At 33.6% G+C, this 115343-nt stretch carries 101 protein-coding genes, 1 tRNA gene, 1 pseudogene and 1 riboswitch (1 of these 104 running past the window's edge); of the genes and pseudogenes, 37 read left to right on the forward strand and 66 right to left on the reverse strand.

Translation table 11 applies throughout. The annotated features are described in order from the left end of the window. Positions 1-7: 7 nt before the first annotated feature. Positions 8-88, forward strand: a tRNA-Tyr gene (locus tag AABL81_RS00005). A 393-nt stretch (positions 89-481) separates the two neighbouring features. On the opposite strand, the gene AABL81_RS00010 is transcribed toward AABL81_RS00005, so the two are convergent. Next, positions 482-1603: a retropepsin-like aspartic protease gene (locus tag AABL81_RS00010; RefSeq protein ID WP_341340017.1), complete on the reverse strand. Its 1122-nt coding sequence runs from the start codon at positions 1601-1603 to the stop codon at positions 482-484. 202 nt (positions 1604-1805) lie between these two features. On the opposite strand from AABL81_RS00010, the gene rlmD reads away from it, so the two are divergent. Continuing rightward, entirely contained in the window at positions 1806-3218 is a 1413-nt protein-coding gene (gene rlmD, locus AABL81_RS00015; protein WP_341340018.1) for a 23S rRNA (uracil(1939)-C(5))-methyltransferase RlmD, read from the forward strand. Positions 3219-3276: 58 nt separating this feature from the next. Here rlmD and AABL81_RS00020 read toward each other — a convergent pair whose 3' ends face one another. The 5 genes from AABL81_RS00020 to AABL81_RS00040 form a co-directional block, all read right to left on the reverse strand. Then, the gene (locus AABL81_RS00020; RefSeq protein WP_158210830.1) at positions 3277-4026 is read right to left on the reverse strand and encodes a hypothetical protein; all 750 of its coding nucleotides are present in this window, start codon (positions 4024-4026) and stop codon (positions 3277-3279) included. An 86-nt stretch (positions 4027-4112) separates the two neighbouring features. Further along, positions 4113-4691 (reverse strand): LutC/YkgG family protein, encoded by a 579-nt coding sequence (locus AABL81_RS00025; protein WP_341340019.1) that lies wholly within the window; start codon positions 4689-4691, stop codon positions 4113-4115. Positions 4692-4698: 7 nt separating this feature from the next. Next, positions 4699-6072 carry a lactate utilization protein B gene (locus tag AABL81_RS00030; protein ID WP_341340020.1) on the reverse strand — a complete coding sequence of 458 codons (1374 nt, stop codon included), beginning with the start codon at positions 6070-6072 and terminating at the stop codon, positions 4699-4701. Between the two features lie 4 nt (positions 6073-6076). Next, complete coding sequence (locus AABL81_RS00035) at positions 6077-6817, reverse strand: (Fe-S)-binding protein (RefSeq protein ID WP_090406720.1); 741 nt, start codon at positions 6815-6817, stop codon at positions 6077-6079. Between the two features lie 19 nt (positions 6818-6836). Then, the gene (locus AABL81_RS00040) at positions 6837-8372 is read right to left on the reverse strand and encodes an L-lactate permease (RefSeq protein ID WP_158210827.1); all 1536 of its coding nucleotides are present in this window, start codon (positions 8370-8372) and stop codon (positions 6837-6839) included. Positions 8373-8621: 249 nt separating this feature from the next. Between AABL81_RS00040 and AABL81_RS00045 the strand changes: the two genes are divergently transcribed. Then, positions 8622-9140 (forward strand): DUF6452 family protein, encoded by a 519-nt coding sequence (locus AABL81_RS00045; protein WP_158210826.1) that lies wholly within the window; start codon positions 8622-8624, stop codon positions 9138-9140. After that, positions 9112-9999, forward strand: coding sequence for a DUF6048 family protein (locus AABL81_RS00050; RefSeq protein ID WP_233269270.1), 888 nt, complete (start codon positions 9112-9114; stop codon positions 9997-9999). Before AABL81_RS00045 ends, AABL81_RS00050 begins: the two co-directional genes overlap by 29 nt. 51 nt (positions 10000-10050) lie before the next feature. Here the strand turns inward: AABL81_RS00050 and AABL81_RS00055 are convergent, their stop codons facing one another. From AABL81_RS00055 to AABL81_RS00065, 3 genes are all read right to left on the reverse strand, one after another. Further along, the gene (locus AABL81_RS00055; protein ID WP_199269098.1) at positions 10051-10623 is read right to left on the reverse strand and encodes a hypothetical protein; all 573 of its coding nucleotides are present in this window, start codon (positions 10621-10623) and stop codon (positions 10051-10053) included. Positions 10624-10640: 17 nt separating this feature from the next. Beyond that, positions 10641-11186, reverse strand: coding sequence for a putative glycolipid-binding domain-containing protein (locus tag AABL81_RS00060; protein ID WP_341340021.1), 546 nt, complete (start codon positions 11184-11186; stop codon positions 10641-10643). Between the two features lie 115 nt (positions 11187-11301). Then, complete coding sequence (locus AABL81_RS00065) at positions 11302-11790, reverse strand: 3'-5' exonuclease (protein WP_158210824.1); 489 nt, start codon at positions 11788-11790, stop codon at positions 11302-11304. Between the two features lie 254 nt (positions 11791-12044). On the opposite strand from AABL81_RS00065, the gene AABL81_RS00070 reads away from it, so the two are divergent. Further along, the gene (locus AABL81_RS00070) at positions 12045-13574 is read left to right on the forward strand and encodes a M20/M25/M40 family metallo-hydrolase (RefSeq protein WP_341340022.1); all 1530 of its coding nucleotides are present in this window, start codon (positions 12045-12047) and stop codon (positions 13572-13574) included. Positions 13575-13633: 59 nt separating this feature from the next. Here AABL81_RS00070 and AABL81_RS00075 read toward each other — a convergent pair whose 3' ends face one another. The 3 genes from AABL81_RS00075 to AABL81_RS00085 form a co-directional block, all read right to left on the reverse strand. Then, the gene (locus tag AABL81_RS00075) at positions 13634-14299 is read right to left on the reverse strand and encodes a hypothetical protein (protein ID WP_341340023.1); all 666 of its coding nucleotides are present in this window, start codon (positions 14297-14299) and stop codon (positions 13634-13636) included. 123 nt (positions 14300-14422) lie between these two features. Then, entirely contained in the window at positions 14423-15169 is a 747-nt protein-coding gene (gene fabG, locus AABL81_RS00080; protein ID WP_158210821.1) for a 3-oxoacyl-[acyl-carrier-protein] reductase, read from the reverse strand. A 69-nt stretch (positions 15170-15238) separates the two neighbouring features. Then, positions 15239-16531 carry a Na+/H+ antiporter NhaC family protein gene (locus tag AABL81_RS00085; protein WP_158210820.1) on the reverse strand — a complete coding sequence of 431 codons (1293 nt, stop codon included), beginning with the start codon at positions 16529-16531 and terminating at the stop codon, positions 15239-15241. A gap of 70 nt (positions 16532-16601) precedes the next feature. Continuing rightward, positions 16602-16708, reverse strand: a riboswitch (SAM-I-IV-variant riboswitch). Between the two features lie 136 nt (positions 16709-16844). Between AABL81_RS00085 and AABL81_RS00090 the strand changes: the two genes are divergently transcribed. Further along, entirely contained in the window at positions 16845-17339 is a 495-nt protein-coding gene (locus tag AABL81_RS00090) for a hypothetical protein (RefSeq protein ID WP_090406693.1), read from the forward strand. A gap of 131 nt (positions 17340-17470) precedes the next feature. On the opposite strand, the gene AABL81_RS00095 is transcribed toward AABL81_RS00090, so the two are convergent. The 3 genes from AABL81_RS00095 to AABL81_RS00105 form a co-directional block, all read right to left on the reverse strand. After that, positions 17471-18046 (reverse strand): Crp/Fnr family transcriptional regulator, encoded by a 576-nt coding sequence (locus AABL81_RS00095; RefSeq protein ID WP_341340024.1) that lies wholly within the window; start codon positions 18044-18046, stop codon positions 17471-17473. 9 nt (positions 18047-18055) lie between these two features. Beyond that, positions 18056-18712, reverse strand: coding sequence for a 3,4-dihydroxy-2-butanone-4-phosphate synthase (gene ribB, locus AABL81_RS00100; RefSeq protein WP_090406687.1), 657 nt, complete (start codon positions 18710-18712; stop codon positions 18056-18058). 133 nt (positions 18713-18845) lie between these two features. Next, on the reverse strand, positions 18846-20633 hold the full coding sequence (locus tag AABL81_RS00105) for an ABC transporter ATP-binding protein (protein WP_341340025.1): 1788 nt from the start codon (positions 20631-20633) through the stop codon (positions 18846-18848). A gap of 160 nt (positions 20634-20793) precedes the next feature. On the opposite strand from AABL81_RS00105, the gene AABL81_RS00110 reads away from it, so the two are divergent. Next, positions 20794-21456, forward strand: coding sequence for a porin family protein (locus AABL81_RS00110; RefSeq protein WP_341340026.1), 663 nt, complete (start codon positions 20794-20796; stop codon positions 21454-21456). 54 nt (positions 21457-21510) lie between these two features. Here the strand turns inward: AABL81_RS00110 and AABL81_RS00115 are convergent, their stop codons facing one another. After that, positions 21511-22383 carry a bifunctional GNAT family N-acetyltransferase/NUDIX hydrolase gene (locus AABL81_RS00115; protein WP_158210814.1) on the reverse strand — a complete coding sequence of 291 codons (873 nt, stop codon included), beginning with the start codon at positions 22381-22383 and terminating at the stop codon, positions 21511-21513. A gap of 97 nt (positions 22384-22480) precedes the next feature. Between AABL81_RS00115 and AABL81_RS00120 the strand changes: the two genes are divergently transcribed. Then, entirely contained in the window at positions 22481-22945 is a 465-nt protein-coding gene (locus tag AABL81_RS00120) for a GNAT family N-acetyltransferase (protein ID WP_341340027.1), read from the forward strand. A 9-nt stretch (positions 22946-22954) separates the two neighbouring features. Here AABL81_RS00120 and AABL81_RS00125 read toward each other — a convergent pair whose 3' ends face one another. The 7 genes from AABL81_RS00125 to bcp form a co-directional block, all read right to left on the reverse strand. Continuing rightward, positions 22955-24547 (reverse strand): ABC-F family ATP-binding cassette domain-containing protein, encoded by a 1593-nt coding sequence (locus AABL81_RS00125; RefSeq protein WP_341340028.1) that lies wholly within the window; start codon positions 24545-24547, stop codon positions 22955-22957. Between the two features lie 284 nt (positions 24548-24831). Further along, a complete protein-coding gene (locus AABL81_RS00130; protein ID WP_341340029.1) occupies positions 24832-25005 on the reverse strand; it encodes a hypothetical protein in 174 nt (57 codons plus the stop codon). 78 nt (positions 25006-25083) lie between these two features. Beyond that, positions 25084-25587, reverse strand: a complete 504-nt coding sequence (locus AABL81_RS00135) for a hypothetical protein (protein ID WP_158210810.1) — start codon at positions 25585-25587, stop codon at positions 25084-25086. Positions 25588-25836: 249 nt separating this feature from the next. After that, positions 25837-26442: a GDYXXLXY domain-containing protein gene (locus AABL81_RS00140; RefSeq protein ID WP_158210809.1), complete on the reverse strand. Its 606-nt coding sequence runs from the start codon at positions 26440-26442 to the stop codon at positions 25837-25839. Continuing rightward, on the reverse strand, positions 26429-27517 hold the full coding sequence (locus AABL81_RS00145; protein ID WP_341340030.1) for a DUF4401 domain-containing protein: 1089 nt from the start codon (positions 27515-27517) through the stop codon (positions 26429-26431). The genes AABL81_RS00140 and AABL81_RS00145 overlap by 14 nt, the downstream gene beginning before the upstream one ends. Continuing rightward, positions 27504-28487: a DUF2157 domain-containing protein gene (locus AABL81_RS00150; RefSeq protein WP_341340031.1), complete on the reverse strand. Its 984-nt coding sequence runs from the start codon at positions 28485-28487 to the stop codon at positions 27504-27506. The genes AABL81_RS00145 and AABL81_RS00150 overlap by 14 nt, the downstream gene beginning before the upstream one ends. A 148-nt stretch (positions 28488-28635) precedes the next feature. Then, positions 28636-29091, reverse strand: coding sequence for a thioredoxin-dependent thiol peroxidase (gene bcp / locus AABL81_RS00155; protein WP_158210806.1), 456 nt, complete (start codon positions 29089-29091; stop codon positions 28636-28638). A 245-nt stretch (positions 29092-29336) separates the two neighbouring features. On the opposite strand from bcp, the gene AABL81_RS00160 reads away from it, so the two are divergent. Beyond that, the gene (locus tag AABL81_RS00160) at positions 29337-29444 is read left to right on the forward strand and encodes a 30S ribosomal protein THX (RefSeq protein WP_158210805.1); all 108 of its coding nucleotides are present in this window, start codon (positions 29337-29339) and stop codon (positions 29442-29444) included. A 65-nt stretch (positions 29445-29509) separates the two neighbouring features. Here the strand turns inward: AABL81_RS00160 and AABL81_RS00165 are convergent, their stop codons facing one another. Continuing rightward, entirely contained in the window at positions 29510-30910 is a 1401-nt protein-coding gene (locus AABL81_RS00165; protein ID WP_341340032.1) for a serine hydrolase, read from the reverse strand. Positions 30911-31663: 753 nt separating this feature from the next. Between AABL81_RS00165 and AABL81_RS00170 the strand changes: the two genes are divergently transcribed. Then, positions 31664-32326: an endonuclease III domain-containing protein gene (locus AABL81_RS00170; RefSeq protein ID WP_158210803.1), complete on the forward strand. Its 663-nt coding sequence runs from the start codon at positions 31664-31666 to the stop codon at positions 32324-32326. Between the two features lie 20 nt (positions 32327-32346). Here AABL81_RS00170 and AABL81_RS00175 read toward each other — a convergent pair whose 3' ends face one another. Further along, positions 32347-32496 carry a hypothetical protein gene (locus AABL81_RS00175; RefSeq protein WP_199269097.1) on the reverse strand — a complete coding sequence of 50 codons (150 nt, stop codon included), beginning with the start codon at positions 32494-32496 and terminating at the stop codon, positions 32347-32349. Between the two features lie 53 nt (positions 32497-32549). Beyond that, positions 32550-33137 (reverse strand): sigma-70 family RNA polymerase sigma factor, encoded by a 588-nt coding sequence (locus AABL81_RS00180; protein WP_158210802.1) that lies wholly within the window; start codon positions 33135-33137, stop codon positions 32550-32552. A 346-nt stretch (positions 33138-33483) separates the two neighbouring features. On the opposite strand from AABL81_RS00180, the gene uvrA reads away from it, so the two are divergent. Then, positions 33484-36294 (forward strand): excinuclease ABC subunit UvrA, encoded by a 2811-nt coding sequence (gene uvrA / locus AABL81_RS00185; RefSeq protein ID WP_341340033.1) that lies wholly within the window; start codon positions 33484-33486, stop codon positions 36292-36294. 52 nt (positions 36295-36346) lie between these two features. Here the strand turns inward: uvrA and AABL81_RS00190 are convergent, their stop codons facing one another. From AABL81_RS00190 to AABL81_RS00205, 4 genes are all read right to left on the reverse strand, one after another. After that, positions 36347-37642 (reverse strand): glycosyltransferase family 4 protein, encoded by a 1296-nt coding sequence (locus AABL81_RS00190; RefSeq protein ID WP_341340034.1) that lies wholly within the window; start codon positions 37640-37642, stop codon positions 36347-36349. A gap of 9 nt (positions 37643-37651) precedes the next feature. Further along, positions 37652-40090, reverse strand: a complete 2439-nt coding sequence (locus tag AABL81_RS00195; RefSeq protein WP_341340035.1) for a YfhO family protein — start codon at positions 40088-40090, stop codon at positions 37652-37654. Between the two features lie 121 nt (positions 40091-40211). Further along, positions 40212-40496, reverse strand: coding sequence for a DUF4834 family protein (locus AABL81_RS00200; protein WP_158210798.1), 285 nt, complete (start codon positions 40494-40496; stop codon positions 40212-40214). A gap of 122 nt (positions 40497-40618) precedes the next feature. Next, positions 40619-41008, reverse strand: coding sequence for a rhodanese-like domain-containing protein (locus AABL81_RS00205; RefSeq protein WP_158210797.1), 390 nt, complete (start codon positions 41006-41008; stop codon positions 40619-40621). 89 nt (positions 41009-41097) lie between these two features. On the opposite strand from AABL81_RS00205, the gene hemN reads away from it, so the two are divergent. Both hemN and AABL81_RS00215 read left to right on the forward strand, forming a co-directional pair. Further along, positions 41098-42459 carry an oxygen-independent coproporphyrinogen III oxidase gene (gene hemN, locus AABL81_RS00210; RefSeq protein ID WP_341340036.1) on the forward strand — a complete coding sequence of 454 codons (1362 nt, stop codon included), beginning with the start codon at positions 41098-41100 and terminating at the stop codon, positions 42457-42459. 10 nt (positions 42460-42469) lie between these two features. Continuing rightward, positions 42470-42670: a hypothetical protein gene (locus AABL81_RS00215; RefSeq protein WP_158210795.1), complete on the forward strand. Its 201-nt coding sequence runs from the start codon at positions 42470-42472 to the stop codon at positions 42668-42670. A 218-nt stretch (positions 42671-42888) separates the two neighbouring features. Here AABL81_RS00215 and AABL81_RS00220 read toward each other — a convergent pair whose 3' ends face one another. The 9 genes and pseudogenes from AABL81_RS00220 to aroB all read right to left on the reverse strand — a co-directional run bounded on the left by AABL81_RS00220 (position 42889) and on the right by aroB (position 54981). Then, positions 42889-43806 (reverse strand): phospholipase A, encoded by a 918-nt coding sequence (locus AABL81_RS00220; RefSeq protein ID WP_158210794.1) that lies wholly within the window; start codon positions 43804-43806, stop codon positions 42889-42891. Position 43807: 1 nt separating this feature from the next. Continuing rightward, complete coding sequence (locus AABL81_RS00225) at positions 43808-46462, reverse strand: DNA gyrase/topoisomerase IV subunit A (RefSeq protein WP_158210793.1); 2655 nt, start codon at positions 46460-46462, stop codon at positions 43808-43810. Positions 46463-46470: 8 nt separating this feature from the next. Continuing rightward, positions 46471-48321, reverse strand: a complete 1851-nt coding sequence (locus AABL81_RS00230) for a DNA topoisomerase IV subunit B (RefSeq protein ID WP_158210792.1) — start codon at positions 48319-48321, stop codon at positions 46471-46473. Between the two features lie 77 nt (positions 48322-48398). Further along, the gene (locus AABL81_RS00235) at positions 48399-49328 is read right to left on the reverse strand and encodes a YihY/virulence factor BrkB family protein (protein ID WP_341340037.1); all 930 of its coding nucleotides are present in this window, start codon (positions 49326-49328) and stop codon (positions 48399-48401) included. A 275-nt stretch (positions 49329-49603) separates the two neighbouring features. Further along, entirely contained in the window at positions 49604-50698 is a 1095-nt protein-coding gene (gene ychF / locus AABL81_RS00240) for a redox-regulated ATPase YchF (RefSeq protein WP_341340038.1), read from the reverse strand. A 130-nt stretch (positions 50699-50828) separates the two neighbouring features. Continuing rightward, positions 50829-51122: pseudogene (locus AABL81_RS00245) on the reverse strand (hypothetical protein); the annotation flags it as partial. Positions 51123-51214: 92 nt separating this feature from the next. Beyond that, positions 51215-52189, reverse strand: coding sequence for a deoxyhypusine synthase family protein (locus AABL81_RS00250; RefSeq protein ID WP_158210788.1), 975 nt, complete (start codon positions 52187-52189; stop codon positions 51215-51217). 27 nt (positions 52190-52216) lie between these two features. Next, complete coding sequence (locus tag AABL81_RS00255; protein WP_158210787.1) at positions 52217-53614, reverse strand: arginine decarboxylase; 1398 nt, start codon at positions 53612-53614, stop codon at positions 52217-52219. 299 nt (positions 53615-53913) lie between these two features. Then, on the reverse strand, positions 53914-54981 hold the full coding sequence (aroB, locus tag AABL81_RS00260) for a 3-dehydroquinate synthase (RefSeq protein ID WP_341340039.1): 1068 nt from the start codon (positions 54979-54981) through the stop codon (positions 53914-53916). A gap of 218 nt (positions 54982-55199) precedes the next feature. On the opposite strand from aroB, the gene AABL81_RS00265 reads away from it, so the two are divergent. Further along, positions 55200-56375: a proline dehydrogenase family protein gene (locus tag AABL81_RS00265; RefSeq protein ID WP_341340040.1), complete on the forward strand. Its 1176-nt coding sequence runs from the start codon at positions 55200-55202 to the stop codon at positions 56373-56375. A gap of 146 nt (positions 56376-56521) precedes the next feature. Here AABL81_RS00265 and ung read toward each other — a convergent pair whose 3' ends face one another. After that, a complete protein-coding gene (gene ung, locus AABL81_RS00270) occupies positions 56522-57187 on the reverse strand; it encodes a uracil-DNA glycosylase (protein ID WP_158210784.1) in 666 nt (221 codons plus the stop codon). Positions 57188-57278: 91 nt separating this feature from the next. Then, complete coding sequence (locus AABL81_RS00275; protein WP_158210783.1) at positions 57279-57917, reverse strand: LexA family transcriptional regulator; 639 nt, start codon at positions 57915-57917, stop codon at positions 57279-57281. A 1153-nt stretch (positions 57918-59070) separates the two neighbouring features. On the opposite strand from AABL81_RS00275, the gene AABL81_RS00280 reads away from it, so the two are divergent. From AABL81_RS00280 to AABL81_RS00290, 3 genes are read left to right on the forward strand one after another with little or no spacing between them, the layout of a single operon-like run. Next, entirely contained in the window at positions 59071-60351 is a 1281-nt protein-coding gene (locus tag AABL81_RS00280) for a TolC family protein (RefSeq protein ID WP_158210782.1), read from the forward strand. Position 60352: 1 nt separating this feature from the next. Then, positions 60353-61471: an efflux RND transporter periplasmic adaptor subunit gene (locus AABL81_RS00285; RefSeq protein ID WP_233269269.1), complete on the forward strand. Its 1119-nt coding sequence runs from the start codon at positions 60353-60355 to the stop codon at positions 61469-61471. A 20-nt stretch (positions 61472-61491) separates the two neighbouring features. After that, positions 61492-64584: an efflux RND transporter permease subunit gene (locus tag AABL81_RS00290; protein ID WP_341340041.1), complete on the forward strand. Its 3093-nt coding sequence runs from the start codon at positions 61492-61494 to the stop codon at positions 64582-64584. 549 nt (positions 64585-65133) lie between these two features. On the opposite strand, the gene AABL81_RS00295 is transcribed toward AABL81_RS00290, so the two are convergent. The 3 genes from AABL81_RS00295 to AABL81_RS00305 form a co-directional block, all read right to left on the reverse strand. Continuing rightward, a complete protein-coding gene (locus tag AABL81_RS00295; protein WP_341340042.1) occupies positions 65134-67320 on the reverse strand; it encodes a glutamine synthetase III family protein in 2187 nt (728 codons plus the stop codon). Between the two features lie 208 nt (positions 67321-67528). After that, complete coding sequence (locus AABL81_RS00300; protein ID WP_341340043.1) at positions 67529-68098, reverse strand: hypothetical protein; 570 nt, start codon at positions 68096-68098, stop codon at positions 67529-67531. 77 nt (positions 68099-68175) lie between these two features. After that, positions 68176-68820, reverse strand: coding sequence for an HdeD family acid-resistance protein (locus AABL81_RS00305; protein ID WP_158210778.1), 645 nt, complete (start codon positions 68818-68820; stop codon positions 68176-68178). A gap of 130 nt (positions 68821-68950) precedes the next feature. Between AABL81_RS00305 and AABL81_RS00310 the strand changes: the two genes are divergently transcribed. Further along, positions 68951-70039: a lipase family protein gene (locus AABL81_RS00310; protein ID WP_158210777.1), complete on the forward strand. Its 1089-nt coding sequence runs from the start codon at positions 68951-68953 to the stop codon at positions 70037-70039. Positions 70040-70579: 540 nt separating this feature from the next. Here the strand turns inward: AABL81_RS00310 and AABL81_RS00315 are convergent. Continuing rightward, on the reverse strand, positions 70580-74014 hold the full coding sequence (locus tag AABL81_RS00315; protein ID WP_341340044.1) for a methylmalonyl-CoA mutase family protein: 3435 nt from the start codon (positions 74012-74014) through the stop codon (positions 70580-70582). A gap of 419 nt (positions 74015-74433) precedes the next feature. Between AABL81_RS00315 and AABL81_RS00320 the strand changes: the two genes are divergently transcribed. Further along, positions 74434-75291: a hypothetical protein gene (locus tag AABL81_RS00320; RefSeq protein WP_341340045.1), complete on the forward strand. Its 858-nt coding sequence runs from the start codon at positions 74434-74436 to the stop codon at positions 75289-75291. 144 nt (positions 75292-75435) lie between these two features. On the opposite strand, the gene AABL81_RS00325 is transcribed toward AABL81_RS00320, so the two are convergent. The 5 genes from AABL81_RS00325 to AABL81_RS00345 form a co-directional block, all read right to left on the reverse strand. Then, positions 75436-77214, reverse strand: a complete 1779-nt coding sequence (locus AABL81_RS00325) for an aminopeptidase P family protein (RefSeq protein ID WP_341340046.1) — start codon at positions 77212-77214, stop codon at positions 75436-75438. A gap of 209 nt (positions 77215-77423) precedes the next feature. Continuing rightward, positions 77424-78545 carry a hypothetical protein gene (locus tag AABL81_RS00330; RefSeq protein WP_341340047.1) on the reverse strand — a complete coding sequence of 374 codons (1122 nt, stop codon included), beginning with the start codon at positions 78543-78545 and terminating at the stop codon, positions 77424-77426. Positions 78546-78733: 188 nt separating this feature from the next. After that, positions 78734-79072: a hypothetical protein gene (locus AABL81_RS00335; RefSeq protein ID WP_158210772.1), complete on the reverse strand. Its 339-nt coding sequence runs from the start codon at positions 79070-79072 to the stop codon at positions 78734-78736. 30 nt (positions 79073-79102) lie between these two features. Beyond that, positions 79103-79816, reverse strand: coding sequence for a sterol desaturase family protein (locus tag AABL81_RS00340; RefSeq protein WP_341340048.1), 714 nt, complete (start codon positions 79814-79816; stop codon positions 79103-79105). Between the two features lie 261 nt (positions 79817-80077). Continuing rightward, positions 80078-81601, reverse strand: coding sequence for a S41 family peptidase (locus AABL81_RS00345; RefSeq protein ID WP_158210770.1), 1524 nt, complete (start codon positions 81599-81601; stop codon positions 80078-80080). A gap of 444 nt (positions 81602-82045) precedes the next feature. On the opposite strand from AABL81_RS00345, the gene AABL81_RS00350 reads away from it, so the two are divergent. Continuing rightward, the gene (locus AABL81_RS00350) at positions 82046-82504 is read left to right on the forward strand and encodes a PaaI family thioesterase (RefSeq protein ID WP_341340049.1); all 459 of its coding nucleotides are present in this window, start codon (positions 82046-82048) and stop codon (positions 82502-82504) included. Between the two features lie 182 nt (positions 82505-82686). Here AABL81_RS00350 and AABL81_RS00355 read toward each other — a convergent pair whose 3' ends face one another. The 9 genes from AABL81_RS00355 to AABL81_RS00395 form a co-directional block, all read right to left on the reverse strand. Continuing rightward, complete coding sequence (locus AABL81_RS00355; RefSeq protein ID WP_410505280.1) at positions 82687-83082, reverse strand: (deoxy)nucleoside triphosphate pyrophosphohydrolase; 396 nt, start codon at positions 83080-83082, stop codon at positions 82687-82689. Positions 83083-83113: 31 nt separating this feature from the next. Continuing rightward, the gene (locus AABL81_RS00360) at positions 83114-84157 is read right to left on the reverse strand and encodes an AI-2E family transporter (RefSeq protein WP_341340050.1); all 1044 of its coding nucleotides are present in this window, start codon (positions 84155-84157) and stop codon (positions 83114-83116) included. Between the two features lie 295 nt (positions 84158-84452). Then, positions 84453-85652: a hypothetical protein gene (locus AABL81_RS00365; protein WP_341340051.1), complete on the reverse strand. Its 1200-nt coding sequence runs from the start codon at positions 85650-85652 to the stop codon at positions 84453-84455. Positions 85653-85679: 27 nt separating this feature from the next. Then, on the reverse strand, positions 85680-86828 hold the full coding sequence (locus tag AABL81_RS00370; RefSeq protein WP_341340052.1) for a hypothetical protein: 1149 nt from the start codon (positions 86826-86828) through the stop codon (positions 85680-85682). Between the two features lie 209 nt (positions 86829-87037). Beyond that, the gene (locus tag AABL81_RS00375; protein WP_158210765.1) at positions 87038-87907 is read right to left on the reverse strand and encodes a hypothetical protein; all 870 of its coding nucleotides are present in this window, start codon (positions 87905-87907) and stop codon (positions 87038-87040) included. Positions 87908-88138: 231 nt separating this feature from the next. Further along, positions 88139-88984 carry a pyridoxal kinase gene (gene pdxY, locus AABL81_RS00380; protein ID WP_341340053.1) on the reverse strand — a complete coding sequence of 282 codons (846 nt, stop codon included), beginning with the start codon at positions 88982-88984 and terminating at the stop codon, positions 88139-88141. 263 nt (positions 88985-89247) lie between these two features. Next, the gene (locus AABL81_RS00385; protein ID WP_158211371.1) at positions 89248-90252 is read right to left on the reverse strand and encodes a metal-dependent hydrolase; all 1005 of its coding nucleotides are present in this window, start codon (positions 90250-90252) and stop codon (positions 89248-89250) included. An 83-nt stretch (positions 90253-90335) separates the two neighbouring features. Continuing rightward, positions 90336-90815 carry an Lrp/AsnC family transcriptional regulator gene (locus AABL81_RS00390; protein WP_006258948.1) on the reverse strand — a complete coding sequence of 160 codons (480 nt, stop codon included), beginning with the start codon at positions 90813-90815 and terminating at the stop codon, positions 90336-90338. 87 nt (positions 90816-90902) lie between these two features. After that, the gene (locus AABL81_RS00395; RefSeq protein WP_341340054.1) at positions 90903-92054 is read right to left on the reverse strand and encodes a M14 family metallopeptidase; all 1152 of its coding nucleotides are present in this window, start codon (positions 92052-92054) and stop codon (positions 90903-90905) included. 303 nt (positions 92055-92357) lie between these two features. Here AABL81_RS00395 and AABL81_RS00400 point away from each other — a divergent pair, with 303 nt between their 5' ends. The 6 genes from AABL81_RS00400 to AABL81_RS00425 all read left to right on the forward strand — a co-directional run bounded on the left by AABL81_RS00400 (position 92358) and on the right by AABL81_RS00425 (position 97953). Continuing rightward, positions 92358-92864, forward strand: a complete 507-nt coding sequence (locus tag AABL81_RS00400) for a helix-turn-helix domain-containing protein (RefSeq protein WP_158210762.1) — start codon at positions 92358-92360, stop codon at positions 92862-92864. A gap of 730 nt (positions 92865-93594) precedes the next feature. After that, a complete protein-coding gene (locus AABL81_RS00405; RefSeq protein WP_341340055.1) occupies positions 93595-94263 on the forward strand; it encodes a spermidine synthase in 669 nt (222 codons plus the stop codon). 100 nt (positions 94264-94363) lie between these two features. Further along, complete coding sequence (locus tag AABL81_RS00410) at positions 94364-95479, forward strand: GNAT family N-acetyltransferase (RefSeq protein WP_158210760.1); 1116 nt, start codon at positions 94364-94366, stop codon at positions 95477-95479. A 536-nt stretch (positions 95480-96015) separates the two neighbouring features. Continuing rightward, positions 96016-96459 (forward strand): GNAT family N-acetyltransferase, encoded by a 444-nt coding sequence (locus AABL81_RS00415; protein ID WP_341340056.1) that lies wholly within the window; start codon positions 96016-96018, stop codon positions 96457-96459. 2 nt (positions 96460-96461) lie between these two features. Further along, positions 96462-97532: an alanine racemase gene (locus AABL81_RS00420; RefSeq protein ID WP_158210758.1), complete on the forward strand. Its 1071-nt coding sequence runs from the start codon at positions 96462-96464 to the stop codon at positions 97530-97532. Positions 97533-97716: 184 nt separating this feature from the next. Further along, positions 97717-97953 (forward strand): Sec-independent protein translocase subunit TatA/TatB, encoded by a 237-nt coding sequence (locus tag AABL81_RS00425; protein ID WP_158210757.1) that lies wholly within the window; start codon positions 97717-97719, stop codon positions 97951-97953. Between the two features lie 193 nt (positions 97954-98146). Here the strand turns inward: AABL81_RS00425 and AABL81_RS00430 are convergent, their stop codons facing one another. From AABL81_RS00430 to AABL81_RS00445, 4 genes are all read right to left on the reverse strand, one after another. Then, a complete protein-coding gene (locus AABL81_RS00430) occupies positions 98147-98581 on the reverse strand; it encodes a GyrI-like domain-containing protein (RefSeq protein ID WP_341340057.1) in 435 nt (144 codons plus the stop codon). Positions 98582-98658: 77 nt separating this feature from the next. Then, entirely contained in the window at positions 98659-99342 is a 684-nt protein-coding gene (locus AABL81_RS00435) for a phosphoribosylaminoimidazolesuccinocarboxamide synthase (RefSeq protein WP_341340058.1), read from the reverse strand. A gap of 138 nt (positions 99343-99480) precedes the next feature. After that, positions 99481-100293 carry an OmpA family protein gene (locus AABL81_RS00440; RefSeq protein ID WP_341340059.1) on the reverse strand — a complete coding sequence of 271 codons (813 nt, stop codon included), beginning with the start codon at positions 100291-100293 and terminating at the stop codon, positions 99481-99483. 84 nt (positions 100294-100377) lie between these two features. Then, positions 100378-101226, reverse strand: a complete 849-nt coding sequence (locus tag AABL81_RS00445; protein WP_341340060.1) for a methylated-DNA--[protein]-cysteine S-methyltransferase — start codon at positions 101224-101226, stop codon at positions 100378-100380. 241 nt (positions 101227-101467) lie between these two features. Between AABL81_RS00445 and AABL81_RS00450 the strand changes: the two genes are divergently transcribed. The 8 genes from AABL81_RS00450 (at position 101468) to AABL81_RS00485 (ending at position 110269) form a co-directional block, all read left to right on the forward strand. After that, positions 101468-102100, forward strand: a complete 633-nt coding sequence (locus tag AABL81_RS00450; RefSeq protein ID WP_341340061.1) for a TetR/AcrR family transcriptional regulator — start codon at positions 101468-101470, stop codon at positions 102098-102100. Further along, on the forward strand, positions 102087-103406 hold the full coding sequence (locus AABL81_RS00455; protein WP_341340062.1) for a TolC family protein: 1320 nt from the start codon (positions 102087-102089) through the stop codon (positions 103404-103406). Before AABL81_RS00450 ends, AABL81_RS00455 begins: the two co-directional genes overlap by 14 nt. A 2-nt stretch (positions 103407-103408) precedes the next feature. Continuing rightward, positions 103409-104554 carry an HlyD family secretion protein gene (locus tag AABL81_RS00460; RefSeq protein ID WP_341340063.1) on the forward strand — a complete coding sequence of 382 codons (1146 nt, stop codon included), beginning with the start codon at positions 103409-103411 and terminating at the stop codon, positions 104552-104554. Between the two features lie 11 nt (positions 104555-104565). Further along, on the forward strand, positions 104566-106140 hold the full coding sequence (locus AABL81_RS00465; protein ID WP_158210752.1) for a DHA2 family efflux MFS transporter permease subunit: 1575 nt from the start codon (positions 104566-104568) through the stop codon (positions 106138-106140). Between the two features lie 152 nt (positions 106141-106292). Then, positions 106293-107186 carry a helix-turn-helix domain-containing protein gene (locus AABL81_RS00470; protein WP_158210751.1) on the forward strand — a complete coding sequence of 298 codons (894 nt, stop codon included), beginning with the start codon at positions 106293-106295 and terminating at the stop codon, positions 107184-107186. Positions 107187-107303: 117 nt separating this feature from the next. Further along, a complete protein-coding gene (locus tag AABL81_RS00475) occupies positions 107304-108752 on the forward strand; it encodes a c-type cytochrome (protein ID WP_341340064.1) in 1449 nt (482 codons plus the stop codon). A 1-nt stretch (position 108753) separates the two neighbouring features. Further along, positions 108754-110085: a c-type cytochrome gene (locus AABL81_RS00480; protein ID WP_341340065.1), complete on the forward strand. Its 1332-nt coding sequence runs from the start codon at positions 108754-108756 to the stop codon at positions 110083-110085. A 16-nt stretch (positions 110086-110101) separates the two neighbouring features. Continuing rightward, the gene (locus tag AABL81_RS00485; protein WP_176770719.1) at positions 110102-110269 is read left to right on the forward strand and encodes a hypothetical protein; all 168 of its coding nucleotides are present in this window, start codon (positions 110102-110104) and stop codon (positions 110267-110269) included. A gap of 109 nt (positions 110270-110378) precedes the next feature. Here AABL81_RS00485 and AABL81_RS00490 read toward each other — a convergent pair whose 3' ends face one another. The 3 genes from AABL81_RS00490 to AABL81_RS00500 form a co-directional block, all read right to left on the reverse strand. After that, on the reverse strand, positions 110379-111473 hold the full coding sequence (locus AABL81_RS00490) for a Fic family protein (protein ID WP_341340066.1): 1095 nt from the start codon (positions 111471-111473) through the stop codon (positions 110379-110381). 174 nt (positions 111474-111647) lie between these two features. Beyond that, complete coding sequence (locus tag AABL81_RS00495) at positions 111648-112784, reverse strand: helix-turn-helix domain-containing protein (protein WP_341340067.1); 1137 nt, start codon at positions 112782-112784, stop codon at positions 111648-111650. 11 nt (positions 112785-112795) lie between these two features. Next, entirely contained in the window at positions 112796-113128 is a 333-nt protein-coding gene (locus AABL81_RS00500; RefSeq protein WP_090406477.1) for a type II toxin-antitoxin system RelE/ParE family toxin, read from the reverse strand. Positions 113129-113330: 202 nt separating this feature from the next. Between AABL81_RS00500 and AABL81_RS00505 the strand changes: the two genes are divergently transcribed. The 3 genes from AABL81_RS00505 to AABL81_RS00515 all read left to right on the forward strand — a co-directional run. Continuing rightward, a complete protein-coding gene (locus tag AABL81_RS00505) occupies positions 113331-113951 on the forward strand; it encodes a class I SAM-dependent methyltransferase (protein WP_341340068.1) in 621 nt (206 codons plus the stop codon). Positions 113952-114020: 69 nt separating this feature from the next. Next, positions 114021-114485, forward strand: coding sequence for a hypothetical protein (locus AABL81_RS00510; protein WP_341340069.1), 465 nt, complete (start codon positions 114021-114023; stop codon positions 114483-114485). A gap of 453 nt (positions 114486-114938) precedes the next feature. Further along, on the forward strand, positions 114939-115343 hold the 5' portion of the coding sequence (locus tag AABL81_RS00515; protein ID WP_341340070.1) for a hypothetical protein. Its footprint extends 321 nt past the window's final position; 405 of the gene's 726 nt are visible here — the first part of the coding sequence; the start codon lies at positions 114939-114941; the stop codon falls past the right edge of the window.

Raw genomic sequence — 115343 nt, forward strand, 5'->3', positions numbered from 1 at the left:
TACCGGAGGGGAGATACTCAAGCGGCCAACGAGGACGGACTGTAAATCCGTTGGGAAACCTTCGCAGGTTCGAATCCTGCTCTCCCCACTACAAAAGCGACTATTATTAGTCGCTTTTTTTGTTTATATTTGTTATGTTATTAATTGAAGAGAATCAGTCTATTTCTTTTTCAATTGAAAATAACTTTCTTTATATAGAAAGCCATTCTATTGTATATTGATAATGCTTTCTGTACTACTTCACATAAAATATATCGCTATTTCAAACGCACCTTGTTCGGAAACGATTCGAGACTTGTTCGGGAGTCCTTCGTAAAAGAGGCTCGTTTTCCGAACAATGCACGACTTTTTCCGAAGGATGTTTAAAAGAAGACTCCTTTAATATTTAGCCAATATCTGTATTGCTGTAAAATATAAAAAAAGCCCAGAATTAATCATATTAATCAATTCTGAGCTTTAAATAGTTTTACATTATTTTATATCAATATTCAAATTCTTTTTTCCCTCTTTTCAGTCCTAACTTAGGAGTATCTTTTGCTATCTGAAAATACTTTCTATAACCACATATCTCACTTATTGCTACACCATCAATTGTTATAACTTCATCACCAATCTTCAATACCTTTTCATTCTCACTGATAGCCGCTATAATATACTTCCCTTCTTGATAAGCAATTCCGTAACCAAACTTATTCAAATTAGATTCTCCCTCGTATCTTCTAACTTGTTTTAAAAATAATAGTTGTAAATCGGCCATATAAATCATATGAAACTGTTTTATGAACTCCACTCCTATTTGATATATACCTTCTGAAGGGCTAAAAGCTAATTCCTGTTCGTTAAGTATACGATCAGCAAGCTGGATCCTACCATTTACACTAATCTGTGTCTTTGCTAAGCCCTTATTCAACCCAAATGCACCTACACTTCCATAGCTTAGAAAACTTTTGACAGCTAACGTTTCAATGTATTTCACCATATCCCTATCTCGTGATACGGATAAATATCCATTATCTCCCGTATCCACTAAAAAAGGACGGTACATACCTCCGACAGCCATAGGGATAACTATACGCGTAGGATTTTGATCGTTTAAACTTGCTACGTGAATAAAGTCATCACTCAATATACGCAACTCTAAAGCCCTTGAAAAGTCCTCCAAGATAATTTCTTTCTTGATGGGGTCTATTTCCAATACCTTATCTTTATAAATCACATTTCCCAAAATACCATCAATCTTATAACAATCAAAAATGGGGTCTTTCACCATTGGAAATTGTTCTAAATCAGTAAAAGGTAAATTGTGAAAAACATAATTGCCAACCTTTAAACTATCCACACGCATTTTAGCCACATCTTGTAATACGTTATTCGCATCAACAGCAGCAATACTCCCCGCTTTTTTATATCCATCTAACAAACTACCGCGAATAGATAAACCATCCCAACCGGTGTCAAACAGAAAAGTCATCTCTTTATCATTTACGGTCAAATTAACCAACATCCAACCCGATTCGTCCGTATAAGGCAAGCGAATTGTTTGAGCAGAAGACATAGTACCAAAGAGTACAAAAAAGGCTAATACAATCTTTTTTAAAGACATAGTGGTGTGTTTTTTTACGAAGTACTAAAATAGTATATATTCTAATTGATACAGCGCCTTAAAAGAATTAAACTACTTTTTAATTCCTGCTATTTGAAACATAAATGAGCCAACAAACCTTCTCCTTCTTTAGAATGTTTCCTAATTAGCAAAATTCAAATAAAAATGATTTTCAAATTGAAATTAAGTTTATTTTTGCGGCATGACAAGAAAAAGAACAGAAAGAATCGTATTCGAAAACGTAGAAGTCCTTGATGCAGGTGCAAAAGGCGTTTCGGTAGCTAAAGCTCCAGATGGGAAAGTAATATTTATTCCTAACGTAGTTCCGGGAGATGTGGTAGATGTGCAGACTGTAAAAAAACGCAAAGCGTATTATGAAGGTCGTGCTATCAAGATCCATAAATTTTCTGAACACAGAATTGACGCCGTTTGTGAGCACTTCGGAGCTTGTGGTGGATGTAAATGGCAAAATATGAAATACAGCCAACAGTTGTTTTACAAAAACCAAGAGGTTTTTAACAACTTGAAGCGTATTGGTAAAATTGAATTACCTGAATTCGAGCCTATTTTAGGTTCTGAAGAAACTTTATTTTACAGAAATAAAATGGAGTTCTCTTTCTCTAATGCTCGTTGGTTAACACCAGAAGAAGTAGCAAGTGGAGAAGAAATGGGTAAAGAAAATGCTCTTGGATTCCATATCCCTAAAATGTGGGATAAAATCTTAGATATCAAGAAATGTCATTTACAAGAAGACCCTTCTAACGAAATTCGTAACGAAATCAGAAGATTTGCTAATGAGAATGGGCTTTCATTCTTTAATCCTCGTGAACAAGAAGGTTTATTGCGTACATTAATGATTCGTACTGCATCTACTGGAGAAGTAATGGTATTAATCCAATTCTTCCACGAAGATCAAGAAAAGAGAGAGTTATTACTTAACTTCTTAGCTGAGCGTTTCCCAATGATTACTTCATTACAATATGTTGTAAACGGAAAAGCAAACGATACAATCTACGATCAAGATGTAATATTATACAAAGGACGTGATTATATCTTAGAAGAGATGGAAGGACTTAAATTTAGTATCAATGCTAAATCGTTCTACCAAACAAACTCTGCTCAAGCTTACGAATTATACAAAATTACAAGAGATTACGCTGGGTTAACAGGAAATGAGTTAGTATATGACCTTTATACAGGTACAGGAACTATTGCTCAGTTCGTTTCTAAAGCAGCTAAAAAAGTAATCGGTGTTGAGGCAGTTCCTGAAGCTATTGAGGATGCTAAATTAAACGCTGAGCGCAATAATATTACAAACTGTGATTTCTTTGTAGGAGATATGAAGAATGTATTTAACGATGAGTTTATCGGTACACACGGGCATCCTGATGTAATTATCACTGACCCTCCTCGTGATGGAATGCACAAAGATGTAGTAGAAATGATCTTAAAGATTGCTCCTAAACGCGTAGTTTACGTAAGTTGTAACTCTGCAACACAAGCACGTGACTTAGCTTTAATGGATGAAAAATACAAAGTAATTAAAGTAAGACCGGTGGATATGTTCCCACAGACACACCACGTTGAAAACGTAGTATTACTTGAATTAAAATAATATTCTAAAAGAAAGCCCCTGTATTAAATACAAGGGCTTTTTTATTGCGTTTAATTCGCTATTTACTTTTCTGTTTTTGATACAAGATTTTAAATTCTTCTTTACCAATATCAACACGCATCTGCTTGATAATAGGGCGTCCTAACATAATTCCAAAACCTACACTACACTTAACATAGTACTCGTGACCTTTTTCTAAAGTAAGCTTTACTTCTTCTGTTGTTTCTAAACTACCTTTAAATATTCTATCACCGTACGTTGTTGTTTTGTAACTAAAAGTTTCACCTGTACGCATTCTTCCAATATTTTGACTTTTTTCATCTTTTACTTTGTATCCTAACAAATGACCTGGACCACCTGTTGGTCTGTAAAAGTGAACAATCGCATAATCTGGATCTCCTTCTATTTTCTTAGCATACACATTAGAATCACTGAAACGCAGATCTTTTAAGTGTTCTGTATTCAAATTACGAAAAGCTTTTCCTTGTATTCTATAACAAGTACTCCCCATTGAAGTAGGTGTCTTCACCTCTGTTACCATTATAATATTGGCCCCTACTTTACGCGCTGCATTCTCAAAATCTGTTATCACAGTTTCATAATCACAACGAGTTGTAAATCCAGAATCGCCAATTTTGACTGTTCCCACCAATTCTGTCGCTTCTGGCAATTGGCGAACATTCTCTACGATGTAAACTTTGGTAGAATCTGCCAACGGATTGTGGTTCGTTCCAGACACTTTTGTTCTAACAGCAGTAGAACAACTGCATAATAATGCACTAATAAATAAGATAGATAGGTATCTCATATTGCTTGGTTTTTAGGTATAAAAAAAGAGACGCAATTATACGTCTCTTTTTCTTTATATTCTAAGCAATATTAAACTTTTCTTAATTATTTTAAAATAACTGTTAATCCTTTAGGTCCGTGGGCTCCCACTACTAAAGCTTGTTCAATATCAGCTGTTTTAGAAGGTCCTGAAATAAACACTCCAAACCCTTTATCATTTGTTCCAATCTTAGCATAAGCCTCGTGCATATTATTGACAATCTTATTCTTATCTAAAACGATAACTAAGTATTGTGTGATAAAATACAATGCTTTGTGCTTAATCTCTTGAGGAATCCAGATACAACCATTCTCAGCTACACCCAACTCTCCTTCGATTATTGCTAAGTCTACATCCTTTAAATCAGCCACTTCTGCAACCGAATTAGGATCTAAAGTACTCAATGTAATATCCTTTAAAGCAGAAGAAATCTCCTTTGCATCCGGATATAAGTCACGAATAACAGCATTGATATCTTGTCCTTCTTCTAAAACTACAGCGTGTCCACCAACAGCTTGAGAAATCTCCACAAACTGTGTCAACAAGTTATCAAAAGTGATAGCATCCAATTTCACAACCGGTCTATCATGTCTTTTCTGTATGTTTCTTGTTATCTTTTCTAATATGTAATTTTTGCTACTCATAACTCTACTATTTTTTTTGAACCTTACCTTTCTTCCACATTTCTGTAAAAGACTCTTTTGCAAAAGGAGGTAACGAACGACCATCTTCCCATTCTTTCAATCCAAAAGTCAACGAACGAGGCGCATATTTTGCTAATGAAGAGAATTTCAAACTTGTTCTAAACAACGCTGGATGTGTAAATAAAAACTGCATACCAGAAGAAATAAGTTTCTTAGAAGCATTTGCTTTTCCTAAAGAATCTAAATCTTGACGCCATTTATAAATTTGATCTGCCAAGTCAATACGCACTGGACATACGTTATTACAAGAATAACAAAGCGAACAAGCAGAAAGGTTTTCACTGTGTTTCACAGGATCTTTAAGCATTCCTAAGTTAATACCAATAGGTCCAGGAATAAAGTAAGTATATGAATATCCACCACTACGTCTGTAAACCGGACACGTGTTCATACACGCACCACAACGGATACAGTTTAATGATTTGATGTGATCTTCATTTGTAAGAATATCACTACGCCCATTATCTACAATGATGATGTGAAATTCTGCACCCTCAATTGGTTTTTGGAAATGAGACGTATACGTTGTTGTAGGTTGTCCTGTAGCAGAACGCGCTAATAAACGTGTAAATACCGCTAAACACTCTCTGTTAGGGATAACTTTTTCAAGTCCCATAGAAGCGATGTGCACCTTAGCTAATGAAGTACCCATATCGGCATTCCCTTCATTAGTACATACAACAACCTCTCCTGTAGAAGCTACACCGAAGTTAACTCCAGTCATTGCAACATCAGCAGTTAAGAAATCATTTCTCAATGACGCTCTTGCAGCACGAGTTAAGTACGTAGGATCACTATTTCCTTTTTCAGTGTTTAATTTCTCACTGAATAATTCCCCTACTTCCTCTCTTTTCATGTGAATAGCAGGAAGTACGATATGTGAAGGCGCAGTACCATTTAACTGTAAAATACGCTCTCCTAAGTCACTTTCAACAACATCAATTCCCTTAGCCTCTAAGTAATGGTTAAGCTCACACTCTTCAGTAAGCATAGACTTACTTTTCACCATTTTCTTAGCATTGTGCTTTTCAAGAATTGAATGCACAATAGCATTGTGCTCTTCAGCATCTTTAGCCCAGTGTACAATTACTCCGTTAGCTTCAGCGTTAGTTGAAAACTCTTCCAAATAAACATCTAAATTACTAACACTATGTAACTTTATTTTTTCTCCCATAGCTCTAAGTTCTTCCCATTCAGGAATTGTCTTAGACATACGGTCTCTTTTTTCTCTTACAAACCACAAAGCATTATTATGCCAAGCAGCCTTTTCTGAATCCTGCTGAAAAACGCCAGCATTCTGTGAATGTTTTGTACTACCCATAATCTTATAATCCAGCTGCGAATATTTCTACTACGTGAATGGTTTTAATTGGCAGACCTTTTTTGTCTACAATTCCCCCCATATGCATCAAACAAGAACTGTCTGGTCCTGTAATATATTCAGCACCAGTTGCAGTATGACAAGAAACCTTATCATTCCCCATTCTAATAGATACAGCAGGCTCTTCGATAGAAAACATTCCACCAAAACCACAACACTCATCTACTCTTTCTGGTTCTACAACTTCAACACCTTTTACTAATCTTAATAAATCTTTTACTTTAGAGTAAGGTTTAATATTTAGCTCACTTGCCGACCCTAATTTAAGCTCTCTTAAACCGTGGCAACTATTATGTAAGCTCACTTTATGTGGGAAAACACCTGGAAGTGCTTCAACTTTTAAAATGTCGTGTAAAAACTCACACATATCATATACTTTACCGCTAACCTTACTTGTACATCCTTCTTTCTCCATAATACGCGGGTAAGAATCTTTTACGAACCCAACGCAACTTCCTGAAGGAGCAACTATATAATCATATTGATCAAATAATTTATTAAATTGATTTGCCAATGGTAATGCTTTATCTTCAAAACCTGCATTAGCCATAGGCTGCCCACAACATGTTTGATCTACAGGATAATCAACCTCTACACCAAAATGTGTTAATAGCTTATAACTTGCTACACCTACTTCCGGATATGCCGCATTCACGTAGCAAGGAATAAATAATCCAACTCTCATATATTTGTTTTTATATATTTTAACTACCAATATAAACAACGATTCCTGCGATAATAATATATACTAACGCGAAAACAATTGCTCTTTTTAAAATAACACCTTCTTGACCTTGTTGATTACAAGCTGTTGTAGCGACTGCAATACTTTGTGGAGAAATAATCTTACCACCCGTTGCACCTGCTGTATTAGCTGCTGCTAACCAACCTTTATCTGCCCCGATTTGATCGGCAACAGTTGCTTGTAACTTACCAAATAAGATGTTTGAAGAGGTATCACTACCTGTTAAGAACGTTCCTAATGCCCCAATTGCTGGTGCGAAGAAAGGATAAAACGCTCCTGTACCCGCTGCTAACGCCAACCCTAATACAGAGATCATTCCTGAGAAATCCATCAATGTAGATAAAGCGATTAAACAGCTAACTGTAATTACAGTCTTTTTCAATTGCAAAGTTGTCTTACCTAATAACTTGAATAATTTAGACAATGAACTACCTTGAATTAATCCACCTACTATTGAACTCACAAAGATTAAAACACCTGTATCTGTCAACCAGTAGATTCCTACTTTTCTCGCCGCCCCTGCTATATCAAAGCTAAAGACAGTTTGGAAAATAGTAACATTTTCTTTCAACCAAGCTGTAATTGGGAAAAGTGGACTTGTCAATAATACTAAGATTAAGATAAGACCATATACACTCCACGCTTGGAATATTTCTTTTCCTGAGAAGTTGATTACCTCTTTTTTCTCAGTACTCTTTTTAGCTGTAATTTTTCCGAATGCAATAATAACAAAAATTGACGCTATACTCCCTAAAATTGCAGGAGTTTCTGCACCAATATATACTGCTGCATAATATTGAACAGCTAAAGTTACTGCTCCGGTTAATCCACCTAATATAATATTTCTTGGAATTGACTTTACTGATTTACTCGTTAATGTTAAGATTACAAATGGGATCAAGAACATTAAAATAGCCAATTGCCAAACTACATTTGCACTAATCGTAGTAATTTGGTCTGCCATATCAACCTCTCTCGCCAATACAATAACAGGAATACCAACTGCACCAAAAGCTGTAGGAACACTATTTGCTACTAAACTTACAACGGCAGAAAACATTGGTTTGAATCCTAAGCTAATTAAGATAGCTGCTGGAATAGCTACAGCAGTTCCAAAACCTGCCATACCTTCTAATAATCCCCCAAATCCCCATGTTAAAAGCAAAACTTGAATCGCTTTGTCTTCAGAAATCGCAGAAAACTGCTGTTTTATTACTTCTATTTTCTCTGTTTGTACTTGAACATTGTAGCTATAAATAGCCATTAAAATGATGATAAGTATCGGAAAAACTGCTTTAATTACTCCGTAAAGAACAGACAATGCTGTGTCGTTTACTGATAATTCAAAACCAAAAATGGCGATTAAAATTGTGACAACCAACGTGATAAAAGCACTTTTCTCTCCTGGCATTTTTAAGAAGCCAAGCAAAACAATCAAGAGTACAACAGGAGTAGCTGCAAGCAGTATCAATCCTGAGGAAATAGATTCTAACATTATTATTTTATTTATTTTTTAGCCCCTTAAAGGTAAGGTCAAAAACACTTTTTTCACGCATAATCAGTAAAACAATCACTCAATACCCCTTAATTTAGAATGATTAAATACTAATAAGCTTGTTTAACTTAATTTTATGTTATAAATTTTGAGGTTTTCTACACCAAACTATACCACTATTTTATTAGAGACTTATGAATTAGTTTTAGTATTTTTGACAACTTATATAAGACAGTGTAAAGATTCTATATGAAAAAATTAATATTAGCAGGTGTACTATTATGCATTGGTAGCATAGCTTTTGTAGCTTGTGAAAAAGATGATATCTGTGCAGAGACAGAACCTACAACTCCAAGCTTCCGCGTAGAGTTCTATAACTATGACGACCAAGACATTCCAAGAAATGAAAGGGTTGAAGCTTTTGTAGCTGGTCGTGAAGATGATGTGATTTTTAGCACAGGAAATAAACTATCATTACCATTGCGTTTAGATCAAGCTGAAACTGCGTGGATACTAAAGTCTACTCAAAGAATTGATAACGAATCTGTAACTTTATACGACACGCTTACTTTTAAGTATAAAATAACTACAAAGTATTTTAATAAAGCGTGTGGATATGTTTCTACATTTTCATTAAGTCAAGATGGAACTTCTCCGCAATTAAATGGTGATGCAGCAAGCACAACTGGAAATTGGATTAAACAATATATAACTGAAACAAACGAAATAGTAGACGAAGATGAAGCGCACTTTAAAATATTTTATTAGTTGTAGTTTATTCCTTTTTGCTTTTTCTGCTGTTGCTCAAGAAACATCAAAGAAAGACTTTGGAGCTCAAAGAGATTCTATTGACAAGGAGATTCACTTCTATCCACAACGATATGGTTTACGTGTAGGAGTTGACTTATTCAGAACTACAAGGTCATTATACGACAAGACTTATTCAGGATTTGAAATAACAGGAGATTACCGTTTAACTAAAAACTGGTATGCTGCTGCAGAGATTGGTCACGATAAGATGGATAGAAATGAAAACAACTTCGGTTTTACAACAAATGGTAACTATCTTAGATTAGGAGCAAACTACAACCTGAATATCAACTGGATGGATAGAGAGGATTTGATGTATGTTGGTTTTAGATATGGTATTGCCTCTTTTTCTCAAACATTAGATTGGTATAAACCCTATACAACAGACCCTTATTTTCCAACGCAACGCGTTGATATAAACAGAAAAGAAAGTGGACTTTCTGCGCATTGGGTAGAGTTTGTTGCTGGTATTAAAACAAGAGTCTTTAATAATGTTTTTATGGGGTTCTCTTTAAGATTGAATGGTTTAATAGCACAAAAACAACCAGAAGATTTTGAAAACCTATATATTCCTGGGTTTAACAAAAAACATAGTGGAGCAATCGGAGTTGGTTTTAATTATTCTATTTCTTACTTCATTCCTTTTTACAAATCTAAAAAGAACAGGTTTGTAATGCCTACAGAAGACGATGGTGCTAAATATGATTTGGAAGGAAACTTAATTGACAGAAAAGAAGTTGTTCCGTCTGAACCTTCTAATCCAATGGAGGCTGAAGAATTAAAGCTTATTGAAGAAAATAAAAAGACAATCAAATAATATAGAAAAGGCTCACTATTAAGTGAGCCTTTTCTATATATCATTATAAAACTACTTAAGTCTTATTTCTTTAACATTAGAAGTAATCGGAATTATCTTAACTCCTTTATCAGTTGATAAAAAGATCACATCATTTGTTTTCCCTATAAGCTTCCCTACTTCCTCTTCATTATCTGTAAACCGAAGACTAACTGTTGCTTCTTCTTCAATTAATCGCTTAGTCAACTTACCATAAGTATTAGCAGCTATAAATAAATAAAAGATAAAAATAATTAAAGAAAAACTACCTTTTATCTTTCTATAGCTTTCAAAACGATCTACATTAAACGAATAACGCTTATATGAAACAGGATACCTTCTTTGCCAATAGATATCAAACCGATATAACAAATAGGTCGCTATAATTGTAACTACTGTAAACAATAAGATTTTATAATCCGCAAAGGGCGCTATCAAGAAATCAAATATTCCTGCATAGTCAAAGATATTAATACCAAATTGCTTGTACTTATAAAAGTTAAACAACATCCCTATTCCCACAGCTAATAAATAAGAAATGGTTACAAGACTCTGTATTTCTTTAACTGCCTTGCTAAATAGCTCTTTAAGAAGATCCGACTTCATACATCAATACTACTAAGTTAAATTGCTTTATACATATCAGAATAATCTTTAACAATACCATCTTCATCTACGGTTATTGTAGCTTTAAAGTCATTCCACAGGTTTTCATAATAATAAGTATCCTCTGAAAGACGTTTATAGCGCTGCATAACTAAAGCAATTCGTTCTTCTAAAGGATTAATATATAACACACTTAATTCTTTAGACTCTCCTATTACTAATTTCAAACGATTAATAGGCAATGTATTCGTATAGGGTGTTGTTGCTATATCAATATCCAAACATTCATTAAATTCTGGACGCTCTATATCATCGATAACCCAAAGATTATTAATCTTATGTGCATTTACACTATAATGTTTATGCCCTTGATAACTATTAATTGAGAAAAATCGTGTTTCCCATTGTTCATCAACTACAATTTGATAATCCAAACCATATACCTGATTATTCTTGTTACCCACAACTTCTCCTCTACTGTGAAAGCTTTGTTCTTTCTCAATAATATGACATTTTTCTATCGACAAATGTTCTTCTCCAATCCAGGTAATATGCTTATTCATATTTCTAAATTTAATATTATATACAAGTTAACATTCTTTGTGCAATTAAAAACACATTCCTTAGAGATAATTTATAGCAATAGTACTTGAGATCCTATCTCTACTAAAAAGTTTATTATAGAAAGATATTTCCCTCTGACAAATATTGATTGAATAATTGTCCACAAGCATTCGCATCACTTAAAGCATCGTGGTGATTTAATTTTATGTCGTATTGCTCAGCCAATACAGCTAAGCCTTTTTTATAAATTCGGTACGTACAAAACTTATTATATTCAGGCACAGCTAAATTGTAGTATCCTAATGTTTTTGCTAACACGGGAAAGTCAAATGCAAATCCGTTGTGAGCTACAACATTTTGATCTTTTACAAAAGGTTCTATCTGGTGCCATACCTCATCAAATGTAGGCGAAAATTGCGTGTCCTCAGGAGAAATTCCGTGAATATCTACAAACTTAGACCAGTATAAATTCTGAGGCGGTTGAACTAACACATTAAGTGTATCAACTATTTTATTATCCTCAAAAACTACAAGACCAACTTGGCATATACTTGAGCGATCTGCTTGTGCTGTTTCAAAATCTATAGCTGTAAATCTATTCATCTGCTGTATTAAATGTTTAAGAAGCTAAATTACTATTTTTATTAACTGTATGCTTTGTTTAAATAGTCTTTTTATCAAATCAAACTCATAACCTCAACTAATCTCTAAAAAAAACTTAGGTTAATTAGGAATGAGATTTTCTTTGTAATTATTCCTATTTTTAAACCTATACAGACATATAATCTCCCTTTTTTTTATCTTCTGCTTCTAAAAAGGCTTAGTTATTGTAATACAATACGAAAAGACACAGAATTATGAAGAAGATAATTACATTTGGAATACTTGTATTACTTGTCATCGCTACAATTATGATAGTCAAAACATTTACATTTGATTTCCAAATTAAAGAAAACGCAAATAACGAAACAATGAAATACCCTACCAATAAAATCGCCCTTCTAAGATTGTCACAAGCTATACAGATACCAACAGTAAGCGCTGTACATTATGAAGATACAAACTTCAAACCTTTTGACGATTTTAAAACTTTTTTACAAGAAGCATATCCACAGGTTTATCAATCGATGGATGTAACTACGGTAAATACATACGGATTAGTATTTCATTGGAAAGGGAAAGATAGTACTAAAAAGCCCCTTTTGTTTTTATCACATTATGATGTAGTTCCGATAAACAACTATGATTTTGATACCAATCCAGTTCCCAATGAAGCGATTGTGGATTTGAATACACCATCAACCCCATTATCTAATTACCAAGAAGGTTGGGAAGGATATCCCTTTAGTGGAGATATAAAAAATGGGCGTATCTATGGTAGAGGAACACTTGATATGAAGTCTATGCTTATTTCGATTATGGAAGCTGCTGATACATTATTAGCAGAAGGATATGTTCCTAATCAAGATATATACTTTGCATTCGGACAAGATGAAGAAGTAAGTGGTAGACAAGGTGCTGTGAAAATAGCAGAGTATTTCAACAATAAAGGAATACGCTTTGATGCAGTATATGACGAAGGAGGTTTTGTAACGAGTCCAACTTCTGTATTACCACAAGTGGACAAAGCTATTGCATTAATTGGCGTTGCAGAAAAGGGATTCTTAACTTTAGAAATAAAAGTAAATGGTATAGGGGGTCATTCATCTATGCCTCCTGCAAAAGGATCTTTGGTATTAGCAGCAGAAATTATTGAGAAACTGAATACAGAACAGATGCCAGCAACATTGATTCCGCCTATTGAAAACTTTTTACACAATATTGGAGGGTCTATGGATTTTAAATCGAGAATGGCCATTTCAAACAAGTGGTTACTGGGAAATGCGTTACTTAAATCACTCTCTAAGAACCCTGGTTCAAATGCGCTGATTAGAACGACAACAGCAATAACTATGGCTCATTCAAGTGATGCACCTAATGTGCTTTCTGCTTCGTCAGAGATCACAGTTAACTTCCGTATTTTACAAGGAAATACAGTTGAAGATGTTTTGAATCACGTAAAGAAAATATGTGAAGGATACGATGTGGAGTTCAATGTAGTTTCTGCACGTGAACCCTCTCAATTATCTTCACATACAAGCGAACAATTCAAAAAGTTAGAGAAAACAATTGCCGTGAATTATCCTAACGCCATTATTACACCGTATCTTACCATTGGTGGTACGGATGCTTATAAATATGAATTAGTTTCTGACAACGTATTTCGTTTTATGCCAATTGAAGTAAATCAATACGAACAAAGACAAATTCACAATGATAATGAGTCTATTACAATAGACAACTATATGCGAATGATTAACCACTTTAAATTGTTAATGGAACAATAGTAATTAGATAACAGAAAGGGCGAACTATTAGATTAGTTCGCCCTTTCTGTTATAATCTGTTAGACAAATACCCTTAGATACACGATAAACAATATTTGTAAAACTACAAGTGCATAAAATCCCCATAAAGCAGGTAAAAATGCCATAGGATTAAAACGCAAAGTTGTTAATTGCTGAAGTAAGTTTCCCTTACCGCCAACCTTAGCTTTAGATAAAATATAGTTAGTAGTACGTTTTTGAAGATTACTTGCTACCACATTCGTAGCATTCATATTAATCAATTCTTGTTTTATGGTTTGCTTATCCAGCGAATCCGTAAACAAGGTAGGTTGCTTAGCTTGCAAATACCCTAAGAGTTGAGCGATATAAGACGATATATACTCACTTCCTTGTCTTTCCCACAACATTGCAATAGCTTTCTGAATTGCGTATTTATTTGCAATAATAAAATAACCTATTAACATCAATATCTGTACAATAAAGATAAGAGCCACGGAATAGTTTATATCTTTAAAGAACGCTCCAACATTAGCGAAGAAGCCATTAGCTTCTAACCCCTCACGTATAATATAAATCTTGGTCATCGAATAAATTATAATCCACAGCGACAAGAATATACCAACAAGCATTATTCCCAACCAGCGCAACAAACAAACGAAGACGATCTTAAATGACTTTATTCCCTCATTGCCTAAACTCTTTCCCTTCTCTATAAACTCTTTCATTTTACTTACGTATTACAATAGAATAAAAATACAATTAATTTTTTATACCTTCTTTATATAAACACAAAAGGCTATACCCGTAGATATAGCCTTTATATATAAGTTTTGATATACTAAGATATCTTATGTCAACATTCCTCCATCAACATTAATAACTTGTCCACTGATATAAGCAGACATATCAGATGCTAAAAATACACAAGCATTAGCAACATCCTCAGGAGTACCTCCACGTTTTAAAGGAATAGCATCTCTCCATCCTTTTACAACATCTTCTGGTAATTTACCTGTCATTTCAGTTTCAATAAATCCTGGTGCAATTACGTTACAACGGATATTTCTTGAACCTAACTCTAATGCAATAGATTTAGAGAAACCAATTACACCCGCTTTAGAAGCAGCATAGTTAGCTTGTCCAGCATTACCTTTCACACCTACAACAGAACTCATATTGATAATAGAACCTTTTCTATTTTTCAACATTGTGCGTTGTACTGCTTTAGTCATATTAAATACAGACTTAAGATTTACTTCGATTACAGCGTCGAAATCTGCTTCTGACATTCTCATCAACAAATTATCTTTTGTAATACCTGCATTATTAATTAAAATGTCAATATTTCCAAAATCTTTTAAAATCTCTTCAACCAATTGTTCTGCTGCTGAAAACTCAGCTGCATTAGATTGATATCCTTTAGCTTGAACTCCCATAGCAGCTAATTCTTGTTCAAGTTCGATTGCAGCTTGTGCAGATGAACTATAAGTGAACGCAACACTTGCTCCGTGTTGTGCAAATGCCATAGCTACTCCTCTACCGATTCCTCTTGTAGCACCTGTGATAATAGCGATTTTACCTTCTAATAATTTCATTTGTAAATCCAATTTTATATTTTGAACTAAACGCAAATATAAACAATTTGTATTTTGTTGTACTTTATTTTACGCAGTTTGTGCTTGTTTTCTAAAGAAAGTCATATAAACTAACGTTACAAGAAGCAGTAAACCAAAGTAGTAAGCGTGTTTCATCAAATCAAGATAATCTAAGTTACCATTAGAAAAACTCAATAAGATTAAGATTTGTGCTCCATACGGCAATACACCTTGAACAACACACGCAAAAATATCTAAGATAGACGCTACGTGTGGTCTGTCTAACTTATACTCCTTAGCAACATCATTTGCAAGATTACCCGCTACAAGAATAGACACTGTATTATTAGCTAAACATACTGCAACACCAGATACTAATGCTGCAATACCGTACTCAGCACTCTTAGGTGTTTTCATTCTACTCTTCATTTTAGTCAACAACCATTGGATTCCCCCTTCTTTCTCTACCATACGAGCCATTCCTCCTGTAAGCATAGAAAGTAAAAAGATTTCTGTCATTGATAAAAACCCTTGGTATATAAGATTAGCAAAGCCAAATAAGTCATAATTCATTTGAACTAACCCTACAATACCCGCTACGACTATACCAATAAACAAGGCAACGAATACTTGTACGCCCGATAAGGCTAATACAATAATTAGAATATACGGAATAACCACCCAGTAATTGTGATTAGGATCTAAGTCTAAACTCACACCTGCGTCATTACTTTTCATAAATAACAAAACACCAATCGTTAAAATTGCTGCTGGTAATGCCAGTTTAAAGTTCGCTCTAAACTTATCTTTCATCTGACAGCCCAAAGTTTGCGTAGCTGTAATAGTCGTATCAGAAATAATAGACAAATTATCTCCAAACATAGCTCCTCCTAACAACGAACCACATAATAGTCCCATTGAGCTCCCTGTTTTCTCAGCTAAACCAATAACAATTGGTCCTAAGGCAACAATAGTTCCCACAGACGTACCAATAGACAAAGACAAGAAACTTGCTATAATGAAGATTCCAACACCAAGATAAGCAACAGGTATAAAACTCAACCCTATGTTTACCATCATATCTACTCCTCCGATAGCTTTCGTTACTGTAGCAAACGCACCAGCTAACAAATAGATCAAACACATTGTGATAATCTTACTATCACCACAACCTTCTACTAAAGAAACAACTTTGTCTTGTAAAGGAGTTTTATAAAAAAGGATAAATGCTGTTACAATACCAATACAAATAGCAACAGGCGATGGTAGTTTGTAGAAATCACCTAAGGCAATACCACATCCTAAGAACACAGCAATAAATACTAAAAAGGGAATTAAGGAGTAAAATTTGTTTTCTGACATAACTTAATTTAAAAGTTTAAAATTGTTTTATTCGCCAGAAACGTAGAAATAGCCCTGCTTATAAAGAAGCAGTTACAACATTTTTTCCATTCCTGGCTTATCGATTGCAGCACCTTGCTTGTTGTTGCAGGTTGCTATTTTCCTGAAGGTTATTCAGTCAAATTCTTGATAATAATACCGCAAATATATAAAAAAATGAGAAAAAACAAAACTATCTATCAATTAATCAACAAAATATAGAATTCAAAAATTCTTTTTTTGCGAACTAATTCTATTTATACTACATTTGAAACCGTACAAAAAATAAAATACAATGAAAAAATTATTGCTTTCGGCAGCCCTTATCGCAGGGTTTGCATTCTCTGCTCAGGCACAAAACAGTCCTAAAAATGCTATTGGATTGCGCTTCGGAGGAAACAGTGGATTAGGAACAGAAATTTCTTACCAAAGAGACTTAAGTAAAAACAACCGTCTTGAATTAGATTTAGGTTGGAGATCTCATAATCATTATGATGCTGTAAAGGTAACAGGTATCTATGAATGGGTATGGAATATAGAAGGTGGTTTTAACTGGTACGCTGGTGCTGGTGCTGCTGTGGGAACTTGGAACTATAGCGAAACTCACAAAGGGAAAAGACACTCTGACAGTGGAGCATTCGGACTTGTAACTGGTACAGTTGGTATTGAATACAACTTCGATATTCCTTTGCAAATTTCTCTTGACTTACGTCCTGAGGTTTATTTAAACGATAGCTACAGAGACGGTATCCGTGCTGACTTAGGTCTTGCAATTAGATACAGATTCTAATACATCTTACACACGAAAGCGATCTTACAATATAAAAGCCACCTCAACACGGGTGGCTTTTTCTTTTCTATCTTGTCTTAAACACCTATACTCTTTTGAATATGCTCAATTGTAGTAGATAGCTTAAACACTTATGACATTATCACTTTCGCTTTTATTCTACTTAACGTTTCTTGAGAAATATTCAAATAGGAAGCAACAATCTTATTAGGCAGTCGCTGTACAATCAACGGTTTTTGCTTCAACAATTCACTATAGCGTTCATACGCATCCATAGTAACCATTGCAAACAGTCTATTTGTATTGTTTACGTAAGCAAACTCAAGGTACTGACGATAAAACTTCTCCCATTGAGGTACTTCTTCTAATAGATTGTAAAAATCATTATGTGTAATTGCAAAAACCTCACTCTCTTCTAATGCCTGTAAATACTCAGACGACGGAGAGGTATTGATAAAGCTAACTAAAGCAGTTGCAAACTGGTTCTCAAAAGCAAAGAAACGAGTTGCATCTTGTCCTGCTTCATTGATATAGAAAATACGTAAACATCCTTTACACACAAAGTACAACTTCTGTGTACTAAGTCCAGACGAAGTCAATTGCGTTCCCTTTGCCAACTTCTCGTAGTGAAAACGGGAAAGAATAAGGTCTAAATCCGCTTCTGACACGCTTATACGCTCTTGTATATAGGCAATCAACTGTTTCATATGTAATGCTTATTTGTCAATTACAAAAGTACGGTAATAAACCAAATCGGCTATACTAAGTACAGTCATCTTATGCTCCTTGGCAAAATCAACTACCTCAGCTAAACGCGCCATAGTTCCATCGTCATTCATCAATTCGCACAAAACTGCCTGTGGAGGTAATCCTGCCAATTTCATTAAATCAATTGCACCTTCTGTATGCCCGTTTCTCTCAAGTACGCCACCATTCTTAGCTCGAAGAGGAAATATGTGTCCAGGACGCGCTAAATCAGCTATAACGGCCTCTTTGTTACTCGCAGCGCGAACCGTTGTCAATCGATCAGCAGCAGATAGTCCTGTTGTAACTCCCTTAGCTGCTTCAATTGTAATTGTAAACGGAGTTTGAAAACGACTACTGTTTTCCTCTACCATATAAGGCAAGGCTAACTCATCTGCCTTTTCATTGGTTAGACATAAGCAAATAACCCCACTGCAATAGCGTATTAACAGAGCCATATCTTGCTCTGACATCAAGTGAGCAGAAAAAATAATATCCCCTTCATTCTCCCTATCTTGATCGTCTAACAACAATATTCCCTTGCCACTTTTTAAAAAGCTCAATGCATTTTCAACCCTTTCTTGACTATCCCAACCAAACTGGTTAAGTGTATTTTCTAATGTTTTCATCTCTTTATAATTTATACGCCAAAGGTCTTGTATCACCTAAGTAGAAACATTGATATAGGTCAATAAATTAAAACCACAAAAAAAGACCTACAAATAAATGCAGGTCTTTTGACAATTAACGTTAAGGAAAGACTTATTCTTCTTGGTTTAACGTATGTGATATTTTATCTAAGTTCAAGCTATTTGCCATCGCTGAGAATATATCGTAATACGTTTGTTTATTATCATACAAAACTTCGTGTGTCCCACTTTCAACCACTTGCCCTTTTTCCATTACGATAATATTATTGGCATCTATTATCTGAGAAATACTATGTGACACAATAATTACCGTACGGTTTTCCTTAATAGCATCTAAACTCAGTTTTATCTGCTCAGTAGCAATAGCATCCAAACTTGCTGTTGGTTCATCTAAAAAGATAATAGCAGGATTCTTTAAGAACAGTCGTGCAATGGCAATACGCTGTTGTTGTCCTCCTGATAACAAACGTGCGTCAGCTTGATATCCTTTCGGTAAATCCATAATCTGCTCGTGTATATACGCTTGCTTAGCCGCTTGCTCTACTTCCTCAAAAGTAGCTTGCGGATTACCATAGCGGATATTCTCTTCAATACTTCCTTGAAAGATGTGGTTCTTTTGAAGCACCAAGCCTATGTGTTTACGGAGTTCTTTAGTATCGTACTCTGCTAAATCAATACCGTCTAAAAATATTTGTCCTTTTGTAGGTGCATAAAACTTATCTAATAGATTAATGACTGTACTCTTCCCCGCTCCACTTAGCCCTACTAAAGCCGTAGTTTCATTTGGTACAATAGTCATCGATACATCTTTCAATGCCGTAGTGCCATTAGGGTAGTCAAAGCGAACGTCTTTAATTTCTATTTTCCCTTTAACTTCTTTGGGAATATACGATCCGGTAGATTCAACCTCATCTTCTGCATCTACAATTTCAAAAAAGCTTTCTGAATAAATCATTGCATCATTTACATCGTCATAAATACGGTGTAACTGACGTATAGGTGCTGTAACATTATTAAACAATAGAACGTGAAACATAATAGCACCAACAGTCATTTCTCCCTTCAACACAAAATAAGCAGTTAATAGAATAATGACTACCAATCCGAATTGCTCTATAAATCCTTTCACGGCATCAAACACAAAACTTGTACGTCTTGTTTGCAATTGATTTTCTGTCATATCATACTGAATCGCTTCGTGCTTTTTGGCTTCTAATGGTTCACGTACAAAAGACTTGATAACAGTAATTGAATTAATCAACGAGATTATTCCGTTGTTCTTATTCTCTCTATAACTACGCATTTTACGTCTATAGCCCTTTAGTTTTGTTGCTTGTCGCTGACTTACATAGAAATATAAAGGTATCATTGCAGTACTTACCAGTCCCACATAAACATTGGCACTATAAATAAATATCAAAGCAACAATAGCATTGGCGAAAAGAGGTAATATATCAATAAAGAAATTCTGTATTAATCGGGTAATACTACTTATACCTTGGTCAATACGAGTTTGTAATTTTCCGCTATCATTGTCGTCAGAAGTATAAAATGCCATTCGATACGTCAAGATACGATCTACAACCAATTGCGATATGTCTCTTGATACGTAAATACGCAATTTCTCACCAAAGAATTTCTGTCCGAATTGAATAAACGCAAGTATAATCTCCTTGCTAATTAAAATAGCACTACAAATCAGCAGCATCTTATAGCCGTAGTTCAAATCGTGTAAACCATTTATTACATTTGTCAGTTCATCTACCAAACGGCGAAGAACAATAGCATTTACTTGAACCGCAAAAGAACCGACTGCTGTAAGAACTAACGTTCCTATAATTAACCGTTTATAATTAGCCACAAAGGGCTTAATCTTCTTTAATATCTTAAATAAATTCATAATACAAAGATAGCCTTGTTCTAAATACGACCTCTTGATTTAAGTCAACAAATAGTTTCTCAATTGCCACTTCTTAACACTAATATGTTAATTTTTAACTAACTGCTTTGGTATTGTTAATTTTTAACTACTTTTACCAAAAATATAAAATTATATAAACATGAAAAAAATTACTTTATCATTATTAGCTGCTATCGCTTTTGGATTTACTGCTAATGCACAAACACCAGACGTAAAAATAGGTGCTAAAGCAGGGGTTAACTTTGCAAATCTTTCAAATGCTGAAAACAATAATAACAAAACAGGTTTTAATGTTGGTGCAGTTGTTGAAGTTTTTATTAATGAAAAATTCTCTATTCAACCAGAATTACTTTACTCTACACAAGGAACTAAAATCAAATTCAGTGAAGAGTTTTTACCTGGTAGATCAGTTAATGTAAAATCTACATTAAAACTTGATTACATCAATGTTCCAATTATGGGTAAATACTATGTAGCTGATGGATTTAACGTTCAGTTTGGTCCACAAATTGGTTTCTTAACGACTGCTAAACATGAATTAGATAATATTTCTATTTCTGGAAATATCGCGGGGATTGACCTAAATGATCTTAAAGGTGAATTCGAAGAAGGTGATATTAAAGATATGGTAAACAAAGTTGACTTCGGTTTAAACTTCGGTCTTGGGTATGAGCATACTTCTGGAGTATTTGCTGACGTTCGTTACAACTTAGGTTTAACAAGTATCGATAAGAAAATTGATGGAGAACAAGACAAGATTAAAAATGGTGTATTCCAAATTTCTGTTGGTTTTAAATTCTAATCAAATTAGTATCTGAAATAAGAAAGGCTATCCTGTACAGGATAGCCTTTTTCCTTATAAAAGTCTTTCTTTCTTCAAGAAATCATAAACCATTAAAACGCCTGGTACTAAAACAAGCTCTTGTTTATAGTCGCTATAACTAAAATACCTCACGGCTCCTATTTCATTTGTTGGATGTATTTCCTGCTCACCTAAGTCATAAAGGAAACATTGCTGACGCATCATAATGTTTAACTTTTCTCCATAAGCAGGTGCAGACACCTGTAAAAGAGATGTCATTTTAGAAGGATCCAGCGTAACAGCTAATTCTTCTTCAACTTCTCTAATCAAAGCTTCTTGCTTATTTTCTCCTTGATCAACCTTTCCTCCTGGCAAGTACCACGCTTTCTTATTGTTGCTATAAGCCAATAATAATTGACCATTATTAACTACAACTAATCCTACCGTAGGCAAATCAATCCATTGTTCGTCTGTAACAGTAACGTGAAAAACACTCATCATACGTCCTGGAACATTTGTCAGTACACTCTTTACTGCAGTTCCTCCTACTTTTTGATAGAATCCATCCGTATTGGGATCAGCAAATACCTCAATATATTTATAACCTTCTTCTTTGCTGATACGTTTAATTTCTTTTATAACCTGTGTACCATAGCCTTTATTTAAAAAATCAGGTAAAAACCAAAGGTGTTCTAATGCTATATAATCTCCTTTAGGCACTAAGGCAAAGAAGCCTATAAATTCATCCGCTAAGTAACATTTATAAAGATTACCTCTTTTAAAATTCTCCTCTGTAATCGTTAGTAAATCAATCCATTGTCGAATAAGCTCATCGGCATATCCCCAATGTTTTTTTGCAGTTATAGCCGTTTCTGTTAGCAAATCACAATCTGCTATTGTGGCTTTTTTATATAGTAAAGTGGACATATTATTGTTGTTTGAATCTCAAATTTACTACTTTTAAAAACTTTATTTATAACATTTATAAATAACTTAGTATTTTCGTTTATAAATACAATAAATTATGATTATCAGAAAAGCTGTGTCTTCCGATATACCTCAGTTGCAGTTGATATACCAACAACAGTTTGAAACCTTACAAGCGTACCAACCAAACTACTTTAAAGCTGATTCGCCAGCTATTGATTTTTTACAAGAAACAATTGATTCCGATGACTGTGAGTTTATCCTTGCTGAAGACAAGGGTATTTTAATTGGTATGGTTGCCTTGTTTATTGAAGAAACCCTGCCTTACGAATGCTTTGTTCCTCACCGTTACTTAAACTTTGCCGATATTTATGTAGTCCCAGCTTATAGAAACCAATCCATAGGCCAACAATTAATTGCTGAGGTGAAACAATGGGCTGCCACCAAAAAAGTTGATTACATCGAATTATTGGTCTTAAAACAAAATGTACAGGCGTATGAACTTTACTTACGCGAAGCATTTGAACCTGTACATACTGTTATGCGATATACAATGAAGTAAGACAATCTTTTACAAAGCTATTTCTCTAATTAAGCCTATTTCTTTACTAAAAGTAGCATCGTGACTTATAGCAAGTATAGTTCCTTTAAAACTGTTTAAAGCAGTAGTTAAACTCTCAATGCTTTGTATATCTAAGTTATTCGTAGGTTCGTCTAAAAGCAAGACATCTATATTTTCATATCCGATATTTAAACAACACAAAGCAAGTTTTAATTTCTCTCCCCCACTCAATGTATAAACCGGGTTGCTCCATAATTCTACGCCAATTCCGTATTGAAACAAAAGGTTATGAATTTCTTCAGAAGGCAGCCTTAAATAATTAAATACAGCTAATTGTTCTGACACAGTCAAATCACTATCCAATAAAGAATAAAATTGATCCAGATAGACAATGTTACACTTGGCAGAACTTATCTTACCTATTGGCTTTATCTTATCTAAGAACAATTTGAATAACGTAGTTTTACCCGAACCATTATTCCCCTTTATTAAAATGCGTTCACCACTCTCTATTGTAAAGTTTAAATCATTGCTCCAAAGGTTCTTTTCTTGATTTGGAAAACAATAGTTAACATTCTCTATCTTCCATAGTATTTTACCTTTGTGCAATTGGCTATTTGGAAAGCGAATATCAAATATTTTATCCCTTTCAATGTTCTCGCGGATATTAGCCATATCACGTACTAAGCTATTTCGTCTCTCTTCGTGAACACCTTGTAACTTAGCACTACTATTTTCAGCTTTATTTTTAAAGGCATTGATAACAATTTTAGGCAAACCTGCTTTCTTTTCCGCCTTCTTATTTTGCGCTTGCTCTTTAATAAGTTGATTATTTCTATTGGCTTGTTCTTTTTTAGCTGCTTTTAGTTCCTTCGTAGTATTATCTAACTTTTGAAGTAAACTATCTACTTGTATTTGTTTTTCTTGTCTGTAGCAATCGTAATTTCCTCCATAGCGCTTAATTCCTAAAGCAGACAATTCATAAGTAATATGTTGTCTATTTAATAGTGCACGATCATGGCTAACCAAAACTATTGTTCCTTTATACGTATCAATAAACTTGTAAAACAGTTCTTTTGTGTAACTATCCAAGTGGTTAGTGGGCTCGTCTAACAGTAATATATCAGCCCTGTACAACATTAAACTCGCTAAATACACTTTGGTTTGTTGTCCGCCACTTAACTCTTGCATTGGACGATCAATGTTTATAGCTTCTATGCCCCAAAAGCACATAGCTTCTTTGATACGTTCTTCTATATCCCATTCGTCATTTAAAATTTCATAACAGCTTTCATCAACCGTACCTGCTAAAATCTTTTGTAAGGCATTTAGTTTTGAAGCAACTCCTAAGGCATCTTTAACCCTGTCTTCACTTTGGAAACGCATATTTTGTTTAAAAAAGAACAAGTCTCCTTTAACCATTATATTTCCTTCTGTGGTAACTAATTGTTGGGATATAAGTTTTAATAAGGTACTTTTTCCTGTACCATTACGCCCTATAATATTGACTCTCTCTCCTTGATTGATTGTAAGATTTAATCTGGAAAATAACATCTCCTTATTGGGATGCTGATAAGATAAGTTAGTGATAACTATACTCATAGTCTAATTGATATTGATGTGAATAATTGATATGTGGCCCGTACACCACTCCTCACGGTCAATAAATTTTATATATACACGATACTAAGTATTGGATAGCAGAATGCTATCATTTAAAAATGATTTAACCATTCCGGTGCTTTCTTCAAGCATCTCTCAATTGGTTAAGCAACCAATTCTTACTTAGATGTGTACATTTAGACTATTTTTCGTTTATACTGCTGCAAATATAGAACGAATCTATTAATAATAGAAATATTTTAAATATTAGTAAAACAGAAGAATTATAAACTATCCCCTTTTTGCTTGTCTTTATATAAAAAGTAAGCTCCAAGAATAATAGCTAATAAACTAATGACTACAAATACCTCTTGTGGCATATCTTCTCCCATGCCGTTAAGTGTTACAAATACGGCAATTATACCGATAAAAATAAATAGATAACCAAATACCTTCATTTCTCGTTGTTATAAAATATTCCTTGCAATTTACATTTATTATGCCAAAAAAAGCGAACCATATCGTTCGCTTTACATTTATCTCTGTGCTATTTCAATCCCCTTTAACCAAGCCCTTACCCACTTCATTCCGTCTTCTTTATCCATCTTTGTTAAAGCATAGGACATATCTTCAATTATTTGCCCCATCTTAGTAACATTCTCTCCCATTTCTTGAAATACTTTTACATCTTCTTGTCCATCTGCATCAAGATATCCTCTTTGTTTATTACATACTGCCATATACTCATCAATAGCTGCTTCTACCTCTTTAGAAGTCATTTTCTTAACCTCTTTCTTTCTATCAACAAGATTATCTTTATACATCTCTACTGTCTGCTCATAGATCGTGTTCAACTTAATATCGTCTATTTCTTCTGTTGCAATATCTATCTCCTCTGTACTTAAAATTTCTGGATGTGTTTCTAAATTAGTGCTTTCTATGTTTTCTAAAGATTCCACATCAGTACCATCCCCTTTCTTATTACAACCTACAACGATCATCCCTGACAATAGTAAGCCTAAAATTAATTGGTTTTTCATATCTATTTTTATTTTGGTTTCTAATTAACAATTGCTTTTAGCTTATAATCTAAGATTACAAGTAGCCATTTAATGCCCCTCACCGCTATAAATACTCCAACACAAAACCAACTAATGCATTTATAGTCAAATAAATATAATGTAAAAAAACCACACTTTGTAAATAAATATATTTACGTCACCTGATTAGTAAATTACTCTCGCACCATTTAACCATAAAAAAAGCGAACCTCTCAGTTCGCTTTTTTACTATTTTATTAATTGTAATGACTCGTCATACATCCCTATCAAAATACTATTTCCTTTATCATCTACCCGAAGACCACCGTATTTCGCCTTTTCATATTTCTCTGCATCTCCTTCTTGAAAAAAGAAACTCTCTGCTCCAATATTATAACTCCAATCTGTGTTGTTGAAAAATTTAATGTAAACTTGTCCTTCTCCAATCTCTCCTATTTGATCTGTCATCTTTACATAATGCCCTACTTGATTGGCATCAATATCTAATAACACATATCCTCGTACTCCAATCTCTTTCGACTCCTTAATTTTCTTCTCTTGTAACGCTATCGCTTCATCGAGTGCTATACTATTATTACTTATTGAATCATTAGCAAAAAATGCCTCACTTGCAACCTGAACTGCTCGCCAACTTCTACCTTCACGTGTAATAGCGTAATTTAACTCCATATAATCCCCTTGCATCAACGATCGTGGGTCTACAGGTGCAAGTTCTAACAAAACAAGTTTACCTTCTTTAATCGTATTCTCCTTATTCATCACCGCTTTTACAAATAATAAAAGCACAACTACCAAAGTAGCAATGATGATGATTGTTGTTTTAGACTGTTTCATCTTTCTTCCAATTTTTTTGAATTAACCAATACATTGCTAAAAAGAATATACCACTTAACATAAGTGAAATAGACTTTGTTAATAAGGTGATTCTCAAATCATAATAAAACATTCCCATCGACCAAATTAAAGCGAAAACAGACAAAACAAATCCAACCTTATACTGTGTTTTGAATGACCATAAAATAAATAAAACACTGACTGAAAAAGCTGGGTAATCGAATCCTACGAAGTACAAAAAGAATAAAAGTAACGCGTAAATAATTCCTTTTGTAACAACTGATATTATTTGTAATTTCTGCATCATTAAATGCACTGTAAGAACCGTTGACGCTATTAATACAAGAATCAAAACAACTCTTGACGTAACAGAAACGGCATTGAAATAGTGAAAATAACGCATTGTTGACCCCATTACACTCATAAATAAAGTGTAACAAAAAGTTGCTGTAAATACAGGTGTATACAACTGACTCATCAATGTGTTTTTGCATCTAATCACCTCTTCTTTGTAGAATAAATAAACCGTAAATAGGATTATTAAACTCATATAAATAGGCAATACTACATATAGTCCTTTAAAAACAAGCAGGCAATTAATACTAATCAATACCCCAGCTGATGCTAAGAATGTGATAATCTGATTTCTATAAACAAACAATGAAATAACTGATAATATTAATCCCACCAATGCAATTATTACATCTACTTTAGCATAATCTCCAACCGCAATTGCTGTTTCAAACAAGGCAAAACCAGATATAAAAGTTGCCACAGCTAAACCGTCTTTGATAGCACTTGCATTGCTTTTATTGATAAAATATGTAGCTCCAAATAAAATTACACTAACAATAAATAAGGGCAAGCCTTCTGATAAATTACGCTCAAAAAGCATAAATAAAAAGCCCATAAACATTGTCATTCCTAATAGTCCTCCTATAACAGCAATAACCTTGATAAAAACTGTTTTAACGGAGTTTGTATGCTGTAATTCGGCAAGCTTTTCTTTATCTATAACCACACCTTGACTCTCAAGATTATTGATTACTTTATCTAACGAATTATGCTCTTTCATCTTTCCACATTTTTAGTTTGTGTGTAATCATCTTTATCATCCCCATTGTTGTTCCAACTATATAAATAGCATAAACCAACAAGGATTCTATCCCTAAATCAAATAAGCGAATTAGTACTATAAAGCCTATAGAAACAACGGCCAATAACGAATAACTATATAATAGGATGTCTTTTCGTTTTTCACTTTGTAAGTATCCTAAGATTATTCCGGCTATCGTAATAACCAACAAAGGAAGCATCCCTGTCAATTCACTTTTTGAATATTTTACACTCTTCGTGAATACGATAAACCCTATACCCACAACACCTATAACATAACTTGCAAAAGTCATTATTGCTTTGTAGTAAATAGCTGCTTTAAATTCTTGGTATTTACCAATGATATAAGGTAATACTAATAAAGACAGATTTAATACTAATAAAGACAATAGCACGTAAAAGGCATTACTTCCCTTTACAGCTTGTATAAAATATAAGGATAAGGTGGTATTTGCTAATACAGCATATAGTAACCATTGAGGTGTAAACTTAGAAACGAATGTCCAAGCTGTAATGGCTAAAACCCACATTAAAAATAAGTCATAAGCATTCGCTCCTGTCTGATATACTTGTCCAAAAATAGCGAAAAGTACCCCCACTAAAACTGATCCTCCCAAAAGAGCAACTTTTCCGACTAAGGAATCTATCCCTTTTACAACTGATAAGCCAATAGCCGCTATAAGCAACAAGATAATAACAGCAAACTTTGCAAAACTCGACATCTCTGTCCAATTGTACGCAAAAAAGAATACCACACCACTTAATGCTAAACCTGCTCCTAAAGCAAGCATAAAGTAAGAAATAAACATTCTCCACTCACTAACCTTGGCATAACTATGTTCCTCTAAGAGCTCATTCAACTTAGTATCACTAATTGAACTACACTCTTTCAAGAGATATAACTCGTCTTTATTTATTTTCTTTTCCATAGTAATTCGATTATAATTGTAAGCCACTTTTCCCAAACAACCTACTAATCAATTGATAACATAAATCATACACTTTAAAAGCGCGATGACTCCCTACTTTTTGAGCAAAAAAAAGAGGCATTTGAAAAAACGCCTCTTTATAGTTTACTTATTTTTCTAAAATCTGAGTAGCGTGATCTTTTGTTTTAACCTTAGTAATTACATCGGTTAAAACGCCATTCTCATCAATAACAAAAGTGCTGCGGTGAATACCATCATAGGTACGCCCCATAAATTTCTTAGGTCCCCAAACTCCAAATGCGTTTAACACCTCTCTATTTTCATCTGCAAGCAATGGAAAAGGCAAACTATTCTTATCGATAAACTTCTGTTGTCTTTCGGCAGAATCAGCACTTACACCTAATAACTCATATCCTTTTTCTTTTAATATCTCATAATTATCTCTCAAGTTACAAGCCTCGGCAGTACAACCTGGTGTACTTGCTTTTGGATAAAAGAAAACAATCAATTTTTTTCCTTTATAATCTCCTAACTGATGTGTATTTCCTGCTTGATCAACTCCTTTAAAATCTGGTGCTTTATCTCCTATTTGTAATGTAGTCATTTCTTGATATTTTTAGATTTTAAGTAAATGTAACTTTTTTTGTTGCAAAATAAAAAATTATCTCTTCCCCTACACACCCACAAACACCAAAGTCATTGGGTTAAATACTCCCCATAAAAGCTACTTACAAAGCTATTACTCTAAAATTTAAACGCTTATCTCCCTCTTTTTTTGTATATTGGGATATTCTGTTGTTTTCAGAAGAGAAGTCAAATAATTTATTAATTTAAAACCGTTAAGCAATTATGGGAAAAGGTGATCTAAAAACAAAAAGAGGTAAAATCGTAAATAAATCTTATGGAGTAAGACGACCAAAAAAAGCGAATAAACCCTCTACAGATACCACTAAGTAAATGAAAAAGGAGATACTTCAGAAGTATCTCCTTTTTTAGTTTTATATCAGAATGTTTCTTATTCTCTATTCCTCTAATAGTTTTACAACCAGTTTATAGCTTAACTCATCTAAAGTAGCTAATGCGTCTTCTGATGAACTATTGGATAAAATTACCACTCCTTTTTTAGCTATTGGATCAAAAGCTACATAGTTGGAATACCCACCATCTATTCCTCTACTAAAATATAAAGGATTTGGCGAGTTAAAAGGCGAACCTATCTTCCATCCTAAACCAATCCAATAGTTATGAGATACAATAAGTGTCGGCTTTTGTGTTAATTGTAAAACTTTATCTTCTTTATTAAACTGTGCTTGTACAAACTTTGTCATATCCTCCAAAGTAGTTACTCCACCACTTGATGGTAATAACGCTTCAACCTTTGGTGGATACATCTCTTTGTGATCCATTCGAATTCCTTTTACCAAATGCTTCTTCTTTTTAGGAATCAACATAGATGAATTGTGCATACCATATTTACTAAATACCACATCATCTATAATGTTCGTGAATGGCTTGTTGTATATCTTACTCAAGGTATTACCTAACACAGCATATCCAAGAAAGGAAAAACTTTGTCTCTTACTATTATCTATAGAGTCCAAAACAAATTGATTCTTCAAATAATCTTCCAATTGTTTACTTGAGTAATTACCCAAATAATCGTCTTCATTTTGCATAGCCTCATCACTCACAGGAGGTAGCATAGGTACAAAAGCCGAATGATTTGCTAATTTCACTAAACTCACCTGTGTATCCTTATACAACGGAAAATCATAATACTGATTTATCATTGAAGTAATATCAATGCCCTTATTTACAGAAGCATTCGCTAAAGCCGCTGAGGTAAATATTGTACTTAAATTTGCCAAAGAAAACTGCTTGGTAGCGTTGTCTTCTTTTGCAATCTTTTCTCCATTTTTCTTAAATCCGTAATAAGTAACATTCTTATCATCGATCATTGCAACAGCAAATTGTCCTTTATTAGGCAAATTTCTTGTTTCTTCTACCAAGATTTGTTCAACAGACATTGCTTTAAAAGCATCATCTACTTTTTCATCTGGCATATTAAGAATACGGAAACCTACAACTTCCCCTTCTTCATTCATTGCAAGGTTAAGCAAGGCTACTTCATTATTCTCAAACTCAGTTCTATAAAGTGCTAACTGATTGTTATCTAATCCGTAAAACTCCATATTCTTGATGTTTCCCAACTTCTCTTTCATCTCTACAAAAAATGACTTTGCTTGTGCGCGTGGCAATTCTTGTTGTAAAGAAGCTGAGAAGAAACTATAAATATCATCATAATCATTAGCGTTGTAATCCTTGACGAATACATCAATTAAAGGACGCTTTTCTTGTACTTGTCCAAAACTGGCAACTGAAGCAAAAAGCAACACTAATAAGGAAACTCCTATGTTTTTCATTGTACTAAATTTTCTAAGGATAAATATATTAGTTATTCACAGAATAATACTACACTTTAACAAGTTTAAGGGAAATTTTAAAAGTCTATCTCCTTGAACAGCTACAAAATTAAATACTCCTTAACTAAATGCAATAGACCACTAACAAAGCTTTTACTTTACGCCTCGTCTATAAATACTCGATATTAATCTTCAAGCCTTGTTTTATAATATACTATAACTAAGCTTATTTGACAATTATCCGACACTCCTCTGACAATTGTCCGACAAAATACCCCTTAGCCCAGTATTCTCCAAGGATTGTCCCACTATTGTCGGAGAATCTACTTATGAGACTAAAATAAAATACTAATAAAACACTTTAAAAACAACAAATAAACTCCTAACAAACAAACACTTACAGCAAAAACCACTTAATTTTATATGATTTTAAAATGATAGAAAACCTGTCAAAACAAGCCTTTTTTAGCTAAAAAAAAGCTCACTTTCCTCCTTTTTTGACTAAAAACCTATTTAAAAAATCCATTTTTTACCTATTTTTTCACTTAAAACGAGCTAATTATATACTCAAATACTTATAAAGGATCTTCTTATGTGAGAAAAAAACCGCCCATTTCTTTGCTGATTTCCCTACTTTCTTGTTCAAAAATGAAACTTACTTATTTGATTATATAGGCATCAATAACATTTATAGCAATGCCTTAACAAAACCTTCTTTTTTAAGTATATTCGCATTTATAAAAGAAAATGACAATGACGAAAAGTGAAAAAGTTCAGTTTGTTCTTGATACATTAGACGCAATATATCCAGAAATACCAGTACCATTAGACCATAAAGATCCATATACCTTACTTATAGCAGTATTGCTTTCTGCACAATGTACAGATGAACGTGTAAATAAAATCACACCTATTCTATTTGCTAAAGCTGATAATCCGTATGATATGGTTAAAATGACAGTTGAAGAGATTCAAGACATCATTAGACCTTGTGGTTTATCGCCAATGAAATCAAAAGGGATTTACGGACTTTCTCAAATCCTGATAGAAAAATATAATGGTGAAGTTCCTGCTGATTTGGAAGCATTGAAAGAAATGCCCGCTGTTGGTCATAAAACAGCAAGTGTTGTAATTTCTCAAGCCTTCGGAATACCTGCATTTCCTGTTGATACACATATACACCGCTTGATGTATCGTTGGAATTTTACAAATGGAAAAAGTGTTGAGCAAACTGAAAAAGATGCTAAAAGATTGTTTCCTAAAGACAGATGGAATAAACTACATTTACAGTTAGTGTGGTATGGAAGACAATATTCTCCTGCTCGAGGATGGAATTTAGAAATAGATATTATAACGAGTGTTATCGGTAGAAAAACCGTTATCAATGAGTACTATAAGAAAAAAGCACGTAAATAATTTTACGTGCTTTTTTATTTTTAGTTTTCTTTTAATTTAAGCGATTTCTTACTCAATAAACCATTTAGCTCTAAGTTAGATAGTCTTTTTGAATAATTTAAAAGAAATTCGATTGTTTCTTTTTTTGGTAAAGAAAATTCAGGGTGTTTTGCATTGTAGTTGTTCTTCATATATGGACTGTTTTGTTGTTTTGTACCATTATAACGAACAATTTACAATAATATTATATATCAGTCAAAACGATTTGGTTATCATCAATTAACTTCCTTAAATTCAACAAGGCGTAACGCATTCTTCCTAATGCTGTATTAATACTTACATCAGTAATCTCTGCAATCTCTTTAAAACTTAAATCTTGATACATACGCATCATAACAACTTGTCGTTGATCTTCAGGCAGTTCTTTAATTAACATTCGTAAATCTTCTTCAACTTGCTCTTTAATCATCAAACCTTCCATTGTTTGAGAATCATCTTTTAAAAATGAAAATAGCGGTAGGTCCTCAGAATCATATTGAATATTCAGGCGTTTTTCTTTTCGGTAATGGTCCATTACCAAATTATGAGCAATACGAATTACCCAAGGTAAAAACTTACCCTCTTCATTATATCGTCCTGATTTTAGTGTGTTTATAACTTTAATAAAAGTTTCTTGGAATATATCATTCGTCAAATCTGAATCGGGTAATTTAGAGAATATAAACCCATAGATTTTTGACTGATGTCGTTTTATCAAAACTTCAAGTGCATCTTCGCCCCCAGCTATATAGTATTTTACTAACATAGCATCCGGCATATCTACATATACCATAACAAAATTCTTTAAATAGCTGTAATTATATTTATAAAGTATTTTTGTTGTATAGGCCTTTTTTATTTTTGATAGTTTTGTGGTACAAATATAGACAAAATATTGTGTTAAAATAATTTTATACTTTTTTTATTATACTGATTATCAAAAGTTGATAATTTATACGTCATAATATTAGCTTATTTCACACTTACCACGAAAAACAGCTTTTACACAGCTATCTTTCTTCCTTGTTTTTTTTTATGATAATAGTGTTTTCTTAAACCAACTTATAAAAAACAAAGTAGTCTTAGTTTTAAAGAAACAAAGAAAGCATTACCTTTGTTTTTCATCCTTTGTAGGCAAAATGAAAAAAACAGATTTCTCTAAAATAGATCCCAAAAAGAATATTATTATTAAAGGTGCTCAGTTGCACAACCTTAAAAATATAGACGTTGTTATTCCTCGAAACAATTTTGTTGTTGTTACCGGTTTATCTGGTTCTGGAAAATCAAGTTTAGCTTTTGATACCCTTTATGCTGAGGGTCAAAGAAGGTATGTGGAAAGTTTGTCTGCTTATGCACGTCAATTCCTTGGTAGAATTGATAAACCAAAAGTTGAATACATCAAGGGTATTGCTCCTGCTATTGCTATTGAGCAAAAAGTAAATACTACAAATGCCCGATCTACCGTTGGTACGTCAACTGAAATTTATGATTACATTAAACTTCTTTATGCTCGTATTGGAAAAACCTTCTCTCCTATCTCAGGAAAAGAAGTTAAAAAAGATACGGTAAGCGATGTTTTGGATTACATAAAAGGATTAGAACTTAAATCTAAATGGTTATTACTTGCTCCTATACAATTAGACGAGGATCGAGAATTGCACATTCTCTTACATATTTTATTACAACAAGGATATGCAAGAATTCTGTACAAAAATGAAACAACACGTTTGGATTCATTCTTAGACGAAAATACAGCAGAGGCTATTGCAAAAATGAACATCAAGGATATTATGCTTATCGTTGACCGAATTGTTGTAAATGACACAGAGGAGTTTTATAATCGTCTTGGAGATTCTATTGAGAATGCTTTCTTTGAAGGTAAAGGTTATTGTTATTTACAAGATCTTTCTGATAACTCAAGAGTAGAGTTTAGTAATAACTTTACATTAGATGGCATTACCTTTTTAGAACCAAATGTACATTTATTTAGCTTCAACAATCCTTACGGAGCCTGCCCATCTTGTGATGGTTATGGTAGCATTATAGGTATTGATGGGGAATTAGTAATTCCTAATACAGGACTTTCGGTTTATGAGAATGCTGTTTTCCCTTGGAGAGGTGAATCTATGAGCTGGTATAGAGACCAGTTAGTCAACAATGCTTATAAGTTTGACTTTCCTATTCACAAACCTATCTTTGAACTCACAGAAGAACAAAAAGCGCTACTTTGGGAGGGTAATAAATTCTTTACTGGTTTAAATGGCTTCTTTGAAGAACTCGAGGAAAAAAATTATAAAATACAAAATAGAGTTTTACTTTCTCGTTATAGAGGTAAAACAAAATGTCCTACTTGTAAAGGTAAAAGACTTAGAAAAGAGGCAAACTACGTTTTAGTTGGTGGTAAAACAGTATCTGAATTGGTTGATTTACCAATTAAGCATATCAAAACATTTTTTAATCAATTAGAACTTAATAAATATGATGCTAAAGTTGCTAATCGACTACTGATCGAAATTAACAACCGTTTGGAGTTCTTAACGAATGTTGGTTTAGACTATCTTACGTTGAATCGTAACTCCTCTACTTTATCTGGTGGAGAGTCACAACGTATTAACTTGGCTACTTCTCTTGGTAGTAGTTTAGTGGGTTCTATGTATATCTTAGACGAACCAAGTATTGGTTTACATCCTAAGGATACAGAAAAACTTATTGATGTGCTTAATAACTTAAAAGCACTTGGTAATACAGTGATTGTCGTTGAGCACGATGAGGATATTATGAAATCGGCTGACCAAATTATTGATATTGGTCCAGAAGCTGGTACGTTTGGTGGAGAACTTGTAGCTCAGGGTACTTATGAAGATATTTTAAAGTCAGATTCTTTGACAGGACAATACCTAAGTGGTAAAATGAAGATTGAAGTGCCTAAGTCAAGACGCGAGTATAAAAATTACATCGAGATTGTTGGTGCGAGAGAAAACAACTTGAAAAATGTAGATGTTATTTTCCCTCTTGATTGTCTTACTGTAATCACAGGAGTTTCTGGATCAGGAAAGAGTACATTAGTTAAAAAGATACTATATCCAGCTTTACAAAAAAAGTTGACAGGACTAAGTGATAAGCCAGGACAATTTACAGAAATGCGTGGTGAGTTCGCTAATATTAAAGCTGTTGAATATGTGGATCAAAACCCTATTGGTAGAAGTTCACGATCTAATCCTGTTACGTACATCAAAGCCTATGATGAGATTAGAGATTTATATTCTAAACAACAGTTGTCTAAATTGCGCAATTACCAACCGAAACACTTCTCTTTTAACGTAGATGGTGGAAGATGTGAAACTTGTAAAGGGGAAGGTACTGTAACGGTAGAAATGCAGTTTATGGCTGATGTTCACTTAGAATGTGAAACTTGTCATGGTAAACGTTTTAAAAAGGAAATACTTGAAGTAAACTTTGAAGGGAAGAATATTGATGATATCCTAACAATGACAATTGATGATGCTTTACAATTCTTTGAAACGCATAATCAAACGAAAATAGCACAACGATTAAGACCTCTACACGAGGTTGGTTTAGGCTACGTACAATTAGGACAATCATCTTCAACACTTTCTGGTGGAGAGGCTCAACGTATTAAGTTGGCATCTTTCTTATTAGCGGGTACAACAAGAGATAAGGTATTATTTGTTTTTGATGAACCTACTACGGGTCTTCATTTTCACGATATTCAGAAATTGCTTAAATCATTTGAGGCATTGATTGCTAAAGGGCATTCTATTATTGTGATTGAACACAATTTAGACCTGATTAAATGTGCTGATTACATCATTGATATCGGTCCTGAAGGAGGTGAAAATGGTGGTGAACTTGTAGCTTTTGGAACTCCAGAGGAGATTTGTAAAAACAAAAAATCTATTACAGGTAAATACTTGAAAGATAAATTATAACAAAAAAGGGTAACGCGATGCGTTACCCTTTTTTGTTTATATTTCTGTAATCTTAATACTTCTTAATTACACTTACCAATTTCTCTGTTAAGCGCTTGCGACTGTAATACTGTAATCCCATTCCGTGTACATTTAATTGCTTATTTTTATACAATTCAAAATACTCAGACAGAACATCCATTATCTTATCCTTTTCGCTATATAAAGCTACTTTTCCTGTATTGGTTTGTTGAATTATCTCAAAGAAATCAGATTCCTCTGGCCCTATTCCCAATATTGGTCGTTCAGAGGCCATATACTCAAATAACTTTCCTGGAATAATTGCTTTAGTATCATCTGAATCAATTTCAACTAATAACAGTACTTGAGATGCACGCATTTGCTTTAAAGAGTCTATGTGATCTATATACCCCATATTTAGCGTACAACCCTCTAATTTAAACTCCTTGATGGTATCTAAGATTTCTTGGCTGACCTTTCCGATTAACTTTAATTGAAACTGCGCTTTGAACTCTTTATTTTCTTTTCTTAATTCACTAATCGCCTTCCATAAAACACGTGGGTTTCTATTAGCAAGGAATGAACCAATATGAGCTAAAGTAAACTTATCATCTAAAGCAACCTTTCCGACATTGGTAATATCATATCCATTCGTAATTACTGTTATTGGTGTACTTGTCTTTTCTTCAAATTCGCTTTTAGTAGTCTTACTTGTTACAATAATCTCATCAGCATTATTCAAGACTTGCTTTTCTAAATTCAAATGAGCTTGCTTAGATTTTTCTGTCAACTTCAGTTCCTTATGGTAACCAATGGTTGTCCAAGGATCCCTAAAGTCAGCAATCCAATTAACTCCTAACTTCTCTTTCAACGCCATACCTATCAGGTGCATACTATGAGGAGGTCCCGTTGTAATGATTGTCTTCACATCCGGATTATCCTGTAAATATTTTGTAAGATAGACTACAGAGGGTTTTACCCATTTCACACGTGCATCTGGAATAAAGCAATTACCTCTGACCCATAATAACAACTTGTCTATAAAAGTCTGCTTCTTTTGATTTGGAATCATACCAGCACTAAGAGAACTCGTCTTGTTTGACGAGAAGACTTTAGCCAACTTATAAGGTTCACTAATCTTATTTCTAAGTATAGTTACGTTAGGGTTAACTTCTTTGATAAGATTATTATCCATTAAAGGATAAGTAGCATTATCAGGTATATATAAAATAGGCTCGATAGCAAAGTCTGGAAGGTATTTCACAAACTTTAACCAACGCTGTACGCCTGGTCCTCCTGCTGGTGGCCAATAATAACTAATGATTAAAACTTTCTTTTTCTCTGTCATAACACAGTTTTACACTCTTTTTTCTTTTTCCATTCTTACTACATAAAGAACTCCCCCAACAATAACTAACAGGATTAAGAATGATGAAATTAATGAAATCATTCCTCCTTTTTTAATTACTTCTGGTTCAAATGTAAACTCTACAGTGTGTTTCCCTTTTGGCAACACTACTGCTCTTAATACATAATCAGCCGCAAAAATTGGCGTTTCTGTTACCCCATCAATCTTTGCAACCCATCCTTTAGGATAGTATATTTCTGAGAATACAGCTACAGCGTCTTCCTCATTTACATAGTCATAGACAACTTTATTTGGTGCATAACTACGCAATGAAATAGTAGCCGAATCAACTGTATAATTGTCTTTTAAATTGATATTTGAAAACTGTGCAGTATTTACTACAGCTTCTGTTTTTGTTTTTAATTGATCAAATGCCTTCATTTCATCATCAGCAGTACTTACTTTTTTGATTGTTGAAACAAACCAAGCATTACCATTTGCATTTTCGTTTAACATTGGAACATCTTGCCCTTGCTCATCTTTTTGAATCACATAGCGAACATTCATCATATTCAGAACTTCCATATTGTTCTTACCGCTCAATTGGTACTCTGCTAATTCTTGCATTCTACGTGGCTTAGCTGCGTGGTATCCTCCTAAAGAATTATGGAAGAATGAAGAACGCGCACTATTAAATCCACCTGCTACTTCATAAACTCTGAAATGGCTCGGGTCATTTAAAATAACTTTATCTGCTTGTGTTGCTTGGAACGGATTAGTCATTTGTGTAGCTAACACGAAATTAGAATCATTTACATATCTTCTGTCAACCAATACCAAATCTCCTACCATCAAAACACCAATAATAATCACTGATATTTTCGCTGATATTTTTTCTTTTGTAGTAAAGAATAAGGTAACGGCCGTAAATAATACTAAGATAAATGCTCTAATTAGATCTGCCGTATAAAGAGATTTTCTATCGTCTATTAATGCTTTGATATAACCAGGTCCTATCTCTCCGTAAGCATTTCTATAATAATCATCGTTTAATCCAATAAAACTTAATGTTCCTTTGATGACAAATAAGAAAGCGAAAAGTAAAACTGTAATGATAGCTGATTTCTTAAGTACAGCCATCTGCTCTTCTTTCTCAATTTTATTATAAGCATACAATCCCATTATTGCTAAAGCAGGAATACATAATTCTAAGATTACTTGTATTGACGATACTGCTCTAAACTTGTTGTATAAAGGCACAAAGTCTATGAAGAAGTCTGTTAATAATGGGAAGTTTTTACCCCAAGAAAGCAATAATGATAGAACTGCTCCGATAACAAAAACATACTTAACGTTTCGCTTTTCAGCAAACATTCCAACCACAAATAAGAAGAAAACAACGATTCCTATATACGCTGGTGCAGCTACAATTGGTTGATCTCCCCAATACGTTGGCGAGTGTTCAGCCATTTCTGCTGCTTGTTGATGTGATGCTCCTAATGAACCGAAATAAGAGTAAACATTTGATTTACTATCTAACTTCTCGTTATTTGCTCCTCCTGTTAAACGAGGAACAAGTAAGTTAAAGCTTTCAAATAAGCCATAACTATATTCAGTGATATACTCATAACTCATTGCATTTGAAGAAGTCTTTGGCGAGCCATCTGCTTGAAAAGACAACTCACTATTACTACGAGTACTAAACTTTGTGTATTCAGATGTTGCCATTAAGTTAGTTGCATTAGCTCCTATACTTAAAATACCTGCAACAATGAAGATACCTATAGCAATTCCTAATTCTTTAAACTCTTTATTTTTAATGTAAACAACTGTGTAATAAACGCCTATCACTACTAATAGTAATAATAAATAATAGGTCATTTGGAAGTGGTTAGCACTAATTTCTAATGCTGCGGCAACTAAGGTAAGTATACCTCCCTTGATATAATGCTTTCTAAAGACTAACAACACTCCAGCTACAACCATTGGCATATAAGCAATAGCGTGCGCTTTCGCATTGTGTCCAACGCCTAATATAATAATCAAATAGGTTGAAAAACCAAAGGCTAAGGCTCCGATAAAAGACCTTAATGGCTTCATTCCCAATGAAATTAACAAGATATAGAATCCAATGAAGTAAACGAATAAATAATCCGCTGGTCGTGGTAAAAAACGAATAGCACTATCCAATGCTTTCACGTAGTTATGCGGATACTTTGCTCCCAATTGATAGGTTGGCATTCCTCCAAAAGCACTATTGGTCCAATAAGGTTCATCTCCTGATTGTAAACGATAGTCTATTTGCTCTTTGGCCATACCAGTGTATTGTACAATATCAGACTGATGGATAACCTTTCCTGACAAGACAGGTGAAAAATATAATAAGGCTACTATAGCAAAACCTATAACAACTAAAAAATGGGGTAAAAATTTCTTTAACGTATTCATCCTTTGCGTGGCATTTACTTTTTTATTGAATACGCTAAAGTAAGTAAATTTAATCACGCACTAAAGAGAACATTACAGAAATATAAGGGTATAAAAAAAGACCCACATTGGGGTCTTCTTACTATTTTGTATCTATTTCTTCAAACTCGATATATTCTCCAACAACCTTTGTTGATCGAGGAACCTGATTGTCTGACGAAGTGTCTGGTTTCGCTTGTTGACTTTGATTCTCTCTATACTGGTTATATTGTTGTTGTTGTCTTTCTTGAAAGTTTTGCCCTGCCTTTTTTGCTACCTTCATTAATAGCAAAGGAAATAAATAACGCATAGCAAACTTGAACGCATAATAGACTAATACTATAATCAGTAAAGTCTTTATAAATCCTCCAAATGATGCTGTATCCATAATCTCACTGTTTTTTTCAAAAATAACAAAACTTCGTTCTCATAAAGAATAATAAATCTTAAATAATTGATAAAATCAATTTCATTACAAGAGTCATATTCTCAATTCCGCAATGTATCTTACTAATTCTCAACAGAAGTAGTATTCCATTTAGAATATCCTTCTTTTAACTCATATACTTGTTCAAAGCCTTGTTCTAATAACATATTTCTTGCTTTAGCACTTCTCTTACCTGATTTACAGAAAATATATAATGGTTGCGACTTATCTAATTTATTAGCTTCCTCTAAAAAGTTATCTTGTAATACATCTATATTTTGAGCGTATTCGATTGTTCCTTCATTAAATTCTTTCTCAGTTCTCACATCTAATAATTGAACCTTATTTGTCTCAATTACTTCTTTAAACGTTTCATTTGACATCAAATGATCTTTTTTCTCCTGTGCGCAAGCTACAGTTGAAATCCCCATACAAAGTACTAAAAAGAATTTCATTACATTTTTTGTTCTCATAATTTGCTTGATTTGATAGGCTAAAATGACAATTATCATAGTATGCACTATTTTTAAACTCTACTTTTGTTTTCAAATATATAATAAATATGTCACTTTCTCTTATTCAAAAATACAATGTACCTGGTCCAAGATATACCAGTTATCCTACTGTGCCTTATTGGGAACAAGAAACATTTACAAGAGAGAGTTGGCTTGAATCGTGTAAAAGATCTTTTATAGAGTCTAATGATACTGAGGGTATCAGTATATATATTCACTTACCTTTTTGCGAAAGTCTTTGTACTTTCTGTGGTTGCCATAAACGAATCACAAAAAGACACGAAGTAGAGAACCCATATATACAAGCTGTACTAAAAGAATGGCAATTGTATTGTAATCTTTTTGGTGCTAAACCAAAGATTAAGGAGATTCACTTAGGCGGTGGTACTCCTACTTTCTTCTCTCCAGAGAACCTAACAATGTTGATAGAAGGAATAACAAATAATGCTATCATTGCTGATAACCACGAATTTAGTTTTGAGGGACATCCTAATAACACAACGAAAGAACACTTAGCTACGTTATACAACTTAGGTTTTAGACGTGTTAGTTTTGGTGTACAAGATTATAATCCAGAAGTTCAAAAAGCTATACACAGAGAACAGAGTTTTCACAATGTCGCTAAAGTTACTCTTTGGGCTAAAGAATTAGGTTATACTTCTATATCGCACGATATTATTTATGGTTTGCCTTTTCAGAATTTAGCACACGTAATAGATACTATTGAGAAAACTAAATCACTATCTCCTGATAGGCTTGCTTTTTATAGTTATGCACACGTGCCGTGGATTAAAGGTAATGGTCAAAGAGGATTCAATGATGAAGATGTACCAAAAGACAATGAAAAGCGTGAACTTTATGAAAAAGGGAAAGAACTTTTATTAAAGAATGACTATGTTGAAATTGGAATGGATCACTTTGCTTTGAAATCAGATTCATTGTACAAAGCGCTAAACTCTCAAAACATTCATAGAAACTTTATGGGCTACACATCTTCTAAAACACAAGTAATGATTGGCTTAGGAGTTTCTTCTATAAGTGATAGTTGGTATTCTTTTGCACAGAATGAAAAAGATATTGATGCTTATTATAGCTTATTAGACGAAAATATAATACCTGTTACCAAAGGTCATATTTTGACGGAAGAAGATTTGATAATCCGAAAACATATCTTAAATTTAATGTGTTCTTTATCTACTGACTTAGATGAGGATATTGATAAAATTAACTTCACTCCTATCTTACAAGAATTAAAGGAATTTGAAGAAGATCAACTTATCAATATTACAGGAAATAAAATTAAGATATCTAAAAAAGGAAGAGCTTTTGTAAGAAATATCTGTATGGCTTTCGACTTACGCCTTCAGAGAAATAAACCACAAAGACAGCTTTTCTCTATGACTATTTAAACTTCATAAAATGAATAAAAAAAATCTTGAAAAGGGAGCAACTTTTATAGTACTACTATGGTTAGTTTACGGAATTTTCAATTTAAATAGCGAGAACTTATGGTCTATAAAAGACAACTGGTTCTCTTTCCTTGGGTTCATAGCATTCATTGCTTACTTAGCTTATTCGCTTAAAAAGGCGGCTAAACAACAAGATATAAAAAACTCTTAGGACAAATATTTACAAACTGAATTGTCATTTGTTTTTATTGCTATACAGCAGCAATACTAATAAGGAAAGGGGCTATCTATAATTAGATAGCCCCTTTCCTTTTATATATTTAACTCAGTATAATAAATAGTCTTATTTCTACCTACTTGATTATCAATCTTAGCTGATTCAAAAGCAAGAAGATACTAAGCCGTTTACTCACCAAATCTAATAGTCTGCTATAACCATTCCATTAACGTAATCCCAACCCCTACAGTCGTTTGATTCCAGTTATAGTCAATCATAGAATCACCATAACCATTATTTACAACCACAAATGCTTTTAAATTATGTTTGATTGGATAAGCCCACGTTAATTCAGTAAAACCTTTATATCTACTATTCAAACGCATATTACTACGCATTAAGAAGGTAAACATCTGACCATTATCTCTACTGTAAATAACATTTAGTTCTCCTTTCCCAATATACTCCTCAATTCTTGGATTATCTTCCTTCTCGAATGTTTCGTGAAATTTAACCCAAGGACGCAACATAAATGTCCATTTGTTATACTCCATTCCTAAGTGCATTGTAAACCTATTCCAACTTCTTGAAGTAGGTAAGCTCTTTCCATTTGACTGGTGATTAAACCCAAAACCAACCATTTTAAACTTAAAATCGTTAATTGCAAAATCTAACGGATAATTAAAGATTATTTCCGGTTCGTAATTTAACTCACGAAAAGGTCTTGATTCTTTACCATTGTACGCTTGCCAATTAGCTGTTTGTGTAAAAGCTAACCAAATATCACCTTTACCATCAAAAAGTCCTTGTGCAACTTTAGTTTTAAAACTCAACTGAAACTTAATCTCCCAGTTGTCATAATCAATCGGTTCCGTAGAACTATTGTTAGGATTTAAACTTGTTGGCTGCTCATTTGGCCTACTATACCATTTAGCCGGCAACAAATAAATAGGTTTATAAGGCGTAATAGTAAAGGTTTTCTTTCTCGTTTCTGGAGTTAAATCCCAACGTTCATTTAATCCTTGTGCTTTTCTATTTTCGTCAAAAAGCGTATCATCTTGAACCTGACCAAATACAGAAGTCATTGAGCACAAAAAAAGTGCTGCTACTGTAAGATATACCTTTTTCATATTAAAATAAAAGTGTTGATTGTCCATCGTCATCTATTCCTATATTAGGCATATCCCCATTTAATTCAGGCATTATTTCTTCTTCCTCTTCCTCCTCTTCTTCTACTTCAACATAAGGTAATGACTCTAAAGCACTTATTTGTCTTACTTTATCAGTTGTAACTTGATTTCCTAAAGCTTTAATTCCCTTTACAACAATAAATTGCTCTAAATCAAGAACTAAATTCTCTTTTTGAACTCCTTTTACTTTGCTAAATACCACTTCAAATACTGGACGATAATCTGTTGAAACTATCTCTAATTTTGATCCTTCGTGTTCTGATATAAAAAACTCTTCTTTATTCTCATTCTCTACTAAGAAACGCTTAGCAAAATATCTCGCTTTTTCTCCATCAAAGTATATTGCTGAAATAGGCTTGCTTGGTTTCCATTTTTCAAGAACAATCATATCTTCATCAAAATGCGTAGTCAATTCAGGTACTATCGTTTTAACCTTACCAGATTGGCTAACAATCAACAATCTATCGTCTGCTTTAAACTCACCTAATAAATCTCCTCTACCATCAACATTTAAACGATTAACTGTATTGTCAAACCATATCTTACGTGGTCTTAGCGTAGAAATACCTTTCTCTTTTAATTCTATTTTCTTAATTGCGTATTTAGTAACTACATTTCCTTTTGCAGCTCTACCCTTAATTAGCAATTCAGCAAAGTCTAAATCAAATTTTAATTTCTTAACATTCGCTAATTGACGCAACAAGATATTAACTACCTCTGCTTCTCCATTCGGATTAGCTGAGAAATACAATACTTGAGAACCTGCTTTACCTTGTGTCAATTGATACATCTTATCACGAGTAACCCCCGTAATATTGAATCGTTTTACAAAAGAAGATCCCGACTTACCATCGCGGTAAATCATATTGTAAATTGTTCGTTTATCATTCTTATCCCATACAGCGATGTGAATAATATCTTTTCCAACAAATTTCTTTTCATCAACTCTTGAAACCATAACAGAACCATCTCTCAGGAACACAATCACATCATCAATATCTGAACAGTCGCATACATACTCATCTTTTTTAAGACTCGTACCAAAGAAACCTTCACTTCTATTAACGTATAATTTAGTATTTCTCAAGACAACTTTTGTTGCTTCAATCGTATCAAAACTTTTCAGTTCTGTTTTACGTTCTTTTCCTTTGCCATACTTCTCTTTTAACGTTGTAAAATAGTTAATAGCAAAGTCAATTAGATTAGCTAAATTGAATTTAACTTTCTCTATATCTCCTTCTAAAGCCTCAATATTTTGATTTGCTTTATCAATATCAAAACGAGAAATACGCTTAATCTTAATCTCCGTTAAGCGTGCTAAATCTTCTTGTGTTATAGCACGTTTTAAATTAGTAATAAATGGTTTTAACCCTTCATCAATCGCATTTAAAACACCTTCCCACGTTTCTTCTTCCTCAATATGACGATATATTCTATTTTCTATAAATATACGCTCAAGTGATAAGAAGTGCCATTTTTCTTCTAATTCGTGAAGTTCAATCTCTAACTCTCTACGCAACAAATCAACTGTTTGATGTGTTGAAATCTTCAACATTTCTGAAACTCCAATGAATAAAGGGCGATTATTTTCAATAACACACCCTAATGGTGCAATCGATGTTTCACAAGCTGTAAACGCATATAAAGCATCAATTGTTTTATCTGGTGAAGTACCTGCAGGCAAGTGAACTAAAATCTCAACTTCAGCTGCAGTATTATCTTCAATTTTCTTAATCTTAATCTTTCCTTTCTCATTTGCCTTCAACACACTTTCAATTAAAGAAGTCGTTGTTGTTGAAAAAGGTATTTGTGTAATAACTAATGTATTCTTGTCTAATTGAGAAATACGAGCACGCACACGCACACGTCCCCCTCTTAAACCGTCGTTGTAATTTGATACATCTGCAATTCCTTGTGTTGGAAAATCCGGATACAAGGTAAATGGTTTTCCTTTTAAGATCTTGATTGACGAATCAATTAACTCAATAAAGTTATGTGGTAATACTTTTGTAGATAATCCTACTGCAATTCCCTCTGCTCCTTGTGCTAATAACAATGGAAATTTCACTGGTAAATTAACCGGTTCATTTCTTCTTCCATCATAAGATGATTGCCAAGTAGTAATCTTAGGCGAATATAATACGTCTAATGCAAACTTACTTAAACGTGCTTCAATATACCTTGAAGCCGCTGCACTATCCCCTGTTAGGATATTACCCCAGTTCCCCTGCATATCAATCAGTAACTCCTTCTGTCCAAGCTGCACCATAGCATCAGCAATACTCGCATCACCGTGTGGGTGATACTGCATTGTATGTCCTACGATATTTGCTACCTTGTTGTAACGACCATCATCCAACTCTTTAATAGAGTGCATAATACGACGTTGTACTGGCTTAAAACCATCTTCTATAGCAGGAACAGCTCTTTCCAAAATAACATAAGAAGCGTAATCAAGGAACCAATCCTTGTACATTCCCGTTACTTTGGTAATCGTTTCTTTTTCTTCTTCTACAAGAGACTCGATATGTTCTTCAATGGGTAAGTCGTTATTATTCTTATCTAATTCTGCATCAAAATTATCTTCGTGTATCATATCCTCTATTATTCTACAACATCAAGTTCTACTTTCAAATTATCTATAATAAACTCTTGTCTATCAGGTGTGTTTTTCCCCATATAGAACTCAAGCATTTTTTCAATTGATATTGTTTTATCCAACATCACTGGATCAAGACGTATATCCTCTCCAATAAAATACTTAAACTCATCTGGCGAAATCTCTCCAAGACCTTTAAATCGAGTAATCTCTGGTTTTGGTTTTAATTTCTCTATTGCTGCCACACGTTCTTCATCGCTATAGCAATAAATCGTCTCCTTCTTATTTCTAACACGGAATAATGGTGTTTGCAGAATATACAAATGTCCTTCTTTAATTAATTCAGGGAAAAACTGTAAGAAGAAAGTAATCAATAACAATCTAATGTGCATACCATCTACATCGGCATCGGTAGCAATTACAATGTTATTATATCTTAAACTTTCAAAATCTTCTTCAATATTTAAAGCCGCTTGTAATAAGTTAAACTCCTCATTCTCATAAACGATCTTCTTCGTCATTCCATAAGAATTCAAAGGCTTACCACGCAAACTAAATACTGCTTGTGTATTCACATCTCTCGATTTTGTAATCGAACCAGACGCCGAATCACCCTCTGTAATAAACAGTGTACTATCTAAATACCTTGGATTTTTTATATCTGTAAAGTGAACTCTACAATCTCTTAATTTCTTGTTGTGTAAACTTGCTTTCTTAGCTCGCTCTTTTGCAATCTTACGAATACCTGATAGTTCTTTACGCTCTCTCTCTGCTTGCAATATCTTTCTTAATAAAGCATCTGCAATCTCTGGATTCTTATGTAAAAAGTTATCTAATTGATTCTTAACAAAGTCGTTTACAAATGTTCTAACGGTCGGAAGATTAGGTCCCATATCTGTAGATCCTAATTTTGTTTTTGTTTGAGACTCAAAAACTGGTTCTTCTACTTTTACCGAAATACTTGCTACGATAGACTTACGAATATCAGATGCTTCAAAGTTTTTGTTGTAAAACTCTTTCAATGTACGCACAATCGCCTCTCTAAAAGCACCTAAGTGTGTTCCTCCTTGCGTTGTATTTTGTCCGTTCACAAATGAGTAATACTCTTCTGAATACTGAGTTCTACTATGTGTCATAGCAATCTCAATATCATCACCACTCAAATGAATGATTGGATATACTTGATCTTCTACATCTATGTTCTCTTCTAATAAATCTTTTAATCCATTTTCTGAGTAAAACTTCTCTCCGTTAAAAATAATTGTCAATCCTCTATTCAGGTAACAATAATTTTTAAGCATACGCTCTACGTACTCTTTACGGTATTTATAGTTCTTGAAAATAGATTCATCTGCAATAAATGAAACTTTAGTTCCTTTGCGTCTTGAAGTTTCTTGTAAATCTTCTTCTTCTACAAGATCCCCGCCAGAGAACTCAGCACCTTTTAATTGTCCATCTCTAACTGATTCTACACGGAAATAGTTTGACAATGCATTAACTGCCTTTGTACCTACTCCGTTAAGTCCAACGGATTTCTTAAATGCTCTTGAATCATATTTACCTCCCGTATTCATTTTCGAAACTACATCGACTACTTTTCCTAAAGGAATACCACGACCGTAATCGCGCACTGTTACCAGTTTATCCTTTAACGTTACTTCAATAGTCTTTCCAGTTCCCATCACGAACTCATCGATACTATTATCGATTACCTCTTTGATTAAGATATAGATACCATCATCAGGCGATGAACCATCACCTAATTTACCGATATACATACCCGGTCTCATACGGATATGTTCCTTCCAATCTAAAGAACGAATATTATCTTCAGTATATTGATTTTGATCTTGCATAAAAAACATAGGAATTTGCGCTAAAATACTACTATTTAGCTTAAAATAAAAATTGTCTATCTACAGTTTTTGAGGAATTACTCACTACCTAAGGCATCTGAAGAATCTTTTACAACATTTTTACGAATTTCTACAGAATATTCACCAGGAATAATCTTTCTTCCAAATAATTCTGTATAATTTTTAGTGAATTCTGCCCCGAAATATAGTATCATCGCTGAGTAATATACCCAAACTAACATAACGATTATTGATCCTGCTGCTCCATATAACGACATAGATGCTGTATTACCTAAATACAACCCTATTCCAAATTTACCAATCATAAATAAGATTGCTGTAAACCCTGCCCCGACAAAAGCATCTTTCCACCTAATCTGACCGTTAGGCAATGTCTTAAAAATCAACATAAACAATACTGTAATTACTAAAAACACAACGATGTTGTTTAATACGTAAACTAAGTAAATCGTCTCTTCAGCAAAAAATTCACCCAAAAATCCATATAATAAACTTACCATTGAATTGACGAATAAACTCACCAGTAAAACAAATCCAACAGATGCTATCATAGCAAATGACAAAAGCCTGTTTTTAACCAATCTAACAATACTTTTATCTGGTTTGGCTGCTATACCCCAAATATAATTTATCGAGCTCTGAATCTCCGCAAATACCCCTGAAGCACTAAATAGCAACATCGCTACCCCAATAATAGTAGCAATATTACCTTTCTTACTCAATTGTACATTGGCCATTGCCCCTTTTACTTCTTCTGTAGCATTAGGACCTACTAAATCAGTCAACTGATCATAGAAAAAATTAGCTACATCGTTCTGCTCTACAAAAAAACTACTGGCAGAAATAATTAAGATCATTAACGGAGGTAAGGCAAAAATGGTATAATAAGACAAAGCTGCACTAAACTTCATTGCATTATCGTCTAAAAAATCAAATACCGATTTCTTTAAAAGTTCAAATACCTTTTTCAAAAGATTCAAATTCAAAGCCCCCATAAATTTTATAAATTATTATTTGTCAGTTAAGTAAAGTATAACCGCTTACCTCTTCAAAAATAGAAGTAAAACGTCATTCAATTAAATAATGTAAAATGACACTATTTTCTGAAATCTCCTTCAAAATTACACAAAAGAACTTAACAGAATTACATAGAAAATAAATTATTCTTTATAAAAATCCAATTAAGTATTTTGCCTAACTCTAAAGAAAAAAAAAGAGAAGCGCTATGCTTCTCTCTTTTAAAAATATCTCGTAGTAAGAATTATACGTTGAAACGGAAATGCATTACATCACCATCTTTAACGATATATTCTTTACCTTCTACTCTTAATTTACCAGCTTCTTTAACTTTAGCTTCAGAACCAAAAGCAACATAGTCTTCATAAGCAATAACTTCTGCTCTAATGAATCCTTTCTCAAAGTCAGAGTGAATTACCCCAGCTGCTTGTGGCGCTGTATCTCCTACTTTAATAGTCCAAGCTCTTACTTCTTTAACACCTGCAGTGAAATAAGTCTGTAAGTTTAATAATTTATAAGCAGAGCGAATTAATTTAGAAACACCTGGCTCAGTTAATCCTAAGTCTTCTAAGAACATTTGACGCTCTTCATAGCTTTCTAACTCTGTAATATCAGCTTCAGTTCCAACTGCTAAAACAATAACTTCAGCATTTTCATCTTTCACTAATTCTTTTACTTGGTCAACATAAGCATTACCATTAACTGCAGCATCTTCATCTACGTTACAAACATATAATACAGGTTTAGCAGTAATTAATTGGAAAGCTTCCATTAATTCTTCCTCATCCTGATTTTTTGGTTCGATTACACGTGCAGATTTACCTGTCAATAATACTTCTCTGATACGCTCTAATAAGTCTGCTTCAGCTAAAGCTTCTTTATTTCCTGTTTTACCAGCTTTTTTAGCTTTCTCTAAACGCTTTTCAACTGTATCTAAATCTTTTAATTGTAATTCAATATCAATCGTTTCTTTATCGCGAATTGGATTTACATTCCCATCAACGTGAACGATATTATCATTGTCAAAACAACGTAAAACGTGAATAATAGCATTACACTCGCGAATGTTTCCTAAAAACTGGTTTCCTAATCCTTCTCCTTTACTTGCTCCTTTAACAAGACCAGCGATATCTACAATATCAACAGTTGCAGGTAATACACGTTCTGGATTAACCAATTCCTCTAACTTCAATAATCTTGGATCTGGTACATTTACCACTCCAATATTTGGTTCTATCGTACAGAAAGGAAAGTTTGCACTTTGAGCCTTTGCATTAGATAAACAATTAAATAGCGTTGATTTCCCCACATTTGGCAATCCTACAATACCTGCTTTCATATTTTTGATTCTATTGTCATTTTTAAACGTCTGCAAATATATTCAAAATAATAGAAGTTTAATATCTATTTGTTAATACAAATAAAAAAACCACTCTCGCGAGTGGTTTTTTTATATCGATTTCTTGTTAATCTTCTTCGTCAGCAATTTCTAAGTCTTTCAATGCGTCTAACGAGTCATCTGCAGTGTCTACAAAATCATCTTCCTCGTCATCGAAGTTTTCGATTCTGTCAGCTAACTTAGTACTAACTTTTACCAAATATATAGTATCTTCAGTTCTAACTTCAACTGCTTCTACTGTTTCGTTTTTAACGTTTTTAAAACGAACTATATCTGCGTCATCATATCCATCAGGAAATTTCTCCACTAATAGTGTCAAGATTTCGTTCGTCAATTTTGCGTAATCAACAATTACTCTTTTCATTCTTTGTTATTGCTTTATTTCTGTTTCAAATGTAATAGCAAAATCGAAATTAACAAATAAAAAATTAATTTAATTTACTATCAGTTATTTGTTTAGTTTCCAAGGATATATGCAAAAATCAATGGTGCAACGATAGTAGCATCAGACTCAACAATAAACTTAGGAGTATCAACATCTAATTTACCCCATGTAATCTTCTCGTTTGGAACAGCTCCTGAGTAAGATCCATAAGATGTAGTTGAATCAGAAATTTGACAGAAATATGACCAGAATGGAACATCTTCCCACTCTAAATCTTGGTACATCATTGGAACAACACAGATAGGGAAATCTCCAGAAATACCTCCTCCAATTTGGAAGAAACCTACTCCATGTCCACCTGAATTTGCACGGTACCATTCAGTCAAATAAATCATATACTCAATTCCAGATTTAACTGTATGTACATTTAAGTTTCCTTTAATTACGTTTGAAGTAAAGATATTTCCACAAGTAGAATCTTCCCATCCTGGACAAACGATTGGAATGTTTCTCTCAGCAGCTGCTACAATCCACGAATCTTTTGGATCAATTTCATAGTATTGCTCTAATACACCTGAATTTACAACTTGGTATAAGAATTCGTGTGGGAAATAACGCTCACCTTTTGCTTCTGCAGCGTGCCAAACGTCTTCTAAGTGTTTTTGTAATCTACGGAATGCTTCCTCTTCTGGAATACAAGTATCTGTAACTCTATTATAGTGATTATCTAATAACTCTCTCTCTTGTTCTGGAGTTAAATCTCTATAGTTAGGTACTCTTTTATAGTGTGAATGAGCTACTAAGTTCATTACGTCTTCTTCCAAGTTTGCACCTGTACAAGAAATAAATTGAACTTTATCTTGACGGATCATTTCCGCTAAAGAAATTCCTAATTCTGCAGTACTCATTGCACCACCCATAGAAATTAACATTTTCCCTCCAGCATCAAGATGCGCTTCGTATCCTTTTGCAGCATCAACTAAAGCAGCAGCATTAAAGTGTCTGTAATTATGCTCAATAAACTGACTAATCGGTCCTTTACTCATTTTATTTATATTTTTTATTTATAATTCTTATTTGTTATATCCTAAAATATTTAATACATCCTCAGCTGTTTGTTGTTCTGAGAATAATTCTGTTCCAATGATACCATTTTCATCTTTGTCGATCAAAATGTGTCTTGGTTGTGGAATCAAACAGTGGTGTAATCCTCCAAAACCTCCAATTGTATCTTGGTAAGCTCCTGTATTAAAGAATCCGATATACAACGGTTTTTCTTTATTGTACTTTGGTAAATAGATAGCATTTAAGTTTTGCTCTGAGTTGTAGTAGTCATCACTATCACAAGTCATTCCTCCTAACAAAATGCGCTCATAAGAGTCGTTCCATCTATTTACAGGCAACATAATAAATTTTTTATTAATAGCCCAAGAATCTGGTAAAGTAGTAATGAAAGATGAATCAATCATATTCCATTTCTCTCTGTCATTTTGTTGTTTTTGATACAAAATTTCATAAATAGCTCCTCCACTCTCTCCTACTGTGTAAGATCCAAATTCAGTAAAGATGTTTGGAACATCTACTTCTGCTTCTTCACAAGAAATTTTAATTTGATTAATGATCTCATCAACCATATATTGATAATCAAATTCAAATGCTAATGAATTTTTAATTGGGAATCCTCCACCAATATTCAAGCTGTCTAATGTAGGACATTCTTTTTTCAAAGAAATGTAAACTTTTAAACATTTCAACAACTCATTCCAGTAATACGAAGTATCTCTAATTCCTGTATTAATGAAGAAGTGTAACATCTTCAATTCTACATTAGGATTTTCTGCAATCTGTTTTCTGTAGAAAGGTAAAATACTTTTATATCCAATTCCTAAACGAGATGTATAAAACTCAAACTTAGGCTCTTCTTCTGATGCAATACGAATACCAATCTTAAATTTCTTTTCAATCTGTTCTTGAAGTAAATCAAGCTCTTCGTAGTTATCAATAATAGGCACCGTATTTTCGTGTCTTGTATTGATTAAACGAGCAATATTGTCAATGTATTGATCACGTTTAAAACCGTTACAAATTACAAATGTATCTTTTGTAATCTTACCTGCATCGATTAATCTCTCAACGATATTAACGTCAAAAGCAGATGAAGTTTCTACGTGAATGTCATTTTTAAAAGCCTCGTCTAATACATATGAAAAGTGAGAACTCTTAGTACAATAACAATAGTAGTAATTTGCTTTATACTTATTTTTCTCCATTGCTTTTCTGAACATCCCTTTTGCTTTATTGATGTTTTCAGAAATCTTTGGTAAATAAGTAAACTTTAATGGGGTACCGTATTTTTCAACTAATCCCATTAAATCTATATTGTGAAACTGTAAATTGTCTTTATTTAATTTGAATTCCTCTTGTGGGAAGTAAAAAGTTTGATTGATTAAATCAGCGTATTTTGTATTCATGGTAAAATAACTTTAATAATATAGGTTAACAAATTTGATTATACGAAATTTAATCCGCTTTTCAAACTCTTATATTAGCAAATACTATTGGCAACTTGTAGCTATGAATAAAAAACTTACAAGTTTCCTTTAAATATTTAATAATGCTATATACGAAATTCGTTCTTTGCCTTCGAACGAAACGTCTTACTTTGTGCTTCGATTGCACACAAAATCTAATATATAAAACATCTATTTTCACGAGCGCAAATGTAACAAAATATTGCAATGAAATAAGAAAAACTAAATGAATTTAGAACTTATTTAGAATATTCATTCAACGCCTTATCTACCAACGTCTTATCAATCTCCAAATTGTACTCTGCTTGCCCTATTTCAGTTAATAAAACACAGCGAATACTTCCTCCTGAATTCTTTTTATCAAACTTCAACCATTCTAATATCCCTGCATAATCTTCTTTTGCAATATTTTCAATTCCATAAATGCTGTGAATACAATTTTTGATGTCTTCATATTCTTCTATGGACAATCCATTCAATTGCGTCGATAAATACGCTTCAACAACCATACCGATTGCTATTGCTTCTCCGTGTAATAATGTCTTCTTATCTTTTTGTGTTAAATAATAACTCTCAATTGCGTGTCCTACGGTATGTCCGAAATTTAATATTTTACGTAAACCTGCTTCTTTAGGATCTTGCTGAACAACTGAATTCTTGATAATAACAGAATGATGGATTAGAATCTCAATGTCGTTAAAGTCGATATTCGCTATATCTTTAAGATAATCATAATACTTTGCATCATATATAAGACCGTGTTTCAACATTTCTGCGTAACCAGCTTTAATCTGACGCGCTTCTAAAGTTTCTAAATACTTCACATCAACAATAACCATCTTTGGCATTACAAAACTACCAATGCAGTTTTTTATCCCTTCTAAATCCACTCCTGTTTTCCCCCCTACTGAAGCATCAACCATAGATAACAGCGTAGTTGGAATATTTACGAAATCAACACCTCTCATATATATAGAAGCGATAAATCCGCCCATATCAGTGATAACGCCACCTCCTAAAGTAATTACAATACTTTTTCGATCTCCCCCAAGCTCAAGCATTGTTTGAATAACACCCGAACAAGTTTCTAAAGTCTTATACTCTTCTCCTGCCTCAACTTCAATGATTTCAAAAGGAATCTCTGTAGGTAAGTTGCCTAAAAAATAGGGCAAACAATGATCATAACAATTCGTATCTGTTAAGATAAATATCTTAGAATACTGTTCTTTATTTAAAAAGTCTCCTAATTCTTGGTATGCTTCCACACCAAATAAAATATCATAGTTCTCTGCTTCTATTCTTTTCATTTCTGTCCTTTTATCTTACACAAACTAAAGAATAAAAAATTAAAAAGACGACAAAACACTGTACAAATATCCCCTCCCAAGAGTAGATTTCTTTAAATTAAAATCATTTCAAATACCTCCTACTCTTTCTTTTTTAAAAATTCATAACATAAAATAAAAATATCCTAAATAATTACTAAAAGAGTATTTATATTTGCGAAACGATTTTAGTTTTTATAATGGAAAATTTATTTAACAATACAGAAGTTGCTTTCGCACTAAAAAGCAATAATGAATTAAAAAGAGCACACTTTCTTTTTAATATGATCAGCAAACCTACACTTGTAAAAATGGGTTCTGCACTTGCAAATTTTGCAATTAAAACACACCTTCCTGTTACAGGTTTAATTCGTTCTACTGTGTTTGACCATTTTTGTGGTGGAATCAGTGAAGATGACTGTTTAACGGTTGTTGATAATATGTACGGTAAAGGAAGAGTTGCTTCTGTCTTAGACTATTCTGTTGAAGGAAAAGAAACAGAGGAGCAATTTGATGCGGCATTGAATATGACAATTAAGACGATTGAATTTGGAAAACAACGTCCTGATGCAATTCCTTTCGCAGTTTTCAAACCTACAGGTTTTGGTAGATTTGATATGTTCGTTAAAAAAGGTGAAAATGTAAAGTTTACAGCTGAAGAAGAAAAAGAATGGGAACGTATCGTTTACCGTTTCAATATGGCTTGTAAATATGCTTATGATAATGATGTATTACTTTTAATCGATGCTGAACATAGTTGGATGCAAGATGCTGCTGACGAGATTTGCTTAGATATGATGCGTAAATACAACAAAGAAAAAGCACTTATTTACAATACAGCACAATTATACCGTTGGGATCGTTTACAATACCTTAAAGATTTACACCAAATAGCTAAAGCTGAAGGTTTCCACGTAGGTATGAAAGTAGTTCGTGGTGCATATATGGAAGTTGAAAGAGAACGCGCTGCTCAAAAAGGATATAAATCTCCTATTTGTGTTGATAAAGCGGCTACTGATGTTAACTATGATGCTGCAGTTACGTTTATGATTGAAAATGCTGATGTTATGGCATTATTTGCGGGAACTCACAACGAAAAGAGTTCTTACTTAATCATGGACTTAATGAAGAAACACAATATCGCTCACAATGACAAGAAATTGTTCTTCGGACAATTATACGGAATGAGTGATAATATCAGTTTCAACTTAGCTAAAGAAAACTACAACGTAGCGAAATACTTACCTTTCGGACCAGTTCGTGACGTTATTCCTTACTTAATTCGTAGAGCAGAAGAAAACACTTCTGTTGCAGGACAAACGAATAGAGAGTTAGGTTTAATTACAACAGAATTAAAACGTAGAAAGCTTAAATAGAGCTTGATATATTTCATAAAAAAAGCACTACTAAAAGTTTAGTAGTGCTTTTTTTATATTAAATCCTTAATACATCGTACCTCTAATATATTTAATCCTTGTTCTACAGTATTGAAATTGTCTTTAGCAACACGAAACAACTATTCTTATTTAACCTCCCAGTTAATTGCTTGTAAACCTCTTGATACTAAGTAATCGTTCGTTTTCGAAAACGGCTTACTTCCATAAAATCCACGATAAACCGACAAAGGTGATGGATGTGCAGTTTCTATAACCAAATGTTTATTCCTATCGATATTCTTTCCCTTTTTCTGAGCGTAACTACCCCATAAAATAAAAACAATACCTTCTCTTTTTTCTGATAAACATTCTATAACCTTATCTGTAAATGTTTCCCAACCCATTTTTTGATGCGAACCTGCCCTCTTTTGCTCTACTGTCAATGTTGCATTTAATAATAGAACTCCTTGTTGTGCCCAAGTTGTCAAATCTCCACAGCGATTTTTAATACCTAAATCAGTCTCTAATTCTTTGTAAATATTAACCAAACTCGGAGGTAATTTCACCCCTCTATTTACAGAGAAAGACAACCCATTAGCCTGAAACATACCGTGGTAAGGATCTTGTCCTAATATCACAACACGTACATCGTTAAAATTAATAATCTCAAGAGCATTAAACACCTCTTCTTTTGGAGGAAAAACTACCGTAGTTTCATACGCTAAGTTTACTGCTTCTGCTAAATTCTTAAAATAGTCTTTTTCGAATTCCGCTTTTAAATATTTATTCCAACTTGAAGATGTAAGTTTCATTTTTCTATAATTTACTCAAAGATAATGAACTCACACAATGCTTACAATAAATAAATTTAATTGCTTTATAAATACCTCTAATTATTACAGCCTACAAATCACCTATACCTTTAAAGTTTGGCAAAAAAGCACCTCTAATACAGAAGATCTCCATAATATCTGCCGGATCAACATCTAAGTTCTCATAACTTGAGTTATCACTAACAAACAGTAAATGATTGTTTTCTAAAATACGCTTAAATCTATACGTCATCAAACCTCTTCCCTTCAAAACGAATAAATATAAATGCCAAGGTTGCATATCTTTTATGCGTATCTTTTTGGTAATAACATAAGACGAAACTTTTAAAGTAGGATACATATTTTCAGAGGCTACTTGAAAAGCAATATCTACTTCATCTGTCGTTGGAAAAACAAACTTTGGTGCTTCTTTTAATGCTTTCTCTGCATCCAAAAAATACTCGAACTGATGATCTAATGAAATCATCTTTACTTGTTTCTTTAAAAATGAATTACTCTGTGTAATAGTAGAGTCTTTTAAAAACAATTCATTTAAATCAATACGATTCTCCTTACATATTTCAATAATTCCTTCATATTGCAAACTATTTCTCTTCTTCCAAGAGGAAATAGTATTAGGTTTTACCTTCAAAATATCAGATAATTCCAAATCCGTTTTAATCTCAAGTAATTTCTTAAGTTTCTTAATTACAGTAGTTGCGTTTTGCATAGTTCATAGTTTTACTTTGTTTAGACATATGTTTGCGTTAAGGATAAACACATCCTTACCTAATTATTTAACAAAACGAACTTTCTATACTAATAATCCTTAATAGTTATACAATTAAACACTTATTACTAATAAAAGTTCGCAATAATAAATTATATACACATAAATCAATTATCTTGCCAATACACAATCCTTTAAATGACCATACAAAATTTTAACAATTACCATATAGCTTAATTATAAAAAACTCAATAATAAATCACCCTAAAAACAACTACTAACATCTGTTTTTATAATAATAATCAAAGATATTCTCAAATGAACTCCCGTTTTTTTTAACACATATCAATACAGCAACTTCCCTAACATAAAACGACTTAATAAATTATCTCTACAATCTGCGATAGTCAAAATGTACAATAATCGAAGATTTGATATCTCCATATCATACAAGACTTATCTTTCACTATTTTTTTACTCATATTTTTTTTAATTAACAATAAAAAGAACTAAAAAACACTTATTCTGAGTTGTTTCTGTCACTCTACTTTTCGTGTATTAAACAACAAAAAAGCGTAAAGTCTATTTCTTTCCTAAAAAATGAGAGTTTAAATCCAAAAATTAGCAAGGCAAACTACTCCTTAAAAAAACAATAATTCTATCCCTAATTATAAGTTCTACCCTCCAGTATTAAACTTTCTAAAATCGGTTACTTTTTATTCTTGACTTCTATAAAGTGAAATCAAAATGAGTAATACCTATAAAATTGAAATAAATAGCTCCCCTATTTAATCATACGGAAATTATGTTAATGCTTTCGTTTATAATTTTATACAATTTTCAAACTTTCCTTTTTGTTAATAAAATATTACTTCTCAATAATTTTAAACATTATCTAAACAAATACCTCTTTTATTATCCAATTAAAATCTCATTTAATATCAAAAAATTAATCACCATTTGGCATATTTCTTGACTAACACATTTTAAAAAAAGTATTTAATCTAATTATTGTAGTAGCTTTATTTAACAATGAGCATCACTTGACAATTCTCTAACCGAATTCTAATCTTGCTCTAATCTGTATTTAATCAAACTCAAATAAACCTATAACAACCAGATAATAATTTTGTCATTCAAATTAGTCAGAACTATGTTTAAGAAGATTTTTTTTACACTAACCTGCGTTATCTCAACGATGTCTTACGGACAACAAACTGATAACACTATACTACAGCTCTCTAAAGAGCAAGCTGAAGCTTTATTCTTAGAGCAAAACTTAGATATACTTGCTAAGAGAATGGAGATCTCTCAAGCTGAAGCACAACTCCTACAAGCGAGATTATGGCCAAACCCTACTTTTGAAATTGCAGAGGTAAATCTTTGGAAAACAAGAAATATAGAAGAACAACCTATCTTATTTGGAAACTATGGGGAAACGCAACAGTTTGCTTTACACTTAGAACAACTGATTCAAACGGGGGGTAAACGCCGTAAGAATATTGCGCTTCAAAAATTAACTATTGAAGAAAAAACACAGGAGTTCGAAAGTGTATTAAGAGCAGCTAAGCTTGAATTGAGAAATACATTCTCACAACTTCAAGTGCTTCAACAACAGAAGTTGATCTTTGAAAAACAAATTGATAATACAAAATCACTGATCGTTGCTTATAAGAACCAATTGGACCACGGAAATATCAGTCAGGCTGAATTCATCCGTCTTAAAGCAGCTGAGCTTCAGTTCAAAAAGGAACTGATGTCTATTAATAACGACTTAGAGGAGGCATTGAAAGACCTGAAGAACTTCATCAACATCGGTCGATATACTAATATTATCATTACGGATCCTCTTTCGGTTCCGGCAAAAGAGCTTTCGGAAATCGAATTAGAGAATTGGATTATTACGGCTCAAGAGCAACATCCTGATGCGTTGTTAAGCAAAAACTTAGAACAACAATCGCTTAAAAAGCTTGAGATTGAAAAAGCAGAACGTGTACCTGATATCACATTGGGTGTTGATTATGACCGCGGTGGGGGTATTATGACTGATTTTGTTGGTTTCGGAATCTCTTTTGATTTACCAATTTTCGACAGAAATAAAGGAAATATTAAAGAGGCTAAACTGGATATTGAAATTGCCAAGTTAGAAACGCAGAATAAGATGAACGAACTGGCGAACGACATTGTTGAGGCTTTTAGAAATTACTACCACGCCAATGAGTTGTATAAAGATATTGATAGTGATTACGAATCGCAATTAGACAACCTTTTAGAGGCTTACAATAAAAACTTCCAAAAGAGAAATGTGAGCTTAATTGAATATTTAGATTTTGTGGAAGCGTATATCGACAACAAAACAATATTACTTGAAACGAAAAAAGACCTAACGGATCACTACGAAAAACTACAGTTTGCTATTGGAAAAGAATTATAAAATGAAAACAATCAAAATTATGCCAAGATATACCTTATTAACTGCTGCCCTTTTTAGTGCATTCCTTGTGAGTTGCAATAAAGAAACTAAAAGTGCTGAACAGACTGAAAGTACTTCTAACTGCATCACTGCAAGCATTAAGGAGGGACTTACTTTTGAAAAAGTAACACTTAAACCTATTGAAAAGAGTTTAACCTTAAATGGTTATGTCGATTATAATCAAGATAAAACAATTCCTTTTACAAGCCTTGTGGATGGTGTGGTTACAAACACTTACTTCTCTTTAGGTGATTATGTGAAAAAAGGACAATTGTTAGCCGAGATAAAGAGTACGGATCTAAACGAATTCTATGACGAACTAAAATCAACGGAAGCGGAATTGAAAGTAGCGCAACGCGAACTCCAATCTGTTGAGTCTATGTTTAAAGATGGAATCGCTTCTCAAAAAGAACTAATTGAGGCACAAGAGGATGTTAATGTATTGAAAAGTAAATTAAACTCTGCTAAGAATAATTTAGCTGTTTTCAATAATGCTGACCACTCTGGCGTATTCAAAGTTGTTGCCCCTCAAGCAGGATACATTGTTACAAAGACTATTGCAACAGGAATGCCTATTGCTGGTGGCGAGGAACCTTTGTTTACAATTGCAAACTTAGAGGATGTTTGGATTATGGCTAATGTGTATGCTACTAATATGAGACACATTGAACCTAATTTAGAGGTAAAAGTTTCAACACTTGCCTACCCTGATGAATATTTCTCTGGTAAGGTATCTAAAATGTCTCAAGTTTTTGATAGTGAAGAGCGTGTATTAAAAGCGCGTATCGTACTTGAAAACAAAGAAATGAAGCTTAAACCGGGTATGGCGGCTGATATTATTATCCAACTAAAAACAGATAAAGGTCAAGCACTTGCTGTTCCTAATAATGCTATTGTTTTTGACAACAATCAAAACTATGTGGTTGTTTATAAGGATGAATGCAACTACGAGATTCGCAAAATAACACCTACGTCTAAAAACAACTTATATACGTATATCAGCGAGGGTGTTGAAGAAAATGAAACAGTAGTAACGACAAACGAGTTGCTATTATATGAGCAATTAAACAATAGTTTATAATCTCTAAAGCTTAGCTAATTATGCAAAAATTTGTACAGAAAATAGTTTCCTTCTCTCTTAAGAATACATTCATTGTAATTTTTGGAGTACTCTTATTGCTGTTTGGGGGAATCTATAGTTATATACACACGCCAATTGAAGCCTTTCCGGATGTAACGAATACAAGAGCTCGTATCATCACCCAATGGCCTGGTCGTAGTGCAGAGGAAATAGAAAAGTTTATTACACTACCTATTTCTAAAGAAATGAATACAATTCCTAACAAAGCAGAGGTTCGATCTATATCGCTTTTTGGTTTGTCTGTGGTTACTGTATTATTCAATGATGAGATTGACGATTTCTACGCGCAACAATATGCGTCTAACCGTATGGGAAGTGTTGACTTACCTGAGGGAGCCGACTTTGAAATTGAAGCTCCGTCTGGGGCTACGGGGGAAATCTTTAGATATATCATTAAGAGTGATTTACCTATCAAAGAAGTTACAGCTATTCAGGATTGGGTAATTGAAAGAGAACTTCTTTCAGTACCTGGTATTGCTGACGTTGTAAGTTTTGGTGGAGAGGAAAAAATCTATGAAATCCAGATTAATCCTACGGAGTTAGTAAATTATGACTTGTCTCCTTTAGATGTGTATGAAGCAGTTGAAAAAAGTAATATCAACGTAGGTGGTGATGTTATTCAACGTGGAGACCAAGCGTATGTAGTTAGAGGTGTTGGTCTTTTAGATAATTTAGAGGATATTGAGAATATCTTAATTGAGGTAAAAGGCAATACCCCTATTTTAGTTAAACACGTTGCTAACGTGTCTATTGCAGCTAAACCGCGTTTAGGACAAGTTGGTTTTCAAGATGAAGATGATGTAGTACAGGGAATTGTGGTTATGTTACGTGGAGAAAATCCAAGTGCTGTAATTGCGAGTTTAAAAGAGAAAATAGCAGACCTAAATGAGCGTATCTTACCTAAGAATGTTGAGATTGTTCCGATTGTTGATAGAACTGACTTAGTAAATACAACGGTTCACACGGTAACTAAAAACCTTGTAGAGGGAATTATCTTAGTGTCGCTTATTGTATTTATCTTTTTATACAATTGGAGAACTACGTTTATTGTTGCTTCTGTTATTCCATTAGCTTTCTTATTTGCTATTGTTATGCTTAAAATACAAGGTCTTCCAGCCAACCTTATTTCTATGGGGGCTTTAGACTTTGGTTTACTATTAGAAGGAACACTGGTAATTGTAGAACACGTGTTCGTGGGACTCGAGAAACGTGCTGAAACCGTGGGGATGCAACGCTTTAATCGTATGTCTAAATTAGGTACAATTAAGAAAAGTGCGAGTAGCGTAGCGGGATATATCTTCTTTGCACTTCTTATTTTGATTGTTGCCTTAATGCCTATCTTCTCTTTCCAAAAAGTGGAAGGTAAAATGTTCTCACCGCTTGCATTCACATTAGGTTATGCTTTATTAGGGTCGTTGATCTTGAGTTTAACGTATGTGCCTGCGATGTGTAAATTGCTATTAACTAAAAACATACGCGAACGCGAAAACGTTATTTCAAGATTCTTCAAAAAGAATATTTACAGAATGTTCAATTGGAGTTATATGCACAAAAAACTAACGATTTCAATCTTCGCAGTTATTCTTGTTGTTTGTGGGGTTAGATTCCATTACTACGGTTCTGAATTCTTACCTAAACTAAACGAAGGGGCTTTATATATCCGTGCTACATTACCAAGTAGTATCAACTTAGACGAGTCTGTTCGCTTGACAAAAGAAATGAAAACGATTATTCGCGAGTATGATGAAGTTGATTTTGTATTAACGCAAACTGGTCGTCCTAATGATGGTACGGATCCAACTGGATTCTTTAATATTGAATTTCACACAGAGCTTAAACCGCAAGATGAGTGGAAACGCCATATTTCAAAAGACGAATTGTTAGAGGAAATACGTGTTTCTTTAGAGAAATACCCTGGTGTAAACTTCGGGTTTAGTCAGCCAATCCAAGATAACGTTGAGGAGTATGTAGCGGGTGTTAAGAGTTCACTTGTTATCAAAATATTCGGAGACGATTTGTTTGAACTTGAGAAATATGCTAATCAAGTGGCGAGTAGCATTAAAGATGTTGAAGGAATTACAGATTTGAATGTGTTTAAAAACATTGGATTACCTGAACTTCGCATTGCTCTACACGACCAAAAGATGGCAAAATATGCGGTTACTACTGCTGATGCTCAAGCGGTAATTGCAATGACAATTGGTGGACAAGCAGCTACAACATTCTATGAAAATGAAAGAATGTTTGATGTTGTCTTGCGTTTTGAAAAAGACTATAGAGATTCTGCTGAGAAAATTGAAGAGATCTTGATTCCGACATTAGACGGAAAACAAGTACCTCTAAAAGAGATTGCAACTATTGACTACCACACTGGTCCTGCTTTTATTTATAGAGAAGGCAGTAGCAGATACATCGGTGTTGGGTTTAGCATTGAGGGCCGTGATTTAGGAAGTACAATTGCTGAAGCGAAAGCGAAAGTTGAAAAAGAAGTACACTTACCTACGGCTAACAAAATGGAATGGGCTGGTGAATTTGAAAGTAAAGAGCGTGCTGCAAACCAATTGATGTTAGTGGTTCCTGTATCGCTAATCTTAATTCTTGTGTTGCTTTACTTTAACTTTGGAAATGTAAAAGACACCGCTATCTCAGCCTTGACAATTCCGTTTGCCTTCATTGGTGGATTTATATCACTTTGGGCTACTGGAACTATCTTTGGTATTTCTGCGGGTATCGGATTTATTATCTTATTCGGTGTAGCTACAATTGATGGTATTGTATTGATTGGTGAAATGCGAGAAAACCTACGCAGTAGAATGCCTCTGAAAGAAGCTATTCACGAAGGGGTTAAAAGTAGAATTCGACCTGTTATTATGATTGCCCTAATGGGGTCTATGGGACTATTACCGGCTGCATTGTCAAATGGTATGGGGTCTGAAATTCAGAAACCCTTAGCGATTATGATTGTAGGTGGATTGATTATTTGTATGATATTATCCTTTACTGTCTTGCCACAGGTTTTCTACTGGGCATATAAAGACAAAGAGAAAAAATAAAGTTCATATTCCTTTTTTTTTGAGAGACCGTTGCTATATAGTAACGGTCTCTCTTTTTTATATACGCCTCAAACCCAGCGACCACAAGGCTTATACGAGTTTCAATAAGACCATGTTCGAGACAAGTTCGAAACAAGTCCCACATTTGCTCGGAAATAGCCCCTATTTCCCGAAGGTCTTCAGAACTTGTGTGGGACTAATCCCGAACTTGGTCCCTACAAAACACAAACAAAAAAGCACCTTGTTTGCTATGAGGAACAACAAGCATTGTTATACAAAACAAATCAAGCCCAATTACAATACCCTCGTCTGTTCACCCTGCTTACAGACTATCTCCTACTTACTTACCTCCTATCGGCTACGAAGTGTAACAGAACTAACAGATTAGCTATTCAAACCAATAGGTATATATTATTGCAATTAAACACAACTTCTTCTTATACAGCCTAAACTTCTGTATAGCGTGTATTTAGGCCAATAAAAAAGGCCTTATCAAAACGATAAGACCTTTTTCAGTAAGTGCTGTGTTGTATAGTGATAGTGTGTATCCTAATTAGTGAAAAGTAACTCTCTGTACTTTGTCAAAGTCCACAATTCATTGTCAACCATCATTTCTAACTTATCGCTATGGTAGCGAATTACGTCAAAATAAGGTTTTACATTGTTACAGTAAACTTCCGCTTGTAATTCAATATCATCAATATTGTTTGCTTTTTTACGCTCATTAGTCATTTCAACTACTTTCACGTTTATTTGCTCAATATGGTGTGATATTTTTTTGATGATGTGGATTTGTTCTGTCGCAACAGATGCAAAATCATTCTCACCAAAAATCTCTTTTAATCCTTTTACGTTTTCGATTACTAAGTTTTGATACTTAATGGCCGTTGGAATCACGTGGTTTTTAGCGATATCACCTAAAACACGTCCTTCGATTTGGATACGTTTAACGTATTCTTCCAACTCAATTTCATATCTCGCTTCCATCTCTACTCCTGTCATTACTCCCATTTCTTCAAATAGAGCAATTGACTTAGGATCTTTCTTAATCTTTAAAGCACTTGGCGTGTTTTTATTATTACTCAATCCTCTTGTTTCAGCTTCTTTTTCCCATTCATCACTGTATCCATCTCCTTCAAAAAGAATTCTTTCACTTTGTTTGATGTACTCACGTAAAACGTTGAAAATAGCCTCATCGCGTTTTAAACCATCGTTTCCAATTAAGCTGTCAACCTCTGCTTTGAAGTCTCTCAACTGCTTAGCTACAATTGTGTTTAATACAGTCATCGGTCCAGCACAGTTTGCTGTAGAACCAACAGCTCTAAACTCAAATTTATTTCCTGTAAACGCAAATGGAGAAGTTCTGTTACGGTCTGTATTGTCTAATAATACATCCGGAATTTTTCCTACTACGTTTAATTTTAAATCTGTTTTCTCTTCTGGAGATAACTTACCATCAGTAACATCTTTAAGCTCGTTCAACACTTTAGTCAATTGTTGTCCAATAAAGATAGATACAATTGCTGGTGGTGCTTCATTTGCCCCTAAACGGTGATCATTACTTGCAGATGCAATTGACGATCTTAATAACTCTTCGTTATCGTTTACAGCTTTAATTGTATTGATAAAGAATGTTAAGAATTGTAAGTTGCTCTTTGGTGTTTTACTTGGGCTTAATAAGTTAACCCCTGTATCTGTTGCCAAAGACCAGTTGTTATGTTTACCTGATCCGTTAACACCTTTGAATGGTTTTTCGTGGAAAAGCACTTTAAAATGGTGTCTTTCAGCCACTTTTCTCATTACATCCATTAACAATGAGTTGTGGTCTACTGCTAAATTTGTTTCTTCAAAGATTGGCGCTAACTCAAATTGGTTTGGTGCTACCTCGTTGTGTCTTGTTTTTACTGGAATACCCAATAAAATACATTGGTTCTCTAAATCGTGCATATAATTCAATACACGTGTAGGAATAGAACCGAAATAGTGGTCATCTAATTGTTGCCCTTTTGCTGCTGTATGCCCTAATAAAGTTCTACCAGTAGTCAAAATATCAGGACGAGATGCTGCCAAAGCAGAGTCCACTAAGAAATATTCTTGCTCCCACCCTAAAGTTGGAGTTACTTTACGTACATTTTTGTCAAATAATTTAGCCACTTCAGTTGCAGCGTCATCAATAGCAGTAATTGCTTTTAACAAAGGTGTTTTGTTGTCTAATGCCTCTCCTGTATAAGAAATAAATACAGTTGGAATACACAAAGCTGAGTTAAAGATAAACGCTGGAGATGTTGGATCCCAAGCAGTATAACCTCTTGCTTCAAAAGTGTTACGGATTCCTCCGTTAGGGAAACTTGACGCGTCAGATTCTTGCTGAACTAACTGACTACCGTTAAATTGTTCTAATGGATCACCATCGAATTGTGTTTCAAAGAAAGCATCGTGCTTTTCTGCAGTAGTACCGGTCAATGGTTGAAACCAGTGTGTATAATGAGTAACGCCTCTTGACAGAGCCCACTCTTTCATACCTAATGCTATGTATTCTGCAAGTTTACGGTCAATCTTAATACCTAATTGAGCGTTTTTAACTGCTTGATAAGCTTCTGGCGTAAGAAATTGACGCATTGACTTATCGTTAAATACATTATCGCCAAAAATTAATGATTTTCTACCCAGTTCTTCTACCTGTACAGTTTCTCTTGAAGCTGCTTTTTCAATTGCTCGAAAACGAAATGTTGACATAATATTGTTTTTTGAGGTTACCCCCTTTGTTATAGACTACAAATTTATACTATTTCAACTTATTTTCGACACACACCCCCTATTTTTTTTGAAAAAAAAATTCAAAACACCACTTTTTACAAGTTGACCCCCTAAAATTTAGGGGTTTAAAAATAAAAAAGGCGAAATATCTCTATTTCGCCTTTTCTGTTTATTTCTGGAATAGCAACTAATTTTGCTTTTTCACTGTTACATTTTGTAAGTTATACTTCGCTACTGCTTCTTCATAACTTAATGGTGTTCTTACATTTTTACCCTCTACAGATTTATTTACTTGTCTTGGGTCTTGTGCTGGAATATAAGCTACTCTGAAAATTCTACCTTTTAGTAAACCATTTTTTCCTTGAGCATCCCCATTAAATAATCTTAATTTAGTTGAAGCACTTGCAGTAATCTCGATATCATACGGACTAAAGTTATAGCTAAACTCTAACTCCTCTTCTTTATTTGTATCAATATCAGTTACAAAATAGCGATGAGGCATTGGTGTCCAAATTGGTCTATTATCCTTAGTCAATCCTGTCATTATATAAGCTAAAACAATATCTCCATCGTAAACCTTTACTGGAGCTTGTTGTAAATGTCCTACTACCTCTTTATCTAAGTCCCCATCAAAACTGAATGTGTATTCAAATATTTCTGGATAAATCGCTGGTCCTGCAGGCCCCGTAGGTCCTTCACAACTTCCTAAAAATAATGCACTTGTAATAAATGCAACTATTAAACTTAACTTTTTCATACTTTACATTTTTATATTCTATGCAAAATAAGGATTATTCAATTGCAAGCATCAATTTTATATTTATTTTTAGAAAACTATCTGTCGCCATGAAGTCTTTTTCTCATCTCTTCTTTGATCGCTTCATACTTATCTACTAATTCTTGGTCTATTTCTCCTGCGTGTTTCTTAATCCTTCTCAAGAAGAAACCATACATAATACCATATATACCTAATAATATAAATGAGAAAGCAGTCCAATACACAATTGTAAATGCTCCAAACTCAAGGTTCCACAACATAAAGAAAGCGAAAATCATTCCTAATAAAGCGAATACAAATAAGCCTGTCCACGATTTAACACCGTAATTCTTCAAGTCAAATGCAATTCCCATACCTCTCATAGAGCGGAACATTAATCCAAATCCTACAAAAATAGGTAAGACAACTGCTGATAATGATGGATTACCAATCAAGATTGTACCTAAGATTAAATCAACAATACCCGAAAATAACATCCATCCCCAACCATCTAACTGATCACGGTTAGAAAATGCAAAGGCAATTTCAAATATCCCTGATATTAAAAACATACAACTGAACAATACCGTCAGGGAGAAATAAGAAGCCAACGGCGTCATAAATATATAGATTCCACCAACCACAAATAGCGCCCCAACAATAGCGGGAATATACCAGTTTTTAACTCTGTCTTTGACAGTTTTTACAAATGAATTAGTCATAATTGTTTAAATTTTATATATTATTCTAAATTACAACTTTTATACTGCAGGTAAAAATATTAAGCCCTAACTTTGAAAAAGTTTTATTTATAGGGCTTTTACTTATATCTAAGTTTAAATATTACAATTTATGATTAGAAAAATTCTACTAACTTGTTTATTTGTTTCCTCGCTTTCTTACGCCCAGAACTTAAAACCTCAACTTGAGAAACAAGAGGTATTAAACAGTGCTATATTGGCTAATGATATTCACGAGGCATATAGCGTTGACTCACTTCGTCAAATGACAGGGTATACTAATATATATCGATCACCTGAAGTGGGACTTACTAATATGTGGGGACTTTACAAGAACAATGCATCAAATGTGCACGAGGTTGTTATACGAGGTTCTGTCAACAAAGGCAGTAGCTGGTTAGCAAACTACTATGCAGCAATGATTCCGAGTCAGGGTAAGATACAACTTGATAATAAAACAACGGTAGATTACAAATTATCTGATGATGAAAGGGCTACGGTACACGCTGGATGGACAATTGCTTCGTTATACTTATTGCAAGACATCAAACCGAAAATAGATAGCTTGTATAAAAATAATGTAAAGGAACTTATTATATCAGGACATAGTCAAGGCGCGGCAATTGCTTTTTTGCTAACTGCCAACTTAATACAAATGCAACAACAAAGCTTGTTACCAAAGGATATGCAGTTTAAAGTTTATGCTATTGCTCCTCCCAAACCGGGTAATATGTATTTTGCTTATCAATATGAGAAGATGACTAAAAACTGGAGTTACGCAATTATCAATACACAAGACTGGGTTCCGGAAGTACCTCCAACAACACAGACCTTGCGCGACTTTAATGAGATTAGTCCCGTTTCTGATGGTGAAGTGAAACAAGCGCTTAAAAAGCTTTCTTGGCCGAAGCGCATCTTTGCAAGAGCGATATTCAACAAGATTAAGAATCCACCTGAAAAAAGCGTTAAACGCAGTAAGAAATACTTGGGTTCGTTTGTTTTCTCTATGGTGCAAACACACCTACCTGAATTAAAAGAACCTACTTATAGTTCAAATAGCAACTACGCTCGTTGTAGTAATCCTATTATATTAGACGGACAAGCTGATCCTGAATACCAAAGGGAGTTTCACAAACCGGAGAGTATTATGACACATCACTTACCTCCTGCTTATCTACACTTAATAGAAAAACAATTATAAGCACACACTGAAGATTGATGTTCGTTTTGAAGAACACAATACGAGATAAAACAACAAGAGGCTGTCTAAATAGACAGCCTCTTGTTGTTTCTACACTATGCAGAACAAATACCAATAAAAAAAGAGACTTAAAAAGTCTCTTTCAGAAATAAAACAATCTTTCAATTGTTATAGTTATAGTTTGGTTAGGGTTTCGTATCTAATGACTCACTTGCAAGTCTCTTTTAATCTCTTTAAAAACGCAATTCTAATACTTCATCTATTGCCATTCTATTTCGTTTTTTAAAGTGTTCCAATATACACAACTTTTTTATTCACTTGCAAGCAACTTAAAATTTATACAATATTTAAACAAAATATCCGAGATATCGAAAAATAAAACATTGTCATTAAGAGTTAAATTACACTATTCTTAGTATTTTAACTTTATAAAAACGTGATGCGTTTTTTAAAATGGATATTTTGAATAGTTTTCAATAAAAAAGGTTTAAAGAAATACATCTTCAAACCTTTTTAGATATTATTTTGTTTAAAAATAGCCTACATATTTCGCCTGTATTGTCCACCCACTTCAAACAAAGCAGAAGTAATTTGTCCTAACGAACACACTTTTGAAGCATCCATCAACGCTTCGAAAATATTGCCATTTTGAATAGCCACTTCTTGAATATGCTCCAATTGCTGAGCCACCAAGGCTTCGTTAGCTTTATTCAGATTCTCCTTAGTTTTAATTTGGAACAACTTTTCTTCTTCTGTTGCTCGAATTACCTCAGCTGGAACTACTGTAGGCGACCCTTTAGAACTCAAGAAAGTGTTTACACCAATAATTGGGAAACGGCCGTCGTGTTTTAATGTCTCGTAATACAGCGACTCCTCCTGAATCTTAGAGCGTTGGTACATTGTTTCCATAGCCCCAAGTACTCCACCTCTTTCAGTAATTCTATCAAACTCTTGTAACACAGCCTCCTCAACCAAGTCAGTCAGCTCCTCTATTATAAATGATCCTTGTATTGGGTTCTCATTCTTAGCTAAACCTAACTCCTTGTTGATAATCAACTGAATTGCCATTGCACGACGTACAGATTCTTCTGTTGGTGTTGTAATTGCCTCATCATACGCATTTGTGTGCAATGAGTTACAGTTGTCATAAATAGCATACAATGCTTGTAAAGTTGTACGGATATCGTTAAAATCAATCTCTTGTGCGTGAAGTGAACGCCCTGAAGTTTGAATATGGTATTTCAACATTTGTGCACGTTCATTAGCGCCGTACTTATTTTTCAATGCCTTAGCCCAAATACGACGTGCTACACGCCCTATCACAGCATATTCTGGATCAATACCATTAGAAAAGAAGAACGACAAGTTTGGCCCAAATGCATTGATATCCATTCCTCTACTCAAATAATACTCTACATACGTAAACCCGTTAGCAAGGGTAAATGCCAACTGCGTAATTGGGTTAGCACCTGCTTCTGCAATATGGTATCCTGAAATAGACACAGAATAGAAGTTACGCACATTCTTATTGATAAAATACTCTTGAACGTCTCCCATCAAGCGCAGAGCAAACTCTGTAGAGAAGATACACGTATTTTGTGCTTGGTCTTCTTTTAAAATATCCGCTTGTACAGTACCGCGCACTTGCGATAGGGTATTCTTCTTAATTTCGTCATATACTGCTTTTGGCAACACTTGGTCTCCCGTTACCCCTAATAGCATCAGTCCTAAACCATCATTCCCTTCTGGCAGTTCGCCATTATAACGCGGTCTGTCCACACCTTTTTTCTTGTAAATCTCAGCAATCTTAGCTTCTACCTCATCAACTAAATCGTGTTCTTTAATATACAATTCACATTGTTGGTCAATTGCGGCATTCATAAAGAAACCTAATAACATTGGCGCAGGCCCGTTGATTGTCATAGATACAGAAGTAAGTGCGTGGGCTAAGTTAAAACCAGAGTACAACTTCTTTGCATCGTCTAAACAACAAATAGATACTCCCGCGTTACCAATTTTCCCATAAATATCAGGTCGATGCCCCGGATCATTTCCATATAGGGTAACCGAGTCAAAGGCAGTAGATAGTCGCTTAGCAGGCATTCCTAAGGACACATAGTGGAAACGTCTATTTGTACGTTCTGGTCCACCTTCTCCTGCAAACATACGCGTTGGGTCTTCTCCCTCTCGTTTAAACGGATATAGTCCTGATGTAAACGGAAACTCCCCTGGTACGTTTTCTTGTAACGACCAACGCAAGATATCTCCCCACGCCTCATATTTAGGCAAAGCTATCTTCGGAATTTGTAAATGAGACAAACTCTCTGAGTGAGTAGCGATCTTAATCTCCTTGTCGCGCACTTTAAATGAGTACACCGGATTCTTATATTTATTAACCTTTTCATCCCACATTAGGATAACCTCCCAATTGTATGGATCTAAGTTCATCTTAACCTTGTCAAACTCTTTAATAAGTAAGTTCACAAACAATTGTGTGTCCTCGTCTTTAGAAGCAACACTTGCCTCGACAATACCAGACTTATCTATTTCAGGTTGCTTACCCGCTACACTATGCAATGTTTTGAAAATACCGTATAACTTTTGAGCTACCTCTTTTTGCGTTAATACCGTATCGTCATATTTGCGGTTATTCTCTGCAATTTCAGACAAGTAACGCGTGCGGTTTGGTGGAATAACGTAAACCTTCTCACTCATCTCTTTGGTAATCTCAAAGCCTGTTTTTAAGTCAGCCCCTGTTTTTTCAACCACCTTATCCATAATTGCTTTGTACAGCGCATTGGTACCAGGATCGTTAAACTGAGAGGCAATCGTACCAAATACAGGCATCTCATCTGGGTTAACATCCCATAAGTTATGGTTACGTTGATACTGCTTCTTCACATCGCGAATAGCATCAAGAGCACCTCTTTTGTCAAACTTGTTTATCGCAACAATGTCTGCAAAGTCAAGCATATCAATCTTTTCTAACTGAGTAGCTGCACCAAATTCTGGTGTCATAATATACAAAGACGCATCTGAGTGGTCTAAAATCTCTGTGTCAGACTGACCAATACCAGAAGTTTCTAAGATTATAAGGTCGTAATTAGCCACTTGAAGTACTTGTAGCGTTTCCTCAACATAACGAGACAGTGCTAAATTCGATTGACGGGTAGCCAACGAACGCATATACACACGAGGATTGTTGATAGAGTTCATACGGATTCTATCTCCTAATAACGCACCACCAGTCTTACGTTTAGATGGATCAACAGAAACTAAGGCTACTGTTTTTTCAGGGAAGTCTATAAGGAAACGACGTACTAATTCATCAACCATTGATGACTTACCAGCTCCTCCCGTTCCTGTAATCCCTAATACCGGAGTGTTTTTATGTTTCGCTTCATCGAACTTAAATAGTTTCAAAAAGTCTTCTTCTCTATTCTCCGCTAACGAGATTAAGCGTGAAATTGTAGTAATGTCTTTATCGGCAAGAGATTGATAAACATCTTTCCCTTCTGGCAATTGCAAGTCCATCGTAGGATAGTCTGCCCCTTGCACCATATCGTTAATCATTCCTTGTAGTCCCATAGCGCGACCATCATCTGGAGAGTATAATCGGGTAATTCCATAATCCATCAATTCCTTGATCTCACTCGGAAGGATTACTCCCCCGCCTCCTCCAACAATTCGAATATGACCTGCTCCTTTTTCTTGTAATAGATCGTACATATACTTGAAGTACTCATTGTGTCCTCCTTGATATGACGTCATTGCAATAGCGTTAGCATCTTCTTGTATAGCAGTATTCACAACCTCCTCAACACTTTTATCGTGTCCAAGGTGAATGACTTCACAGCCTGTTGCTTGAATAATACGACGCATAATATTTATAGCTGCGTCATGGCCGTCAAATAAAGCCGCTGCTGTAACTATACGCACCTTATTGTTAGGCACATACGGTGTATTTTGTTGCATAATATAGTTTTTTAGTTTTTGTAGAGTAGCAATATAGTAAAATATTCAATATTGCAAACAAAATCTGCACAACTCCTATAAAATCAAATTATTATCTAATTATAAATATAGTATTAATAATTATATCTTAATAAGGCTATCCTATTGATATATCAAGCCTATTTTATGCCTTTAAACTTCAAAAGGACATTTTTACATAATTCATAAAAAAAAGTAAAAAAACACTCTTAAAACTGAATATCAGCTTATACGTAAAACAACTTAATTGCCAAAAACTCAATAATTACAACAAATAACAACATCATAGTTAATTATAACGAATAATAATAACGAAAAAAGTTTTTACATATAGTGTTTTTTAAAAAATTTTATATAAATTTCGAATTCTAACAAGACAACTAACAAACCACTCTTAAATTATGAAACTTGAACTTTTTGAAGAGGTCTCAGATACCTTGGCAAAATTCATTAATGAATTTGTCGACATCCCAAGCTCTGCAAATAAGTATAGCATTGCTTGGCAAAGATTCCACTACAACTTTTTTAAGTCGATGACAACAAGCCTATTTGAATCGATGTTACACCTAAACTATGCTACTTTACTGAACCAAAAGAAGGAAATTCAATATGCACAAGCATTTAGTATCGTTGTAGATAGTAATTATAATATTATCAATACAATTGACTTTGATACAATTGATGAGACTACTCAGTATAATGTAATGGATGTAGTAATTGCAGAATGTAAAGGCCAACGCGACAATTGGCAAGAAAACAAATATCACTTTATTAAATTTAACTGCCTCAACAGAAAAAACAAACTTTGTACTATTAGTGGTACTGTATTAAAAGACGTACGTAATAATAAGTTTATATTCAATCTTTTCTATATCAATATTAAAACAAATCTAAATGATGTTTTATTAGAAATTGACTATTACACTAAAGACAAGAAAAAATATAACGACTTATATCACGAACTTATCAGTATTAATAATATAACTGAAAGTAAATTATATGCTATCTTAGAAGATAAAGGCATTTCTAAAACTACATTTAACGATGATTTTATGTACTTCTACGGAGACACCTTTTGGAACTTTTACAACAAAGAAAGATATATTAGAGGTTTACAATTATTGTTTTTTACGAAAGATTCTCTCTATGAGATTGCTACACAATGTGGTTTTAAATCTATTCGTCCGATGTATGTAAAATATATTAGAGCAAATCACTTAAAGAAACATTCGCTTATACGTTATTCTAATATGATGTAAATAGCGTTTAGAATACACACCTTATAAAATAATCGCCTTACACTAACCGATTGTTTTAAACACTAATTTCTCGCTTATTAAATTAAAAAGGGCGATACATCACCAAATGTATCGCCCTTTTAATATCTACACTTATCTAATCTATTAGATAGCTTTTGTTTTCTCTTTTAACCAAGCTGCTTCATCAGCAGATAATTTAGAAGAAATAGAGTCATAAACCCATTGGTTATAGTTATTTAACCAATCAATATGCTCTTGTCCTAACAATGATTTCTCTACTAAGTCTGTAGCAATATAGCAAATAGTCAATGTTTCAAAGTCCATAAAATCACCAAACTGATTTGATGCTAAGTCTTTAGACAACACTAAGTTTTCAATACGAATACCGTGCTTTCCTTCTCTATATAATCCTGGCTCAATTGACGTAATCATCCCTGGCTCAATAGCAATATCAGTTGCTGTACCATTAAACACTTGTGGACCTTCGTGTACGTTTAAGAAGAAACCTACTCCGTGTCCTGTACCGTGTCCGTAATTACGCATAGTAGCCCAAATAGGACGACGCGTAATTGCATCTATCTGATACCCTCTTGTTCCTTTAGTATAAATAGCCATAGATCCTTCAATTGTTCCTTTTAAAACAATTGTATAATCTTCTTTCTCTTCTTGAGTTGGTGTACCTAAAGCAATTACACGAGTAATATCAGTAGTTCCTGTTTCATACTGACCTCCTGAATCAACTAATAATAATCCTGTTGTTTCTAACTTATAGTTACTATGCTCTTCTGCTTTGTAGTGCGGTAACGCTCCGTGATCTTTATATCCTGCAATTGTATCAAAACTGATATCTTTGAAACCAGGCTGTTCTGCGCGAAGTCCTCTCAAATGATCAGCAATGTTCATCTCTGTCAATTCTCCTTTAGCCACGTTCTCTTCAATCCATTTAAAGAATTTAGTCAACGCTACACCGTCATTAACCATCGCTTGTCTTTCGTGGTTAATCTCCACTTCGTTCTTAATTGTTTTAAGAAGCGTAGAAGGATTCATATCTTCAATGATCTTTACTCCATCTGCAACTGAATCGTAAGTAGCAAAACAAGTACGTTTAGGGTCTAACAAGATTACCTCATCTTTACCTAATCCTTGTAAATAACCTTTTACTTCTTCATATGGCTTAATTGTAATACCATAGCTTTCTAATTCTGCTCTTGTTGCAGCTTCAAGTTTCACAGCATCAATAAACAAAATCACTTGTTTGTGATCAATGAAAGCAAATCCTAAAGTAACAGGATTACACTTAACGTCTGTTCCTCTAATATTTAACAACCACGCTAAATCGTCTAAAGAAGAAACTAAATGTGCTGTTGCTCTTTTTTGTTTCAATGCTTTACGAACAGCTTCAATCTTATCAACTGTTGCTTGTCCTGTCGTAGTAATTGGTAATGTATACGCTTTTTCTGTTGGCAATGCAGGACGTCCTTTCCACACTGGATCAAGTAGATCCACGTGTCCATTCACCTTAATTCCCAATGGGTTTAAAATACTGTTCACTGAATTAGCAACTGCTAATGAAGCAAGATTACCATCAAAAGCAACCGTAGCTCCTTCAGACAATTTCTCCCCTAACCAAGTTACATATTCTGGTGCGTGTTGTACTTTCAACTTCACTAATTCAAAACCTGTGCCTGCTAATTGCTCATTTGCCTGCACAAAGTAACGTGAGTCTGTCCATAATCCAGCAAAGTCTTGTGTAATAACAAGAGTCCCTGCAGAACCTGTAAATCCAGATGTCCACGCAATACATTTATAAAAATCAGGTAAATATTCACTAATATGTGGGTCAGATGAAGGAATGATATATCCGTCAATTCCCTTTTCTTTCATCAAGAAACGGATCTCTGATAACTTTTCTAAATTTGTCATTTTTTCAATAAGTTTTTCAAGCTAAAGGTACAAAATGACAAGAAGTATTAGAAGATATTTTTGTTAAAAAGCCCCTTAAAACTACTCGCCTTTAAATCACAAGCCTAATAATCAGATTTTCAAGCTTATCTATAGAAACCTAATTACCTATAAATAAAAAAAGCCAACTTTATTAAGTTGGCTTGTTATTTTCTATTTTGGTTAACTGCTTACTTTAAGGTAAACAGGTTTTTCTTATCTTCTTTTAAGTGCAATACGTGTGTTGATAACAATTGGTCAAAAGAAAAGTCTCCTAATCTCACGTCTATTCTAAATAACTCAGGGTTATTAGCTAAAGCTACTAAAACGTCAAAAAAGACACTTTCTTTCTCTATAGCCTTATCTAATACCACCCTCGCTCTTAGCACCTTTTTATTAGAATTCTTCACATAATCGAAAATGTACTGATTAGGCTGATTCCAACCACTTGGAGCAAAGTTCTCAAAGTAAATATCAGAAATAGACTTACCTTTTTCTGTACGTGCAGTTATGCGCTTTCTGTCTAACCCCATATTTTGAACTACTGCATTATTGACAAAACCTCCTTTTACAATGCCATCAACGACAGTAAAATGCTGTTCATACACATAAATAGTATGACCTTCTTTCTCAAGATACACATAGTGCAACATACCTTGCTCATCACCCACTTTAAAAATCATCTGCTCTACTTTAGCATCTGGGTTAGTTAGGCGAATTAACTCTCCTTCTCTACCTCCTAAGTTGATTGTTGATCTCTCTCCTTGTTTGTCCCATTTACTCCAATCACCATTTACATACATCTCCTTAGTAGGTAATATATCTCCTTCCTCTATATCGTAAAACAAATCTCGTACATCCTCATCTTTCTCAATTTCAGCTCTAACATACGTGTAAAAATGATTATCCGTATCTAACACATAGCGATACAAAGGTTGTCCCTCGTTGTAATAAACAAAACTAAAGTCATTTAACTGTATTGGTTCTAACACAACTCCTTGCATCAACTCATTAACAGCGTATGTAGCCTTAGCCGTTGCAACACTGTCATTAACCGTAACAAACGATTGTAACAGTTCGTCGTGCTGTTCAATAAACTTTAAGCTATTGTACATTTGCTTAGCCTCTTGAGGAAAAGAAACAACTCTCTCTTCAATTGACAAACTATCATTTACTATACAGTTTTCTACATTAAACTCCTGATTGATAAACAGTACTTTATCTTGTTTACAATTAGACAAAGAGTCTACAACCTCTTGCGCCTGTACTGACGCAGTTAGAGTTAATAGGTATAGTAAGGTTATCTTTTTCATATTTCTTCTTTTTATAACAACAATCCCTTTGAAACAATTAGTTTCTAAAACAGTAAAACAACTTACAGGGGTATTTACCCAAATTTACGAATTTCAAAGGAAAGTTACCTGCCTTTTCAAAGCGATCCTCATTTCACAAGCTTTTAAAGTGAACAAAAAACACCAACATTCTAATTTTCAAACAACTATCACTTAAATAAATTCATAATAGCATAGACTATTTTCTCTAAAAATGTTGCAGATTGACTTTTAACTGCTTGTTGTTCATACAAACATTTCTTTAAAGCCATCTCTACTTTTGCTTTCTCTAACGTAAAACTATCCTCATTAACTGAAAATTGTAGAAAATCAACCTCATTTATCAATTTAAAAGGTTCACTACTTTCAACATAAGTATTTATAATCAACTCTTTTACATCCGTAATCCAATTGTAAAATTGATCAACAAATACCTTATCTCCTTCACGAAAATTGTCATAACTAAACAATTCGCTTTCTCGCAATAATTCTATAATTTTATATTCCATCTGTACGAGGTATATGCTTGTAATAATATATTAGTTTTCAGTTCTATAGGTCTTAAATATTTTATCCCAAAATAGAGTATAAAACCCGTAATTACAATCTGGGTATTGATGATGACGATTATGAAAAACACTTAAGCACAACACTTTACTTATCCATTTTTTTAATCTCGTTTCTTTTAAAACCTCTTGATTCAGATGTCCAATTGTGCCCCAAATTAGATTAATTGTTAAGTATGCTGTGATTGCCCATACATTGAAAGGATACAATAGCAATAGAACAATAAAAAGCATCCCAAAACCAATTGCTTCAACGGGATGTAAGACAAATAAGCTTAAAATATTGACACTACTATGTTCGTGATGCTTTCCGTGTACTAAACTATAAAGCCCTGGTAAATGTGCTATGCGATGAAAAACATACATCAGGAAATCCATTCCGCCAACTAAGACACCTATTTGTAGTAAAATGGTAAAGATTGACTCCTTCTCTGAAACAATGATAAAACCACGTTCCCAAAGATATTCACCTAACAGAAATACAGCTGAGTTACAAACTAAGACCAATAATGCAAGCTGTAAATCCCCCTTGGATAACTTCTGTTCTTTCTCTTGAATTAATTCCTGTGTTGAAAACTTTTTTACTAATGTGTACAAGCCAACCGAACTTGCAAAAAGCACGATATTTATTGCTAAACTCAGCAATAATAATTGTAACCACGATAAGTGTGAAAGGGCCTGTAACATTGATATTTAACAATAATATTTTATAGCAAAAGCAAACTTACAAAAAGTAGTGTAATATTTGTGTACCTCTCTTTTAATAACCTTTAAAATAATCGAAAAATATGCTGTTACACAATTCATTTTTTATTTCTAAAATAACCCCTTTAAAGAAAAAACATCTACGTTCTATATCCTTTCTTTTTTGCCTCTTAAAAAGAAAGAAATAAAAAAGAGGCTGTCTTTTATTAGGACAGCCTCTTACTTTTATATTTATAGCACAGATTATTTTTTCTGTTTTTTTCCTTTTTCTTTCGTACTTAACTCCGCTACATTAAGTCCAATTTGTCTTTTAATTAAATCCAATGCCATTGTTAACTCTGGATCTTTTTCTTCCACTAAACCAGCGTAAAACATCGTCTCATCTACAACATAATCAGGAATTACCCCTCTACAAGCACCGCTTTTACTTGCTGAATTATTAAAAAACACTTCCGAACGAGGTAGATCAACAATTGTCTGTGTATTCGGCAATTTATAATTTATAAACCAAGATGCAGTTGTAAAATTACTACAAGTACGTGTTTCTTGTCCTATCACTACTCCTCTCTTGTTCTCTTTAAATAAAGCTGCAAAATAAGCTGCTGCCGACACCGTATTATTATCTATCAATAATATGGTATTCCCTTCAAACACATTTCTATCACGTGGATAATTCTCTACATACGATTCGTCTAAGCGATTGTTACCATAATAATACTCATCATCTTCACTTTTATCATAACGCTGCAACATAAAATTGTTCATATTCTTGATATCTAAATCAGAATACTGACGTCCGCTACCATCTATTAAATTCTCTCGAACTTTTATATCAACAACTTTCGTTGCATAACGGTAACTATTCTTAAACACCTTATCTTTTGAAATAAAAGAATAAAATAATGGAATATTACTTAAAAGCCCTCCTCCGTTACTACGAATATCTATGATTAAGTTTTTAATTCCTTTTTCATTTAATTTTTCAAAAAAAGCACTTAACTTTTGATAAGCAAACTCTTCTGAAAAGGCAAACGTTTTTATTGTCAAAATATAAGTATCTTCATTTACTTCTCTACCATAAATACCATAAGAATAAGTAATCAAATCGAATGGTAAAATTGACTTCTGAACGTTGTAAAAATTTCGGAAATAACTCACTGTATTGATTGTCACTTCTTTTACCTCTTCACTTTCTAAACTATCTTGATAAGTAATAACGTATTCCTTAGCATCTGGAAACATTAGCGATATATAAAACGTAAAATCCTTAGCATCATCAGCTTTGATCTCTCCATCACTACTCACATTTATACGACTTAATATCTTACTCGCTTCAATTCCGTTGACACTCTTAATTATACTACCTGGTGGAATGTACGGATTGTGCTGATTAACAAATACTTTACTATTAAAGACAAGCGTAGCTAAAGGAAAAAAATGAGTCTCCTTAGTAAAGTCTTCAAAAATAGTTGTATCTGTTGACAAAGAAGAATGTGCATCGTGAATATAAGGTATAGGATTTGATAGTAAAAACGTAGCATAGCTCGGATTCTCTTCTAAAGTCTTTCTTATACTCGCAACTTTCTTATCAAAGTCTTTCTCTGATATTACGCGATATGGATTTGGATGTTGATTTTTTACGATATTGATTAAAATGTCGAAGTCTTCAAGATAATCTTCTTGTGTTAATTCCGAATATTTCTTTTGACCAAAAACAAAACATTGACTCACTAATAAGGTAACTAATAATAAACCTTTTTTAATCATTTCTTAGTATAATATTTAATTGAATAGAACCTGTAAAAAACATTACTCTTTTTTTAGAAGTTCACTTCTATCTCACGATTCTATTTCCATTTACAGTAAATACAAGCTATTATAATTTAATTAGCTTTATTCTTAAATACTTTATATTTTTATATAACAGATAAACTTAACTTTTATTATATAATATTACTACTAAGTTTTCTTTTTTTCATATACTATCTGACTTGACATATACTATCCTTTCATATTTTAAGGTGTTACTTATTCGAATTTAAGAAAATAAAACTTACTGAGTACATATTTTTACATATTTATATTCTTGTTAAGAGCTTTCATTGCTCTTTAAAGAGTATAATATTCAAGTAAAACTATTAAAAACAACTGTTTGTCAATCTAAAATCTATTGTTGATATTTACAGAAACTAACCTATTAAACAAAGACTTATGACAAAAGCAATTCAAGACTTATACCCTGAAAACTTAGCGCATTGCTACGGCTGTGGAAAAAACAATCCTAATGGTTACCAACTCAAAACTTATTTAATTGGAGAGGAAACTACTGCCGAGTTTACTCCAGAATCTAAATATACTGCTCTTCCTGGAAGTGTATATGGTGGATTAATTGCTTCTTTATTAGATTGCCACGGTACTGGTTCTGCTGCGGCTTTTCTGTGTAAACAGGAAGGCATTTCCCTTGAAGTAAGCCCTATTCCCGTACGTTGTGTAACAGCGTCCTTAAAAGTTGATTTTAAAGCCGCTACACCGATGGGTGTTCCTTTGCTATTAAAAGGTAAACTGCGCAGCATAGAAGGCCGTAAAGTATGGGTAGATATGACGCTTAGCGCAAATGATGTTGTATGTGCTACTGGAGAACTTTTAGCTATTCGATTAAAAGAAGAATAACCTTTCGTACTGAAGTAAGATTACTTACTAAAAACATCGCAATAATTATAAAAAGGGGTATCAAATTGACACCCCTTGTATTATTTTATATATTTCTATTTATCTCAGTCTTCAAAACTAAGCTTTCTACCAAATCAGGGCTCCTAATGCTATAAAGCAAACAAAGAACATTAGTTCTATTCTTAGAATACAGTTTTCAAATACTCTTGAACAATAGGAATATCTGCTGCTGCCCATTCAAAATCCATTAACCTTTGCTTATCACTCCAAACAATATTCTTGTGTTCCTTCTTTTCAAAATGAGCCGATTCACAGCTACAAACAAAAGGAATTAATTCAAGTGAAAAAGTATCATAGTGATGTATCACTGGGGTCAGCGGCTTAACTACGGTAATATCCATAGCTAACTCTTCTTTTATTTCTCTAACAATACACTCCCCAACCGTTTCCCCTACTTCTACTTTCCCTCCTGGAAATTCCCATTGCAGAGGAAGCAACATTGTTTCACTTCTTTGAGCAACTAATATCTTCTCTTGATGTTCTATTATTGCACAACAAACTTTAAGCATTTCTTTCATTTTTTACTGCGTACAAAGATAATCAACTTTACTATGCTTGTTTATTATCATTTGGAACCACAAACTCATTGCGGTATATCTTAATTAACCAGAAGAATAATGAAAATAAGATTGGACCAAAGATTATTCCTATAAATCCAAATAGATTAACCCCTACTATTACACCGAATATTGTAATTAAAGGATGTACATCAGCCATTCGCTTTTGTAACATAAAACGAATTAAATTGTCAGATAACCCCACAAGAATCAAACTGTATAGCAATAGCCCAATTGCACCTGTAGTATCGCCTTGTGCTATTAACATACCAACTAAAGGAATATAAATTAACGCCGCTCCAACTACCGGTATCATTGCAGCAAATCCTGTTAATACAAAAAAGACAAAAGCATCATCTACTCCAAATATCAAATATCCTATATAAGCAACCACAGCTTGACAAAAAGCAGTTAACGGAACACCTATCGTATTTGAAACTACTAATTTCTTCATATCAATCTTCATATTGTCCATATTTGCTCTGCCAAGGGGAATGTACTTATTAAACCAACGTTCTATTGATTTATAATCAACCAACATAAAATAAAGTAATAGATAAGCAACTCCTATTTCCATTAGTCCATTCACTGAAGTATTGACAATTGACTGTAATACCTTACCTCCTATTTCAGTAGCCTTTTCTAAATTACTTTGGTCAAAAATATCAATATTGTATTTCGTGTGAAGCAAATCTACTACACTCTTAATTCCTGTTTTTATCTTGTCTTTATCGTCCAACATAACTAATATTTTCTTAGTTAATGTTTGAATCAACAAGTACATCGGACCTAAGATTAAACAAGCACTACCTAAGATCAAAACTACTATTGACCATATTTTTTTCCAACCTTTTTTTTCTGTTAGCCATCGAAATGGATTGATCAACAAAACAAACAGACAGATAGCTCCTAAGAAACCTGGTAAAAACACAACTAAATTCTTTACCAATAAAAAGAATACGAAAACAATAACAAGTAAAAATGCTATTTGCACTAAAATACCACTTGGTATTGCTGATTTTATTTTATCATTCATCACAATATGAGTTTTAAACTTTGCTAAATTTATGAAAACCCCTTTATAATTGTATCTCAAATCAATTTTAATAAACAATATTTTTATTATCGCAACAAAAACTTATTGGATAGAGGGCTATGCTTATCCCTTTGGGATAACATTTGTTAAAAAACAACATATAATGTCATTTTACAAAATCACTCACTTATATTTGTATCAGTAAGATGTAGAATAATTACCACTTCTTATAAAATTACTAAAATGCTATGAAAAAGAAACTCCATAAGTTTTACACCTATGGAGTTTTTTTATTTTATTTTAATTGTAATTCTTTGACTAAATTACTTCTTTGACTGCTTTTAGCTTTTGTTGATTTATTAGTTCTTCTAAATTCTTCAACTTCCTCAATATAAGACACCTTATCATAAAATCTAATCGATGAATTATAAAATACTTCAAGATTCCCTATCGGTGATTTAATAGACATTTCTGTATTGATTGTCCCATTCAAATAACGATCGTCATCGTGTTCTTTATAATCATAATCATCATCAAACAATCCATTCTTTGCTACTTCTAAATTTTGAAGCACTACTTTTGAATCTAATATTTCATCAAAGTACACATCGTTAATATCTCCTTCAACATTAGCATAAATACTTTCTATCATAATATCTTCTCCTTTTTTGGGCAATGCACGTACTCCGTAATCTACAATTTTTCCGTTTTTCTTGATTATACTCGGATTTGCTACAAGAAAATCTACAAATACAACATCCCAATCCTCACCAATCTTTCTACCCAATAGATAATAATAGACATTTGCTAAGCGGCCATCAGGCAATTCTCTAACTTCATCTACTACTTTTTCGTTACCAAGCTTATCAATATGCAATTCTCTACTCAATACTAAAATATAATCATCTATAGCAAAAGTTTGCCCTTTTAAAACAAACCTATCTACAGGAGCATTAACCTCTATAGTCACTTCATAACTATCACTATATCCTGTTGACTTTGCTATGAAACTATAAGTACCTGCTTCAGTTGGCTTAAAATAAGGAGAATCTAATACTTCATTTGTTTTATTGTTATAAATAAACACTTCTTCATTTACCTCTTTATTGTTGTATAATACAGAAAACGTTACATACTCATTTACATTGACTTTTGTTTTATCTGCTTTTAAAAGCAATCTTTTAGCACCAACGGTTACTTTTAAAGTATTGCTATCTGTATAGCCTGTTCTTTTAGCAATAATATTAAAAGTTCCCTCACTTCTAAAGATATGCTTTGTTAAAGCTGGTGCACCATCAATAAAGATATTACTCTTAATACCCCCGCCCTCTGCATTAGTTACAATAAACTTAACCTCTTCACCAACTGTCAAATCTTTTTGTTCTATTTTTAAAACAAGTGCCCCATTATTTGTAATAGCATCTACACTATCATCATTTTTAGAACATCCTACTAATACAAAAAATGCTATAATACCATATAATAAATTTTTCATCTCTTTCATTTTTAAATAGTTAAAAAACTAATTCACATTACTTTTAGTTGGCTTAAATATTGCATTCTTTACGCGAATTGCACTTTCACTTTGATTGCTTTCAGGAATCTCAGAAAAATTAATTTTACCAGTGTAGTCAACAAAAATATCAGCTTCAAAATCTTTATATGAAATATTTAAAGAAGCTTCTGCATCTATACCATCAATTCCTGCATTATACCCTTTATCTTTCACTTTCAAAGACTTAACATTTAAAAAAGCTTCAGATTCCTCAAAAGTACTGTAGAACATATAATCATTCACGACAACCCAAGTTTCAAAATACAATGTGGAATTTACTTCATTTGGAAAAACACGTCTTCCTAAATCTACTATTGCACCATTTTCTACTTTTATCGTTTCATTAGGAACAAAGAATGTAAAGAACACACGCTCTAATTTACCTGATTGATAACTTTTGAAAAGGAAATTATATTGATTTGCATATAACCCATTTCCTAAATCAAAAACCTTATCTATTTCAAAAATCTCTCCATCTGTTTCATTTACCACATCCATACGTTCAACACTAATAGATACTCCAGAAATAAGATACTCATTGTCATTTATAATGAACTTCCCATCTGTCTGACGTTCCTCTACATTAATAGTAATCAAATTACTATCTATGAATCCTTTTCCTTTTGCTCGAAACTTAAATTCTCCTACATCATCACCATAGAACATTTTATCTTGAACAATTTCATTTGTCTCTATATTGTAAATCGCAACTTTAGAAGACACATCTTCTCCTTGCCAAGTAGCACTAAACAACGCCCTTCCTTGTAGAAATAAATTTTCCTTGTCTACTTCCAAAACCAATTGTTTAGTCCCTACATTAACTTTGACAACATTACTATCCAAAGCTCCTTTTTTTCTTGCAATCACATCAAATTGACCTTTCTTTTCAAATACAAACGGATTAGAAGCTTTTACTCCATTTACATATATTTCAGCATCTACTTTATCCGCATTTGCATCTTGAATAATAAAAGACAAAGAGTCGTACACAAAAATTGACGTGTTCTCTACAATTAAAAAAAGCTCTTGGTTTTTCGTCTCTGCTACCTGATTATCATCACTGCTACAAGACAGAAAAGACAATCCAGTGATCAGAAAAAATAACAATTTCTTCATATTAAATACTAATTATGGTTAATAAAACAAATAAAGAGCATTTTAATTAGAAAAAATATCAACAATCAAACACATTTAACACTAAAAAATAAACAAATCAAATATTTTATAAACATCCCTTAATTATAAATGCTTTATGTAATTAAAAAGGCCTTTAGCTACAGTAGCTAAAGGCCTTTTTAATCTCTTATCAATAAATATTTATTTATCTAAAAATCACTTACGTTTTCTGTTTTCTCACAAAATCTAATTACACCGTCATAAACAATATGAATAGGCGTATTTCCATCTTTATATATTATTTCAAACGATCCTTTAGTGTCTAATCCCAAATACCCCACTCCAACTCCCTTATTCACTAATTTATCTGCTCCAACTTCTAACTCTGAACTTGCAAGATTCCAATCTCTTGCAGCATCATAATTATCTATTACAACCCAAGAGTTGTGATAAATTATATCCTTACTATCTACTTCACTTGGCAAAACACGCTGTCCATAATCAATAATGTTATTGTCTTTAGCAACAATTGTTTTATTTGGTACATAATAACATATTTCAAATCTTTCGTACCCAGTACTTCCGTTAATTCTAATATCAAAGTGATAAATATTATACCATTCTCCATTCGGTAATCTTATCGCTTTATCAACATAATACTCCTTACTCGCCTCATAATCTATTTTACTTATCTGTTCCACAGACATTGAGACACTTTTGATATCGTAATACTGTTTATTGATATTTAAGTAATTCAATCCTGTTTTTTTAATCACAGTAATCTCTATCGGATTGCTATTCTCATACCCCTTTTTCTTTGCTGTAACCTTATAACTTCCTATTTCAGAGAATTTATACGGATTGTGCACTAAAACACCCTCAACATATAAATCAGCATTGACATCTAAAGAAGAGCCATCTAAAACAACAAAATGTACTGCCTTCCCCTCCTCAACAGTAGACTTCTCTGAAGACAAATGCAGTTTTTCTTTTGTCATCTCTTGAACATCACTGTTATCGCTACCAGAACACGCTATAATGGTCATACTAACCAATAAAAGAAGTATAACTTTCCTCATATTTCAACTTAGTTTTTGCTACGTTAATCAAAAAATATATTTTAAGTTAATACTAAACAATTAGCTCAATATTTTTGAATAACAACCCTATTCATTCTAATTTATATAACAAAAAACTCATTTTTTACTATATTTCAAAATTAATAAAAATAAGATAGTTAAAATCCTTTTAAATTATTTTTAAATTATTTACAACACTAATAACCAATGAGTTACGTATAATTCAAAAAACTATAGCAATAACAGAGGATATGCTTGCATAATCGCTGAAGCACTCATTGTTGTTAATCCATTTTCTTTGGTAAATGTCAACACACTACAAACAAAATTCATTGCATTTTGTATAGCATCGCCTACTTTTCTGCCATTAGCTAATTGAGAAGTCATAATAGCTGTAAACAAATCTCCTGTTCCTACTACCTCAATATGTATATTTTCTGTGCTAAATCTCGAAATTTGGCCATTTTCTACAACTATAACTTCTATTTGGCCAGCTGGTGTATCTGCCAACACGGCACTTGTAAGTATAACTCGTTTATTATTTAAAATTGGATGATCTGCTATTAAAGAGGTTAATTCAATTTCAGTAGTAATTTTTTGTCCTACAATAAACTCTAATTCAAACTGATTTGGAGTCAACACATCACATAAAGGAAGTAATGTAGCCACAGAATGCTTCGCAATAGCTTCTGGAATATACAGTCCATTTGCGCGAGTGTCCCCTAATACAGGATCGTATATATAGATAGCCTCTTTCTGAACCTTTTTCCACCCCGTTATAAATTCTGCTGTCACATCAATCAACTCAGAAGTATTGATATAACCACTGACAGCAAACTTGGTTTTTTCTCGAAGTCCAACCTCGCTAATACCTCTTATCAATTTCTTGAATAAATCTGGAGAAACTACATCTCCGTAATATATATTTTGTTCAGCGTGGCTCGACAGCATAACTGTCGGCAAAATAATAGGATTTATACCGTGTAACTGAATTGCTAAACCAGCAACACTATTTCCAACATAACCTGCCGAAACTAAACTTTGAATAGAAATGATATTTCTTTCAAATATTTCCATCTTCTAAATAATGATTTCAAATACTTTTAAATTAAAAACTATTTGAACTATTAAACACTCCTTTTATCAGCTATAAAAATAACCTATGTACAAAAGTATTTTAAAATTCACGAACACAATAGTTATTACAAACATATTTACTCATAACAACTTTTTTTAAAGCGATTTTACACCTAAGGCATACAAACTCCTCTTTTTTTGTTTAAAGTTGCTCAAATTGCTTTAAAATAGAAAAAGGAGCTATTATGCTCCTTTTTCTATTTTTATATTCCTTGCAATCTAATCCATAGTCGTTTTAGCAACTTCACACCATCTTTTCTTTCTTTCTTAACCTCTTCTGCTTGTAACTCACCGTCTTCGTTTACTACAAATCGGTAACTAAAAGCAAACTGAACATCTTCTCCTTCATTCTTCAACAAACCAAATCGCAAATCATTAAAGTGAATTTCATCATTGTATTCAGAAAAAGTATAATAACCTTCTGATATTTTCACTAATCTATTAAACAAATTGTGATTAGCTATATTGTTAATGAAATGCTCATTTTTATCAAAACGTTGGAATGTAATGTCTGAATGATCAAAAAATGAATACTCGCCAATTAAAAAAGCATCATCTGTTTCTACCATTGCATTCCACAAAATAGTATTCATTACAGTGGGTTTAACAGACATTTCTTTATACTTAATACCTTGTTTATCCAAAGCATCAGTAAACTCGTAAAAAGCCACTGCTTTTAACAACAACGTTAAAAACAAATATGAACTACTAACATAAATACCTAATCTATTCAAACGCATCCTCCTGTCTATATCTACTTTTTCACGCATAGAACGAACCAAAAAATAGATAAACGGAATAGTGTATAGAGGGTCAATGACAAAAATAGACTTAAAAGCAAAAGCATAATCAAAAGGCCACAGTAATCGTGTACCCCAAGTTGTAAACATATCTAACAACGCGTGTGTAAACAACCCCCAAAAAAACAACCAATATCCCTCTTCATAGGTAACGCCGTTTTTCTTTTCTAATTTGTACACAAGATAGCCAAACATAAAAGAAGCTAAAATGGCAAACAAAATAGAATGCGTAACCCCTCGATGCATTTCTACAGCGGATATTGGATCAGTAAAAAATACAGATAGAACATCTAAGTCTGGAATTGTTCCTGCTATAGCACCATATAAAACTGCTCTATTACCAATCTTACGTCCAGCTATCGCATTCCCTACAGCTCCACCTAATACAATTTGTGTTAAAGAATCCATTAACTTTTTTTTCAAAAATACAAATAAAAAAAAAACTGCCATAGGGCAGTTTTTATTATTTCTTCTTATAAGTGTTTGATTTCTTATAATTCTTTAAAAATCGTATGCATTAAACGTTTTTTATCGTTGATGCTTTCTTCTAAAGAAATCATTGATTCAGTTCTGTAAACTCCTTCAATATCATCAATCATATAAATAACCTCTTTTGCGTGACGTGTGTTTTTCGCTCTAATTTTACAAAAAACATTGAATTTACCAGTTGTAACGTGTGCTACAGTTACGAAAGGAATTTCGTTAATACGCTCTAATACAAATTTAGTTTGCGAAGTATTGTGTAGGAAAATACCAATATAAGCTATAAAAGCATATCCTAATTTTTCGTAATCTAATGTTAATGAAGAACCTTGGATAATTCCTGCATCTTCCATTTTCTTAACACGAACGTGAACAGTACCTGCAGAAATCAGTAATTTTTTTGCAATATCTGTGAAAGGAACTCTCGTATTGTCAATCAACATATCTAAGATTTGGTGATCGATTTCATCTAAACGAAATTTACTCATAAAACAATTATTTATCTTATTATAATCTATAATTCTGTACAATAATACTAAATAAAATTCTTATTTTCTAAAAAACAACAAATTTTATTATTTATTTAATAATCCATTATCCTGAGATACGGTAGAATCTACAACCTCAAGATAATTTTTATCTAATGCATCTTCTATTTTAACCAAAGAGTTCTTAAAAATTATACTCTCTTTTATATAATGATGGGCAAATTTACTTTCTTTTTTAATAATATCCACAATAATGGGACAAAATTTAACATTATTATTTTTTAATTGCTCTAAATACTGAATTTTCACAATATATTCTTCTTTACTACCAGCCAAGGAAACTGGTCCAATTGCCACATCATTAAAGCTTTTCTGATTCTCCGGAATGCTTAAATAAGATTCTATAGAATTATTCTCATAATTCTTAGTAAATATACTACAAATTACAGATAATAAACTTAAAAATACAATTTCTCTGGTTTTTTCTCGATTATAATCATTCTGATAGTGTCCTGCTTCAAACAAGATTGTTGGAACTCCTTGGCTTTGAAAATAATCTCCTATACAGTTAATATTAAATCCATCATCAAATCTTCCTACTTGTCCTGGAATCACTTTCTGAACTTCTTGATTCATTGCTACAATTAATTTTATAGCTTTTTCTCTATTAGCATTTATCTCACGTTCCTCATCATAAGAAGGTGCTAAAAAAGAAATCGTTGCTGGCATTGGTTGATCTCCTACACCAAAAATAGTTCGTTGATCGTGAAGGTTAAATGCATAGTCAGGTTTAAAGTCTTCAAAAAGTTTTCGCAACAACTGACTTTCGGGTTGAGTCAAATTTATTGAGTCTCTATTTAGGTCAACTTGATTTGCATTTACTCGCGTATAATAATGTGCCCCATCTATATTTAAAATAGGTACAATTAAAAACGTAAAACGCTTTTTCCAATCTGCTATAAAAGACTCTTTTTCCTCGTTCAATAAGTTTAATAAATCGAGTACAGCTTTTGTTGTTGTCGATTCATTTCCGTGCATCTGTGACCACATAAAAATCTTCGTTGGTCCTTCTCCCCAAGTCACCGTTTTTATGTCTCTTCCTTCAACTGATTTTCCTTTGACCTCTACCTTAAAGTAATCCTTTAAGTCGCTCAAAAAAGAAGCTATTTTTTCACTCGTAATATATCGACCACTTATTTTATGATAGGTGTATTTTTCTACTAAATATTGATAGTTCATATCTGTTATTTTTTTACAATTACAAATGTAAACAACTTATTTTTTACATTTGTAAACAATTTAAAAAAGTGTTTTAATTACAAATGTAAACAAATCTCCTATTCACAGCTGTAACGTAACCTTTAGAAGTTTACATTTTTAAATTCATAATCATAATCAATTGATTACCAAATAAAAAACCGAAGTAACCTAAACATTAAATTTAATACTATTTACAATATTATCATTGTATACATTTGTAATATCATTATTTTTATTACATTTGTAAACAGTTGATTCATTCACTTTCTTAAACAATTTACTATGGAACATTTTGTAAACAGGCTCGCTTTTCTTCTTGAAAATTTAGACTATACTGCCTCTGCTTTTGCAGATAAAATTGGGGTTCAAAGGTCAAGTTTGTCTCACCTATTGTCAGGTAGAAACAAGCCAAGTTTAGACTTTGTTATGAAGATAAATGATGCCTTTCCTGAGATCAGTTTAACCTGGTTATTGAAGGGAAAAGGTAATTATATAGAGAGTGAAAATGTTACTTCTATCACTAAAATTATACAGCAACCTACTCCTACAATTGCCCCTCCTATTGACCCTTTGACTGGTCATATAATTACTTCGAAAGAAGATGATCAAACGGGTAATAAAACACAAGAAAGCAATAGTAATACAGTTCAAAAACAAGGAGATAACGCTGCGCTTAACAACAGTGATTCTATCTTAAACCAATTCCCTTTACACGTAAATTCAAACGTAGATCAGATCGTTGTTTTCTATAAAGACGGTACTTTTAAACAGTTTAAACCACGCCAATAATATACATTCCCTGCTCTTTTTATACAGTAAACTGCCTTTAAAAAGAGCTTTTTTTACTTGTATCTACACTATTTTTAAACCTTATTTTGGCCTAAAAATGGTGTTATTTCTAATACAATACTCTCTCTTCTCCCCTTTATTTTCAAGACTTCCCAAGGTTTTAATGCGATCAAGTTCGGAACAAGTACCACATTAGTACCACACTTCTTCGGAAAAAAGGCTTATTTCCGAACGAATATGGTACTTGTCTCGAATATGTCTCGAACAAGTTACAATGAAAACATATATAATACGTGTATACAACCGCTTACGGCTATCATTTGAAGTCTTCATAGAGCTAATTCCGCGGTTTTCCTTAGTTTTAGACATCAATTAATAAAAACGCCATTTTTCGCATAAAATGGAACTGATTTTTCCTTGATTTTTTCTCCTAAAACAGTTCTTCTATCCTCTTGCAAAAAAGGTAAAACACCTCCCCTCCCCCACCGTTGCTGGGATCAGCTATTTTTTATAACCTGCTTCATACGCGCTTAAAGGCACTTTTTTCATTTTTTAAAAAAGCCAACTCCCTTTTCTCTTAGCTTTTCGGAAACAGGCAAAGCTTACTTTTAGCTCCCCTTTAAAGGAGAAAAAAGCCTTGTAAATACACTATCTTATTAGCTTTATTTTAAGTTTGAGAATGACTAAATATTTATTTAAACTATCTTTGACTTTTAGCAAGTAAAATGAGATGATTAAAAGATTCCTTAGTTATTTTACCCCTATTATAGAAAAGAAGATTCCGTCTAAAGTAAGCAAGCAGCTTGAAGTAACGTGGAATAGCGGCCAATTGGTAGTAGATACTGAACATACCAACTACTCTTATGGAAACCTGGAAAAAGTGCTTAAAAAAGGCTTACAATTCGTTGGTTACGAGAAAGTAAGAGCTATGGAAAATGTACTTGTTCTCGGACTGGGAGCTGGTAATATTATCGCGCTTTTAAGGGAAGATGTCAAGTTTAACAAGCAAATTGATAGCGTAGAATTAGACCCTGCTATTGTCTATATCGGACAGAAATACTTTGATTTAGACAAGTATTCAGAGCGACATACAATACACCAAATGGATGCTTTTGAGTATGTTTTAAGGTGCCAAAAACGCTATGATCTAATCGTTATAGATATCTTTCAAGATGCTAATATGCCTACGTTTTTGTTTGAAAACTACTTTGCAGAAAGACTTAAACGAATACTTAATGTAAATGGCTTTATCTTATTTAATACCATTACATTAAACGAATTAGAAAAAAGGAGAAATAAAGAGTATTGTGCCTTATTTAAACCGGAAGAATACTCCGTTAGAAGTCACCCGAAACTACAGAAATACAACGAAATATTAACCATTAAAAAATTGCGATAAGATAATAGCATAAACACTTCTATGGGATAAAAATAGATATCGCACTGCTTTTATTTATATTTGCATTAGACTTAGTGGAAAGAAAAATACTTGAATTAAAATGGTAGAAATTAGAGAAGCGAAGACAAACCAACAAATGACAGAGTTTGTTAAATTTCCTTTTAAATTATACAAAAACAATGCGTATTGGGTTCCTCCAATGATTAAAGAGGAAATCAAGAGCTTTGACAGAAACAACGATATTTTCAAAACGGTTGACGTACGCTTTTACTTAGCGTATAAAAATAACGAACTTGTTGGTAGAGTTGCGTGTTGCGTCAATTGGACTGAGGTAAAGGATTTACACAAGCCTAAAGTACGCTTTGGATGGTTAGAGATGATTGACGATGTAGAGGTAACTAAAGCGCTTATAGACGCTGTAATTGCTTTTGGGAAAGAACACGGTATGGAGTATATCGAAGGTCCGATGGGATTCTCTAATATGGATAAGGCGGGAATGCTAACAAAAGGGTTTGATTATATCGCTACAATGATTGGTATTTACAACTTTGAATACTACCCTACTCATTTGCAACAATTAGGGTTTAAACCTGAGGCAGAGTGGATTGAATACTTACTTGACTTAAAAGCTTACGACAAAGAGAAGATTGAAAAGATGTCTGCTATTGTCAAAAACAGATACAATGTCAAAGTTTTAGAGTTTAAGACAATTAAGGAGCTAATGCCTTATGTTGATGAGATGTTTGCTTTATTAAACAAAACGTATGCTGATTTACAGAGTTTTGTTCCTATTCAGCCTTTCCAAGTTGAACATTATAAAAAGAAATACTTGCAATTTATACATCCTGATTTCATTACTTGTATTATGGATGAAAACAATAAAATGGTGGCATTTGCCATTACAATGCCTTCTTTTTCACGTGCTTTCCAAAAAGCGAATGGTAAACTATTCCCATTCGGGTTCTGGCACTTGTTACAGGCTATGAAAAAGAACAACCACGCAGAGTATTACTTAATTGGTGTGGATCCAGAGTACAGAAATAAAGGGGTTACTGCTCCTATTTTTGAAGAAATCTACAAGTGTTTCACTAAACACAATATTACTATCATAGAAACAAATCCATTATTAGTTGAAAACAATAAGATTCAACAATTGTGGAAAAATCTAAATCCGATTATTCACAAAGAAAGAAAGACGTACCGTATGGACATCTAACTTTTCACTACAATATAGATAGGCAGATAACACTTTTATTAAGCGGTTATCTGCTTTTTTTATGTCCTTTTTTCTATTTCAAATTCATAATCAACTACTTATATCTCCCTTCAAATCCACTGCTTTATTTATTTTAACAAAAAAATAAGGTTTACAACAATCTCCTCTCTTTTTCATCTTTAAAAGCGACACCTTAGCTGCTGTATTCCCTTTATACTTGGGAACATAGCCCCTCTTTTGTTTATTAACAAATAATTTTACACATTTTAGAATTAATGCAATTATTCGCCTATTTTGTTAGCAAAAAACACACTCCATTTGCCTATTCTGCTATATTTCAGTAAATTTGTACTCATCAGATTTGAAATCTAACCAAGCTTATTTAGCTTTTTTAAAAAATGACACTGTTATAATTTGCATTATTCTTTGGTCATTCCATTTCATATAAAAGTCCTTATTACGCCGACTTTTATTCTATATTTACAATCAATGGTTTTTATTATTAACGCGAATAATGCGCTAAAAACATCTATTTTATGCTTACTATTTTAAAGAAAAATAAAGAAACTCCCATCACAAACGAAGAGATAGCTACATATACTGCCTTTTTATTTCAACACCTTGAACAATATGGTGATAAGCAAGAGGACATTACAAAGGCTATTGACTACGCTTTAGCACGTAATAATAAGCCTGGTGGTTTTGTCTTAATTGCTAAGGATGAGCAACAAGACATCGTGGGAATTGCTGTTCTATTGGACACATTAATGGACGGGTTTATTCCGGAACACATTCTTGTTTACTTGGCTGCAGATGCGAAGGTGAGAGGAAAAGGTATTGGTGGTCAATTGATTGACCGCGTTAAAGAAGAAGCTCAAGGTTCTATTGCTTTGCACGTGGATAGAGATAACCCTGCACAAAACTTGTACGAAAGAAAAGGTTTTGAGAAGAAGTATATTGAAATGAGATTAACAAAATAAGCATGGCTTTTATAACATTAAATAAAAATAAACTTAAACACAACTTTACAAAATTATCTGAACTATTTGACGAGAATCAAATAGAATGGGCAGTAGTTGGAAAACTATTGTGTGGTAACGACTTGTTTTTAAGAGAATTACTAAGTCTTAACCCGAAACAAATTTGCGACTCAAGGGTTTCTAACTTAAAGAGTATCAAGCGAATTGACCCTGATATCGAGACTATTTACATCAAACCTGCTCCTAATGGGAGTATTGACGAGATTGTAGAGTATGCTGATATCAGCTTTAACACTGAACTGGAAACTATCAAATTGCTTTCTACTGAGGCTGTTAAACAAGATAAAACCCACAGAATCGTGATTATGGTTGAGTTGGGAGAATTGAGAGAAGGCGTTTTAAGAGACGACTTGATCGACTTCTATGAGCAAGTGTTCAACCTTCCGAATATTGAAATTATTGGTTTAGGAACGAATCTTACTTGTATGTATGGGGTACTTCCTAATAGCGATAAGCTAATTCAATTGTCGCTTTACAAAGAACTGCTTGAATTAAAGTTCAACAAAAAGATTCCGTATATATCTGGTGGTGCATCGGTTACCATTCCCCTTGTGTTAAACAACACAATGCCTAAGGCTATTAATCACTTTAGAATTGGGGAAACGCTATTTATGGGTACAAATGCTTATGATAGCTCGGCTTATGAGAGTTGTGAGCAAAATGTGTTTAAACTTCACGCAGAGATTATTGAATTACACGAAAAGCCAATGATGCCTGACGGTGAAATTGGTTTGAATATGACAGGAGAAAAAGTAACGTTTAATCCTGAATGGGAAGATAGTACGAATTACAGAGCTATTATTGACCTTGGATTATTGGATATTGATATTGAACACATTACTCCTATTCAAAGTGAATTAGATATGGTGGGGTCGAGTTCTGATATGATGGTGATCGACTTAGGAAACAACCCAGACAACTTAAAAGTAGGTGATACAATTGCCTTTCATATGAATTATATGGGGATATTGAGAATTATGAATTCTGATTATGTAGATAAAAAAGTTATCTAAATAACAGCGATCTAAACCTTGAGAAAGAGGAATACGAAGCCATAAACGCTTGGTATTCCTCTTTTTTATGGTAACACACCAACACATCATTAAGAAAAACCTATACCAAAGGAATGTTAAAAGATATTTACACAACAATACTCTTAATTAAATTTGTTTTCTATAACAAGAACAATCATACGGTATGATTACAACAAACATCCCCTTAGGTGTAGTTGCACCTTCAGAGTTGATAGTTGTTGTTGCAATCGCTCTATTACTTTTTGGAGGAAAAAAGATTCCAGAATTAATGCGAGGACTTGGAACAGGAATTAGAGAATTTAAAGAAGCGACAAGAGAAGTGAATACAGCAACGCCTGTAAAGACTCAACCTACAGTAGTAAAACAAGAGAGTGTGGATAACAATATTCCCCAATCTTAATGCGAGAAAGAGCTATCTCTACCACAATTGAGATAGCTCTTTTGTTTTATCGTCATTCGCCTTTCTGATTTAACCATAAAAAAAGAGAACATCCGCTTAATAGATGTTCTCCCTGAAACTTTTATTGCATAGTATGATATGCTGACACTGCAACATACGCAAGTATATAAGCATTCTTTATTATTTACAATAGTTAGACTGCAATGTAAATATTCACACCCTTCGCATTTTCACCATAAACTTCATAATCATAAGTGTATAAGCGATTTAACGCTGCATCCTTTGACCAGATGTTATTCCACACCTCTCCTACTGCTTGTGGCATCTCCCCAATTGCTTCATAGACAATAAAGTTACCTCCTTCAAAGGTTCTACCCACTAAACCAGTCGGTATGCGTTCTAACGAATTTACAGCAACCCCGATAATAGCTGTGTAACTCCCCGTATAATCACTCTCATAATCTGTATAAATACAATAAACACAGTTGTTTACCTTATTAGCAATCTTTTGAGGGATATTCTCCTGTATAAAACGTTGCCACAATTCCCCTAAATCACGCATTGCTTGTCCTCCCTGATTCGTTGTCTCTACTGCAAGGCCAATGATATGCATTCCCTTTTTTTCCATCTATTGATTCTTTAAAAAACAAAAATACCCCAAACATCGCTGTTATGGGGTATTTGTATTGCTATTAAAATTAGCAATTATTGTAAGAATTCTCTCTCTAAATCCAATGGTGTAATATAAACTCCGTCTTTGTAAACACGCATATTACCTCCTGAAATTTCATCAATTAAAATGATATCGTTTGTTGCAGCATCTCTACCAAACTCTAACTTAATATCATAAAGCTCAAGTCCTTTTTTACCTAACTCCTCTTTTACAATTGCGCAAATCGTTTTAGTTAAGTCTTTTAAAATGCTGTACTCTTCTTTGGTAAGGATTCCTAACATTGCTAAAGCGTCGTCAGAAATAGTTGGATCTGCTCTCTCGTCATCCTTAATAGTAACCTCAACAAAGCTATCTAATGCTTGTCCTTCTGTACAATAAGCTCCGTATCTTCTAAAGAAACTACCTACAGCTCTGTATCTGCAGATTACCTCAAGTCCTTTTCCAAACGGAATAGCCTCTTTTACTACCATTGAAACGTCTTCAATATCAGCAGAAACATAGTGCGTAGGAATTCCCTTTTCTACTAATACCTCAAAAAAGTGCTTTGTCATTTTTAAACCACTCTTTCCAGCTCCGTCAATTGTAAGTCCAACTGTGTTTGCTCCTGGATCGAATACGCCATTCTCTCCTGTTACATCATCTTTAAACTTTAAAAGAACCTGATTGTCTGAAAGACTATATACATCCTTAGTCTTTCCTTGATACTTTAGTGTCATATTTTGTGTGTGTTGTTATTAAGCATCAAAAATAACACAATTGTAGTAACTGCCTAAACTTAATGCCGAAATCTTACAATAAAAAAATCCTTAAAAGCTTTCGCCTCTAAGGATTTGATATATTTTGTGTCTAAAAGCTTACATCACTTCAAAATCACATCTTCTAAATTCTGCACTTCCTCTGCTTGCTCCTTCTCTTGGGGCTACATTAGAACTAACTCTTTCTACCCATTTCTCCAATCGTGAAGCTGGGATTCCTTGACTGATTATATAGTCAATTACTCTATCTGCTCTACGTTCAGACATCCACTCATTATACTTAACATTAGATTTTGTTCCTAAATATACGTGTACTCTAACTTTCGCATCAGGACTATTCTTCATAAAGCTAACAATTTGATCAATTGTGTATTTATTAGCATCAGTCAAATAAGAGCTGTTGAAATCATAGTAAAAGTAAGGTAGTGACGTACTTACACCTGCTCCGTTTGAAGCTTTAGTATTTACATTTAGTACTTTCTCTTGAGTATAAGGTACATTGGCAATTGTAGTAGTGGCAATTTCACTCTTTGGCAACTTTAATCCAGTTCCCTTAGAATAACTAATTGAATATTGTACGTGTTCTTCTGTATTAAGTTCATTTAATCCAAAATTAGCAGTTAACCCCTCTTTTACCTCACTAATCAACACTTCTGCTGTATTATAGTTTTTGGCTGAAGTAACTATTTTGTGTACATTTTCCAATTCATCTGCATCAAACGAGTAGATTCCCTTTGCATTTGAATACAATGATAATAACTTGTTTTCCTCTTCGTCTATAAATGTAATCTCACTTCCTTTAATTGGCTCGTTCGTCTTTAGGTTAAACACTCTACCTTCAACTTTTTGTGCTGAAACAGAAGCGAAACTCATTAATGCTACACCAAAAGTAATTAATTGCAGTTTTTTCATAATATTAAACAAGTATAGTTTAGATTTTGTTTTTCAACACAAACATAATCAATTATTTAATATAAAACACTCTCAAAAACACTCCTATTCTTCTCTTTTTAACAACTCCTGACTAAGCAAAACTTGCTTGCGTATGATACCCCAACGATACCCTCCCAAAACACCGGATTGTTGTATAACTCGATGACACGGAATAAGATACGCAATTGGATTAGCACCGATAGCTGTACCCACCGCCCTACTGGCTTTGTCATTACCAATCTGTGAAGCAATCGCTCCATAAGTAGATAATTGTCCTTCCGGAATCTGTAATAAAGCTTGCCATATCTGCATTTGAAATGGAGTACCTTTTAGGTGTAATTTTATCTGCTCTACATCTCTTTCTCCGTGTAAAAATGCCATCACTTGCTGATGTGCTTCTGTAGCTTCTTGTACAAAAGTCGCTTTAGGGTATTGTTGTTTAAAAATAGTCAACTCTTCACTTCCTTCATCCATAAAGACAACTTTACAAATGCCCTTATCTGTTGAAATAACCAATACATCGCCCAATATACTGTTGCCCACAGAATACTTAAAGGTTAGATACTTACCTCCATCTCTATATTCTGCTGGAGTCATCCCTTCTATGGAAACAAACAAATCGTGCAAGCGACTACTACTGCTTAAGCCAACCTCATCGGTTAGATCAAATAATGTAGGGGCCTGCTGTTGCTGTATTAAATACTTCGCATAATTAATGTTTACAAATTGCAAAAACTTCTTCGGGCTTGCCCCTACCCATTGGGTAAACAAGCGTTGTAAATGGGCTTCACTTAAACAAACTTCTTTAGCTACATCTGCTAAAGAGGGTTGTTCTTGATGATGAACTACTAAATAGGTAATTGCTTGGGCTATGCGGCGATAATTATCTTGACTTTCGACTACTTCACTCATTGTTAATGGCTTTGCTACAAAGTAAAACAATAATCAACTCATAAAAAATCCATTTCTTGCTATTTATACCCTTTTCTTCTAACTAAAAGAATATCAAAAAGTTACAATTACATTTAATTCACCAATACGTTGTTAATATTGAATTAAAACAATTTTAACACGAAAAAACTAAGGAAAAAGTAAATAACTAATTAAACGTTTGTTTAATTTTGTCACAGAATTCAAACTTATAACTACAGTAATGGTACTTAATGAGAAGCAAAAAGAGATATTATTAGTTGCTGAAAACCTATTTTCTATGAATGGGATTGACGGAACAAGCATCAGAGATATTTCTAAGGCTGCAGGAATTAACGTGGCAATGATAAGCTACTACTTTGGTTCTAAAAACCAATTGATTAGTGCTCTATTCGAAATTCGATTAACGCGTATTAGAGAGAAACTAACCAACTTAACACAAAACCACGACCTAAATCCTCTTGAAAAGTTGGTCTTCTTTGTAGAAGATATGCTGACTATTTTAATGAAGAATGCTGATTTCCATATTATTATGATTCGTCAGTTTTCTAAGAAAAACGTCGATGAAGAAATCAGTGATAACATCTTTTTGCTGCAACGCGAAATAATGAAGGTTATCAGAGGATTTATTCAAGACGGACACCAACAAGGGTATTTTAAGGCACAGCCAGACCCTGAGGCTTTGGTTATCATAACAATTGGTAGTATCAGTTACTTAATACACCACGAAAAGATGTATTCAAGTTATTGGAATACAGAAAATCACGAAGAATATAGTTTGTATATCAAACATCATATATATCCTTATTTAATAAACTCACTTAAAGCAATCTTACAATACAATGAGCAAAAGTAATTATATCCTACTTGCCTCTTTGTTTGCCTTTAGCGTGTTTGCTCAAGAACCTCATAAGAAACCACTAACGCTTGATGAGGCAATTGGGTTGAGTATGCAAAATGGTAAAGAAATCAAAAAGGCTAATGCTAAAACAAACGCCTCTAAATTACAGGTAAACAGTGCTAAAAACCTGAGATACCCTACTATTGAGGTTTCCGGACAATATATGCATTTGTTTGAAGGAACAGACGTTAAACTGAAAATACCTTTACCTGGGCAAGGAGCTGCAAACGGGGCTTCTCCTGTTAAACCAGAACATTTATTAATGGGACAAGCGAATGCTATCATTCCTATTTTTAGTGGGTTTAAGATTAGAAACCTTGTGAAACAAAGCCAACAAGCGTATGAAATGGCTACGATTGCAGAAAGTGCAACAGCCGAAAATACAGTGTGGCAAACAATCAACTTGTACTTTGCTCTTTATAAAACACAGCAGTCAATCGACTTGTTACAGGAGAACTTGAAAAGAGCACACCAACGTGTTACTGATTTTCAAAACTTCCTTGACAATGGACTGATTGCTCGTAATGACTTTTTAAGAGCGCAATTACAAGAGTCTAATGTGGAACTGTCGTTACAGGAAACATTGACTTCGTTTAAAAACCTAAATATGCGTTTAAATACCATTTTAGGATTACCTATGGAAGAGGCATTCGCTATTCAACCGATTAAATCTCTTGATGTATTGCCTACTGGTGAGAGTGATATTGAAAGCAGAAAAGACTTGCAAGGGGCACAGAAAAATACTGAGTTAGCCCAATCGTCTATTCGCGTTGCGCGTTCTGGCTACTACCCTTCTATCGCAGTACACGGTGGTTATGCTGCTATGCAGTTAGACAAGGTAATTGATATTACAAATGCTAACAATATCGGTATTGGTCTTAAATACGACTTGTCGTCTATCTTCAAAAATAGAACGGAAGTTAAAATTGCTAAGGCTAAAAAGATAGAAGCTGAGTATCAGTTGCAAATCGTTGAAGACAATGCAAACTACGAGATTAAGGAAGCATTCAATGCGTACGAATTAGCGTTGAAGAAAAACAACGTATTGGCACAGGCATTGGAACAAGCAAATGAGAATTACCGTATTACAAAAGATAAATACGACAATGGTTTGGCAGATACAGACCAACTTCTTGAGGCTGATGTGCAACAACTACAAGCGCAAATCAACGAAATGATTGGTAAAGCAGACGAGACTATGTCTTTATACCAATACGCTTACAAAACAGGTAAATTATTAGACAATATTGAATTACAATAACAATGGAAACAAACGATAAAGTACAAAAGAAACCACTTAACAAAAAGTTCATCGTAGCCCTTAGCGCCTTGGTTATTTTAGGTGGTGGTTATGGTATATATAAATATGTACACTCTCTTTCTCACGAAGTAACGGATGATGCACAAGTAGAATCGAGAATTACACCTGTTGTTTCTAAGATACCAGGTTATATTAAGGAGATATTGGTTCACGATAACCAGGTTGTGAAAAAAGGTGATACGCTTATTCTTTTAGATGACGCGGAATACGTTATTAAAGTACAACAAGCTAAAGCTGCTTATGATGCTTCTGTGAGTCAATTAAAAGTTGCTGAAGCTGGTAAGAATACAACAGAATCTACTGTGGCTTCTTCTCAAGCGGGTGCAAGTACTGCTTTAGCTAATGTTTCTACAGCGAAAGCAAACATTGAAACAGCTAAAGTACAATTGTGGAGAGCAACTAATGATTACAACCGTTACGAGAAGTTGTTTGCTAATCAGTCAATCACTAAGCAACAGTTTGAACAGGCAGTTGCTGCTAAGGAAACGGCTGAGAAACAGTTACAAGTTTTACAAGAACAGTATAAAGCAAGCGAAAAACAAGCATCTGCTGTGGCTCAACAGGTAAACATCAGCAAATCTCAATCGGTGGCTTCTGTTTCTCAAATTGACGCCGCTAAAGCTATGGTTGAGCAAGCGAAGGCAAACTTAGACAATGCGGAACTTTACTTGTCTTATACGGTGATTACAGCGAAAGAAGACGGACAAATTTCTAAAGTAAACTTGCAAAACGGACAGTTGATTCAACCGGGACAAGGATTGTTCAACACAGTTCAAAAGGATAATATCTGGATTGTAGCAAACTTTAAAGAAACGCAAATGCAATATATGCGTGAAGGACAACCTGTTGAAATTAGAGTTGACGCGTTTCCTAAACATAAGTTTGAAGGGGAAATAAACTCTATCTCTCCGGCTACTGGGGCTAAGTTTGCTTTACTACCTCCTGATAATGCTTCTGGTAACTTCGTAAAAACAGTACAACGTGTGCCTGTTAAAATCTTATTTACTAATGCTAATGACGAGTTGCGCGACCACATCCGTGCTGGATTAAATGTGGAAGTGGATGTAAACATTAAAAGTGCTCGCTAAAAATAAATAGTATGACTGAAGAAAGCTTAGTTGAACACGGCTACAGACGAGTCATCATTACTATTACGGCGATCCTGTGTGCTTTACTTGAAATTGTTGATACTACGATTGTAAACGTAGCAATGAACGATATGAAGGGAAGTTTGGGGGTATCGCTAACGGACATTGCTTGGGTGGTTACTGCCTATGCCATTGCCAATGTAATAGTAGTACCAATGACGAGCTGGCTGTCTCAACAATTCGGAAGACGTAATTACTTTGCGGCATCGATTATCATTTTTACGGTTGCCTCGTTTTTATGTGGTTATTCTACCACTTTATGGGAAATCATCTTATTCCGTTTTATACAAGGTCTTGGTGGGGGTGCGTTATTAGTAACTTCACAAACGATTATTACGGAGAGTTACCCAATTGAAAAACGTGGAGTGGCTCAGGCAATTTACGGAATGGGTGTTATTGTTGGTCCAACGTTAGGTCCCCCTTTAGGTGGATATATCATTGACAATTACTCTTGGCCGTTTATATTCTATATCAATATTCCGATTGGAATACTGGCTACAATACTAACCGTATTATATGTGCGTAGTCCGCGTTATGCAGAGAAAAGTAAGTTAAGTGAAATCGACTTCTTGGGAATCATCTTCTTAGCCGTTGCTGTTGGTTCGTTGCAATATGTGTTAGAACACGGACAGCAAGACGACTGGTTTGAAAACAGTACGATTCTTACCTTGAGTATCACTTCTTTCTTTGGTTTCTTCTTCTTTGTATGGAGAGAGCTAACGTGTGATAAGCCAATTGTAAACCTACGTGTATTAAAAGACTCAAACCTTGCTATTGGTACGGTATTGTCGTTTGTACTTGGTTTTGGACTATATGGTTCTACGTTTATCATTCCAATCTACACACAGTCTATCTTAGGGTGGACAGCTACAGATGCAGGGATGTTATTAGTACCGAGTTCACTGATGACTGCTTTAATGATGCCGTTAATTGCAAGAATGTTACAAAGAGGTGTACCTCCAAAATACTTAGTAGCCACAGGGTTCCTTGTATTTTTCGTGTACAGCTTCTGGGCACATAATATATTGACACCTGATACGGGGAAAGAACATTTCTTCTGGCCGTTAGTTGTTAGAGGGGTTGGTTTAGGACTATTATTCGTTCCAATTACTACCCTATCGCTTTCTAATTTGAGAAACAAACAAATTGGAGAAGGTGCTGCTTTTACGGGGATGATGCGTCAATTAGGAGGTTCATTCGGAATTGCCTTAATTACAACGTTTATTTCAAGATGGACAGTAAACCATAGACTTGCCTTGGTGAGTCATTTAGATACAGCTTCTGTTGAGGTACAAAATCGCGTGTACGCTCTACAACAAAGCTTTATAGCAAAAGGATATCCTGTAGATGAGGCACTACAAAAAGCATATACCCTATTGGATTTAGGTGTTAGCAAACAGGCAACAGTACTAACCTATATGGATGTATTTATGTTTTTAGGTGTTTTATTCTTAATCTGTATTCCCTTTATTCTAATCCTAATTAAAAAAGGTGCAGGGAAAATAATCGCAGGTGCAGGACACTAATTAAATTTATTTTCGTTTTTTTCAAAAAGGTGTAGTCTCGCAAGGGATTACACCTTTTTTATTTGTCATAATTACTGCGTCGTTCACAAAAAACATACAAAAATTATAAATCCCTCTACTCCTTTTCTATCTTTGTGATAAAATATGTCTTTATGGAAAAGAATGCGAATATCCCAGTTTACAACATCTGTAATTTAATTGATACCAATAACAACTTTCAAGATTGTGTTGTCTATCGCTTAGAAGATTACATTTCGAATAGACCTACTATCGTATCCTCTCCTCATAGACACGCATTTTACCAAATCCTTTTTGTAAGCAAAGGAAAAGGAATCCACTCTATTGACTTTGAAAAATTCTCTATTGAAGAGAAGTGTTTGTTCTTTCTAAATGCCTCTCAAGTGCATAAATGGGAGTTTGAACCGGGTACTGAAGGTTTTCTTATCAACTTTAACGACAACTTCTTACGTACGTTTTTAGTGAATCCAAGTTACTTAAATCAGTTTTCTTTTTTCAGTGGTAACGCACAGTATTCTAAGTTTTCTTGCCATAAGTGTCACGAAACTTTACATCAACGATTTGAGAAGATTCTTTATGCTTCTATGGATGATAGCCCTTTAAAAAAGGACTATATGAAGGTGTTGATGCTTGAATTGTTCTTAGAAACACAGCTGTTTTTGGTTACAAAAGTGTTTGATAATGAAGAGCATCACGAAACAAATAATGCGCAATTTGTTATTAGAAACTTCGAAGAGCTGTTAGAGCAAAACTTTAAGACAATGCGCCTTCCCGGTGAGTATGCAAACTTGCTTAATATTACTCCAAACCACTTAAATACGCTGTGTAAAAAAGTACACGGGTTAACCTCTGGGGAAGTTATACGAAATAGAGTAATTTTAGAATGTAAACGTTTACTTGTAAATGCAGACGTCTCGGTTTTAGAAATTGCCTATGAATTAGAGTTCAAAAACACAGCTTATTTATCTCGCTTCTTTAAAAAGTACACAGGCCTTACACCAGAGGAGTTCAGAAAGCAAGCCAAATAATCTAAATAAAATTCCGCTTTTCTTACATCAATTGCGTTGAAAAGTGTAAACATCCCCACGATTAGTGTAATATTTTTCAGTAGATGTCCTACTAACTTTGCTGAAAAATAACACTACATGGATTTTCCTTTATTTCATTTAGACTGGTTGAATGATCGTTTCCTCATTGCGATGATAGCGATTATTCACGTATTCATTAACCACGGTTTAGCCGTAGGTTTTATTCCGTATATTACATTATTAGAACAACAAGGTGTTGTTAAAAGTGGCCGTAATGAGGTCACAGATTTAGCTTGGGACGCTACGGTTCACCGTATGATGATGGTGGGGTTTGTAGTTACCACTACTCTTGGCGCTATGACCGGAGTTGGTATTTGGTTCTCGGCTGCCTTGATTAGTCCAAACTCAATTGGTAGTTTAATCCGAGTATTTTATTGGGGCTGGTTTACAGAGTGGATTGTCTTCGTTTCAGAAGTTGTATTCATTATGATTTACTTCCTTACTTGGAAAAACTCAAACAAATCTCTTAAAGCGAAACAAAGACACATCCGTTTCGGTTGGTTCTTATCAGGATTCTCTTGGTTGACAATGGCAATCATTGTGGCAATCCTTGGATTTATGATGGACCCAGGTAACTGGTTAACGCATCATTCGTTCTTCAACGCTTTAACAAACCCTATTTACTTACCTCAGCTTTTATTTAGAACGCCTACTGCTATGGTTATTGGTGGTGCTTTTGGACTATTGCTTATTATGCTATTTACTAAAAAAGATAGCTTAGTGCGCAGACCTGCTCTAAAAACTACTGCTATCTGGATCTTAGTTTGGTTGCCTTTCTCAATCTTAGCGTCTATTTATTACTACAACGTAATTCCTGAAGCAATGACTGCTAATATGAGTACTGCTGTTGGTACAATGGACTTTGCACAGTATTACAACTTACTAAAATACATCATACTTATTGCTACGAGTTCACTTGCTTTCTTAGCGGTGTTTATCTTGTGGAAACCAAAACGCGTAAACTTTGTTATGGTGTTAATTCCGTTCATCCTTTCATTAGGTTTCTTAGGAATCTTCGAACGTGTGAGAGAGTTTATCCGTAAGCCTTACGTAATTGGAGACTATATGTACTCTAACTTAATTAGAGAAGAAGACTACCCGCTATTGCAAAAAGAAGGTATTTTAAAACACGCTACTTATACTGGTATTACTGAGATCACAGACGAAAACAGATTAGAAGCTGGTAAAGATGTATTTATAATTGCGTGTTCAAGATGTCACACAAGTCAAGGGATAAACTCAATCGTTTACGTATTCGAGAAAATGTATGGTTTTGACAAACCATTAGACATCAATTCGATGAAAGCTTATATTCCGAATATGCACAACGGTAGAACGTATATGCCTCCTTACCCTGGAAATGCAGAAGAATTAGACGCTTTAGCACATTACATTTTTTACTTACAACTAAGTGGTACTTCTGTACAAGGGGCACAAAGCGCTGGGGTTAAACTAAACCCAGGACACTCAGTTGAACATTTTATTGAATTAAAAACACAAGAATAATATGAATACTCCATTACCAAAAGATATTCCTTTAGACTTACCACTACCAGAATGGCTACTTGTCGTTTTATTAGTAGTTTCTTTCTTAGCTCACATTGTATTTGTCAATTTGATGGTAGGTGGTTCTATAACTACGTTATGGGCCGAAATAAAAGGACTTAAAAACAAAGAATACGATACGTTAGCAAAAGAGATTGCCGCTACAATTACGGTAAATAAAAGTATGGCTGTTGTACTTGGGGTTGCTCCCCTTTTAAGTATTAACGCTTTATATACTATCTACTTTTATACCGCTAACTCCCTAACAGGAATTATGTGGATACTAATTATTCCGTTAGTAGTGATTGCTTTCTTATTGACTTATTTACATAAATATGCGTGGGAGGCTATGATAAACATGAAGTATTTACACATTGCTATTATGGCATTGGCGGTACTTATCTTCCTTTTCATTCCACTAATATTCTTAGTAAACATCAATTTAATGCTGTTCCCTGAGAAATGGACTACTATTCACGGATTCCTTTCTGCTTTAACTCTGCCAAACGTATTCCCAAGATACTTCCACTTCTTGTGTGCCTCGCTTGCCTTAACTGGTTTATTCATTGCGTGGTATATGGGACGTAAGAACTATCCTTTTGAAGAGTACTTCCAAGTGTTTACAAGAGCAAAAGTAAAACGTATTGGTTACCAAATTGCAATCGGTGCTTCTGGAGCTCAGTTCTTATTCGGACCTATTGTATTAGCTACATTACCTTCAAAAGGGGTTAACTGGGGATTAATGGCTGTTATCCTTCCTGGAGTTGCTATTGCTGCTTACTCTGTTTACTGGATGTGGCAAACACTGAAAGGAAAAGATGAGGATTTAGACAAACATTTCTACAAAATTGTTATTTCAATGGGAATTGTAGTCTTGTTTATGGGTAGTGGACGTCACGTTTACCGTGCAAATGCATTAAACCCACACCGTGAGTTAATGGCTCAGAAAACAGAACAATTCTTAGAAGCTTCAAGAAAAGCAAGAGAAGAAGCTGCTAATCAAGAAGCTGAAGAAGCGCAAGCTATTGCAGAAGCAGAACAATCAGGAGATACTACAGCTAAAGGTAAAGCTGTTTTCAACTCATATTGTGCTGCTTGTCATAAAGTAGACTCACAATTAGTAGGTCCTCCTGTAACTGAAATGAGAAGTATTTATGAAGGAGATAAAAAAGACTTAATCAAATGGATTAAATCACCAGGTAAAAAACGTCCTGATGCTCCTCAAATGCCACCATTCCCACAGATTAACGACCAGGATATGGAGGATTTAACAGAATTTATTTTAAACATTTAATCTAAAACTTATTGTTATGATCATAGCCCTATGTGTTATCGTTATTATCGCAATACTATTGGTTTGTGTCTCAATGATCTCCAGAGTACTGCGCGTTTACCTATTGGTCTTTAAAGATAAAGAGCTATGGGATAAAGAAATTGAAGAAGATACTAAATACCAATTTATAAAAGGATTATACTAAAAGCTTTTTCCTAATTTATACATATACACTTTTTCATTTTACTCTAAAAAAGGGAATTACAACTGAATGTAATTCCCTTTTTTCTTTTGATGAGGTAAGTGGTTTTAGTTTACCAATTTAAAGTATAATGTGTACTTCTCCCTCCTGCCCCAGCTTTTATAAGTATGTTTTTTTCTACTAAATCAGTAATATCCCTCAAAGCAGAATCTTGTGATGTCTTTGCTATTTTTGCCCACTTACTCGTTGTTAAATTACCTTCAAAGCCTTCTATCAACTTATTCAACATCAAACGTTGTCTATCATTACCTACTTTGATAGCATTTCTCATCCAAAATTGATGTTTCCTTATTACTTTATCAATAATTACATTTGAGTCAATTATCGCCTCTTTTAATCGTTCTAAAAACCAAACTATCCAATCTGTAATATCCAAGTCGCCTCTCTGGGTACGTTCTAATATTGTATAGTAAGACTTTTTCTTATCCTTTATTTGCATAGACATACTATAAAATCGCTGATTAACACCATCTGATTTAGACAACTGCATATCTGCTATTGCTCTAGCTATACGACCATTTCCATCGTCAAATGGATGTATTGTCAAAAACCATAAATGAGCGATGCTTGCTTTTATAATCGAATCTATCTCAGAAAAATTGTTAAACCAATCTATAAACTCACTCATTTCCATCGATAAACGCGAAGGTTTTGGTGCTTCATAATGGATTATTTCTCTTCCCATACCACCTGAAACAACTTGCATATCTCCCTCTCGCCAGTCACCAACTTTAATTTTATGCATACCACTTCTTCCTGTTGGAAACAAAGCTGAATGCCAGCCAAACATCCGTTCTTCTGTCAATTTTTTACTCTCATTCTGAGTGGCATCAAGCATCATATCAACTATACCATCAATATGTCTATCGGAATGTTCTATACCTGAATTTTCAAGCCCTAGACGAGTTGCAATAGAAGAACGTACTTGCTCAGGATTTAGCACCTCTCCTTCAATTTCAGACGACTGAACAACATCTTGAATCAAGGTTTCTAAATTAGCTTCATCTTGCAATTCAAAACCTAATAATTCTATCTTACCCATTAATTTGCCCTGCAAGTTTCGAACTTCACTCAATAAAGTAATTAAATCTTCTTCATCCCATTGGAAATCAGGCCATTTTTTCAGATTATGTATATAACTTGACATGCTTTTTTTCTTTTATGCGGTAAATATACACCTTATTCACCGCAAAATATGCGGTGAATAGAAGCTTTTTTCACCGCAAAAAGACAAAGAAAGGCTATCTTTAGAGTTACTAATAATTAAAAAATCCCTAAACAGTAACCTGTTTAGGGATTTTATATTGTGAATGAAGATAGCTTATTCTACCTCTTCAAGCATATGATCTCTTTGATTTGTACAAGAAAAAACAACCTTAGACTTCAAATCATTAAATTGTATTTCATGATATCCAATACTTTTTTCTCTTTGCAATTGAGAAACTAAAATACTCGGATGTACTTTATGTTTTTCTGAGAACAATAATAGTGTATTCTTATCCCATTTCTCTGTACGCTTCATTAACTTGCGAATAGAATCACCGATTAAAATCTTTGCTGCAAAACTATCAGCCTCTTTCTCTTTCAACAAGTTACTATCAAAATCAATAGATTTACCATCAATAAAAACTTCAGACTTATTATGCAACTTAATATGGGCTAATTCGTGAAAGAAACTAAACCAAAAAGCATTGTAATCTTTCTGTCTATCCGTTATCTGAATTAAGGGAAGTGTCTTATTTCTAATCCAACGCGCAGCTCCATATATAGGAGCCTTTGACAAGCATTGCGAATAAACTAATGCCACACCAAATGAAGCACATATCTCTTGTAATTGAATTAACCAATCATCTGGATGTTCATACATTAATGCCTGTAATCTCGTAATACTTTCAGACAATACTTTTTTATCAAAATTACTTACGTTTATTTTTTCAGCATCTAACTCTCCTAATCTCAACCAAGTTGCAATAACTTTAGGTTCTGTCGAATGTCTTAAATCAATTTTATAAGACAACGATACTTCTGCAGAATAAATAGTATGCCACTCATTTTCAGAAGCTACTCTAAAAAACTTTAGCAGAGCCTCTTTCATTGTTATTTTATCTTTACTATCAGGTAACAACCCTAAACTTTTCAAGTACTCCAAAGGAAAACCCTTTACCCACTCAATTGACTGAGATAACTCCTCTAACTTTTCAATCTCCAATAATTCTTCTTGGTATTGCTTTTCTAAATTCAACCAAAAAGAAGCAGGAACTCCTAAAACAAATTCTAATTTTTGTGCAGTATCTCTTGTTATAGAAGATTTACCCTTAATCAATTCATTCAATTTAGGAACAGACCTACCTATACGTTCTGCAAGCTCTGCCTGCGACATACCAATAAAATCAATGTGTTCCTGAATTGTATCTCCTGGAACAGACAATAATTCTTTTTTTAATCTAAGTGCTTCCATAAATAAATGTCTTAATGAGGATCTTCTACCGATATAGCTTTTATTTTAATAACCTCTACAAGATTAACTCCTCCATCTTCTAACCTTGGAATAGGATCTTGGTCTATTTCAAAAATAATTCGCCAATTTTTAAAGATATCTATTGACCATTCCCCTTTTCTATTACCACTATAAGAATGAAGTCGCAATGCGGGCAACTTAGCAATTACTGATAGATTATCTGCAGCTACTAATTGTGCCAACCTTTGTTTTATCTTTTTGGCTAATACTCCATATTCTTTAGACAACTCTTTGTCTGTAGTCAATGAATTCTTCAGCTTTTTAGTTTTATAGGATATCTCCACTGCAAATGTATTAATTTTTATTTACCTAAAGGGTTAATTGTTTTATAAATTAAAAAACAACACACTAATATTTAACAAGATACAAGAAATATAAAAAACTATAACAACCAAATAAACAAAAAACATCTCCTGAATCAAAAACCTCCTATCCTCACTAAATCCCCACTATATTCCTTAACTTTACCCTTCCAAAAACACCGATATGAATTGCACCTTGTGTCACACACCGCTTGTTGATAAAATCGATCCTGAATACTTTCAATGTCCTACTTGTAAGGCGTATGTAAAAGACGAAACACTCTATTTTAACCAAGAGAAAGAGAAACAACACTACGAGTGTCACAACAATGATGTAAACGATATTGGATACCAAAAATTCACTTCACCGATTACCAATACCATCTTAGAACAGTGCTCAGCAACAATGTTGGGACTCGACTTTGGCTGTGGTAAAGGTCCGGTTATCACCAAGCAATTGGTTGACAAAGGATACCAAGTAAAACTATACGACCCCTATTTTTATCCGGATACGGATTACCTCAACCATCGCTATGACTACATCTTTAGTTGTGAAGTATTTGAACACTTTTACAACCCTTTTGAAGAAATTGTAAAACTAACCGATTTATTGCATTCGGGTGGATTATTAGTAGTTATGACTCACCAATACACCGGACAACAACCCTTTGACAAGTGGTATTACCGCAAAGACCAAACCCACGTGTTTATCTACTCCCCACAAACAATTACATACATTGCCAACAAATTCGGATACCACATTGAATCACAAACAGAAAAAATGTTTGTATTGAGAAAAAAGTAGGCTTACACACCTACTGAATCAGCAGTATTTTAGGTATAATTATTGTAGTATATAAACCTAAAAATCACGATGAAAACACTGCTAATCAGCTTGTTATTTTCCACTTCTTGCTTTGCACAACAAGAGGCGAATCTCCCTACCTATCGCACGCGAACATTAGATCAAAAGAACATCGCTAAAATTCACCTTGACAAAGAAGGTAGTCAGACATATACGTATCTATCAGGTGAAAAAGACTTTCTCAAAGAGCTAACACAATATTACCAAGCGATAGTACCCTATACAATTCAAGTGCAATCGACAGCGATAAACTACATAAAAGACAACTATTACCTTCAAACAAATACAGCCACACACAGTATTACAACCCTTTTACACAAAGTAATGGTTCGCGATATCACTACTCCCTACCTCATCATTGGTACGAATCACTGCATCGTAGCCAATAATTCAAAACTGTGCTACCCACATCAAGATGGAATGAACTGCATTGACCAACAGTCTCATTGCCAGAAAATAAACTCTAAAAAATAAAAATCGGAATAAACTTTCTCCCTATTAGCAGCAAACCAAGTCTCAAAACACCTTATCATTTCCTTACGATATGGTGTTTTTTATTGGGTTTTATACAGAGTGTATGTATACTCTATGTATAGTCCTTGTATACCCAATGTATAAAATCTATGTAAAAAGATACATTGAATATACATAAACAATATATAAGATATACATACACTATGGTATAATTATTGATATAACTAACAAATAATCAGTCATTTATAAAAAATAAATATATCAAAAATCAAAGAAAACCACTTACAGAAAAGCCTTTAAATTAATTGCATTAACAACAAGGGTACACACAAGAATATGCTATACTTATTGCTGTTTTAACAAGGACAATCAGCAATGCTAATCGACCTCAACTGTATTAATTACAGCTTTTTAAAACATAAAAAATCAAATAATTTATAACTACACTACCTTATGGCAAGACTTGACAACAAAGGAAAACTTCACGGATTAGTTGGTACTGTTATCGCAAGAGAAATTGGAGGTAAACAATTCATACAATCAAAAGGAAAGAAAAGAAAGATGAACAAACAGTCTCTTGAAAATTTTAACGAGTTTAAAATTGCAAGTTCAGACGGAAAATTGATTCGTGCTAATATTGAAAAGATATTAGACAACAAACACGATAAATACTTATACAGACGATTTACTGGAGCACTGTACAATGCGCTGAAAAGTAACAAAGAACTCGATAAAGGACAACGCAATCTACTTAACAGTTCAATGGAAGGCATAAAGGGGTTTGAGTTTAATACTACACAACCCTTTGAAAAAACATTTTATGCAAAAATTAAAACGGAATTATCAGAAGACAATAAA

The organism is Myroides sp. C1519 (assembly GCF_038039755.1).
GTDB lineage: Bacteria > Bacteroidota > Bacteroidia > Flavobacteriales > Flavobacteriaceae > Flavobacterium > Flavobacterium phaeum_A.

Bases quoted from the DNA above. Each gene is read 5' to 3' on its own strand.
- fabG (WP_158210821.1), bottom strand. From the start codon at position 15,169: ATGAAATTATTAGAAGGTAAAATCGCTATTATCACAGGTGCTACAAGA.
- AABL81_RS00335 (WP_158210772.1), bottom strand. From the start codon at position 79,072: ATGGAATATAAAATTATAGAATTATTGCGAGAAAGCGAATTGTTTAGT.
- AABL81_RS00150 (WP_341340031.1), bottom strand. From the start codon at position 28,487: ATGGAAAAGAAAATAAATAAAGACGAGTTATATCTCTTGAAAGAGTGT.
- AABL81_RS00415 (WP_341340056.1), top strand. From the start codon at position 96,016: ATGCTTACTATTTTAAAGAAAAATAAAGAAACTCCCATCACAAACGAA.
- bcp (WP_158210806.1), bottom strand. From the start codon at position 29,091: ATGACTACATTACAAATAGGAGATAAAGCACCAGATTTTAAAGGAGTT.
- AABL81_RS00135 (WP_158210810.1), bottom strand. From the start codon at position 25,587: ATGAAAAACCAATTAATTTTAGGCTTACTATTGTCAGGGATGATCGTT.
- AABL81_RS00205 (WP_158210797.1), bottom strand. From the start codon at position 41,008: ATGAGAACAAAAAATGTAATGAAATTCTTTTTAGTACTTTGTATGGGG.
- AABL81_RS00340 (WP_341340048.1), bottom strand. From the start codon at position 79,816: ATGTTACAGGCCCTTTCACACTTATCGTGGTTACAATTATTATTGCTG.
- AABL81_RS00190 (WP_341340034.1), bottom strand. From the start codon at position 37,642: ATGACAGAGAAAAAGAAAGTTTTAATCATTAGTTATTATTGGCCACCA.
- AABL81_RS00145 (WP_341340030.1), bottom strand. From the start codon at position 27,517: ATGAAAGAGCATAATTCGTTAGATAAAGTAATCAATAATCTTGAGAGT.
- AABL81_RS00320 (WP_341340045.1), top strand. From the start codon at position 74,434: ATGAAACTTGAACTTTTTGAAGAGGTCTCAGATACCTTGGCAAAATTC.
- AABL81_RS00305 (WP_158210778.1), bottom strand. From the start codon at position 68,820: ATGACTAATTCATTTGTAAAAACTGTCAAAGACAGAGTTAAAAACTGG.
- AABL81_RS00140 (WP_158210809.1), bottom strand. From the start codon at position 26,442: ATGAAACAGTCTAAAACAACAATCATCATCATTGCTACTTTGGTAGTT.
- AABL81_RS00230 (WP_158210792.1), bottom strand. From the start codon at position 48,321: ATGCAAGATCAAAATCAATATACTGAAGATAATATTCGTTCTTTAGAT.
- AABL81_RS00035 (WP_090406720.1), bottom strand. From the start codon at position 6,817: ATGAGAGTTGGATTATTTATTCCTTGCTACGTGAATGCGGCATATCCG.
- AABL81_RS00045 (WP_158210826.1), top strand. From the start codon at position 8,622: ATGAAAAAATTAATATTAGCAGGTGTACTATTATGCATTGGTAGCATA.
- AABL81_RS00375 (WP_158210765.1), bottom strand. From the start codon at position 87,907: ATGAGGAAAGTTATACTTCTTTTATTGGTTAGTATGACCATTATAGCG.
- AABL81_RS00165 (WP_341340032.1), bottom strand. From the start codon at position 30,910: ATGAAAAACATAGGAGTTTCCTTATTAGTGTTGCTTTTTGCTTCAGTT.
- AABL81_RS00395 (WP_341340054.1), bottom strand. From the start codon at position 92,054: ATGAACTATCAATATTTAGTAGAAAAATACACCTATCATAAAATAAGT.
- AABL81_RS00370 (WP_341340052.1), bottom strand. From the start codon at position 86,828: ATGAAGAAATTGTTATTTTTTCTGATCACTGGATTGTCTTTTCTGTCT.
- AABL81_RS00010 (WP_341340017.1), bottom strand. From the start codon at position 1,603: ATGTCTTTAAAAAAGATTGTATTAGCCTTTTTTGTACTCTTTGGTACT.
- AABL81_RS00250 (WP_158210788.1), bottom strand. From the start codon at position 52,189: ATGAGTAAAGGACCGATTAGTCAGTTTATTGAGCATAATTACAGACAC.
- AABL81_RS00215 (WP_158210795.1), top strand. From the start codon at position 42,470: ATGAATAAAAAAAATCTTGAAAAGGGAGCAACTTTTATAGTACTACTA.
- AABL81_RS00195 (WP_341340035.1), bottom strand. From the start codon at position 40,090: ATGAATACGTTAAAGAAATTTTTACCCCATTTTTTAGTTGTTATAGGT.
- AABL81_RS00505 (WP_341340068.1), top strand. From the start codon at position 113,331: ATGAATTGCACCTTGTGTCACACACCGCTTGTTGATAAAATCGATCCT.
- AABL81_RS00420 (WP_158210758.1), top strand. From the start codon at position 96,462: ATGGCTTTTATAACATTAAATAAAAATAAACTTAAACACAACTTTACA.
- AABL81_RS00275 (WP_158210783.1), bottom strand. From the start codon at position 57,917: ATGCAAAACGCAACTACTGTAATTAAGAAACTTAAGAAATTACTTGAG.
- AABL81_RS00095 (WP_341340024.1), bottom strand. From the start codon at position 18,046: ATGAAACAGTTGATTGCCTATATACAAGAGCGTATAAGCGTGTCAGAA.
- AABL81_RS00265 (WP_341340040.1), top strand. From the start codon at position 55,200: ATGGAAAATTTATTTAACAATACAGAAGTTGCTTTCGCACTAAAAAGC.
- AABL81_RS00180 (WP_158210802.1), bottom strand. From the start codon at position 33,137: ATGGTATATGTAGATATGCCGGATGCTATGTTAGTAAAATACTATATA.
- AABL81_RS00115 (WP_158210814.1), bottom strand. From the start codon at position 22,383: ATGTCCACTTTACTATATAAAAAAGCCACAATAGCAGATTGTGATTTG.
- hemN (WP_341340036.1), top strand. From the start codon at position 41,098: ATGTCACTTTCTCTTATTCAAAAATACAATGTACCTGGTCCAAGATAT.
- AABL81_RS00385 (WP_158211371.1), bottom strand. From the start codon at position 90,252: ATGGATTCTTTAACACAAATTGTATTAGGTGGAGCTGTAGGGAATGCG.
- AABL81_RS00290 (WP_341340041.1), top strand. From the start codon at position 61,492: ATGCAAAAATTTGTACAGAAAATAGTTTCCTTCTCTCTTAAGAATACA.
- rlmD (WP_341340018.1), top strand. From the start codon at position 1,806: ATGACAAGAAAAAGAACAGAAAGAATCGTATTCGAAAACGTAGAAGTC.
- AABL81_RS00030 (WP_341340020.1), bottom strand. From the start codon at position 6,072: ATGGGTAGTACAAAACATTCACAGAATGCTGGCGTTTTTCAGCAGGAT.
- AABL81_RS00430 (WP_341340057.1), bottom strand. From the start codon at position 98,581: ATGGAAAAAAAGGGAATGCATATCATTGGCCTTGCAGTAGAGACAACG.
- AABL81_RS00495 (WP_341340067.1), bottom strand. From the start codon at position 112,784: ATGGAAGCACTTAGATTAAAAAAAGAATTATTGTCTGTTCCAGGAGAT.
- AABL81_RS00460 (WP_341340063.1), top strand. From the start codon at position 103,409: ATGGAAACAAACGATAAAGTACAAAAGAAACCACTTAACAAAAAGTTC.
- AABL81_RS00345 (WP_158210770.1), bottom strand. From the start codon at position 81,601: ATGATTAAAAAAGGTTTATTATTAGTTACCTTATTAGTGAGTCAATGT.
- AABL81_RS00435 (WP_341340058.1), bottom strand. From the start codon at position 99,342: ATGACACTAAAGTATCAAGGAAAGACTAAGGATGTATATAGTCTTTCA.
- AABL81_RS00020 (WP_158210830.1), bottom strand. From the start codon at position 4,026: ATGAGATACCTATCTATCTTATTTATTAGTGCATTATTATGCAGTTGT.
- AABL81_RS00070 (WP_341340022.1), top strand. From the start codon at position 12,045: ATGAAGAAGATAATTACATTTGGAATACTTGTATTACTTGTCATCGCT.
- uvrA (WP_341340033.1), top strand. From the start codon at position 33,484: ATGAAAAAAACAGATTTCTCTAAAATAGATCCCAAAAAGAATATTATT.
- AABL81_RS00075 (WP_341340023.1), bottom strand. From the start codon at position 14,299: ATGAAAGAGTTTATAGAGAAGGGAAAGAGTTTAGGCAATGAGGGAATA.
- AABL81_RS00160 (WP_158210805.1), top strand. From the start codon at position 29,337: ATGGGAAAAGGTGATCTAAAAACAAAAAGAGGTAAAATCGTAAATAAA.
- AABL81_RS00310 (WP_158210777.1), top strand. From the start codon at position 68,951: ATGATTAGAAAAATTCTACTAACTTGTTTATTTGTTTCCTCGCTTTCT.
- AABL81_RS00040 (WP_158210827.1), bottom strand. From the start codon at position 8,372: ATGTTAGAATCTATTTCCTCAGGATTGATACTGCTTGCAGCTACTCCT.
- AABL81_RS00355 (WP_410505280.1), bottom strand. From the start codon at position 83,082: ATGAAAGAAATGCTTAAAGTTTGTTGTGCAATAATAGAACATCAAGAG.
- AABL81_RS00440 (WP_341340059.1), bottom strand. From the start codon at position 100,293: ATGAAAAAACTGCAATTAATTACTTTTGGTGTAGCATTAATGAGTTTC.
- AABL81_RS00060 (WP_341340021.1), bottom strand. From the start codon at position 11,186: ATGAATAAGCATATTACCTGGATTGGAGAAGAACATTTGTCGATAGAA.
- AABL81_RS00405 (WP_341340055.1), top strand. From the start codon at position 93,595: ATGATTAAAAGATTCCTTAGTTATTTTACCCCTATTATAGAAAAGAAG.
- AABL81_RS00285 (WP_233269269.1), top strand. From the start codon at position 60,353: ATGAAAACAATCAAAATTATGCCAAGATATACCTTATTAACTGCTGCC.
- pdxY (WP_341340053.1), bottom strand. From the start codon at position 88,984: ATGGAAATATTTGAAAGAAATATCATTTCTATTCAAAGTTTAGTTTCG.
- AABL81_RS00390 (WP_006258948.1), bottom strand. From the start codon at position 90,815: ATGAGTAAATTTCGTTTAGATGAAATCGATCACCAAATCTTAGATATG.
- AABL81_RS00065 (WP_158210824.1), bottom strand. From the start codon at position 11,790: ATGAATAGATTTACAGCTATAGATTTTGAAACAGCACAAGCAGATCGC.
- AABL81_RS00510 (WP_341340069.1), top strand. From the start codon at position 114,021: ATGAAAACACTGCTAATCAGCTTGTTATTTTCCACTTCTTGCTTTGCA.
- AABL81_RS00105 (WP_341340025.1), bottom strand. From the start codon at position 20,633: ATGAATTTATTTAAGATATTAAAGAAGATTAAGCCCTTTGTGGCTAAT.
- AABL81_RS00295 (WP_341340042.1), bottom strand. From the start codon at position 67,320: ATGTCAACATTTCGTTTTCGAGCAATTGAAAAAGCAGCTTCAAGAGAA.
- AABL81_RS00130 (WP_341340029.1), bottom strand. From the start codon at position 25,005: ATGAAGGTATTTGGTTATCTATTTATTTTTATCGGTATAATTGCCGTA.
- AABL81_RS00360 (WP_341340050.1), bottom strand. From the start codon at position 84,157: ATGAATGATAAAATAAAATCAGCAATACCAAGTGGTATTTTAGTGCAA.
- AABL81_RS00465 (WP_158210752.1), top strand. From the start codon at position 104,566: ATGACTGAAGAAAGCTTAGTTGAACACGGCTACAGACGAGTCATCATT.
- AABL81_RS00110 (WP_341340026.1), top strand. From the start codon at position 20,794: ATGAAAAAAATTACTTTATCATTATTAGCTGCTATCGCTTTTGGATTT.
- AABL81_RS00315 (WP_341340044.1), bottom strand. From the start codon at position 74,014: ATGCAACAAAATACACCGTATGTGCCTAACAATAAGGTGCGTATAGTT.
- AABL81_RS00175 (WP_199269097.1), bottom strand. From the start codon at position 32,496: ATGAAGAACAACTACAATGCAAAACACCCTGAATTTTCTTTACCAAAA.
- AABL81_RS00480 (WP_341340065.1), top strand. From the start codon at position 108,754: ATGAATACTCCATTACCAAAAGATATTCCTTTAGACTTACCACTACCA.
- AABL81_RS00365 (WP_341340051.1), bottom strand. From the start codon at position 85,652: ATGAAAAATTTATTATATGGTATTATAGCATTTTTTGTATTAGTAGGA.
- AABL81_RS00490 (WP_341340066.1), bottom strand. From the start codon at position 111,473: ATGTCAAGTTATATACATAATCTGAAAAAATGGCCTGATTTCCAATGG.
- AABL81_RS00455 (WP_341340062.1), top strand. From the start codon at position 102,087: ATGAGCAAAAGTAATTATATCCTACTTGCCTCTTTGTTTGCCTTTAGC.
- AABL81_RS00475 (WP_341340064.1), top strand. From the start codon at position 107,304: ATGGATTTTCCTTTATTTCATTTAGACTGGTTGAATGATCGTTTCCTC.
- AABL81_RS00350 (WP_341340049.1), top strand. From the start codon at position 82,046: ATGACAAAAGCAATTCAAGACTTATACCCTGAAAACTTAGCGCATTGC.
- AABL81_RS00410 (WP_158210760.1), top strand. From the start codon at position 94,364: ATGGTAGAAATTAGAGAAGCGAAGACAAACCAACAAATGACAGAGTTT.
- AABL81_RS00400 (WP_158210762.1), top strand. From the start codon at position 92,358: ATGGAACATTTTGTAAACAGGCTCGCTTTTCTTCTTGAAAATTTAGAC.
- AABL81_RS00120 (WP_341340027.1), top strand. From the start codon at position 22,481: ATGATTATCAGAAAAGCTGTGTCTTCCGATATACCTCAGTTGCAGTTG.
- ung (WP_158210784.1), bottom strand. From the start codon at position 57,187: ATGAAACTTACATCTTCAAGTTGGAATAAATATTTAAAAGCGGAATTC.
- AABL81_RS00470 (WP_158210751.1), top strand. From the start codon at position 106,293: ATGGAAAAGAATGCGAATATCCCAGTTTACAACATCTGTAATTTAATT.
- AABL81_RS00055 (WP_199269098.1), bottom strand. From the start codon at position 10,623: ATGAAGTCGGATCTTCTTAAAGAGCTATTTAGCAAGGCAGTTAAAGAA.
- AABL81_RS00050 (WP_233269270.1), top strand. From the start codon at position 9,112: ATGAAGCGCACTTTAAAATATTTTATTAGTTGTAGTTTATTCCTTTTT.
- AABL81_RS00485 (WP_176770719.1), top strand. From the start codon at position 110,102: ATGATCATAGCCCTATGTGTTATCGTTATTATCGCAATACTATTGGTT.
- AABL81_RS00225 (WP_158210793.1), bottom strand. From the start codon at position 46,462: ATGATACACGAAGATAATTTTGATGCAGAATTAGATAAGAATAATAAC.
- AABL81_RS00090 (WP_090406693.1), top strand. From the start codon at position 16,845: ATGAAAAAATTATTGCTTTCGGCAGCCCTTATCGCAGGGTTTGCATTC.
- AABL81_RS00220 (WP_158210794.1), bottom strand. From the start codon at position 43,806: ATGAAAAAGGTATATCTTACAGTAGCAGCACTTTTTTTGTGCTCAATG.
- aroB (WP_341340039.1), bottom strand. From the start codon at position 54,981: ATGAAAAGAATAGAAGCAGAGAACTATGATATTTTATTTGGTGTGGAA.
- AABL81_RS00200 (WP_158210798.1), bottom strand. From the start codon at position 40,496: ATGGATACAGCATCATTTGGAGGATTTATAAAGACTTTACTGATTATA.
- AABL81_RS00425 (WP_158210757.1), top strand. From the start codon at position 97,717: ATGATTACAACAAACATCCCCTTAGGTGTAGTTGCACCTTCAGAGTTG.
- AABL81_RS00255 (WP_158210787.1), bottom strand. From the start codon at position 53,614: ATGAATACAAAATACGCTGATTTAATCAATCAAACTTTTTACTTCCCA.
- AABL81_RS00450 (WP_341340061.1), top strand. From the start codon at position 101,468: ATGGTACTTAATGAGAAGCAAAAAGAGATATTATTAGTTGCTGAAAAC.
- AABL81_RS00300 (WP_341340043.1), bottom strand. From the start codon at position 68,098: ATGAAAAAGTTAAGTTTAATAGTTGCATTTATTACAAGTGCATTATTT.
- AABL81_RS00330 (WP_341340047.1), bottom strand. From the start codon at position 78,545: ATGAAAAAGATAACCTTACTATACCTATTAACTCTAACTGCGTCAGTA.
- AABL81_RS00025 (WP_341340019.1), bottom strand. From the start codon at position 4,691: ATGAGTAGCAAAAATTACATATTAGAAAAGATAACAAGAAACATACAG.
- AABL81_RS00170 (WP_158210803.1), top strand. From the start codon at position 31,664: ATGACGAAAAGTGAAAAAGTTCAGTTTGTTCTTGATACATTAGACGCA.
- ychF (WP_341340038.1), bottom strand. From the start codon at position 50,698: ATGAAAGCAGGTATTGTAGGATTGCCAAATGTGGGGAAATCAACGCTA.
- AABL81_RS00325 (WP_341340046.1), bottom strand. From the start codon at position 77,214: ATGACAAATTTAGAAAAGTTATCAGAGATCCGTTTCTTGATGAAAGAA.
- AABL81_RS00085 (WP_158210820.1), bottom strand. From the start codon at position 16,531: ATGTCAGAAAACAAATTTTACTCCTTAATTCCCTTTTTAGTATTTATT.
- AABL81_RS00280 (WP_158210782.1), top strand. From the start codon at position 59,071: ATGTTTAAGAAGATTTTTTTTACACTAACCTGCGTTATCTCAACGATG.
- ribB (WP_090406687.1), bottom strand. From the start codon at position 18,712: ATGAAAACATTAGAAAATACACTTAACCAGTTTGGTTGGGATAGTCAA.
- AABL81_RS00445 (WP_341340060.1), bottom strand. From the start codon at position 101,226: ATGAGTGAAGTAGTCGAAAGTCAAGATAATTATCGCCGCATAGCCCAA.
- AABL81_RS00125 (WP_341340028.1), bottom strand. From the start codon at position 24,547: ATGAGTATAGTTATCACTAACTTATCTTATCAGCATCCCAATAAGGAG.